110 protein-coding genes, 1 pseudogene and 4 riboswitches are annotated in these 115343 nt (G+C 47.8%); of the genes and pseudogenes, 39 read left to right on the top strand and 72 right to left on the bottom strand.

Annotation, left to right across the window (positions count from 1 at the left end; all coding sequences use genetic code 11):
- A pseudogene (locus KNQ04_RS11030) lies at positions 1-885 on the top strand (copper amine oxidase); the annotation flags it as partial.
- A gap of 90 nt (positions 886-975) precedes the next feature.
- Positions 976-1908 (top strand): class F sortase, encoded by a 933-nt coding sequence (locus tag KNQ04_RS11035; RefSeq protein WP_214850743.1) that lies wholly within the window; start codon positions 976-978, stop codon positions 1906-1908.
- Between the two features lie 541 nt (positions 1909-2449).
- Here the strand turns inward: KNQ04_RS11035 and KNQ04_RS11040 are convergent.
- From KNQ04_RS11040 to KNQ04_RS11050, 3 genes are all read right to left on the bottom strand, one after another.
- Positions 2450-3031 (bottom strand): hypothetical protein, encoded by a 582-nt coding sequence (locus KNQ04_RS11040; RefSeq protein WP_214850745.1) that lies wholly within the window; start codon positions 3029-3031, stop codon positions 2450-2452.
- 112 nt (positions 3032-3143) lie between these two features.
- Positions 3144-3467 carry a winged helix-turn-helix transcriptional regulator gene (locus KNQ04_RS11045; RefSeq protein WP_214850746.1) on the bottom strand — a complete coding sequence of 108 codons (324 nt, stop codon included), beginning with the start codon at positions 3465-3467 and terminating at the stop codon, positions 3144-3146.
- Positions 3468-3540: 73 nt separating this feature from the next.
- On the bottom strand, positions 3541-4695 hold the full coding sequence (locus KNQ04_RS11050; protein ID WP_214850747.1) for an AI-2E family transporter: 1155 nt from the start codon (positions 4693-4695) through the stop codon (positions 3541-3543).
- 234 nt (positions 4696-4929) lie between these two features.
- On the opposite strand from KNQ04_RS11050, the gene KNQ04_RS11055 reads away from it, so the two are divergent.
- Both KNQ04_RS11055 and KNQ04_RS11060 read left to right on the top strand, forming a co-directional pair.
- Positions 4930-7476 (top strand): HAMP domain-containing sensor histidine kinase, encoded by a 2547-nt coding sequence (locus tag KNQ04_RS11055; protein WP_214850748.1) that lies wholly within the window; start codon positions 4930-4932, stop codon positions 7474-7476.
- 141 nt (positions 7477-7617) lie between these two features.
- The gene (locus KNQ04_RS11060; RefSeq protein ID WP_214850749.1) at positions 7618-8481 is read left to right on the top strand and encodes an NAD(P)-dependent oxidoreductase; all 864 of its coding nucleotides are present in this window, start codon (positions 7618-7620) and stop codon (positions 8479-8481) included.
- A 403-nt stretch (positions 8482-8884) separates the two neighbouring features.
- Here KNQ04_RS11060 and KNQ04_RS11065 read toward each other — a convergent pair whose 3' ends face one another.
- On the bottom strand, positions 8885-9667 hold the full coding sequence (locus KNQ04_RS11065) for a flagellar hook-basal body protein (RefSeq protein WP_214850751.1): 783 nt from the start codon (positions 9665-9667) through the stop codon (positions 8885-8887).
- Between the two features lie 15 nt (positions 9668-9682).
- A complete protein-coding gene (locus KNQ04_RS11070) occupies positions 9683-10471 on the bottom strand; it encodes a flagellar hook-basal body protein (RefSeq protein ID WP_214850753.1) in 789 nt (262 codons plus the stop codon).
- A gap of 227 nt (positions 10472-10698) precedes the next feature.
- Between KNQ04_RS11070 and KNQ04_RS11075 the strand changes: the two genes are divergently transcribed.
- Positions 10699-13530, top strand: coding sequence for an EAL domain-containing protein (locus KNQ04_RS11075; RefSeq protein WP_251137010.1), 2832 nt, complete (start codon positions 10699-10701; stop codon positions 13528-13530).
- Positions 13531-13568: 38 nt separating this feature from the next.
- Here KNQ04_RS11075 and KNQ04_RS11080 read toward each other — a convergent pair whose 3' ends face one another.
- Positions 13569-14765: a multidrug efflux MFS transporter gene (locus KNQ04_RS11080; protein WP_214850755.1), complete on the bottom strand. Its 1197-nt coding sequence runs from the start codon at positions 14763-14765 to the stop codon at positions 13569-13571.
- Between the two features lie 183 nt (positions 14766-14948).
- On the opposite strand from KNQ04_RS11080, the gene KNQ04_RS11085 reads away from it, so the two are divergent.
- The gene (locus KNQ04_RS11085; protein ID WP_214850757.1) at positions 14949-15818 is read left to right on the top strand and encodes a hypothetical protein; all 870 of its coding nucleotides are present in this window, start codon (positions 14949-14951) and stop codon (positions 15816-15818) included.
- A gap of 1126 nt (positions 15819-16944) precedes the next feature.
- On the opposite strand, the gene mreB is transcribed toward KNQ04_RS11085, so the two are convergent.
- The 27 genes from mreB to prfA all read right to left on the bottom strand — a co-directional run bounded on the left by mreB (position 16945) and on the right by prfA (position 41127).
- Positions 16945-17925, bottom strand: a complete 981-nt coding sequence (gene mreB, locus KNQ04_RS11090; RefSeq protein ID WP_214850759.1) for a rod shape-determining protein MreB — start codon at positions 17923-17925, stop codon at positions 16945-16947.
- A gap of 173 nt (positions 17926-18098) precedes the next feature.
- The gene (gene murA / locus KNQ04_RS11095) at positions 18099-19403 is read right to left on the bottom strand and encodes a UDP-N-acetylglucosamine 1-carboxyvinyltransferase (RefSeq protein WP_214850761.1); all 1305 of its coding nucleotides are present in this window, start codon (positions 19401-19403) and stop codon (positions 18099-18101) included.
- A gap of 233 nt (positions 19404-19636) precedes the next feature.
- Positions 19637-19870 (bottom strand): DUF1146 domain-containing protein, encoded by a 234-nt coding sequence (locus KNQ04_RS11100; protein WP_214850763.1) that lies wholly within the window; start codon positions 19868-19870, stop codon positions 19637-19639.
- A 307-nt stretch (positions 19871-20177) separates the two neighbouring features.
- A complete protein-coding gene (locus KNQ04_RS11105) occupies positions 20178-20591 on the bottom strand; it encodes a F0F1 ATP synthase subunit epsilon (protein WP_029331741.1) in 414 nt (137 codons plus the stop codon).
- Between the two features lie 26 nt (positions 20592-20617).
- Positions 20618-22039, bottom strand: coding sequence for a F0F1 ATP synthase subunit beta (gene atpD, locus KNQ04_RS11110; protein ID WP_214850765.1), 1422 nt, complete (start codon positions 22037-22039; stop codon positions 20618-20620).
- Positions 22040-22074: 35 nt separating this feature from the next.
- Positions 22075-22926, bottom strand: a complete 852-nt coding sequence (atpG, locus tag KNQ04_RS11115) for an ATP synthase F1 subunit gamma (RefSeq protein WP_214850767.1) — start codon at positions 22924-22926, stop codon at positions 22075-22077.
- 58 nt (positions 22927-22984) lie between these two features.
- Positions 22985-24493 carry a F0F1 ATP synthase subunit alpha gene (gene atpA / locus KNQ04_RS11120; protein WP_214850769.1) on the bottom strand — a complete coding sequence of 503 codons (1509 nt, stop codon included), beginning with the start codon at positions 24491-24493 and terminating at the stop codon, positions 22985-22987.
- 19 nt (positions 24494-24512) lie between these two features.
- Entirely contained in the window at positions 24513-25046 is a 534-nt protein-coding gene (locus KNQ04_RS11125; protein WP_214850771.1) for a F0F1 ATP synthase subunit delta, read from the bottom strand.
- Positions 25046-25579 (bottom strand): F0F1 ATP synthase subunit B, encoded by a 534-nt coding sequence (gene atpF, locus KNQ04_RS11130; RefSeq protein WP_214850773.1) that lies wholly within the window; start codon positions 25577-25579, stop codon positions 25046-25048. Before atpF ends, KNQ04_RS11125 begins: the two co-directional genes overlap by 1 nt.
- Positions 25580-25710: 131 nt before the next feature.
- Positions 25711-25923, bottom strand: coding sequence for a F0F1 ATP synthase subunit C (atpE, locus tag KNQ04_RS11135; RefSeq protein WP_012371545.1), 213 nt, complete (start codon positions 25921-25923; stop codon positions 25711-25713).
- 75 nt (positions 25924-25998) lie between these two features.
- Positions 25999-26742 (bottom strand): F0F1 ATP synthase subunit A, encoded by a 744-nt coding sequence (atpB, locus tag KNQ04_RS11140; RefSeq protein WP_214850775.1) that lies wholly within the window; start codon positions 26740-26742, stop codon positions 25999-26001.
- An 8-nt stretch (positions 26743-26750) separates the two neighbouring features.
- Complete coding sequence (locus KNQ04_RS11145; RefSeq protein WP_147510255.1) at positions 26751-27137, bottom strand: ATP synthase subunit I; 387 nt, start codon at positions 27135-27137, stop codon at positions 26751-26753.
- Positions 27134-27352 (bottom strand): AtpZ/AtpI family protein, encoded by a 219-nt coding sequence (locus KNQ04_RS11150; protein ID WP_214850777.1) that lies wholly within the window; start codon positions 27350-27352, stop codon positions 27134-27136. Before KNQ04_RS11150 ends, KNQ04_RS11145 begins: the two co-directional genes overlap by 4 nt.
- Positions 27353-28374: 1022 nt before the next feature.
- Positions 28375-29511, bottom strand: a complete 1137-nt coding sequence (gene wecB, locus KNQ04_RS11155) for a non-hydrolyzing UDP-N-acetylglucosamine 2-epimerase (RefSeq protein ID WP_214850779.1) — start codon at positions 29509-29511, stop codon at positions 28375-28377.
- Between the two features lie 113 nt (positions 29512-29624).
- Positions 29625-30254 (bottom strand): uracil phosphoribosyltransferase, encoded by a 630-nt coding sequence (gene upp, locus KNQ04_RS11160; protein WP_023469504.1) that lies wholly within the window; start codon positions 30252-30254, stop codon positions 29625-29627.
- Between the two features lie 78 nt (positions 30255-30332).
- Complete coding sequence (locus tag KNQ04_RS11165) at positions 30333-31319, bottom strand: hypothetical protein (protein WP_214850781.1); 987 nt, start codon at positions 31317-31319, stop codon at positions 30333-30335.
- A gap of 110 nt (positions 31320-31429) precedes the next feature.
- Positions 31430-32098 carry an ABC transporter ATP-binding protein gene (locus tag KNQ04_RS11170; protein ID WP_214850783.1) on the bottom strand — a complete coding sequence of 223 codons (669 nt, stop codon included), beginning with the start codon at positions 32096-32098 and terminating at the stop codon, positions 31430-31432.
- Positions 32095-33126 (bottom strand): ABC transporter permease, encoded by a 1032-nt coding sequence (locus KNQ04_RS11175; RefSeq protein ID WP_214850786.1) that lies wholly within the window; start codon positions 33124-33126, stop codon positions 32095-32097. Before KNQ04_RS11175 ends, KNQ04_RS11170 begins: the two co-directional genes overlap by 4 nt.
- A gap of 70 nt (positions 33127-33196) precedes the next feature.
- Positions 33197-34567 carry a sensor histidine kinase gene (locus tag KNQ04_RS11180; RefSeq protein WP_214850788.1) on the bottom strand — a complete coding sequence of 457 codons (1371 nt, stop codon included), beginning with the start codon at positions 34565-34567 and terminating at the stop codon, positions 33197-33199.
- Positions 34564-35232, bottom strand: coding sequence for a response regulator transcription factor (locus tag KNQ04_RS11185; protein ID WP_214850790.1), 669 nt, complete (start codon positions 35230-35232; stop codon positions 34564-34566). Before KNQ04_RS11185 ends, KNQ04_RS11180 begins: the two co-directional genes overlap by 4 nt.
- Before the next feature lie 103 nt (positions 35233-35335).
- The gene (glyA, locus tag KNQ04_RS11190) at positions 35336-36595 is read right to left on the bottom strand and encodes a serine hydroxymethyltransferase (protein WP_214850792.1); all 1260 of its coding nucleotides are present in this window, start codon (positions 36593-36595) and stop codon (positions 35336-35338) included.
- A gap of 111 nt (positions 36596-36706) precedes the next feature.
- On the bottom strand, positions 36707-37246 hold the full coding sequence (locus tag KNQ04_RS11195; RefSeq protein WP_214850793.1) for a TIGR01440 family protein: 540 nt from the start codon (positions 37244-37246) through the stop codon (positions 36707-36709).
- Positions 37247-37687, bottom strand: a complete 441-nt coding sequence (rpiB, locus tag KNQ04_RS11200; protein ID WP_214850794.1) for a ribose 5-phosphate isomerase B — start codon at positions 37685-37687, stop codon at positions 37247-37249.
- A 5-nt stretch (positions 37688-37692) separates the two neighbouring features.
- A complete protein-coding gene (locus KNQ04_RS11205) occupies positions 37693-38208 on the bottom strand; it encodes a low molecular weight protein arginine phosphatase (RefSeq protein WP_214850795.1) in 516 nt (171 codons plus the stop codon).
- Between the two features lie 17 nt (positions 38209-38225).
- On the bottom strand, positions 38226-39224 hold the full coding sequence (locus tag KNQ04_RS11210) for an L-threonylcarbamoyladenylate synthase (RefSeq protein ID WP_214850797.1): 999 nt from the start codon (positions 39222-39224) through the stop codon (positions 38226-38228).
- Entirely contained in the window at positions 39221-40069 is an 849-nt protein-coding gene (gene prmC / locus KNQ04_RS11215; RefSeq protein ID WP_214850799.1) for a peptide chain release factor N(5)-glutamine methyltransferase, read from the bottom strand. The genes KNQ04_RS11210 and prmC overlap by 4 nt, the downstream gene beginning before the upstream one ends.
- A complete protein-coding gene (gene prfA, locus KNQ04_RS11220; RefSeq protein ID WP_214850801.1) occupies positions 40069-41127 on the bottom strand; it encodes a peptide chain release factor 1 in 1059 nt (352 codons plus the stop codon). The genes prmC and prfA overlap by 1 nt, the downstream gene beginning before the upstream one ends.
- 177 nt (positions 41128-41304) lie before the next feature.
- On the opposite strand from prfA, the gene KNQ04_RS11225 reads away from it, so the two are divergent.
- The 6 genes from KNQ04_RS11225 to treC all read left to right on the top strand — a co-directional run bounded on the left by KNQ04_RS11225 (position 41305) and on the right by treC (position 47930).
- A complete protein-coding gene (locus KNQ04_RS11225; protein WP_214850803.1) occupies positions 41305-41673 on the top strand; it encodes a GntR family transcriptional regulator in 369 nt (122 codons plus the stop codon).
- Positions 41667-42533 carry an ATP-binding cassette domain-containing protein gene (locus KNQ04_RS11230; RefSeq protein ID WP_214850805.1) on the top strand — a complete coding sequence of 289 codons (867 nt, stop codon included), beginning with the start codon at positions 41667-41669 and terminating at the stop codon, positions 42531-42533. The genes KNQ04_RS11225 and KNQ04_RS11230 overlap by 7 nt, the downstream gene beginning before the upstream one ends.
- Entirely contained in the window at positions 42526-43491 is a 966-nt protein-coding gene (locus KNQ04_RS11235) for a hypothetical protein (RefSeq protein ID WP_214850807.1), read from the top strand. The genes KNQ04_RS11230 and KNQ04_RS11235 overlap by 8 nt, the downstream gene beginning before the upstream one ends.
- 50 nt (positions 43492-43541) lie before the next feature.
- Positions 43542-44249, top strand: coding sequence for a trehalose operon repressor (gene treR, locus KNQ04_RS11240; RefSeq protein WP_214850810.1), 708 nt, complete (start codon positions 43542-43544; stop codon positions 44247-44249).
- 569 nt (positions 44250-44818) lie between these two features.
- Entirely contained in the window at positions 44819-46258 is a 1440-nt protein-coding gene (gene treP / locus KNQ04_RS11245; protein WP_214850812.1) for a PTS system trehalose-specific EIIBC component, read from the top strand.
- 25 nt (positions 46259-46283) lie between these two features.
- A complete protein-coding gene (gene treC / locus KNQ04_RS11250) occupies positions 46284-47930 on the top strand; it encodes an alpha,alpha-phosphotrehalase (protein WP_214850813.1) in 1647 nt (548 codons plus the stop codon).
- A gap of 132 nt (positions 47931-48062) precedes the next feature.
- Here treC and KNQ04_RS11255 read toward each other — a convergent pair whose 3' ends face one another.
- Positions 48063-49424 carry an alanine/glycine:cation symporter family protein gene (locus KNQ04_RS11255; RefSeq protein WP_214850815.1) on the bottom strand — a complete coding sequence of 454 codons (1362 nt, stop codon included), beginning with the start codon at positions 49422-49424 and terminating at the stop codon, positions 48063-48065.
- A gap of 193 nt (positions 49425-49617) precedes the next feature.
- Between KNQ04_RS11255 and tnpB the strand changes: the two genes are divergently transcribed.
- Together tnpB and KNQ04_RS11265 are read left to right on the top strand one after the other, a co-directional pair.
- Complete coding sequence (tnpB, locus tag KNQ04_RS11260) at positions 49618-50790, top strand: IS200/IS605 family element RNA-guided endonuclease TnpB (RefSeq protein WP_214850817.1); 1173 nt, start codon at positions 49618-49620, stop codon at positions 50788-50790.
- Between the two features lie 166 nt (positions 50791-50956).
- Entirely contained in the window at positions 50957-52660 is a 1704-nt protein-coding gene (locus KNQ04_RS11265; protein ID WP_214850819.1) for a methyl-accepting chemotaxis protein, read from the top strand.
- Positions 52661-52715: 55 nt separating this feature from the next.
- On the opposite strand, the gene KNQ04_RS11270 is transcribed toward KNQ04_RS11265, so the two are convergent.
- The 6 genes from KNQ04_RS11270 to ribD form a co-directional block, all read right to left on the bottom strand.
- Positions 52716-53483, bottom strand: coding sequence for a DUF6612 family protein (locus KNQ04_RS11270; RefSeq protein WP_214850822.1), 768 nt, complete (start codon positions 53481-53483; stop codon positions 52716-52718).
- Positions 53484-53557: 74 nt separating this feature from the next.
- Positions 53558-56215 carry a putative bifunctional diguanylate cyclase/phosphodiesterase gene (locus KNQ04_RS11275; protein WP_214850824.1) on the bottom strand — a complete coding sequence of 886 codons (2658 nt, stop codon included), beginning with the start codon at positions 56213-56215 and terminating at the stop codon, positions 53558-53560.
- Between the two features lie 182 nt (positions 56216-56397).
- Positions 56398-56856 carry a 6,7-dimethyl-8-ribityllumazine synthase gene (gene ribH, locus KNQ04_RS11280; protein ID WP_214850825.1) on the bottom strand — a complete coding sequence of 153 codons (459 nt, stop codon included), beginning with the start codon at positions 56854-56856 and terminating at the stop codon, positions 56398-56400.
- A 1-nt stretch (position 56857) separates the two neighbouring features.
- Positions 56858-58042, bottom strand: a complete 1185-nt coding sequence (gene ribA / locus KNQ04_RS11285; protein ID WP_214850927.1) for a GTP cyclohydrolase II — start codon at positions 58040-58042, stop codon at positions 56858-56860.
- Positions 58042-58668, bottom strand: coding sequence for a riboflavin synthase (gene ribE / locus KNQ04_RS11290; RefSeq protein WP_214850826.1), 627 nt, complete (start codon positions 58666-58668; stop codon positions 58042-58044). The genes ribA and ribE overlap by 1 nt, the downstream gene beginning before the upstream one ends.
- Complete coding sequence (gene ribD, locus KNQ04_RS11295) at positions 58653-59699, bottom strand: bifunctional diaminohydroxyphosphoribosylaminopyrimidine deaminase/5-amino-6-(5-phosphoribosylamino)uracil reductase RibD (protein ID WP_214850827.1); 1047 nt, start codon at positions 59697-59699, stop codon at positions 58653-58655. Before ribD ends, ribE begins: the two co-directional genes overlap by 16 nt.
- Before the next feature lie 157 nt (positions 59700-59856).
- Positions 59857-60001, bottom strand: a riboswitch (FMN riboswitch).
- Between the two features lie 150 nt (positions 60002-60151).
- A riboswitch (SAM riboswitch) is annotated at positions 60152-60255 on the bottom strand.
- Positions 60256-60471: 216 nt separating this feature from the next.
- Positions 60472-60573, top strand: a riboswitch (SAM riboswitch).
- 61 nt (positions 60574-60634) lie between these two features.
- Here ribD and KNQ04_RS11300 point away from each other — a divergent pair.
- Positions 60635-61393 (top strand): alpha/beta hydrolase, encoded by a 759-nt coding sequence (locus KNQ04_RS11300; RefSeq protein WP_214850828.1) that lies wholly within the window; start codon positions 60635-60637, stop codon positions 61391-61393.
- A 474-nt stretch (positions 61394-61867) separates the two neighbouring features.
- On the opposite strand, the gene KNQ04_RS11305 is transcribed toward KNQ04_RS11300, so the two are convergent.
- Positions 61868-62485, bottom strand: coding sequence for a thymidine kinase (locus KNQ04_RS11305; RefSeq protein ID WP_214850928.1), 618 nt, complete (start codon positions 62483-62485; stop codon positions 61868-61870).
- A 186-nt stretch (positions 62486-62671) separates the two neighbouring features.
- Here KNQ04_RS11305 and KNQ04_RS11310 point away from each other — a divergent pair, with 186 nt between their 5' ends.
- Positions 62672-63322: a DedA family protein gene (locus KNQ04_RS11310; RefSeq protein WP_214850830.1), complete on the top strand. Its 651-nt coding sequence runs from the start codon at positions 62672-62674 to the stop codon at positions 63320-63322.
- Positions 63323-63357: 35 nt separating this feature from the next.
- Here KNQ04_RS11310 and KNQ04_RS11315 read toward each other — a convergent pair whose 3' ends face one another.
- Together KNQ04_RS11315 and rho are read right to left on the bottom strand one after the other, a co-directional pair.
- Positions 63358-63603: a type B 50S ribosomal protein L31 gene (locus KNQ04_RS11315; RefSeq protein ID WP_012371588.1), complete on the bottom strand. Its 246-nt coding sequence runs from the start codon at positions 63601-63603 to the stop codon at positions 63358-63360.
- Between the two features lie 97 nt (positions 63604-63700).
- Positions 63701-65065 carry a transcription termination factor Rho gene (gene rho, locus KNQ04_RS11320; protein ID WP_214850832.1) on the bottom strand — a complete coding sequence of 455 codons (1365 nt, stop codon included), beginning with the start codon at positions 65063-65065 and terminating at the stop codon, positions 63701-63703.
- 351 nt (positions 65066-65416) lie between these two features.
- Here rho and KNQ04_RS11325 point away from each other — a divergent pair, with 351 nt between their 5' ends.
- From KNQ04_RS11325 to KNQ04_RS11335, 3 genes are all read left to right on the top strand, one after another.
- Entirely contained in the window at positions 65417-66097 is a 681-nt protein-coding gene (locus tag KNQ04_RS11325; protein ID WP_214850835.1) for a C40 family peptidase, read from the top strand.
- Between the two features lie 120 nt (positions 66098-66217).
- The gene (locus tag KNQ04_RS11330; RefSeq protein WP_214850837.1) at positions 66218-66991 is read left to right on the top strand and encodes an SDR family NAD(P)-dependent oxidoreductase; all 774 of its coding nucleotides are present in this window, start codon (positions 66218-66220) and stop codon (positions 66989-66991) included.
- Between the two features lie 109 nt (positions 66992-67100).
- Entirely contained in the window at positions 67101-67265 is a 165-nt protein-coding gene (locus tag KNQ04_RS11335; RefSeq protein ID WP_214850838.1) for a hypothetical protein, read from the top strand.
- A 372-nt stretch (positions 67266-67637) separates the two neighbouring features.
- On the opposite strand, the gene glpX is transcribed toward KNQ04_RS11335, so the two are convergent.
- From glpX to KNQ04_RS11360, 5 genes are all read right to left on the bottom strand, one after another.
- Positions 67638-68603, bottom strand: a complete 966-nt coding sequence (gene glpX, locus KNQ04_RS11340) for a class II fructose-bisphosphatase (RefSeq protein WP_214850840.1) — start codon at positions 68601-68603, stop codon at positions 67638-67640.
- Between the two features lie 32 nt (positions 68604-68635).
- Positions 68636-69883, bottom strand: coding sequence for a UDP-N-acetylglucosamine 1-carboxyvinyltransferase (murA, locus tag KNQ04_RS11345; protein WP_214850842.1), 1248 nt, complete (start codon positions 69881-69883; stop codon positions 68636-68638).
- Positions 69884-69910: 27 nt separating this feature from the next.
- Positions 69911-70558, bottom strand: coding sequence for a fructose-6-phosphate aldolase (gene fsa, locus KNQ04_RS11350; protein WP_214850843.1), 648 nt, complete (start codon positions 70556-70558; stop codon positions 69911-69913).
- Positions 70559-70725: 167 nt separating this feature from the next.
- On the bottom strand, positions 70726-71580 hold the full coding sequence (gene fba / locus KNQ04_RS11355; RefSeq protein ID WP_214850844.1) for a class II fructose-1,6-bisphosphate aldolase: 855 nt from the start codon (positions 71578-71580) through the stop codon (positions 70726-70728).
- A gap of 132 nt (positions 71581-71712) precedes the next feature.
- The gene (locus tag KNQ04_RS11360) at positions 71713-72087 is read right to left on the bottom strand and encodes a response regulator (RefSeq protein ID WP_214850845.1); all 375 of its coding nucleotides are present in this window, start codon (positions 72085-72087) and stop codon (positions 71713-71715) included.
- A gap of 95 nt (positions 72088-72182) precedes the next feature.
- Here KNQ04_RS11360 and KNQ04_RS11365 point away from each other — a divergent pair, with 95 nt between their 5' ends.
- Complete coding sequence (locus KNQ04_RS11365; RefSeq protein ID WP_214850846.1) at positions 72183-72692, top strand: DUF2529 family protein; 510 nt, start codon at positions 72183-72185, stop codon at positions 72690-72692.
- Between the two features lie 150 nt (positions 72693-72842).
- Here the strand turns inward: KNQ04_RS11365 and KNQ04_RS11370 are convergent, their stop codons facing one another.
- Positions 72843-74438, bottom strand: coding sequence for a CTP synthase (locus KNQ04_RS11370; RefSeq protein WP_214850848.1), 1596 nt, complete (start codon positions 74436-74438; stop codon positions 72843-72845).
- A 252-nt stretch (positions 74439-74690) separates the two neighbouring features.
- Complete coding sequence (gene rpoE, locus KNQ04_RS11375; RefSeq protein WP_214850850.1) at positions 74691-75218, bottom strand: DNA-directed RNA polymerase subunit delta; 528 nt, start codon at positions 75216-75218, stop codon at positions 74691-74693.
- 169 nt (positions 75219-75387) lie between these two features.
- On the opposite strand from rpoE, the gene KNQ04_RS11380 reads away from it, so the two are divergent.
- The 4 genes from KNQ04_RS11380 (at position 75388) to KNQ04_RS11395 (ending at position 77183) form a co-directional block, all read left to right on the top strand.
- Entirely contained in the window at positions 75388-75837 is a 450-nt protein-coding gene (locus tag KNQ04_RS11380; RefSeq protein ID WP_214850852.1) for a GNAT family N-acetyltransferase, read from the top strand.
- 36 nt (positions 75838-75873) lie between these two features.
- A complete protein-coding gene (locus KNQ04_RS11385) occupies positions 75874-76191 on the top strand; it encodes an ArsR/SmtB family transcription factor (protein WP_214850855.1) in 318 nt (105 codons plus the stop codon).
- A 70-nt stretch (positions 76192-76261) separates the two neighbouring features.
- Complete coding sequence (locus KNQ04_RS11390; protein ID WP_214850857.1) at positions 76262-76690, top strand: DMT family transporter; 429 nt, start codon at positions 76262-76264, stop codon at positions 76688-76690.
- 13 nt (positions 76691-76703) lie between these two features.
- Entirely contained in the window at positions 76704-77183 is a 480-nt protein-coding gene (locus KNQ04_RS11395) for a DMT family transporter (protein ID WP_214850859.1), read from the top strand.
- Between the two features lie 57 nt (positions 77184-77240).
- Here the strand turns inward: KNQ04_RS11395 and KNQ04_RS11400 are convergent, their stop codons facing one another.
- The 3 genes from KNQ04_RS11400 to KNQ04_RS11410 are packed head-to-tail and all read right to left on the bottom strand — an operon-like array spanning position 77241 to position 79497.
- Positions 77241-77702: a heme-degrading domain-containing protein gene (locus KNQ04_RS11400; RefSeq protein ID WP_214850860.1), complete on the bottom strand. Its 462-nt coding sequence runs from the start codon at positions 77700-77702 to the stop codon at positions 77241-77243.
- Positions 77699-78739: a Gfo/Idh/MocA family oxidoreductase gene (locus KNQ04_RS11405; RefSeq protein WP_214850862.1), complete on the bottom strand. Its 1041-nt coding sequence runs from the start codon at positions 78737-78739 to the stop codon at positions 77699-77701. The genes KNQ04_RS11400 and KNQ04_RS11405 overlap by 4 nt, the downstream gene beginning before the upstream one ends.
- Entirely contained in the window at positions 78736-79497 is a 762-nt protein-coding gene (locus tag KNQ04_RS11410; protein WP_214850864.1) for a DeoR/GlpR family DNA-binding transcription regulator, read from the bottom strand. Before KNQ04_RS11410 ends, KNQ04_RS11405 begins: the two co-directional genes overlap by 4 nt.
- A 208-nt stretch (positions 79498-79705) precedes the next feature.
- On the opposite strand from KNQ04_RS11410, the gene KNQ04_RS11415 reads away from it, so the two are divergent.
- The 4 genes from KNQ04_RS11415 (at position 79706) to KNQ04_RS11430 (ending at position 83206) form a co-directional block, all read left to right on the top strand.
- Complete coding sequence (locus KNQ04_RS11415; RefSeq protein WP_214850867.1) at positions 79706-80542, top strand: SDR family NAD(P)-dependent oxidoreductase; 837 nt, start codon at positions 79706-79708, stop codon at positions 80540-80542.
- A gap of 96 nt (positions 80543-80638) precedes the next feature.
- Entirely contained in the window at positions 80639-82207 is a 1569-nt protein-coding gene (locus tag KNQ04_RS11420; RefSeq protein ID WP_214850869.1) for a GGDEF domain-containing protein, read from the top strand.
- Positions 82208-82217: 10 nt separating this feature from the next.
- A complete protein-coding gene (locus tag KNQ04_RS11425) occupies positions 82218-82547 on the top strand; it encodes a potassium channel family protein (RefSeq protein ID WP_214850871.1) in 330 nt (109 codons plus the stop codon).
- A 17-nt stretch (positions 82548-82564) separates the two neighbouring features.
- Complete coding sequence (locus tag KNQ04_RS11430; RefSeq protein ID WP_214850873.1) at positions 82565-83206, top strand: hypothetical protein; 642 nt, start codon at positions 82565-82567, stop codon at positions 83204-83206.
- 563 nt (positions 83207-83769) lie between these two features.
- On the opposite strand, the gene mgtE is transcribed toward KNQ04_RS11430, so the two are convergent.
- Complete coding sequence (gene mgtE, locus KNQ04_RS11435; protein ID WP_214850875.1) at positions 83770-85122, bottom strand: magnesium transporter; 1353 nt, start codon at positions 85120-85122, stop codon at positions 83770-83772.
- A gap of 228 nt (positions 85123-85350) precedes the next feature.
- Here mgtE and KNQ04_RS11440 point away from each other — a divergent pair, with 228 nt between their 5' ends.
- The 4 genes from KNQ04_RS11440 to KNQ04_RS11455 all read left to right on the top strand — a co-directional run bounded on the left by KNQ04_RS11440 (position 85351) and on the right by KNQ04_RS11455 (position 88442).
- Positions 85351-86091, top strand: coding sequence for a metal ABC transporter ATP-binding protein (locus KNQ04_RS11440; RefSeq protein WP_251137013.1), 741 nt, complete (start codon positions 85351-85353; stop codon positions 86089-86091).
- Positions 86088-86939 (top strand): metal ABC transporter permease, encoded by an 852-nt coding sequence (locus KNQ04_RS11445; RefSeq protein WP_214850877.1) that lies wholly within the window; start codon positions 86088-86090, stop codon positions 86937-86939. The genes KNQ04_RS11440 and KNQ04_RS11445 overlap by 4 nt, the downstream gene beginning before the upstream one ends.
- Positions 86936-87850, top strand: coding sequence for a metal ABC transporter substrate-binding protein (locus KNQ04_RS11450; RefSeq protein ID WP_214850879.1), 915 nt, complete (start codon positions 86936-86938; stop codon positions 87848-87850). The genes KNQ04_RS11445 and KNQ04_RS11450 overlap by 4 nt, the downstream gene beginning before the upstream one ends.
- Positions 87851-87944: 94 nt before the next feature.
- Positions 87945-88442: a PCYCGC domain-containing protein gene (locus KNQ04_RS11455; RefSeq protein WP_214850882.1), complete on the top strand. Its 498-nt coding sequence runs from the start codon at positions 87945-87947 to the stop codon at positions 88440-88442.
- A gap of 79 nt (positions 88443-88521) precedes the next feature.
- Here KNQ04_RS11455 and KNQ04_RS11460 read toward each other — a convergent pair whose 3' ends face one another.
- Complete coding sequence (locus KNQ04_RS11460) at positions 88522-88953, bottom strand: hypothetical protein (protein WP_214850885.1); 432 nt, start codon at positions 88951-88953, stop codon at positions 88522-88524.
- A 175-nt stretch (positions 88954-89128) separates the two neighbouring features.
- Between KNQ04_RS11460 and KNQ04_RS11465 the strand changes: the two genes are divergently transcribed.
- A complete protein-coding gene (locus KNQ04_RS11465) occupies positions 89129-90151 on the top strand; it encodes a zinc-binding alcohol dehydrogenase family protein (RefSeq protein WP_214850886.1) in 1023 nt (340 codons plus the stop codon).
- A gap of 405 nt (positions 90152-90556) precedes the next feature.
- Complete coding sequence (locus KNQ04_RS11470; RefSeq protein ID WP_214850887.1) at positions 90557-92992, top strand: ATP-binding protein; 2436 nt, start codon at positions 90557-90559, stop codon at positions 92990-92992.
- Between the two features lie 42 nt (positions 92993-93034).
- Here KNQ04_RS11470 and wrbA read toward each other — a convergent pair whose 3' ends face one another.
- From wrbA to KNQ04_RS11485, 3 genes are all read right to left on the bottom strand, one after another.
- A complete protein-coding gene (gene wrbA / locus KNQ04_RS11475) occupies positions 93035-93640 on the bottom strand; it encodes an NAD(P)H:quinone oxidoreductase (protein ID WP_214850888.1) in 606 nt (201 codons plus the stop codon).
- Between the two features lie 103 nt (positions 93641-93743).
- The gene (locus KNQ04_RS11480; RefSeq protein WP_214850889.1) at positions 93744-94763 is read right to left on the bottom strand and encodes an ABC transporter permease; all 1020 of its coding nucleotides are present in this window, start codon (positions 94761-94763) and stop codon (positions 93744-93746) included.
- A complete protein-coding gene (locus tag KNQ04_RS11485; protein ID WP_214850890.1) occupies positions 94760-95491 on the bottom strand; it encodes an ABC transporter ATP-binding protein in 732 nt (243 codons plus the stop codon). Before KNQ04_RS11485 ends, KNQ04_RS11480 begins: the two co-directional genes overlap by 4 nt.
- 173 nt (positions 95492-95664) lie before the next feature.
- On the opposite strand from KNQ04_RS11485, the gene KNQ04_RS11490 reads away from it, so the two are divergent.
- A complete protein-coding gene (locus KNQ04_RS11490; protein WP_214850892.1) occupies positions 95665-96279 on the top strand; it encodes a TetR/AcrR family transcriptional regulator in 615 nt (204 codons plus the stop codon).
- Between the two features lie 139 nt (positions 96280-96418).
- Here KNQ04_RS11490 and KNQ04_RS11495 read toward each other — a convergent pair whose 3' ends face one another.
- Together KNQ04_RS11495 and KNQ04_RS11500 are read right to left on the bottom strand one after the other, a co-directional pair.
- Positions 96419-97465 (bottom strand): DUF2332 domain-containing protein, encoded by a 1047-nt coding sequence (locus tag KNQ04_RS11495; RefSeq protein ID WP_214850893.1) that lies wholly within the window; start codon positions 97463-97465, stop codon positions 96419-96421.
- 368 nt (positions 97466-97833) lie between these two features.
- Positions 97834-100005, bottom strand: a complete 2172-nt coding sequence (locus KNQ04_RS11500) for a hypothetical protein (RefSeq protein WP_214850895.1) — start codon at positions 100003-100005, stop codon at positions 97834-97836.
- Between the two features lie 212 nt (positions 100006-100217).
- On the opposite strand from KNQ04_RS11500, the gene KNQ04_RS11505 reads away from it, so the two are divergent.
- Positions 100218-102017 (top strand): LTA synthase family protein, encoded by a 1800-nt coding sequence (locus KNQ04_RS11505; protein ID WP_214850897.1) that lies wholly within the window; start codon positions 100218-100220, stop codon positions 102015-102017.
- 64 nt (positions 102018-102081) lie between these two features.
- Here KNQ04_RS11505 and KNQ04_RS11510 read toward each other — a convergent pair whose 3' ends face one another.
- The 10 genes from KNQ04_RS11510 to groES all read right to left on the bottom strand — a co-directional run bounded on the left by KNQ04_RS11510 (position 102082) and on the right by groES (position 112357).
- On the bottom strand, positions 102082-102864 hold the full coding sequence (locus KNQ04_RS11510) for an SDR family NAD(P)-dependent oxidoreductase (protein WP_214850898.1): 783 nt from the start codon (positions 102862-102864) through the stop codon (positions 102082-102084).
- A gap of 31 nt (positions 102865-102895) precedes the next feature.
- Positions 102896-103897 carry an NADP-dependent oxidoreductase gene (locus tag KNQ04_RS11515; protein WP_214850900.1) on the bottom strand — a complete coding sequence of 334 codons (1002 nt, stop codon included), beginning with the start codon at positions 103895-103897 and terminating at the stop codon, positions 102896-102898.
- A gap of 33 nt (positions 103898-103930) precedes the next feature.
- Entirely contained in the window at positions 103931-104779 is an 849-nt protein-coding gene (locus tag KNQ04_RS11520) for an alpha/beta fold hydrolase (protein ID WP_214850901.1), read from the bottom strand.
- Between the two features lie 73 nt (positions 104780-104852).
- On the bottom strand, positions 104853-105428 hold the full coding sequence (locus tag KNQ04_RS11525; RefSeq protein WP_214850902.1) for a TetR/AcrR family transcriptional regulator: 576 nt from the start codon (positions 105426-105428) through the stop codon (positions 104853-104855).
- Between the two features lie 243 nt (positions 105429-105671).
- Positions 105672-106214 (bottom strand): GNAT family N-acetyltransferase, encoded by a 543-nt coding sequence (locus KNQ04_RS11530; protein ID WP_214850903.1) that lies wholly within the window; start codon positions 106212-106214, stop codon positions 105672-105674.
- 1093 nt (positions 106215-107307) lie between these two features.
- Positions 107308-109029: a DUF2326 domain-containing protein gene (locus KNQ04_RS11535; RefSeq protein ID WP_214850904.1), complete on the bottom strand. Its 1722-nt coding sequence runs from the start codon at positions 109027-109029 to the stop codon at positions 107308-107310.
- The gene (locus KNQ04_RS11540) at positions 109026-109265 is read right to left on the bottom strand and encodes an ABC-three component system middle component 6 (RefSeq protein WP_214850905.1); all 240 of its coding nucleotides are present in this window, start codon (positions 109263-109265) and stop codon (positions 109026-109028) included. Before KNQ04_RS11540 ends, KNQ04_RS11535 begins: the two co-directional genes overlap by 4 nt.
- 7 nt (positions 109266-109272) lie before the next feature.
- Positions 109273-110205 carry an ABC-three component system protein gene (locus tag KNQ04_RS11545; protein WP_214850906.1) on the bottom strand — a complete coding sequence of 311 codons (933 nt, stop codon included), beginning with the start codon at positions 110203-110205 and terminating at the stop codon, positions 109273-109275.
- Positions 110206-110415: 210 nt separating this feature from the next.
- On the bottom strand, positions 110416-112053 hold the full coding sequence (gene groL / locus KNQ04_RS11550) for a chaperonin GroEL (protein ID WP_214850907.1): 1638 nt from the start codon (positions 112051-112053) through the stop codon (positions 110416-110418).
- 19 nt (positions 112054-112072) lie between these two features.
- On the bottom strand, positions 112073-112357 hold the full coding sequence (groES, locus tag KNQ04_RS11555; protein ID WP_029331860.1) for a co-chaperone GroES: 285 nt from the start codon (positions 112355-112357) through the stop codon (positions 112073-112075).
- 220 nt (positions 112358-112577) lie between these two features.
- Here groES and KNQ04_RS11560 point away from each other — a divergent pair, with 220 nt between their 5' ends.
- Both KNQ04_RS11560 and KNQ04_RS11565 read left to right on the top strand, forming a co-directional pair.
- Positions 112578-113270: a CPBP family intramembrane glutamic endopeptidase gene (locus tag KNQ04_RS11560; RefSeq protein ID WP_159173267.1), complete on the top strand. Its 693-nt coding sequence runs from the start codon at positions 112578-112580 to the stop codon at positions 113268-113270.
- Between the two features lie 21 nt (positions 113271-113291).
- Positions 113292-113525: a DUF4305 domain-containing protein gene (locus KNQ04_RS11565; RefSeq protein ID WP_159173266.1), complete on the top strand. Its 234-nt coding sequence runs from the start codon at positions 113292-113294 to the stop codon at positions 113523-113525.
- Between the two features lie 52 nt (positions 113526-113577).
- Here the strand turns inward: KNQ04_RS11565 and KNQ04_RS11570 are convergent, their stop codons facing one another.
- Together KNQ04_RS11570 and KNQ04_RS11575 are read right to left on the bottom strand one after the other, a co-directional pair.
- The gene (locus KNQ04_RS11570; protein WP_214850909.1) at positions 113578-113871 is read right to left on the bottom strand and encodes a DUF2089 family protein; all 294 of its coding nucleotides are present in this window, start codon (positions 113869-113871) and stop codon (positions 113578-113580) included.
- A gap of 29 nt (positions 113872-113900) precedes the next feature.
- Positions 113901-114188: a hypothetical protein gene (locus KNQ04_RS11575; RefSeq protein ID WP_214850910.1), complete on the bottom strand. Its 288-nt coding sequence runs from the start codon at positions 114186-114188 to the stop codon at positions 113901-113903.
- A 239-nt stretch (positions 114189-114427) separates the two neighbouring features.
- Positions 114428-114511: riboswitch (cyclic di-GMP riboswitch) on the top strand.
- A gap of 25 nt (positions 114512-114536) precedes the next feature.
- Here KNQ04_RS11575 and KNQ04_RS11580 point away from each other — a divergent pair.
- Positions 114537-115331: a hypothetical protein gene (locus tag KNQ04_RS11580; RefSeq protein WP_214850911.1), complete on the top strand. Its 795-nt coding sequence runs from the start codon at positions 114537-114539 to the stop codon at positions 115329-115331.
- The last annotated feature ends 12 nt before the right edge of the window (positions 115332-115343 follow it).

Raw genomic sequence — 115343 nt, forward strand, 5'->3', positions numbered from 1 at the left:
AAAGCCGCTGCTGAAGAAGCCCTCCGTGCCCACGAAGCGGACGTCTATAAAACATTCCAAGAGTATGCAGCAGGCGACTATGAAGGTTCGTACAACACGTTCCGTGAAGGCTACAGCCGCATGTATGACATCTCGAAAGCTCTCTCAGTCGCAATCACAACACAAATGCCTGAGAAGTTCGATAACACGAAAGCTGATACAAAAGCCGCTGACCTCCGGTCAACACTCAACAGCCTCGCTGCTGAACACGTCGCACTTGCGAACATCAGCATGACAGCAGGCGTCGATCAAGCGAAAGACTACGACGCAGCGAACTGGGCGGAAGACATGCACACAGCTGACTTCAAAGCCGCGATCAAATCAATCTACGGTCAAGCCGGTGCGGATCAGTTCGAGCAAGTTTGGACGAAAAACCACATCGAAGCACAAGCGAACCTCGTCACAGCAGCCATCAACGATGATAAAAAAATGATGGGTGACGCACAAGACATGCTCAAAATGTTCACGAAAGACTTCGGTGCGTTCCTCGGAGCAGCAACGGAAGAAAACCTTCCGACAAAAGCAGCACAAGAAGCCGTCGCTGGCCATGAAACGTATGTCCAAGACACGTTCATGCAGTACACGGAAGGCGACTACAAAGGATCAGTCGACACGTTCCGTGAGTCATATGCTTACATGTACGGTGTCGGTGAAAACCTCGGTGAAGCAATCGTCAAACAATCACCTGAGAAATTCATGGACGGTACACCAGGTTCAATGCCGAACACAGGTAACGGCGGCATGAGCGACACAAACAACAACGCAACAACAGGTGCACTCGCACTCTTCGGTCTTGCACTCGGCGCAGCTGGGATCGTCGTCGCACGCAAACGTCAAAACGCATAAGAAATCGGGTATACTAAAAAAGGATAGCGCCCTCGGCACTATCCTTTTTCTACATAGAGAGGTCTCCCTCTCGGAAAGGAGTGACGTGTTTTGAAAAAATGGTTATTGCCAATCAGTATCGTCTTGATGCTTGCTTCAGTCGGTACATTGATCTTCTTATTATTCGGAAACACGAACCAGACAGAAACGAACATCACGCAAGGTGAGCCTGAATCACAATCCGCGGCTTCTTCCGAGACAAAGGAGGATCCGCTCAAACCGTCAGAAATCTTTAAAAAGGAGTTCAAGACGCTCTCAACTAATGAAGTCGAACTTCCGAAAACATTGACGATCGACCCACTCGACGTCAAATCAAAAGTCGAACAAGTCGGTCTTGATAAAAAAGGCGCGATGGGTACACCAAAAGATGAACAACAGGTCGGTTGGTACAAATTCGGACCACGCCCCGGGGACGTCGGAAATGCCGTCATCGACGGACACACGGATACAAAAACCGGTCCTGCCGTCTTTTATAAGCTCCATGAACTGAAAAAGGGAGACCCGGTCAAAATTAAAGATGAATCGGGACGGACGCTCGTCTTCCGCGTCAAAAAGCTTGTCGAGTATGGTCATCTTGATGCTCCACTCCAAAAAATCTTCGGTGCTGCCGATACACGTAACTTGAACTTGATTACCTGTATCGGAACATACGATCAAAATGCCGGGACATACGACAACCGGCTCGTCGTGTTCACGGAACTTGATGAGAAAGCGTCCGATCCTGTCAATACACCGCCGAAACCGGCGACAAACGTCCGCATCAGCGGTGGATTCGTCAACTGGTATGCTTCCACTGACGACGAGGTCGTCGCTTATAACATCTATCAAGAACAAGATGGCAAACGGAAAAAACTCGGTTCGACGGAATCAATCGAACGAAAATCATTCCCGCTTCCAAAAGACAAAACAGGTCGTTTCATTATCACGGCCGTCAATAAAGCAGGTATCGAATCCGCTGAAGCGTTCAGTGTGACTCAAAAATAAGCAAAAAAAGATCTTCCGTTCTTCTTGAACGGAAGATCTTTCAGCGTCTAGACAAACTCTTATGAAGCGTGAACATGTGATAACGAGAGACAATCCGGTCGCGCCTCCCTGTCTCGCCTCGTCTTCAAAGCGGCAATCGGTCACGCCGCTACAGCAAAGCTGCAGGGTCGCGACTGATTGCTTTTCACGGTTCTAAGCGATTCGAGACGGAGTGCGCTCTAAACCGTCTGCATGCGCCGTTTTCCGTCACGATATTACCTAAAAAGCATCGTGTTTCGTTGACTCCTACGGGAAAAAAGCGCGTGATTCACGCGGCTTGCCAGAGGCAGGCAAGACCCTGCTTCTTGTCCGTTAGGATCAAGGAGCAACGGCTTGCGCCTCGCCCGAGGAAAGCAACGAAATAAGACGCTTGATCTCCCGATGGCACTTTGTCTACAGCCTAAGATCTTTCGTTCCCCTTGAACGGAAGATTTTTTTGTCCAGTGACTTCAAATGAAGCAAACGCTTTACGCCCTCACCTTCCATCCAGTTAATCGGTCGCTTAGTTCAACGCAATTCGTAACTGCTTTTTCCCGGACGCCGTCTCGTAAAACAGATTCAACCGCCCCGGTTCAATCATCGATGCCGTCGTCGGAATGAAGACAATTCCGACCCGTTCTTCCCGGGGTTCATACACACCATTCAATGCATTGAACTGATCAGCAATGGTCACGATTTTTCCGTTCGCTTCGTATTCCCCGAGCTTCGGTGCGATTTCGATGGCATCTGCCGACTGGTTTTGAATTTTGACCGTGATCGCGAGCAATCGATTCGTTTCGCCACTGACTTGCAAGATTTTTTCTTTTTCGACTTCGACGAACAAGAGTGGCGTCTGGCGAACCGTATCCATCCGCTTGACATCAAGCGTCTTCAGCGACAGACCCGCCATCTCATAACTGACACCAATCCGGTCTTCCCGGTCGAATTGTTTCAGTTGCGCTTCGGTCAGACGCAAGGTCGTCCGGTCTGACACTGACTTCGTCGGCTCCTCTTGTCCGAACCAGCCGGACAGTGGAACGATGAACTTAGCGACAATGATGACGACGAGTACCAATATGACGAGATAGAAAATGATTTTCTTCATCTTACAAACATCCCCTTACGTGACAAGTCCAACTTTCGATGTAGGTATTGGTTCAGTGCTTATTGCTATCAAAAAATCCCCGAGCGCATGCTCAAGGGATGTTCTGTCAAGATTAATAGGTAATGTGTTGTTTACTCCATTTGATCGATTCTTTGAACTGTCGGACCAAATCTTCCGCCGGGGCTGTCAGGAAATACGCCAGTCCATCAACCTTTTCTGACATCTGCTGGATGACGAGACCATCTTCAATCAATTCTTGCAACTGTTCGAGAATCTGTCCGTGCGACTGGTCGATACGTTGTTCAATCTCACCAATCGTCAACGCTCCATCCCGTAAAATATAGATGACACTCGATTTGAGGCTGTTTTCGAAATTATGCTGAAACTTCTGTAGGGCTAATAAATCGGCTTGCTCTTCGACATGACGTTGATCCATCTGACACATACCCCTTTCCTGACACGCTCCATTCCCTTATTAGTATGAAGCAAGCGCATGGAAATTTCAAAGCTCATTCTTTCGTGATGATCGTATCGAACGTCTTCTCTTCATCCGTGATGACCATCTTTTTCTGCGTCCGCAGATGATACAAACGATTAAGATTCATGATGATGACTTTCATGACGGCATAAAACGGTACACCAAGCAGGACACCGAAGAAGCCGGCGATGTTTCCTGCGACAAGCAGGACGATGATGATCGTCAATGGATGGACGTCAAGCGTTCGTCCTTGCACGAGTGGTGACATGATGTGCGAGTCGATCTGCTGGGCGACCGTCATGACGATGACTGCGTAGACGGCGAGAATCGGATCTTGAATAAACCCGACGATCAATGCAGGAATGACACCAAGGACCGGTCCGAGGAACGGGATGATGTTCGTCAATGTCGCAAAGATTGCCAGTAAAATCGCATAATCGATACCGATGATGAGATAACCGATGTAAGCGATGATTCCGACACCGATGCTGACGATGACTTGACCGCGGATGTAGCTCATAATCGTCTGGTGAACGTCTTCTAAAATCTTTTTCGTTTCTTTATGAAATTCATACGGCATCAACTTCACAAGATTTCCTTTTAGCTTATGTCCATCCATCAACATGTAAATCAACATGATTGGAATGATGACGATCGTGATGACGGTCGTCGTGATTAAGCTGACGAAGCCACCGACCCCTGCTCCGACATTCTTCAAGAAGGACGAAGCATATTCCGAGAGATTATTGGAGAACTTATTAAACAAGTCGTCCGGTCCACCGACGAATCGGGAAAAGACACGACTGTTCTCAAGTTGTCCCCGGACTTCGACGAGTTGTCGTTGAAATTCCGTCGCCAGGTTCGGAATCGAATTGACGAACTCCGTGACTTGCTTCGATAAGGCCGGACCGAAGATAAAGCCGAGCGTCGTCAAAATTCCGATTAAACCAAGCAAGACGACGACAACGGCAGGACGCCGTTTCATCTTCTTCTCTAATAACTCAACGATCGGTAAGAGGACGTAGTAGAGAATCCCCGCAATCGCAAGCGGCGGTACGACCATCTGGAGCAAAATCGCAAGTGGACGAAATAAAAACGTCACATGGTTTCCAATCCAGACGATGATTAGGAGCGTCATGACCCACCAGGCACCTCTGTACCATTTGTTTTCAAACATTTTGTGCATCCTGTCACTTCCTCATAAGTAATTAATGATTGCATTCACTTCATTAGTTTTCCTCTATATCACTTCTTCTAACCCTGATTCCCAAAAGTTTTAAATACTCTTCTACAAAAAAATATCCATTCTACATCTTTGCATGTTAAAGTTTGAAGATAAAGAACGAACAAGAGTAAAATTAAGCGCAGAGACTTTAAAAAAACAACCGGACACATATAACAGAATATGGAGGATTCGAACGTGAAATGGATTAACCAAAAAATCGGTCGGCAGTTGATGTTTGCGTTTTATGCGGTATTTATCGCACTTACAATCACATCCGCCATCGTCTATTCGTATACGGAACAAAAAATCAGTCAAACGGACGCAAAGTTTGACGATTTACGTGAACGGCAAACGAACGCGAATGCGCTCGCCTATAATTGGTCGCTCGCCCAAAGCAACGTTAAATCGTATGTCTTATTCGGAACACCCGAAATGCTAAATGCCGTCAAAACCAATCAACGCGAAATCAACCGGTTGACGACGTGGTTCGAGCAAAATGCCATCTATGCCGAAGGGGATCAATATGCCACGGCGACACGTCGGCTATATGACGATTATTTCGGGACAGCCCTCCCGCTCTTAAGCGAATACGTTACGCAAAAGCAGGACGGAAAAATCGAGGAAAACTTTCTCGATCCGAAAACACTTGCTTCGCTATCGGACGGCAGTGAACTATTCAACCCGGATGGTACGTTAAAAGGGTCGAACAACCAAATCGACGGGGATGCGGATACTGCCGGCATTGATACGTTACTGACGGATTATTTAAGCCTTCTTCAAAGGGAAGAAGCCGCAGCAAAAGACAGCTTGTTGAATGAAATGCGCACCGCTCAATTCATCTGGCTCTCGAACCTTGTCGTGCTCGTCATCATCCTTCTTCTACTCGTCCGCCCGTTCATCAGCCGGGTGACGAAACAAATCAATTCGTTATCGCGTGACAGTAAATCACTCGCAACCGGTCAAGACGTGAAAGAGCTTCCGTTACCGAAACGCCGCGATGAACTGCATACGTTGACGGCTTCCTTTAACCGGATGGCGTTATCGATTGCCGATAACAAAGTGCATATGTTAGCGAAGAATGAAGAATTACAAGCTCAACAAGAAGAACTCGTCGCCCAACAAGAAGAGCTGCAAGCTCAACAGGAAGAACTCGAAGAAGCGCTCGAAATTACGCTCCAAAGCGAACAGCATTTGAAATACCGGAATGAGTTGACGGAGACACTTGCGTCTCGTGAGACACTGACAGCTTATCCAGAAATCATCGAAAAGCTTGTCTCGATTACGCACTCAGAAATCGGTGCGTTGCTCTTCCTCGACCAACATGATGTCCGGTCGACGATCGAATACGGGATGACACCTGACATGGTCGAGCAACTGATTCATGAAGATCAATCGTTGTTCCATCGCGCACGCGTTCTAAAGCGCCCGGTCCACTCGTCAAAACAAGTGGCGCATGAAAGTCCACTTCCGTATCCGTACTACATGTATGAAGTTGCCGTTCCAATCCTTGATCCGAATGAAGAGAAAATTATCGCTTGTATTTATCTGGTCCGTTACCGTGATGCGTTCACACCGGAACAGATGGCCGATATTCTTTCCTTCTCGCACCAAATCTCGTTATCATTGATGCGGATGGGGATTTACGAAAAAATGATCCACGAAAAGAACAAAACAGGACAACTCTTAAACTCGATCCGGGAAGCTGTCGTCTATATCGAACACGAGTCGGACGAACTTCTTGTAAATGAACCATTGATGAAGCTGTTCCCGGAAATTCAAACGGAATACCAGGACGAAAGTAATCTCTCGTCGTTCCGTCAAGCGATGTCGGCCTTGTCTTCCATCATCGATGAAGCGGAACCGTTCGAACAGTACATCGAACAAGTCGTCGAGCAAAACCTTCCGAAGGATAGCCTCGTCGTCTCGATCCGCTCGCGCAGTGCCTATATCCAAATCTACGCTGAGAAGATTCAAATCGACAACGTTTGGGTCGGAACGATGCTCGTCTTACGGGACGTCACGAAAGAAACGGAGTCGGACCGGATGAAGGAAGAATTCGTCTCGACCGTCTCACACGAACTCCGGACACCCCTCTCGTCGATTTACGGCTTTACGGAGCTGATGCTCAACAAAACGTTTGAAGAAGAACGTCAGCAAAAGTACTTGCAGACGATTCACTCGGAGACAGGTCGCCTGACGACCCTCGTCAATGACTTCCTCGATGTCCAGCGCATGGAGTCGAGCGAACAACGCTACCAAATGTCGACATTCGATATCGTCGAACTGGCGAGTAGCGTAACTGATTTCTATGGTGCATCTCATACGACACACCAGTTAACCTTCGAAGGTACTGGTCCAATCATGATCGATGCAGATACGGAAAAAATTAAACAGCTGCTTAACAACCTGCTCAGCAATGCGATTAAGTATTCACCGGATGGTGGAACGGTTTCCATCGAGGTTCAAAATCAAGATGGTTTCGCTGAAATCAAGATTCGCGATCAAGGAATGGGTATTCCGCAAGAAGCGATGTCGAAACTATTCGATAAGTTCTACCGTGTCGATAATTCAGAGACACGCAAGATTGGTGGAACGGGTCTTGGTCTCTCAATCTGTAAAGAAATCGTCAAGCACCATAACGGAACGATTGACGTCGAATCAACGGTCGGTATTGGCTCGACCTTCACGATTCGCTTTCCGGTCGCTGTCATTTCAACGATCTTAACGTACGAAACAGAATGAGTTTTTTCATTCCCCCATGTCCACTGAGACGCGGGGGGATTTTTTGTAGGTACACGAGAACACCTCTTGTAGCGCGTTTAGCATCTTGTTCGAAACGGGAATAGCTAAAGCGACTCTACACCTACAGGAGGAATCAGACATATGCAACTTGGATGGATTGGATTAGGACACATGGGTGTACCGATGGCGTTACGGCTGCGCCGTGCCGGACACCCGTTACACGTATACAACCGAACAGCAAACAAAACAGAAGCACTTGTCGCAGAAGGTGCGACGTCACTTTCCTCGCCACGCGAACTCGCTGAACAGTCGGACATCCTCTTCATCATGCTCGCAGACGGGAACGCCGTCGAGAGTGTCTTACGTCAGGACGATGGGCTGCTCGCAAGTGACTTAAAAAACAAAATCGTCGTCAACTTGAGTACGATTTCGCCCGAAGAATCGACACAGTTCGCACACCTCGTCGAACAGACCGGCGCGACTTATCTCGAATCCCCTGTCTCCGGTTCAGTCGGTGTCGCAGAAGCCGGTCAACTCGTCATGCTCGTCGGTGGCGACGAAGCAACACTCGAGACGTGCCGACCGTACCTCCACATACTCGGCAAAGAAAGCATCCACTTTGGTGGACACGGGACAGGCAGCTCGGCAAAACTTGCCATCAATCTCCTGCTCGGAATCATCGGTGAAGGTCTTGCCGAAACGTTCCTGCTCGCGGAAGGAGCCGGGCTCGACAAAGAAAAAATCATTCAGATGATTTCCTTGTCCGGCATGAACACACCACTCTTCCAGGGCAAGCAGGACATGTACCGGAAAGAAGAATTCCCGCCTGCCTTCCCGCTCCGCTTGATGGCGAAAGATTTAGGCTTAATCACGGATGCCGCAAAACGGTATCACCTGAACTTACCGTTAGCGGAAGCCGCGCGTAAACAATACAAACAAGCGAACACTAGTGACCAAGCCGATTTAGACATGGCAGCCATCTACTTGAGCTTAAAAAATCAGTAAGCAAAAAGGGTCTGACTCATAAGCCAGACCGAACCCACTCCTTGTGACGGACGTTTCCGTCCTCCATCAATCAAATGGCCGATGATCCCACTTTTCAAGGGATCATCGGCCATTTCTATACAAGTTCTTATTGTTCACGAAGGTTTCATGCTTGCTCGAGTCACGCGTGAAAAAGTCCAGATTCACTTTAAAAATTTCACATATGTAGGCATTTTTTTCGCGCTTCCCCGTCTCGCCTCGTCTTCAAATCGGCAATCGTAAGCGATTCAATACGGAGAGCGCTCTGAAACGGCTGCACGGCTACTCCTTAAAAAAGAAGACGCTTTAATTGCCGAGTACTACGTTGTCTATACGCTGAACCGCCCGTTCCGACTATCGGAACGAGCGGCTTTTGACGTACTGCTTATTTAAGTGACGTGACGATTCCCATCATTTGGTCGGTCGTCATCAAGGCTTTTGAATTAAACTGATAGGCGCGTTGAATCTGCGTCAAGTTCGTCATCTCAGTTCCCATGTCGACGTTCGATGTCTCCAGTGTCCCGACCGTCAACGGATTGCCTTGTGCATTTTGATATTGACCGGTCGCCGTGTAAAGTCCGCCTCCGACATCCGTCAATTCGCCATGGTTCGGAATATCCGCGACACCAATCCGGGCGAGGACCCGACGTTCCCCGTTGAGGAGTCCCGTAATGTTCCCGTCTTTGTTCAGCTCAATCCCTGTCGCATTATCCGGTAACGTGATGGCTTCATTCGCTTGATTGATGACCGAACGTCCCGCGTCATCCGTCAGCAACACTTGTCCGTTGCCTTGCGGTGACAATTCAAAGTTGCCGTCACGGGTGAACTTCGTTACGCCGTCCGCATCAATCACACCAAAGAAGTGGTGCGGGTTGCCGAGTGCTGCGTCTAGGTTACGTCCCGTATTTTGAAACGTCCCGACCGTGAAACGTGTCGCTTCATTCGCGACATATCCCCCGACACCAAGCCGGAGACCATTCGGCGTCGTCAATGGACCGCTTTGCGCCGGTGTGAGTTGATTGTCGATATTGCGAACGAGTAACTCATTGAACTGGGAATCACGGCGCTTGTAGCCGTTCGTGTTCGCGTTCGCGAGGTTATGCCCTGTCGTATCGAGTTGTTTTTGTAATTGAGCCATCGTACTAGCTGATGTATAAAGTGATTGCATAGTTTCCTCCTCAGATTAACGGACACGACCAATTTCAGAGACTGCTTTTTCAGCCGTCCGGTCGTAAGCTTGAATGACTTTTTGATTGGCTTCGAACTGGCGGAGCCCGCTGTTCATCTCGGCCATCGTTTGCTCGATTTCGACGTTCCCGAGTTCGAGTACACCTTGGTCGACTTTGACGTCACCTGCCGCGAGTGCATCAGGTGAGCGGAACAAACCGTTCCCTGTCCGCTCAAGCGTCTCCGGTTGGTCCGTCACGACGAGTCCGAGATTTCCGATTGCCTGCCCGTTCCCGTCCGTCACGGCACCTTCCGCGCTCACTTTGAAGTCTTCGTTGACGACATTGAGTGGTTGTCCGTTCGTATCGAGGACGAGATCATTTTCTGTCGTCCGGAGTAAACCATCCTGACCGACGGCGAACTGTCCATTCGTCGTGTAGAGCGTCTCTTCGTCTCCTGATACGGGATCGCGGTGGCGAATCGTAAAGAGTGCCGACCCATCCGTCGAACTGATTTGAAGATCCGTTGCATTGCCCGTCTCCGTAATCGATCCGAGGGCGAAGTTCGGTGTCGCCGCCTGCATGAAGACACCCGTCGCCAGCGTTCCGACCGTTCCTTTTGACCGAACCCCGGTCCGTTCATTGATGGCGGACTGTTGAATCATCATCTCCGGAAACGTCCGGAGTGATGCTTGATCGGCACGGAAGCCAGGCGTCCGTGCATTGGCCAGATTGTTACTCAACATCTCTTGTTGCCGTTGTAACGCCTGCATTGCGCCAGACGCCGTGTACATTCCTCGTAACATATGTGTTGTCTCCTCATTGACTTATTGTTCAATTCTCTTGTCTTTAGTATATCGGTCATGTTCCACCGAATTATGAGTTTTTTTCAAAAAAAGGGAATGAGAAAAATAGTTGAACCGAAAGTCCTAGCCCTTTTTCTAAAAAAGTGCTGAATCCTATTCAATCTCAATTATCAAAACTTTCCAAAAATTGTTATACTGTATGTAATCTAACTAATTGAGGTGATTGTATGCCCTTCTTTCAAAAAAAACGACCAGGATTGTCACAAGATGGATCGCTTGATTTTAGAGAACTAACGGATGCAACTTACTTTTTAGAAAATCACCCGGATGCGGTTTATACATTAGACCTTGAAGGTCACATTGTTTCATATAATCAAAAATTGGCGTTACTTCTCGGTTATCCTGATCACACGTTGTCTACGAAACATTTCAGTACGTTCATCCATCCGTCGGAGGCTGTCCGAATCGCACCCTTCAAGGAACGGGCGCTCCAAGGCGAGACGGTCCACTTCACAGCACAAGTCCGCCATCAAGATGGACATTTGCTGACGATGAACGTCACGAATATCCCGATTTACAAAAATCATCTCATCATCGGCCTTTATGGAATCGCCCGTGACATCTCTCAGCACGTCCACCTGCGCAAGCAGCATATCCGATTTACCCAAAAAGAACGCCTGGCAGAATCCAAGGCGCCTGTCGCTTTTTTGGACTATCTCCCCTTGACGGAAGAGTGGTTCTTTTCTAAAGATTTTACTGCCCTACTGACCATTTCAGCACACCGCCTATCGAACATGGAGATCGAGGAATTTTTACTTGAGATCCATCCGGACGACCAGATACTTTTTAAGACCACATTAAAACAACTCGCCACGCAAGAACATGCGATGAGTATTCAATTACGAATGAATCGACAGGAGAATCACCAGCGACTGTTACGCTGTGAAAGCATCTCCTCCTATGCGGACGACGGCATGTTCGTCAGTATGATGTTTTATGAGGTGACACGTTCCACACACCCACAACATAATCCGTCCGGCAGTGTTTTTTCAACAGTTGAGACAGTCGTTTACGAATACAATGAAATTGAACAGACCTTTACATTTTTGACCGAAGGATTTTTACACCATTATCCGGACTACCTGAAACGACTTGAAACGGATCCAGCCTTTTGGCAGGAACTCCTTCATCCGGATGATTTGCGTCATGTCGCGACCGTTCTCAAAGACCATGACCCGCACGACACCATCCGGTTGACTTATCGGATGCATTTAAAAGATACATGGCGTTGGTTCGAAGAAATTCGTCTTCCACGACGGGAGCAGAATAGTACACGGTATACCGGATACCAAGGCATCGTCACGGACATCACGCACGTCAAACAGCAACAAGATGAAATCATCCGCTTGTCTCAATGTCATCCCATGACAGGTCTGCCGAATCAGGCGGCGCTTCTCGGCGAAATCGAGTATTCGCTCGCCACACAGCAACCCATTTGCCTTATCGCAATCGAGTTCAATCAATTTTATAAAATTAATCTGCAGCTGGGATACAGATTTGGTGAACAATGGCTCCTTGATACCCAGGACGCACTCAAAGAACAACTTCCTGATGTTTATTGTGCACATCTTGATGGCGACCGTTACATGGCCCTCTTGCCCGAACTTTTTAATGAAGAAGAACTGAAAAAACGCTGCCTGCACCTGCTCGAACTTGCGAAACGACGGTTTTGGATTGACGACTTTGAATTTATTCCTCCACTCGCAATCGGCGTCAGTTCTTATGAAAACGGCGATAATATGACACCTGCTGAACTGCTGGACACCGCTAATACTGCTTTAGCCCGCGCTAAACGGCAAAAGCGCCCGGCATACGAGTTCTATACGTCAAAACTGAATCTTGAAATCTACAGACGGCATCAGTTGGAACAAGGTTTACGTTATGCGATTGAACGCGACGAACTTTTCCTTGAGTTTCAACCGACCGTCAACATTTGGAGCGGCAAGATCATTACATTCGAAGCCTTGGTCCGGTGGGAACATTCGGAATGGGGTTTTGTCCCGCCCCAGGACTTCATCCCGCTCGCAGAAGAGGGACGGTGTTACCGCCCGATTAACGACTGGGTTCTCGACACGGTCTGCCAAACGCTCAACCGTCTCATCAAACAATCCCTGCCCGTCGTTCCGATCTCGATCAACCTTTCACCAAAACGTCTCTTGCAAACGGACTTCATCGAAAGTGTCACGGACTGCTTAGCCCGCCATGATGTACAAGCAAAACACCTTCGTTTTGAGTTGTCGGAGTCTGCTTTCACCGAAGATAATGCGGTCCTCACTGAAAACATCCTGGCTTTAAAAAAGTTAGGCATTCCATTGATTCTCGACCGTTACGGGATTGGACAGGTTTCGCTCGGATGTTTACGTGATTATCCCATCACATCTTTAAAGCTCGACCATTCTTTTGTTGCGCAACTCGAACAACAAAAACAACCGGATGCGCTTTTAAAATCCATTCTCTACTTCGCCAAAGAGTTGCAAGTGACCGTCGTCGCCGAAGGTGTCGAGACGGTCCATCAACTTGAACTATTTCGTTCCGCCGAGTGTCATGCCGTCCAAGGTTATCTATTCAGTCGCCCGGTCGCGGAGCAAGACCTGCCGAAGCTTCTCCGTCTCGGGACGTTGATCCCCTCAGAAACCTTAAAAGTGTCACCTAAAAAACCGTTGCCGTCGCTCCATGGTCAAGTGACGATTACTCGTCTGAACGGGAAAGAAGTCCATGTCGGTGCCTCACCAATCCTGATTACACGCAGTACGAACCGGTCCGTCCATTTTTACAGTTCCGTCCGTCTACCCGTCAACCACCAGATTGAGCTGTCCCTACAGTTGAAAGATGTCACACATCCTGAAACCATCGTCGAACCGCTCACCATCACGGAGCTCGATAACGGACTGTTCCACTATTCAGCCGACTATAAAGTCCGCGCCCAGTCCGTTCACCTGATGAAGGCACTCGAACACTCGCAACAAGAGAAGCTCGATGACTTCTTCATGTTGGGTTAAAAAAAGCCGCTCTGTCGTCAGACAAAGAGGCTTTCCGGTTACGAATGTTTTTTACTGAGAACTGCCGTTTGTGTCCGTTCAAGAACCGCATTCGTGATGACGATCAATCCGGTAAACAAGAATAACGCTTCAAAACCGAAGTGACCGGCGATTTGCCCACCTGCCAGTGGTCCAATGAAATTCCCCATGAACTGGGCAGATTGGTTATAACCAAAGATTCGCCCAGACGCATTCGCCGGTGTATGTTTACGGAGTAACGTTTGTACCGATGGCATCAACGCTGCTGTCGCAAAACCAATTCCCATCCGCAGGACAATCAATTGACTCGTATCCGTAACGAACGCTTGCGGAATCAAGAACGCGGCAAACACGAGTAAGGCAAAGAACAAGACACGTTCCGCACCTATCTTGTCGGACAGCCGTCCGAGACGTTGCGCGGCAATCAGGGCTGCAATCCCCGGTGCCGAGGCGACGATTCCTGACAGCAATGCCAGTCGTTCTGTTCCCGGACTGAGTTCACGTACGTACAGTGAAAGAATCGGACTGATTGATTGCGCAGCGAACTGAATCAAGAACGTGGTCAAGAATAGACTTAAGATAAGCTCCGGATGACGGAGCGATTGGATGATTTCTTTTGCTGAAGCCATTTTTTTGACTTCAAGCGGTATGAATTCTTCTTTGACGAAGAAATACGTCACGAGGAACGTTAAAAATAACGGTACACTCGTAAAGAGAAAAACGGGTCGAAGCCCAATCATGTCGGCAAGGAATCCTCCAATCAGAGGTCCGAGTAAGCCACCGGCAATCCCTCCGGTCGACAATGTACCGAGCGCCCAGCCACTTTTCTCTTTTGGGGTTTGAGAGGCAATCAAGGTGATTCCGGCAGAGATGAATCCGGAGACAGCACCCATGACAAGTCGTAAAAAGACGAGTTGGTAGACATCCTGGACGAAACTGATTAAGAACATGACAATCGACATCCCGAGACTCGCCCGGAGTAACATCAATTTCCGTCCTTTTTTATCGGCGAGCCGTCCCCAAATCGGTGAGACGATTGCTGCGACAAGGAACGTTGCCCCGAACGCCACGCCGGACCAGGTTGTAATATCTTGACGCCCATCGACACCAAGCTCTTCAATGAATAATGGCAAAAATGGTAAAACGAGACTGAGTGCAGCGGCAGTCAAAAAACTCCCGATCCACACGACGATTAAATTTCTTTTCCACAAAGGCATTGTGGCATCACTTCCTTTAAAATGGTAATTCCGATTCAAATCAACAACCTCTAATATACGCTTCACAAAGTGAAATGTCTAGGATTTGAACTGATGCAATAGTCCCTCCTACTATTGGCGGGTATTCATATCGCTCAAACGAACCGATAGTAGAAGTACCATGCAGAAGGAGTGAACTCTATCATGAAACGTTTTCTCGTCAGTCTCGTCTGCGTCTCGTTTTTCAGTCTGTTGATGCCGCCAAGTGGTCAAGCAGCTACACCCGTCACACGTCATACCGTGATGTGGTCGATTCCGGAAGCAAAAAAAATCTCAGCGAAAGTCAACCAGCTGGCAAATCGGCAGATGAAGCGTGTTTATCTCCATGTCGCTGTTGAGGGTGACCGTACCCGCTACCGTACATTCGTTGAGACCGCACATGCAGCAGGAATCGAAGTGTATTTTTTATTCGGTCAACCGCGCTGGATCACAAATGAAGGAACGGCGCTCCGACCGAACGTTGAAGACCCGCTTGCCTGGATCACACTGTATCAAAGCGAAACGATCCAACATCCGGACGGGATCAGTGTCGATCTCGAACCGTATGCACTACCAGAATGGACGACGGATCAATCCGCTGTCATCGCCTCGTATCAACGGATCCTGACTGCCTTCCATGAGCGGGCAACAATCGAAGGTCTACCGTTGCAACTTTTTCTCCCGTTCTGGTTCCATACCGTCACAGATGCATCGGGACGCCCCGTCAGTGAGTGGGCAATCGATCTTGCAGATGAAGTGACCTTGATGAGCTACCGGACCGTCTACGGCGGTGGAAACGGCTTATCTGGCGTCACACTGATCGATACACTGTATGCAGCAAGCCACCAGCGTCACCTTTCTTACGCGCTCGAGTTCACAGAACTCCCTGAAACACCAAGCATCACGTTTTACGGCAAAACACGCCAAGCGTTGAATCAACTCGTCAATCAAACGATGAACAGTCCGATTCCGCCACGTGCGATCGTCTACCATGACTTCGATGCCTATCAAGCATTCATGCAAAGTACAAAGTGACTTGTCGTCAAGATGCTGCATCCGATCTACCAAAAAACTGATCAGTCCTGAATGGATTGATCAGTTTTTTCTATTTTCGAATTCGTTTCTTTGAACAACATTCGTATTCTTTGCTTTGGACAACATTCGAATTCGTTTCTTTGGACAACATTCGTATTCTTTGCTTTGAACAACATTCGTATTCTTTGCTTTGGACAACATTCGTATTCTTTGCTTTGAACAACATTCGTATTCTTTGCTTTGAACAACATTCGTATTCTTTGCTTTGAACAACATTCGTATTCTTTGCTTTGAACAACATTCGTATTCTTTGCTTTGAACAACATTCGTATTCTTTGCTTTGAACAACATTCGCTTCTACCACGGTTCGCTTGCTTAGGGGCAAGCGGGAAGCCGCTTCGCTTTTTACAAAAGCTGCAGGGTCTCCCCCTGCTTGCTCGTGAACCTTTCCAAGGTTCACTGATTCCCTCAAGCGTCTCACCGTTCTCGAAGCGAGTCGTTCAAATCTACAGGCATGAAGGCACTCTATTCTCACGGCTACCAAAAATCATCATTACCTAATCACCATTTTTTAAAACGTCATTCAGTGGAAAAGCTCCTGCCTCAAAAGATTCGCTTCCCGTGACTCCTACGGGAAAAAGCGCAAAATCTTTTTGCGCTGTCAGAGGCAAGCGAGACCCTGCTACTTGTCCGGCAGGATAAGTAGCAACGGCTTGCGCCTCGCCCGAGGAAAGCACGGGAAGAAAGAATCTTTTCTAGTGCAATCATTGAATTTTCATAAAGCTATACTTCGTCCGCCCATACTTACATTTCTAAAAAAAATTAGATGTAATCTAAGCGCTATGTTCCAAAACGTGATTCAACGGAAAAACTCTCGGCTCAAAAGATTCGCTTCCCGTGACTCCTACGGGGAAAAGCGCAAAATCTTTTTGCGCTGTCAGAGGCAAGCGAGACCCTGATACTTGTCCATTTAGGATCAAGTAGCAACGGCTTGCGCCCCGCCCGAGGAAAGCACGGGAAGAAAGAATCTTTTCTAATACATCCCCTTTCAGGAACTACAATCAAAAAAGGTAACATCCACAATGAAGTGAATGTTACCTTATCGCTCCGTACTAAACGCCATTCCTTATTTCCCTAAGTTATCGAGCATGATGCCTGTACCGCGTGCGACACACAACATCGGATCTTCTGCGATTAAGACAGGTAACCCAAGTTCTTTCGCTAATAACTGATCGATTCCGTCGAGCAATGCCCCGCCACCCGTTAGGATGATGCCACGGTCGATGATATCCGCTGCGAGTTCAGGTGGTGTTTTCTCGAGAACCCGTTTTGTCGCCTCAACGATTTCCATCGCTGATTCTGCAAGCGCCTCATGGATTTCTTGCGACGAGACCGTGATGTTATGCGGAAGACCCGTCACGAGATTACGCCCACGGATATCCATCTCTTCTTGACGCCCTTCGTCTGAGACCGTCGCGACTGTCATCTTGACGTTTTGAGCCGTCCGTTCACCGATGATCAACTTGTGCTGGTCTTTGATTGCACGAATGATGTCCTGATCGAACCGGTCTCCTGCGACCTTAATCGTTTCCCCACAGACGATGTCACCCATTGAAAGAACAGCAACATCCGTCGTACCGCCCCCAATATCAATGACCATATGTCCGGCAGGCATCCAAATATCCATCCCTGCCCCGACCGCGGCCACTTTCGGTTCGACTTCGAGGAAGACGGTTTTCGCACCCGATTTTTCGCCGGCCTGGCGAATCGCTTTCGCTTCGACCGTCGTGATGCTCGCTGGTGTACAAATCAACATCCGTACGCCACCAAACATACTGCGGACTTCAATCTTATCGATGAAATGACGCAGCATTGCTTCCGTCATCTCGAAGTCTGCGATGACTCCGTCTTGGAGCGGACGGATCGCGACGATGTTTCCAGGCGTCCGGCCTACCATTAAATGTGCTTCCGTACCTACTGCATGAATTTTGCCGGTCGCTTTATCGATGGCGACGACTGAAGGTTCATCGAGAACGATTCCTCTTCCCTTTACATGAATGACGACATTGGCAGTCCCTAAATCAATTCCGATATCTTTTGAAAACATCTCGTGTGATCTCCTTTACCAGCTGGCTATTATTCCATAATTTAGAACGTCGATTGGACGTCTAACCCATTTATGTATACATACCTTTCAATTTTAGCACAGGCACACAAAAAGAGACGACTTCTTTTTGAGAAAGTCGTCTCTACCTGATGAAATGGAATAATAGCTTAAGCTTACAGCTTCGATGCTGCTGTTTCTTCAACAACTGCTGTTTCTTCCGTGATGCGCTCGACATCTGCACCAAGTGCTTGAAGTTTCAAGTGGAAATCTACATATCCGCGGTCAATGTGGTGAAGTGCTCCGACGCGTGTTTCGCCTTCAGCAATCAATCCAGCTGTGACGAGGGCTGCGCCTGAACGAAGATCCGTTGATAAGACTTCTGCTCCTTGAAGTTGTACTCCACCTGTGATGATTGATGAGCGTCCTTCGATTTTGATATCGGCATTCATCCGACGGAATTCTTCGACGTGCATGAAGCGGTTTTCGAAGACCGTTTCCGTGATGATTGATGTGCCCTCTGCTTTTAAGACAAGTGCCATCATTTGTGCTTGGACGTCTGTCGGGAAGCCAGGGTGTGGCATCGTTTTAACATCGACTGCAACCAATTTCTCTGGTCCGACGATTCGAAGCCCCTCTTCTGTATCCGTCACTTGAACACCCATTTCTTCCATTTTTGAAATCAGTGGGCGAAGATGTTCACGTTCTGCACCGATGACTTCGACATCACCTTCTGTGATGGCTGCCGCAATCATGAACGTTCCGGCTTCAATTCGGTCTGGGATGACGTAGTGGTTTCCACCATGTAACGTCTCGACACCTTCGATCCGAATCGTTTCCGTACCAGCTCCGCGTACTTTCGCACCCATCGCGTTTAAGAAGTTTGCGAGATCGACGATTTCAGGTTCTTTTGCAACGTTCTCGATGACGGTTGTCCCTTCAGCAAGTGTTGCTGCCATCATGATGTTTTCTGTTGCACCGACTGATGGGAAGTCGAGATAGATTTTTGCGCCTTGGAGACGACCGTCGACATGTGCTTCGACGAAACCGTTGCCGATAATCGTTTTTGCACCCATTGCTTCGAATCCTTTAAGGTGAAGATCGATTGGACGTGAGCCGATCGCACAGCCACCTGGCATCGCGACACGTGCGCGACCGAGACGCGCGAGGAGTGGACCCATGACAAGAATTGATGCACGCATTTTACGAACGTATTCAAGTGGTGCTTCGTCTTTTAGTTCTGGTTCTGCGTTGACGGTAACTGTATTCGCTTCTGCATCAAACTCGACTTGTGCGTTTAAGTTCCGTAAGACATTGTTGATGGTATAGACGTCTGCGAGACGTGGTACGTTTTGAAGGACCGATTGACCTTCTGAAGCGAGCAAAGTCGCGACCAATGTTTTTAAGACGGCGTTTTTCGCACCCTCTACTTTGACTGTTCCAGCTAATTTACGTCCGCCACGGACAACAATTTTTTCCATTACCCATACTCCTCTGCTTCGTTTCTTTTCTATTCGTTCACTTCGTGATTGGTGTTGATCATAGTTGAAAATTCAACGAATGATAGAAAGAAACTTTCCTATAGTTATCTTTCGTGCCAAATCCAATACGATATGTCATTGCAACAGTGATTGTGTTTCTTCATTATAAGAATACTATCCTTTTCTATACTAATTCAGATGAATAAATTAGGGTTTACAAGGAAGTTACAAGTTCACCCGACTAAAAATTGGAGCCGCTGGGCAAACCCGAAGTATTCAAGCAAAAAGCGCCCGACCAATGAACCGAGTGCAATCGCAAGCAAGGTCCGTAACGCAATCGCGTGTGGTCCTTTAGGATGTTGCAGGATTTTTTCCCACTTGACTGGCAAAAGTGACCACCAGGCAAGAACGATTGCCATTACATATACAAGCATACTGACTAAAGCACTTAAACCAATTGACGTCACGCTCTTGCACCTCTTCTTCTGTTTCTTCAACCTTACCATGATTTCATAAAATGAATGATTTCGCAAATAAAAAAGCGCAAGATACATTTATTTTAGCTCATAAAATATATTTATTAAAGATGAATGTCATAAATTCTAATGAAGGAATAATGAAAAGTTTGTGAATAAGACGTCTATATGGTACTTTTACTATTTTTATGTATCTTAAACCTCAATCTTTTTTAAACATGCCAAAAATACTAATCTATTGATGATTTATATAAAAAAGACCCGATTTCCTCGAGGGAAACCGGGTCTTTTGCTTGAATCAATCGCGACCGTAGTCTTTTAAATCGAGACGGTTAATTGCCCGTTTCAATGAAAGCTCTGCGCGTTTGAACTCAAGATCTGATAATTTCGTGTCCTGGAGACGTCGTTCTGCACGAACCTTCGCAGCCGCAGCACGGTCGTAGTCGACCTTATCTGCTTGCTCCGCTGTTTCAGCAAGAACGGTTACAGTATCCTGGCGCACTTCCATAAAGCCACCGCTGATAGCGATCAACGTGCGTCCGCCATCTTCGTGGCGCAACTTCAAGATGCTGATGTCGAGTGGTGTTACGAGTGGGACGTGGTGCGGGAGAACCCCGATCTCACCAGAAATCGTCTTCGCAACGACCATACGGACATCGCCATCATACACTTCGCCATCCGGGGTGACGATATTGACATGAAGTGTGTTCATCTCAAGTCCCCCTTATGCTTTGTCACTTAGACAAGCGCCTTCGCTTTTTCAATCGCATCTTCGATCGGACCGACGAGACGGAATGCTTCTTCCGTTAAATCATCGTGTTTACCTTCGAGGATCTCTTTGAAGCCGCGGATCGTGTCCTTAACTGCAACGTACGATCCTTTTTGTCCTGTGAACTGCTCAGCTACGTGGAAGTTCTGCGACAAGAAGAACTGGATACGACGCGCACGGTGAACACTTAACTTGTCATCTTCAGACAACTCGTCCATACCGAGGATTGCGATGATATCTTGAAGTTCTTTATAACGCTGAAGTGTTTCCTGAACTTGACGTGCTACAGCGTAATGCTCTTCCCCGACGATTTCAGGTGAAAGGGCACGTGATGTAGATGCAAGTGGATCCACGGCAGGATAAATACCCATCTCAGAGAGACGGCGCTCAAGGTTCGTCGTTGCATCTAAGTGAGCAAACGTCGTCGCAGGAGCCGGGTCAGTATAGTCATCGGCTGGTACATAAACCGCTTGGATTGATGTAACCGAACCTTTGTTTGTTGACGTGATACGCTCTTGAAGCATACCCATCTCTGTTGCAAGTGTCGGTTGGTAACCAACGGCAGATGGCATACGACCGAGAAGGGCCGATACCTCTGAACCTGCTTGCGTATAACGGAAGATGTTATCAACGAAGAGAAGAACGTCTTGTCCTTGCTCATCACGGAAGTATTCTGCCATTGTCAAACCAGTCAAGGCAACACGAAGACGTGCACCAGGTGGTTCGTTCATCTGACCGAAGACCATCGCTGTTTGTTTGATAACGCCTGAATCCGTCATCTCATGGTACAAGTCATTTCCTTCACGCGTCCGCTCACCAACACCTGCGAATACCGAGATACCGCTGTGCTCTTGGGCGATGTTGTTGATCAATTCCTGGATGAGGACGGTCTTACCTACACCGGCACCACCGAAGAGACCGATCTTACCACCTTTGATGTAAGGGGCGAGTAAGTCAACGACTTTGATTCCTGTTTCAAGGATTTCAACTTTTGTTGAAAGGTTATCGAACGTTGGTGCTTTTTTGTGAATCGGAAGACGTTCCACGCTTGCATCAAGTTCTTTTTCATCAATTGGGTTACCGAGTACGTTGAATACGCGACCAAGTGTCGCTTCACCGACGGGTACCGAGATTGGAGCACCTGTATCCAGGACTTCCACTCCACGGCGTACACCATCCGTAGAATCCATCGCAATGGTACGGACGACATCGTCACCAAGGTGTAATGCGACCTCAAGCGTTAAGTCGATAGCCACTTCTTCTACAGTTTGCGGCGTATATTGAATACGAAGCGCGTTGTAGATTTTCGGTAAGTGTCCCTCTTCGAACTTAACGTCGATGACAGGTCCCATGACCGCGACGACGCGGCCTTTAAAACCGAGTTCGTTCATCGTGTTTCCTCCTACCTATCATTACGCCGAGTGGGTTACTGCTGCGCAGCTGCTCCACTGACGATCTCTGTGATTTCTTGCGTGATTGCAGCTTGTCGAGCCCGGTTGTAGACGAGAGTCAATCGACCGATCAAGTCATCTGCGTTATCTGTCGCACTTTGCATTGCTGTCATACGTGACGCATGTTCTGCTACTTTCGCGTCAAGAAGTGCACCGAAAATCAAGCTTTCCGCATAACGTGGAAGGAGTTCAGCAAGGATTTGATCCTCACTTGGCTCATACTCATAAGTCGTCGAAGACGAAGCTTCGATTTCTCCGAGTGGGAGAAGCGTTTCGACTTTCACTTCCTGGCTGATGACAGATAAGAAGTGGTTGTAGCTCAGCTTGAGTTCGTCGATTTCACCGTTCGTGAACGCACTCACTGTGCGCTTCACGATTTCAGCTACGTCAACATACGAAGGAGAATCGTTTAGTCCCGTGATCGCATCCGTGACCAAGATTCCGCGTGAACGGAAGAACTGGACACCGACTTTACCGACCACGTACAGAACGTAACTGTCCGTAGTGTGCTTTTCTTTGATTTCCCGGTAGACTTCACGCAGCACGTTGGCGTTATATGCACCAGCTAAGCCGCGATCCGATGTGATGACGATAAATCCAGTCTTTTTGACGGGACGTTTCTCGAGCATCGGATGGCTCGCACCTGTCGTGCCATTCGCAATGGTTCCAAGAACCTCCTGCATTTTCAGCATGTAAGGCTGGAACTTCGCGCTATGTGCTTGAGCGCGGTTTAGTTTCGACGCCGAAACCATGTTCATCGCTTTCGTGATCTGTTTCGTACTTTTCGTCGAGTTAATCCGCGTTTGTATCTCGCGCAACGATGCCATTTCGATTCACCACCTTGTTAGTATCAAGAGCGTTCAGGCGAAGCCTAAGAGTTGTGTCTTAGACTGTCGCTTGGAACGTTTTCTTAAATTCTGAGATTGCTGTAACGAGTTCTTCGTCAGCCGGAAGGTTACCTGTTTTACGGATCTCATCGCAAAGCTGTTTGCGGTTTTGATCGAGCCAGAGGTTGAGTTCCTTTTCAAAACGACGAATATCCGTAACGGCAACATCATCAAGGTGACCACGAGTCAAGGCATAGATGATGATGACTTGCTTGTCGACAGTCAACGGTTGGTTAAGATCCTGTTTCAGAACCTCTACCGTCCGCTCACCACGGTTAAGCTTCGATTGTGTCGCTTTATCAAGGTCAGATCCGAACTGTGAAAAGGCTTCGAGCTCACGGTAAGAAGCGAGGTCAAGACGGAGCGTACCCGCTACCTTCTTCATCGCTTTTACTTGAGCCGATCCACCAACACGCGATACCGAGAGACCCGGGTTGATCGCTGGACGGACACCTGAGAAGAAGAGATCCGATTGAAGGAAGATTTGACCATCCGTGATCGAGATAACGTTCGTCGGGATGTAAGCCGAGATATCCGACGCTTGTGTCTCGATGAATGGAAGTGCAGTTAAGCTACCTGCACCCAGTTCGTCGTTCAATTTCGCCGCACGCTCAAGAAGGCGTGAGTGAAGGTAGAAGACATCCCCTGGGTAAGCTTCGCGGCCTGGTGGACGCTTCAAGAGAAGCGAAAGCTCACGGTAGGCAGCAGCTTGTTTTGAAAGATCATCATAGATGACAAGAACGTGTTTGCCTTGATCCATGAAGTGTTCACCCATCGCTACACCAGCGAATGGTGCGAGGTAAAGAAGTGGTGCCGGCTGTGAAGCAGCAGCAGAAACGACGATTGTGTAATCAAGTGCACCGTTTTTACGGAGTGTTTCAACAACACCACGGACTGTTGATTCTTTTTGTCCGATTGCGACGTAGATACAAATCATGTTTTCTTCTTTTTGGTTGATGATCGTATCGATGGCGATCGACGTTTTACCCGTCTGACGGTCACCGATGATCAACTCACGTTGTCCACGACCGATTGGAACGAGGGCATCGATTGCCTTGATTCCTGTCTGAAGTGGTTCGTGAACCGATTTACGTGCCATAACACCAGAAGCTTTACGCTCGATTGGGTTATAGTGTTCTGTTTCGATTGGACCAAGACCATCGATCGGCATACCAAGTGGGTTGACGACACGTCCGAGGAGCGCGTCTCCTGTTGGTACTTCCATGATGCGGCCCGTACGGCGAACTGAATCGCCTTCTTTGATCTCAAGGTATTCACCGAGAATGATGATACCGACGTTGCCTTCTTCTAAGTTTTGCGCCAAGCCCATTGTGCCGTTAGCGAATTCTACGAGCTCTCCCGACATGACGTTGTCGAGTCCGTGTGCACGAGCGATACCATCACCGATTTGGATGACTGTACCTGTCTCGTTCACTTCCATCGTAGAACCGTACTGCGCGATACGCGCTTTAAGCAGGGCGCTGATTTCTTCAGCTCTAATGCTCATGCGTTTCACCCCTATTTTCTTACGCTTTTAACAGCTCACGCTCAAGTCGCGTTAGTTTCGTTTCGATCGTGCCGTCATATGTCGTGTAACCGATTTGGACACGAAGTCCGCCGATTACGTTCGTATCAACAACATTTTCTACTTCAAGCGTTTTACCTGATTTTTGGCCAAACGTTTCTTTCACGTTCGTGAGTTCTGCGTCCGACAATTTGTATGCACTCGTCACGACAGCTGTCGCAACGTTACGGTAGTCATTCAATAGCGCAATGAAATGCTCCGGCAAAGACAATACTTCCGCCGCACGGTCGTTTTCGACCATGACGAGGATGGTATTCAAGACGATTGTGTTGAAGCCTGTGAAGCTCATCTGTAAGACTTGCTTCAGCTCTTCCGCAGAAATCGATGGGTTACTTAAAACCGATGCGAGCTCTGGTGTTGCGTGGAGCACTTCGCCGAGCGTCCGCACATCAGCTTCTGCTTGCTCGAGCACATGGTGCTCAAGCGCAAGATCGAAGAGCGCTTTTGCGTAGCGTCCCGCTACGTGATCACGCATTAGTTCGTGCCCTTAGTGTCAGCAAGGAATTGATCGACGAGCGCGCGTTGAGCGGCTTCATCTGTCGCAAGCTGTGTTTTCATGACGTGGCGTGCTGCAGCGATTGCTTGAAGAGCAACATCGTTCTTCAAAGCAGCTTGTGCTTCAGCGCGTTCACGTTCGATCGCACGGCGAGCTTCTTCCTTACTCATTTCTGTTTCAAGACGTGCCTGCTCCATCGCACGTGCTTGTTCTGCCTCAGCTTGACGGCGTGAAGATTCTAATAAGTCACGTGCTTCCGTACGTGCCTTGTTCAGTTCTGCTTGTTGTTGTTCTACGTAGACTTCAGCGTCTTTCCGGCTTTTTTCAGCCGAATTGATCTCGCTAGCCACATGCTCTTCCCGCGCTTTCATCATGTTGACGAGCGGGCCCCATGCGAATTTCTTCAAGAGGATGAGGAGCAAGAGGAAAACGACGATCGTGACGATCATATTGGCGATAAGAGGATTGTTGCTTTCTGCAACTCCTTCAGCCGCACGATACGTGAGATTCATTCGATTACACTCCCCTCGTGGTTGGTCCTACTTCAATTTCTACATAAGGGAGCAAAAGCTCCCGTGACGGTTCACTCTTGTTGAACGAATAACGCCCTATGTAGCTCAGTTCTCTAAGCGTAAAATACGGATTAAGAGTTGAGGAGAAGGAAACCGACCGCTACACCGATGATTGGAAGTGCCTCAACGAGACCGATACCGATGAACATTGTTTGACGAAGTTCGTTTTTGAGTTCTGGCTGACGTGCTTGTCCTAATACTGTACCGTTTACGATAAGACCGTTACCGATACCAGCGCCAAGTGCGCCGAGTCCGATGATGATCGCTGTTGCAATAAGTTCCATTATAAATTGCCTCCCTAGATTGTGTTCGAAATTTGGTCGTGCGGTTATCGGAAAAGCAGATGCTTTACCTTCGAATTAATGGTCGTGCGCTGCCTTATGCCCGATGTAAACCATCGTTAAGATAAGGAAGATATACGCTTGGATTGCTCCGATGAAGAGCGAGAATCCTTGCCAAATCAACATTGGGATCGCTGACAGGATGACACCGACTGGTCCGAGGAATTGGAAATCGTTCGTTCCAGAGATGATACCGATCGAGAGAATGATACCAATCATGATTTCACCCGCGAAGATGTTACCGTAAAGACGAAGACCGAGTGTCAACGTGTTTGCGAATTCTTCAATGATGGTAATAATAAACATCGGCGTCATAAACGTTTTCGCATACGAGCCGAAGCCGCGCATTTTCACACCGTAATAATGGCTCATGACCACTACCATAGATGAAAGTGCAAGTGTCACGTACGGATCCGCAGTTGGTGAGTTGAACCAAATGTAGTGACCCGTCACAACGTTAAAGGGAAGACCCATTAAGTTGGACACAATGATGAATAGGAACAGTGTCATTCCGAAAGATAGGAAGCGACCCCCTGTTTTCCAGTCCATCGTGCTGCTGATGATTCCGCGAACGAACTCGAGGAACATTTCCATCACGTTTTGAGCACCGGTCGGCTTCATCATAAGACGTCGCGTACCGGCCACGGCAATCAGGAAAACGAGAGCAGCTGCTATCAGCACTGTGATCAAGTTTGTCCAGCTACCGTACAGAACGAAGTCGCCCCAGAGTGGGATTTCGTAAAGTGGCATTTCGTGGTTCATTTGATTATTCACCTCTTTTCCCGCTTAAGTTCGTGAGTAAAATACTCACAAAATTGTATGACGTGGCCGGCGAGAAGGCCTATTACCACCGCAGTTAATGACAATTCGGTTTCGTACTTCAAACCGATCATCACACAAAGTACCGCGACCGCCATGCGTGATACGGTCCCCCGAGACATTGGCTTGCGCCCACGCTCGATTACACGATACATTCGATCGACGCTTAAACGTTGCAGCGTCAAAATCATGAAGCTACCTGCCCCACCTAATGCCAGCCCATAAATCACTGGATCACTCGGATAGCCGACAAGTAACAGGACGGCAAGGATTCCATAATAGAGTCCAAACCATCGTAAGTACGCACGATACAACGCATCTTGAAGGATTATGTTCATGTCTTGTCTCCTAACAAGTGCCTGATCATTGCGATCATGCAGAGAATGCCGATGAAAATCCCGATGAACACTGAGAACGTCGCTCCCATCTTTTGCCACCACTCTTGCTGTTCCCCATAGTTCCCAACAAGAAAGCCGATGACGATCGGTGCGGCAAGTGCCGTCGAAATTTGCGAGGCCATGACCATACTCGTTGCGAGCCCTTTTTGGCGCACTAGAGTCGACCCCCTTTTCCCAATTGCAGGTTCTTTTTCTTTCCCACAATTTGCGGATTTTCATACTAGTCAAGAATACAATGAGAACCATTTCATAGTCAAATGAATTCACAAATAAAATAGACCACTGAAACCATTGTATATCAACGATTGATAAGGTTTTCACAGAGGTATCCCATCCGACTCTTTTCACGAAGATGTGAAGAAAATATGTAGTGCTATCAACGTTTATCGAGATGGTTCACTTGATGAACAAAACCATTGAACAGTAACGTTATATCGCGTTCTGGAATGAGAAACAAGTCGTCTAAAATTGATTTGTGTCGATTTTGTGAAAAAGTATTTTTTGTTCAAGATTGGAAGCGCTTTCGATTCGGGACAGGAAAACCGCTCTGACATCTGTTTGTAACAAAGGATTCCGCCCATTTCCAAATCGTCCGTTGTGTTGCTTATCACAGCTTGAAATGTCATGAATGAGTTGGTCGTTTGAAGGTCATCAGGGGCATTTAGGATTTACAATTTCTTCACAATCAGGTAGATTGAGGCGTTTGTTTCTTTTTTAAAGATATATTCACTGCTTCTTGTTTAGTGATGATCGAATAGACCTTTCGCTATTTCTGCTTAGTACTCCCTTTCGCTATGTTCTTTCGCTATTTCCTCTCGCTTTCCTTGGGCGGGACGCAAGCCGCGGTCTTCCTTTCGGATGACCGGGTCTCACTTGTCCCTGACGGAAGCGTTCCGCTTCCTTTTCCCATAGGAGTCGAGAGGAATCGCTCAAAGGCTGTTCATTTCCAAACGGACTCACTGTAACACTTCTTCGGCAAACGGGTGACCGCGTATGGGGAAAAGCGCAAGATCACTTGCGCTGTCAGAAACAGGCACAAGAAGAACGAGTCATTTGTCAGAAAACCTCTTGAGAAAAAATTCTAGAAGCAAAAAAGACGCCTCCCGGTCGACTCGACTGATACGGGAAAAGTGAGTCAAACGGGAACGTCCTAAAAAAGTGGCTTATTTAATTTTCCTTAGATTTCTGCATGAAACGGTTCCGGCGCCTCACCTTGATTGAAGTGCGCTAAAATCGCAGCCGCAATCCGTTCCGAGGCATGACCATCCCCATACGGATTTGAAGCCTGTGCCATCTTCGCGTGTGCTTCTTCGTCCTCAAGTAATTCGCTGGCGAGACGGTAAATCGTCTCTTCATCTGTTCCCGCGAGTTTCAACGTACCGGCTTTGACCCCTTCCGGACGTTCTGTCGTGTCGCGTAAGACGAGTACCGGTACGCCAAGCGACGGTGCTTCTTCCTGGACGCCACCGGAATCTGTCAAAATCAAATAGGCACGGCTGGCGAAGTTATGGAAATCAAATACATCGAGCGGCGGAATCAACGTGATGCGGTCGTGCCCGCCAAAGATTTCAGCGGCTGTTTCCTGGACGACCGGATTCAAATGGACGGGATAGACGACGTGCACGTCCGGATACATATCGACGAGTCGACGGATCGCCCGGAACATCTGATGCATCTTCTCCCCCAGGTTTTCCCTCCGGTGTGCCGTCATCAAGATGAGGCGCCGTCCGCCGACGGCTTCAAGCACAGGGTGGACGTAATCCGGCTGGACCGTCGTCTGCAGGGCATCGATTGCCGTGTTTCCCGTCACATAGACACCAGCATGACGATTTTCAGATGCTAAGTTCGCTGCCGCCTGATCGGTCGGGGCAAAATGTAAATCCGCGAGTGTCGATGTCAATTGACGATTGACCTCTTCCGGAAAGGGTGAATATTTATTATATGTACGGAGTCCCGCTTCGACATGACCGACGGCGATTTGATTGTAGTAGGCAGCCAGGCTGCCGACAAACGTCGTCGTCGTGTCACCATGGACGAGAACGAGATCCGGTTTGACATCCTTCATGACAGCGTCGAGTCCTTCCAGACCACGCGTCGTGATATCGACGAGCGTCTGACGCGGTTGCATGATATTAAGGTCAGAATCGGGTTCAATCTCGAACATCCGTAAAACTTGATCGAGCATTTCGCGGTGCTGCGCCGTGATCGTCACATGGACATCGAACGCTGGATTTTGTTTTAAGACGTTAACGAGCGGCGCCATCTTGATGGCTTCCGGACGGGTCCCGAAAATGGGCATGACTTTGATTGGCATCATTACTTCCTCCTTTTTCTGCTTCCTCCATTTAAGCATAGTTGAAAGCCGTCCTGCATCTTACAAATGAACAACAAAAAACAGCCTGCCACGGGTGGCAGACTGCTTCTGTCTTACTTCGTACCGAACAGACGGTCACCCGCATCCCCGAGTCCAGGGACGATGTAGCCGTGATCGTTCAGTTTTTCATCGAGTGCCGCGAGGTAGATATCGACATCCGGGTGTTCTTCTTGGACGCGTTTAACGCCTTCCGGTGCTGCACAGAGGCAAGCGAGCTTAATGCTTTTCGCGCCTTGTTTCTTTAAAGAGGAGATCGCGTCAGCAGCTGAACCGCCTGTCGCAAGCATCGGATCGACGACGACGAAATCACGTTCTGCGACGTCCGTCGGTAACTTGAGATAGTATTCCGTTGGTTCAAGCGTCTCAGGATCACGGTAAAGACCGATGTGACCGACTTTGACGTTCGGCATCATCCGAAGCATCCCGTCGACCATCCCTAAACCTGCGCGAAGAATCGGAACGATTCCGAGCTTCTTGCCTTCAATCATCTTCTGCGTCGTTTTCGTAACCGGTGTCTCGATCGCGACGTCTGTGAGTGGAAGGTCACGCGTGATTTCATATGCCATCAATGAAGCCACTTCGTCGACAAGCTCCCGGAATTGTTTCGTTCCCGTTTCGACTTTACGCATGATTGTCATTTTGTGCTGAATCAATGGGTGATCAAATACATGTACTTTACTCATTGTTTGCATCTCCTCTCAATTCTCTTTTCGCATTGTACTCTAAAAAGCGACCACTTGGGAACTGTTTTTTTGGAATCCTCAATCCCCGAGCGTGCTTTTCCCGTCAAGAATCGCTTTCGCCGCATAGGACCATTCATTGTCCGGTTGCTTCGCTAATTCCTGTAACGTCGCCTTATAATCGCCGACCTTATTTTTTTGTTCATAGACGGCCTGCATCCATAAAACGTCACTCATATAGCCGGAATCTGGGAAGTCGTTACGGTACGCGACATAGTCCGTTTGTTTCGTTTCCCCTAGTTTGCCTGCCGCAATCAATTTATAGAAACGCGCCATGCCTTTCGTCGTTTTGTCCGTCAAGACTTTCCCCGTCAGCAAACGGTTCGCCGTCTTATAGTCTTTGTCTTGCGTCGCAGCGACCGCCTGTTTTAAGGCTCGTTCGGGTGCGAGTGTCTGTTCCGTGTCGGCTGGTTCTTTCGGTTCCGCCTTCTTCGCCGGTGCTTTCGTTTCTTCCTTTTCCGGCGTTTTGGTTGGTACATTCGCTGCCAACTGTTCATTTTTTTCTTTTAATTGTTCGACTTCTTTTTCGAGTGCCGCTAATTTTTGTTCGACACTCTCTTGTTTGGTCGCAGCTTGCTCTGGTTCCTCCGATTTTGAGAAATCGAGTTGGAACAGCGCGACGACGGCGAGACCCGCCGCAAGCAGCCCGCCGAGCATCCACGGGTTCGACTGCAACTGTTTTTTCCACGGTTTGAGTTGCGGATGATTTTGGACGGCTGCCGGGAGCGCGGCAAACCGTTTTTTGACGAGCCGTTTCCCACCGGCTTTTCCGGCAATCGCGAGCCGGTAGCGCTGGAGCTCCGCCGGAATCCCTTTATTCTTCCACTGGCTGAACCGGGCATCTGCTTGTTCATAAAAACCTGCTTCCTGCATGATGACGATTGCTTTGAAGTCTTCACTGAGGCGTTTATATTCACGTTCCGTCTGGCTTTTTTTAGTCAGCCAGTCCGCAATTTGAGCGGTATTGATCGTTTCGAGTTCTGATTGGACCAGTCCTGAAAAATTCATCTGACAGTTTCCACCCTTACCTTATTTTTCTAAGGATTAGTATACCAAAAATCATGTCTGTAAAATATAAGTCTTCTGACGCATGACATACAAAAAACGGGAATGGCGTCTCATGTATCGAGACGACGTCCCCGTTCAACCACTTCGCTCAAATAACCATCCTCAATCCGCAGGACCCGGTCACAATAGTCGAGCATCCGTTCATCATGGGTGATGACGATGACCGTCTTTTGTTCCTCATGGGCCTGCTTTCGTAACACTTCCATCACTTGGCGTCCGTTCGTATAGTCAAGGCTTGCCGTCGGTTCATCGGCGAGGACAAGTCGTGGCTGATTGACAAGTGCCCGGGCAATCGCGACACGCTGTCGTTCTCCACCCGATAAGGCGTGTGGCAAATGGTCCGCACGGTCTTTTAATCCAAAAGCAGCGAGCATTGCGGTGGCGTCAATCGTCCGTCCCGCTTCTTCTGCGACGAGTTCGAGTTGTTCCGCCGCCGTCAGGAACGGAACGAGATGTGATTCCTGAAAGATGAACCCGATCTCTTCAAGGCGCATCTTCCGGCGTGCTTCGTCCGATTGCTGATTGACGTGCTGTTCCCCAAACTGAATGTCTCCCGCTGTCGGTGTTTGCAACAACCCGAGCAGTTGAAGCAACGTACTTTTTCCGCTTCCGCTCGGTCCGACTAAGGCAATCAGTTCACCCGCTTTCGCTTCGAACGAAACATCATGGAGCACGGGTACGTCACTGTAAGTCTGTTCGACATGTGTCATCTTAATCATCCTGCCATTCCTCCCATCGCGTCCGCTGGTTCAAGTTGTTTTAAGGCCCGGAGCGGTATCACGGATCCAAGTAACGCGGTTCCAATCAACAAGGCTCCGTAACCGAGACTCGTTGCCCACTCAAAACGAAACGGAATGCCGTTCGGTAAGATTTGACTGACACCGAGCGTCACGAGCAAGCTGACACTAAATGCGATGAGCGTCAAGACGAACACCTGAAAGACGAGCCCGCTTCCAATCGTCCGCGTCCGAATTCCGATTGCCTTCAAAATACCGAGTTGCTTCATTTTTTGCATCGTCAAGATATAGAAAAACGCCGTCAAAATCAAGGCGCCGATTACGACAAGCGCCAGCCGCATCATCTGGAATGAATTTTGTTCCGCTGCATAACCGGGAACTTGCTTGACGATGTCCGCTTTCGTATACGTCGTCAGGTCCGTTTTAAATGAATCCTGACTGACGAACGCCGAGACGTAGTTCGTCTGCATCTTCGCTTGCCACTCGTCCCACGACGCAAGCGTCGTCCATAAAACAGGCGCATGGCTATAGCGTCCATCCGTGACCGTACCGACGATCGTAAACGTCATCTTCGTCCGAAAGTCCGTTACTTTGTCGCCGACTTCAGTCCCGGTCTGTTTCGCATAAGCGGTATCGACGAGAACCTCGCCTTGTTCTAACGCTTGCAGTTGCTTTGGACCGTACGCCGTGTCAGCAGGTAACGCAAATACCGTCACATCGTCCTTCGTCCCGTCCTGTTTCTCGAGGACCATGTTTTGGACGCCGAGTGCTTCCGTCCCTTTTGGTTGCTCCTGTTTCTCTAAAAATGATCGCGTCAGTTGACCTTCCGCTTCTTGACTGAGTGCAAACTGCTCAACCGGTAAATTTCGAATGACCGCTCCATTATCGTATGCCAGCCCGTCTGCGAGCCCGGTGATCATTAAAATCAAGACGATGATTAATGTCGTCACGAGTCCCATCAAACCAAAGCGCTTTTTCATTCGGATCAGTTCACGCCAACCCATCTTCATCTAATATCCCTCCTGTATGTTCGTTACAGGTCTTATCTTACGGATGCTATATGAACGGAGCATGAACAACTTACGTCGCCCGCAAAAAAGTCAGGATGAACGTCGTCCCCGCACCGATTTCCGAATCAATCCCGACCGTCCCATGCAGCTGCTTCATGGTCTCGGCGACGATCGCGAGCCCGAGCCCCGTCCCGTGCGACCCGCGTGCCGTGTCGGCTTGATAAAATCGGTCAAAGGCGTGGGCAATCATGTCGTCCGACATACCAGGACCTTCATCGGTGATGCGTACAGTGACGTACTCCGCGGTCTGTTCGGCTTCAATCGTAATCATGTCCCCGTCGTTTGAAACATGGAGGGCGTTTCGGATGACATTTTGAAAAACATGTTCGAGGGCAGCGGCATTCGCCTCAATCGTCACGTCGCTTGCGAAATCAACAGAGACGGCGACACCGCGTTCATCGATTTGGTAGGCGAGCGTTGCGAGCGTCGTCCGGAGCGCTTGACCGAGCCGGAGTGGCTCAAGCGGCAAACGGCGTCCTTCATCGAGCCTGGCGAGGACCAACAATTGCCGGGTCATGTCTGCCATCCGGTCTGCTTCACGCGCAATCGTCGCCAGTTTGTCCTGTCCGACAGGGGCGACATGCGGTTGCAATTGACCGGCATACCCTTTAATCGTTGTCAGTGGTGACTGGAACTCATGTGAGACGTTGGCGACGAATGTTTTGCGCTCGGCGTCCGACTTCGCGACTGCTTCCGCCATCTCACCGAACCGCCGTGACAACTCTCCAATCTCATCGCGCGAGGTCGTCGCCACGTGAACGGCATAGTCGCCGGATGCGACTTGTTTTGTCGCCTTCGTCAATCGTTTAATCGGTCGGATGAGATAACGGATCGAGAAGACCAATAATAGAAAACTGATGACGACGAGTAAGCCGAGAAACGCACCGACGAACAGATGGAGCTCACGGATTTGCCGGCTTAAATCCGGCCGGATGAAGACGGCGTCCGTCCCGTTTCGTGTTTCGAGCGAGGCGCCGACCGTATTGACGACTTCGTTGTCAAACAAACCGAGCAAAAACAGATGGAACGGATAATCCCGCATGCCGTGATAGACTTCCCCGGCGCGAACCCGTTCGATGATTGCCGGTGCCAGCGTTTCGTCGCGGAATGGATTGCCGTGACGAATGACGGGCCCTGTTTCCGGGACGACATAGAGTTGAAAACCTGTCGCGCTCAACATGTCATAAAAGGAATCGGTCTGTCCGTCGCCATGCCGTTCGTAGTAGGCAAACGATCGCTCGACCGCTTCCTCGACTTTTTGACTATACGAAGACTGTAAGACGTTGTAGTAAAACAAGTTGCTGATCAGTAAGGCAATCAAGGCCGAGACGAGCAGGACCAGACAGACGAGTCCAACGATTTTTGTATACAGTGACTTCATTCCTTCGCCTCCAAGCGGTACCCGAGACCACGGACGGTACTGATTTGAATCGCGTCCGTCTGCCGTAACCGGCTGCGTAACCGTTTGATATGGACGTCGACTGTCCGGTCATCGCCCATGAAATCAAGTTCCCAGATACGTTCAATCAGTTCTTCCCGACTGAAGACACGTCCCGGAAAACTTGCCAATTGATGCAATAAATCGAACTCACGCCGGGGCAACGTCAGTTCGGTTTGACCAAGCATCACCTGCTGGCTCCGTTTATCAATCGTCACGTCACCAAACCGAAGAATCGGCAGTGCCGCCTTTTGATAACGCCGGGCGACGGCATGTAACCGAAACAATAGTTCTTCCGGATCAAACGGTTTTGTGATGTAATCATCAGCACCTGCCGTAAAACCAGCCCGTTTATCCGCCAGTTCCCCGAGCGCCGTCAACATTAGAATCGGCAGTTCATCCCGTTGCCGAAGTTGTTGACATAACGTGAGTCCGTTGCACCCTGGGACCATTACGTCGAGGATTGCCGCTTCGAATGTCAATTCGTCAATCCAGCGCGCCGCCTCTTGTCCGTCTGCCGTCGCCCGGACCCGATGGCCATCTGCTTCGAGTGTCTCGACGATCAGCCGTTGAATATTCCGGTCGTCTTCTACGACTAAAATCTCCATCTTCCGTCCCTCCTGTCCTGTTTTGACTCGTCCATCAAAAAAACCACCTCTGACTTCTCATCGTTCGAAAAGGGAGAGGTGGTACATTCTGTACGCGTTCCGATTATCCGCGTTCCGGATAAAGCGGGAAGCGGCCTGTCAATGCAAGCACTTGCTCGTGCGCATTTTTTAACGTATCTGTGTCTTCCGGGTTTTTGAGGACGAGTTCGATCAATGCCGCGATTTGTTTCATTTCTTCTTCTTTGAAACCGCGTGACGTCATCGCTGCCGTCCCAATGCGGATGCCGCTCGTGACGAACGGACTGGCCGGGTCGAACGGGATCGTATTTTTGTTGACCGTGATGCCTGCTTCATCAAGGGCATGCTCAGCGAGCTTACCTGTGATGCCGAGTGGTTGTAAATCGACGAGCAACAAGTGGTTATCCGTGCCGCCTGAAACGATCCGAAGACCGCGTGCCGTCAATTCCTCACCGAGCACTTTCGCATTCGTGACGACTTGACCGATGTAATCTTTGAATTCAGGAGCGAGCGCCTCACCGAACGCGACCGCTTTTGCTGCGATGACGTGCATGAGCGGGCCACCTTGAATACCAGGGAAAATCGATTTGTCGATTGCTTTCGCATGTTCTTCTTTACATAAAATCATTCCACCACGCGGGCCACGGAGTGTTTTATGTGTCGTTGTCGTGACGAAGTGTGCGTGCTCGACCGGGTTCGGGTGCAGACCTGCTGCAACGAGTCCCGCGATGTGTGCCATGTCGACCATTAAATAAGCACCGACACTGTCCGCGATTTCACGGAAACGTTTGAAGTCGATGACGCGCGGATAAGCCGATGCTCCCGCAACGATCAATTTAGGTTTGTGTTCTTCTGCAAGCTTCGCGACGACATCGTAATCAATCATCTCTGTTTCTTGATCGACACCGTACTCGACGAAGTTATATTGAACACCGGAGAAATTCACGGGACTACCGTGCGTCAAATGTCCACCGTGTGAGAGATTCATCCCGAGGACCGTATCGCCTTGGTCAAGAATCGTGAAGTAGACGGCCATGTTTGCTTGTGCACCGGAGTGCGGCTGCACGTTTGCGTGCTCGGCACCAAAGATGGCTTTCGCACGATCGCGCGCCAAGTTTTCTGCGAGATCAACGAATTCGCATCCACCGTAATAGCGGCGTCCCGGGTAACCTTCTGCGTATTTGTTCGTCAGCACGCTACCTTGTGCTTCCATGACAGCTTGCGAGACGAAGTTTTCCGAAGCAATCAACTCGATATTGTCGCGTTGACGTCCTAGTTCCTTGCGCATTGCCGAAAAGAGTTCCTCATCTTGCTGTTTCAGATACGTAAGCGGTGTTTGTTCCATCTGAATTCCCCCATTCATGTTCGATACGCCTATCTTAACACGAATAATCAGTCTGCGGCACCCACAAAAAGTGCATAAAAATAGCAAGGAGTATGCAACCCCTTGCACGAATCATTCGTATTTAGCGCGAATTCCACCAATTAACTTCGGACGCGTCGTTGCTGCCGTAACATGCGCCTCACCGATTTCCCGGTGCGGAAGGCGCACGGGTATCGCGACCGGCTTCAAGTGCATACCGATGAACGTGTCTCCGATGTCGATTCCGGCATCCGCTTGAATCGCTTCGACGACGACCGGGGCAGAAAAGCGTTCGTAGGCGATACTCGCCATCGAACCACCTGCTTCCGGTACCGGGACGACCGTGACCGGCTCAAGGCCAAGCCGTTCGACCGTTTGACGTTCAAGCGTCAACGCACGGTTGATATGCTCACACCCTTGGAACGCGAGGTCGATTTGATGCGAACGACGAAACGTATCGAACACCTCAAATAATGCTTCCGCGACTTCCGGTGAACCGGCTTTTCCAATCTGTTTGCCGATGACTTCACTCGTCGAACAACCGATGACGAGCAACTTCCCTTTCAACGGGAAGCGCTCATTCAAATCGGTCAACGAGGCTTCAAGATCTTGTTTAATCTGTTCGAGATCCATTTACTTCACCTCATAGTCTGAGATTTTGCAGACACGGTTCTCATGGCGTCCACCTTCGAATTCCGTCTCTAACCAAATCTTCGCGATATCCAGTGCAAGACCCGGTCCGATGACACGTTCGCCCATCGTCAAGATATTCGAGTTATTGTGCTGACGTGTTGCTTTCGCACTAAACGTGTCATGGACGAGCGCCGCACGAATCCCTTTGACTTTATTCGCTGCAATCCCGATTCCGATTCCTGTGCCACAAATCAAGATGCCACGGTCGAATTCACCGTTCGCGACAGCTTCCGCGACAGGAATCGCGACGTCCGGGTAGTCGATTGAGTCGGATGAATACGTACCGAAGTCCGTGTAATCGATTCCGAGTTCTTCTAATAGACCATTGAGTTCTGCTTTCAGTTTAAAACCACCGTGATCCGCACCAATTGCTACTTTCATCTGTACTATTCCCCCGTTTGTCTAGGTTGTTTTTTTGGAAGTTTCCGGTTATCCGGTGCTTTTCTTCCGTTTCCGTTCTGGGTCAATTTTAACACAAGACGGTTGACGAGCGGTTCGAGTTCGTTTCGAACTTGCCGATAGACATTCATCGACCCGCCGTACGGATCGTTGATATCCCGCTCAAGTCCTGTCACGTATTCATAGAGGGTGAACGTCCGGTCCTTCAGTTCCGGGTAACGTTCCCCGACTTCTTGTTTGTGTTGACGTGTCATCGTCAAGATGATGTCCGACCAACGTCCGAGAACATCATCGAAGACTTGCGTATAATGCTCGAGTTCGATCCCGCGCTCCCGCAAAACTTGGAGTGCGTTTTCTGACGCATCGAAGCCTTGCATCGAACGGAGACCGGCCGACCGGACATCAAATTCTTGGTCGGCGACTTTTGAGCGTAATAATGCCATCGCCATCGGGCTCCGGCATGTGTTTCCGGTACAGACAAACAATACACGACGTGTGCTCATCTCAGTATCCTCCTTCTTTACGGGCGAATGATCCGACCACCTGCTGCCTTATGGAGCCGATTTCGGACTGCTAGCCCAACCCCTTCTTCTGATAGGTCTCGTACAAAAATCTGATCCACCGTCGTCTGATCAAATCGCCGTAAACAATCGTAAAGACGTTGTGCCGCCGTTTCCACGGTCGTTCCGAGAAAACAACGGACATCCGCTTCGACGTCCTCTCCATCAAAGAGAATGACGCCGGTCTTTTGTCCAGTTTGGCGTGCTTCATCGATGAGTTGTTGCAGGAACGAGAGGTCGCCCGCTACGACGGATAATTGTGCTTCCGGTGCGTAGTGCGTGTACTTCATCCCCGGTGCCTTCGGTGTTTTATCTTTCATCGATAAAGCAGGATCGAGTGCCACGGTGCCAATCTCCGCTTCAAGCTGTTCACGCGTGACGCCACCCGGCCGTAAGATGACCGGAAGTGTCATCGTGCAGTCGATGACGGTCGATTCGACACCAATACCGGTCTCTCCCCCATCGACGATTGCTGCGATTCGTCCCGAGAGGTCATAGGCGACATGCGCTGATGACGTCGGAGAAGGTTTTCCGGAACGGTTGGCACTCGGTGCTGCCAGCCCTAACCCTGTCGCTTCAATCAACTGAAGCGCAAGGGGATGGTCCGGCATCCGTAATCCAATCGTATCAAGCCCTGCGGTGACGAGTGTGGATGCGGTCCCGTTCGATTCCAGAATAATCGTCAAGGCACCTGGCCAAAACGTATCCATCAAACGTTTCGCGACAGCCGGAATTTGTGTGACGAACTGCTCTGCCTGTTCGATTGACGCGACATGGACAATCAATGGGTTGTCGGACGGTCGGCCCTTCGCGGCGAAAATTCGCCGAACAGCCGTCTCGCTCGTTGCGTCTCCGGCAAGACCATAAACGGTCTCCGTCGGCATCGCGACGACTTCCCCTGCTTTTAATAAATTTACTGCTACATCCATTGTCTGTTGATCGATCATTTCCGTCTTCACTCTGTACAATCCTTTCGTTCCGCATACACGATACGGTCTTTACCGTTTATATCTTTTAAAATACCCGTTTCTGCTGTAGGATAACGCTCTTTTAACATCATTTGCACTTCAGGTCCTTGATTGTGTCCGATTTCAAACACAATCAACCGAAAATCGTCCTTTAAAATACGTGTACTCCCCTCCACCAAACGCCGGTAAAAGACGAGTCCATCTTTTCCGCCGAACAGCGCGAGGTGAGGCTCATGGTCAAATACGACGTCACTGAGCAACTCATCCTCTTCAATATAAGGGGGATTCGAGACGAGGACGCGGACCGATTGATCGGCAAGCGGCTCTAGCAAATCACCTTGTAAAAAAGTCACGTCGCCGCCAAGAATCGCTTGGTTTTGTTTTGCGACCGCAAGCGCCTCTTCAGAAATGTCGACGGTCGTGACCGGCTGCTCCAGTTCGAGCGCCAGGGTCACGCCGATCGCTCCGCTTCCCGTTCCGATGTCGACGATTTCGCCTTGAGCGAACGTCTCACCAGTCAAGCGGCGGACGACGAATTCAATCAACTCTTCCGTTTCCGGACGGGGGATCAGGACGGCTGGCGTGACTTTAAAATCACGTCCGTAAAACGGCTGGTAGCCGATCAAATGCTGAACGGGAACACCGTTAACGTGAGCAAGTAAATACTCACTGAATAAAAGGTCGTCGTCCGGTGACAATTCGTCCGAGAGACGGACGAGCAGTCCCGTCCGGTCGACTCGTAACACGTGCATAAGTAACCATTCGGCACTCGACGCTTCGCGTCCTGCCGCGACTAACATCGTTTGCGCTTGATTCAAGCGTTTTGCGACCCGCATCAGTTTGCCGCCTCCGATGCCCGGGCCTGGTACTCCATGACGAGTGTGTCGATGACTTCATCCATCTCGCCTTGCAGGATTCGGTCGAGCTTTTGGATCGTCAAACCAATCCGGTGGTCGGTCACCCGGTTTTGGGCAAAGTTATACGTCCGGATCCGCTCCGAACGGTCGCCCGTCCCGACCGCTGATTTTCGTTTTTCATCATACTCGGCTTGCTGTTCGCGTTGAATCTTATCATAAACACGGGCCCGCAAGACCTTCATCGCTTTTTCTTTATTTTTGATTTGTGATTTCTCATCCTGACAGCTTGCGACAATCCCTGTCGGCACGTGCGTCACACGGACGGCCGACTGCGTCGTATTGACGGACTGTCCACCCGGTCCGCTTGACGTAAACGTATCGACGCGGACGTCCTTATCATGAATCTCGACTTCGACATCTTCCGCCTCCGGTAAAACAGCGACGGTCGCCGTCGAAGTGTGGATGCGTCCGCCGGATTCCGTTGAAGGAACGCGCTGCACGCGATGGGCACCGTTCTCGTACTTCAGCTTCGAGTAGGCTCCTGCCCCTTTGACGATGAAGATGATTTCTTTGTACCCGCCGAGCTCCGTATAGCTGGCATCGATGATTTCGATTTTCCAAGCTTGTTTTTCAGCGAATTTCGAGTACATCTTAAACAGATCTGACGCAAACAAAGCCGCTTCATCACCACCAGCAGCACCACGAATCTCGACGATGACGTTTTTGTCGTCATTCGGGTCCTTCGGTAACAGCAAGGCTTTTAATTTCGCTTCCAGGTCCTTGATTTCCGGCTCAAGGAGCGCAACTTCTTCTTTCGCAAGATCACGCATTTCAGGGTCTGTCAGCATCTGCCGTGCTTCCTGATAGGCCTCCATCTTATCGCGGTAGACGCGGTACACTTCGACGGTCGGCGCAAGCTGGGATTGCTCTTTTGAGACTTCCCGTAATTGATTCGTATCATTAATGATGGCAGGGTCAGCCAACTGGTCATTTAACTTCTCATAACGATCCTCTAACGCACTTAATCGATCCAACATAATTGGTCATCCTTCCTGACGGTTCTTCTGTCGTCAGTATAGCAAAAAATCATGCGTGCAGTCGTATCTTCTCCACTAGATCGTCGCTTTTGAGACGATTGACCCGGTTGACTTCAACAGATGAACTTCCTATAATTAGTGTACTAATTGAATTAATACACTTAAGGAGGTGGAAAGATGTTTACGGTCGACCCCAAAAGTCCGCTCCCGATTTACGAACAATTGGTCACGCAAATCATCCGCGCCATCGCCCGGGGGCTTTTACGCTCAGGTGAACAAATGCCGTCGGTTCGCGATCTTGCGAGCATACTGCTCGTCAATCCGAATACCGTCTCGCGTGCCTACCAGGAACTCGAGAGCCGCAACTTCATCGTGACGATGCGGGGAAAAGGATCGTTCGTCTCCGATTTGCCACTCGCTGACGTCAAACAGGCAGCGATTCAGGAGCACATCGCGACACTCTGTACCGTCGCGGACGAGCTGTCCATCTCAAACGAAGAACTGTATCATCTACTCATTCAAAACAGGGAGGATTCCTCATGTTGACCGTGTCACACTTAACGAAACAAATCGATTCGAAAATGATTTATGAAAATGCCTCATTCACATTGCCTGCCGGTACAATCACGGCACTGATCGGACGCAACGGTGCCGGGAAAACGACGTTACTGAAAACGCTTGTCGGGTCCCTTGAACCTTCGCGCGGAAAAGTCGAGTGGAACAACCAGTCGATCCATGATGTCCCGGCAGTGCGAAAACATCTTTTTCTCGTGCCCGATTCCGTCAGCGTCTATCGTCAGATGACACTCGGGTCGCTGATTGAGTTTTATCATGCCTTTTATCCAAACTTCGAACGGACATACATCGAAAACTACTGCCGCTCGTCGAACCTCGACCGTGGTCGGAAAGTGACCGCCCTTTCGAAAGGACAGGCCCAACTGTTTTTGCTCCAACTCGCCTTCGCGACGAACGCTCCCGTCTTGTTACTTGACGAACCGACAGACGGGCTCGACCGGATCAATAAGCGGAACTACTTAAAACAACTCGTTACGTTATTGTCAGAACGCCAGACGGCCGTCTTGATTGCCTCACACCAACTCGAGGAACTCGATTCGCTCGCCGACCGCGTGATGACGATCGAGCAGCACCTCGTCAAGGAACCGAAGACGCTCGACGACGCAAAAGCCAGCATGCAGAAGTGGCAGGTCGTCTACGAGACGGTCCCTGAACTGACGCATCATGACATCCATGTCCTGACACAAACCGGACGCGTCGTCACTTTGCTCGTCTTATCGGACGCAGGAAAACTTTACTTAGAGAAGACGAATCCCTTATTGAAGGATGCCTTACCGGTCCAGATGGAAGACTACTTTTTAGGAACGTTCGGAGGAAAGCGCCATGATTAAACAATTGATTCGTTACCACATCAAACAAGGGATTTGGCCGCTCGCGACCTTCTTCCTACTCGCGGTTTTCAGTTACGGGTTCAGCAGCTTTTCCGCCATCGCGAATTTTGAGACATATGACCGGGAGATGAAAGTAGACTTGATCAAAACAGTCCTCGTCAGCCCAAGTTTCGCCGGATTCGGGGCACTTTTAATCGCGCTTTTCGCGATTTTAATGGTAGGTCAAGAACGCGGCAGCGGACGCAGTTTAATCCTCCATGCCTTACCGTTCCATAAAAAACACCTGTTTTTGATTAAAATCGGCATCGGGATGGCCGTACTGATCATCCTGCCGCTGCTCGGCTTTTTCGCGAGTTGGCTCATCCTGCACGGCGTCGGCGGCATCGATCCGTTCGCATATGTCACCTGGACCGGTCTTGCATCTGATTTCTTTAAATATTTCCTGTTCGACATGACGATTTTTACGATTTTCTTATTCGCCGGAACGATTGCCGGGGATATCATCGGACAGGTCTTGATCGGCACATTCCTCTTGTTCGTGAATTACTTTACGTTTTTCGCGGTCGCTGCCGTTACGACACTCGGGTTTGGACTGCAGGACAGCTACACGTCTTCCCTTGATTTTTTGATGACGGTCACGACGCCGTTCCCGCTTCTGTTCGAAACGAACGACATCACGGGTGCTGTCATTTATAACATCGCCTTGACGCTGATTCTCGGGGCAATCAGTCATCGCCTTTATGTCCGAAGTGAAAACGAACGGCTTGGACGTTTTACCGTCTTCCCGAAGTCGCACCCTTTGTTCATCATTCTCTTTACCGTTTACACGACACTCTTGCTCGCCGCCTTCATCGGTGTCATCTCATCTGAAAATCAGATTTTATATTGGGTCGCCGTCTTGATTCTCGCTTGGCCGGCCTTTAGCTCCTACCGCCGGATGATTGGGTGGAGTCGTTGATTCCGTGCTACACTGATTGCAAATCTTTAAAATAAGGACGGTCTACACCCATGCCAAAGTATCTACACATTTATCAACAGCTCGCTGCCCGTATCCAGGACGGGTCGCTTCCTGCTGAGACAAAGTTACCGTCAGAAACGGAATTAATGGAGGAATTTTCTTCGAGCCGCGGGACGGTCCGAAAAGCGATCGACGCGCTGCTCGAAAAAGGATTCGTCCGTAAGCAACAAGGAAAAGGTGTTTTCGTTTTAAGTCAAGATGCCATCGAGTTTCAGTTCAATGGCATCGTCAGTTTTTCGGAAGCTCATCAAAAAATGGGACGTCATGCTGTCAAAACGGATGTCCTCTCTTGCGACATCTTTGATGCGACGGATGAACTTGCTCAATTGTTCAATGTACAAAAAGGAACCTCCATCACGCGGATAAAACGGATTCGACTAATCGATGGTGAACGGGTCATTTTCGATATCAATCATTTCGTAACGGAACTTGTTCCGGGGCTGACTTCCGCGATTGCAACTGGGTCGATCTATTCTTACATCGAACAAACGTTGAACCGGCAAATCAGTTATGCAAAACGAAAAATTGAAGCTCAACCTGCGACAGCTGAAGATCAGGCACAGCTCGATTTAGAAGGCACGACCCATGTCATCGTCATCACGAATGACACCTATTATTACGAAGGACAACACTTCGAGCATACGGAATCACGCCATCGCCTCGATAAATTTCAATTTACGGATATCGCACGTCGGTAGACTACAAAACCGCCTCCCGACTTTGTCGGAGAGGCGGTTTTCAGACTGTAGATAAAGTGCTAGCGAGAGATAAACGCGTCTTTTTTCGTTGCTTTCCTCGGGCGAGGCGCAAGCCGTTGCTCCTTGGTCCTCACGGACAACGAGCAGGGTCTTGCCTGCCTCTGAACGTGCGTTAAAAACGCACTTTTCCCCGTAGGAGTCAACGAAACGTGACGCTTTTTAGGCCGTAGCGCAAGTATAGACAAGTCATGCAGCCGATTTAGAGCGCAAGCCGTCTTGAATCGCTTTTAAACGTAAAAAGCAACCAATCGATCGCATCTAAACATAGCGTATTCACTCTTTATAAGAGTTTGTCTACACGCTAAAAACCGCCTCCCGACCTTGTCGGAGAGGCGGTTTTTTTATCTCGATTCAGAAAAAATTGAAGCACCCTTCTTGAATTAACGTTAACTTATCTATATAAGTTTTTGACTTAACTTATATAGATAAGTTAAGATGGGTTTGCGCAGATAAGAAAACGTTTTCATTTCAAGTGATGTCTTCAGTTCAATCCAAAAGGAGAATGCGAGATGAAACCCAACTACCGTCAAATTGCAGAACAACTCATCGAACGAATCGGTGGGAAAGAAAATATTGAACAGGCCGCCCATTGTGTGACGCGACTCCGCCTGACACTTAAAGACCAAAGCCTTGTCGAGCAAGATGCCTTACTCGAAGTCCCACTCGTCAAAGGGGCGTTCTTGAATGCCGGTGTCTATCAAATTGTCATCGGTGCGGGTGATGTCGACCGTGTCTATGCTGAATTCATTCAATTGACAGGCTTAAAAGCAACGACCATCGCCGACGTCAAATCGTCCGGTGCTTCGAAGATGAATCCGTTCCAAAAACTGATTAAAGTCTTCTCCGATGTCTTCATGCCAATCATTCCTGCCATCATCGTCGCGGGTCTCTTGATGGGGATCAACAATCTTTTCGGGATTGAGTTCGGTGGAAAAACGATGATTGAACGTTACCCAAACCTTCAAGGGTTATGGGATTTAATCAACATGATGGCGAACACCGCCTTCGTCTTCTTACCGGCACTTGTCGGTTGGTCGGCAACGAAACGCTTTGGCGGGAGTGAAATTCTCGGGATTGTCATGGGACTGATGCTCGTTCACCCCGACCTCTTGAATGCTTGGAATTATGGACAAAGTGCGTTAAAAGGCGAGATTCCGACGTTTAATATCCTCGGTCTCTTCGAAATCGAAAAGGTCGGTTACCAAGGTCAAATCTTACCTGTACTTGCTGCAGCGTATGTCTTAAGTACGATCGAGAAATGGCTTAAGGAACGTGTACCGAATGCAATCCAGCTCCTTGTCGTCCCGATTACGACAATTACTTTAACAGGTTTCCTCGCCCTTGCTGTCATCGGTCCCGTCACGCGTCAGCTTGGCGACTGGATCACGATTGGTGTCGTCAATACGTTTGAAGCTGTACCATTGCTCGGTGCCTTACTGTTCGGTGCCCTCTATGCGCCACTCGTTATCACGGGGATGCACCATATGTTCATCGCCGTCGACCTTCAGCTCATTGGACAAAATGGTTCAACCTTCATCTGGCCGATGATCGCCATCTCAAATATCGCTCAAGGATCAGCAACGCTCGCCATGCTCTTCCTCGCGAAAAACGCGAATGATAAAAACATGGCTTCGACGTCCGCTATCTCCGCTTACTTCGGCATTACGGAACCTGCGATGTTCGGTGTCAACTTACGCTTTAAATATCCATTTTATGCAGCACTCGTCGGATCAGCGATTGCTTCTTCCTTCATCGCTGTAAGTGGTGTCTTAGCTCCTGCAATCGGTGTCGGTGGTTTACCTGCCTTCATCTCAATCGTTCCCGGATCGATTTTGTCGTTCATCATCGGTATGGTGATTGCTATTGTCATCCCGATCGTCTGTACGTTCCTGTTCCATTACGTCTCGACGAAACGCGCACGAAAAGCCGCACTCAAAGAGGCTGCGTAACTGTTTTTAGAAAGGTGTGACTTGTATGACACTCACAACGACTGATTGGCGGAAATCCGCCGTTTATCAAATCTACCCAAAAAGTTTTTATAGCCCGGAAGGCAAAGCGACTGGAACACTCCGGGGAGTCACGGAAAAACTCGACTATCTCGCTTCACTCGGCATCGATTATTTATGGCTGACGCCCGTCTATGCCTCACCACAAAATGACAATGGTTACGATGTCAGCGACTATTATGCGATTGACCCGTCGTATGGAACGATGCCGGAGTTCGATGAATTGCTTGCTGAAACAGCGAAACGTGATTTAGCGGTGATGATGGATATCGTCGTCAACCATTGTTCAACAGAACACGACTGGTTTAAGCAAGGACGAAATCCCGACAGTCCGTATCATGATTATTTCATTTGGCGGGAGGAACCGACCAACTGGAAATCCAAGTTCGGTGGCCCTGCCTGGTCGTTTGATGAAATCGCCGGCAAATATTATCTTCATTTGTTCGACAAAACCCAAGCCGACCTCAACTGGGAAAACCCGCGTCTTCGGGAAGACATTTATCAGATGATGCGATTTTGGCGCGACAAAGGAGTCCGCGGCTTTCGGCTTGACGTCATCAATCTCATCTCAAAGGATCAATCGTTCCCCAATGATCCGACCGGAGACGGAAGAACGTTTTATACGGATGGACCTCGTGTCCATGATTTCCTCCAGGAAATGAATCAACGTGTGTTTGAAGGTCACGACTTGATGACGGTCGGTGAGATGTCATCGACGACGCTCGATCATTGCCAGCAGTATTCGAGCGTCCGCGATGAGGAGTTGAAGATGACCTTTAACTTTCACCACTTAAAAGTCGACTATCCGGACGGTCAAAAATGGACAGCAGCACCATTCGATTTTCTTGAATTAAAACGGATCATGTCGGACTGGCAGGTTGGAATGCAGGGAAAGGCATGGAATGCCATCTTCTGGTGCAACCATGACCAGCCCCGTGTCGTCAGTCGGTTCGGTGATGATACACGTTACCGCGTCGAAAGCGCAAAAATGCTTGCGACGACGTTACATGGACTTCAAGGGACCCCGTACATTTATCAAGGGGAAGAAATCGGCATGACGAATCCGGACTTTACGGATTTTACGGACTACCGTGACGTCGAAACATTGAATCTCTATGAAGAAAAAATCGTTCAGGGCGAAGCACCTGAACAGATTCTTGCGGCAATCCGCCAAAAATCACGTGATAATGCACGAACACCGATGCAATGGGATGCTTCACCGCATGCAGGATTCTCGGAAGTGACACCTTGGATTGACGTAGCGCGGAACCATACAGATATCAATGTCGCAGCTGCCGTCGCCGATCCGGATTCGATTTTCCATCATTACAAAACATTGATTCAACTCCGGAAACAATATGATGTGCTGACGAACGGCACGTATCGTCTGTTAACACCGGATGACTTGTCCATTTGGGCGTACGAACGGACAACAGAAAACGAGCAATTACTCGTCCTCTCGAACTTTTACGGTTCAACCACACCGTTCACGTTACCAGAGACAATGTCTGATGCAGACGTATTGATTCAGAACTACAAAAACATTCAGAAAGACGGTTGCCGGATTACATTACGTCCATATGAATCCATGATGTTCTACCAACCAACCGTTTAACATGTTTTTGAAAATAAACAAAGCCCGCTTCTTCTGTCCATTCCAGAACAGAGAAGCCGGGCTTGTTTTTCGTTTTGAGAACCGGACAAGAAGCAGAGGATCGAGTCAACCGCTCCTTGTATCCTGCAAGGTTTAGGAGGCGTTCCGATTCGCCTGTTCCTTCTTCATTTGTTCTCGGAATAGTCGCGTCTCAGCAATGACGACACCGGATAGTCCGATTAAACCAATCAAGTTCGGAACTGCCATCAAACCATTAAAGACGTCCGAGATGGCCCAGACTAGATTCAGGTTCGTCGTGATCGCACCAAGTCCGGCGACGAGAACAAACACGATCCGGTACGGCAAAATCGACTTCTGGCCAAACAGGTAATAAATTGATTTCTCACCGTAGTAGGACCAGCCAAGGACCGTCGAAAAGGCAAACATGACGAGTCCGATCGTGACGATATACTTACCCGTCGGACCGAGGAAGACTTCAAAACTTGCCGTCGTCAGTTCGACCCCTTCGAGCCCTGAATCCAACTTACCACCCATGACGAGCGTCAATCCTGTCATCGAGCAGACAAGAAGCGTATCGAGGAACACTTGTGTCATCGATACGAGTGCTTGCCGTCCAGGAAAATCCGTTTTTGCAGCCGCTGCCGCAATCGGTGCGGAACCGAGACCCGCTTCGTTCGAGAACACACCTCGGGCGACCCCGTAACGGATGGCGGCACCAATCGCACCACCTGTGATCGCTTCATTTGAGAACGTACTGCTGAAAATCGTCGAGAAGGCTCCAGGAATCAAGTCATAATTCATGACTAAAATCAGTAATCCACTTCCGACATAAAAGAAAATCATGAATGGGACAAAATAACTGACGACTCGCCCGATTGATTTAACACCACCGAGAATGACACCACCCGTTGCGACCATCAAGACGATTGCCGTCACATAGAGCGGCACATCGAACGTCGACTCCATCGCAAGAGCAACTGAGTTCGTCTGTACACCGTTCCCGATTCCGAAGGCGGCAATCGAAGCGAAGGCGGCAAATAACACGCCAAGCCATTTTTGCTTTAATCCGCGTTCGAGATAGTACATCGGTCCTCCGGCCATCTGCCCTTTTTCATCGACGACACGGTATTTGACGGCAAGGATGGCCTCGGCATACTTCGTCGCCATCCCGAACAGACCCGACAGCCACATCCAGACGATCGCACCCGGTCCTCCGAGCACGACCGCCGTCGCGACTCCGACGATATTCCCGGTACCGACCGTCGCGGCGAGCGCCGTCATCAATGCCTGAAAGTGACTGATGTCTCCTTCCGCCTGGTTCGTATCATCCTGTTTCGTAAAGGCGAGCTTTAAAGCATATGGAAGCTTTGTAATTTGAATGAATCCTAAACGAAAGGTTAAGTAAATTCCTGTACCGACCAATAAGATTAGTAACGGTGGTCCCCAAACGAAATTCGACACCGTACTTACCCACTCACTAAATGACGTTCCCATGCTTTGACCCCCTTAAAAAAATAGTATCTAGTCCCTCCTATCTTTTCAGAATTAACAGAATACTGTCAATGTATTTTTCAGTTGTTTTATTAAAATTAGGCGAGAATACGCCCATTTCTAAACGAAGTGAAAGTGGGAGATGAATCGCCACCCTCTCTTTCGGATATATTCCCTTTGAAGGAGGTGAAAAATGGTGTTGAAGCACAAGGCCTACACATTCAGAATCTATCCGACAAAAGAGCAGGAAATCCTGATCGCGAAGACGATCGGTTGTTCGCGCTTCGTTTTCAACCACTTCTTGGCGAAGTGGAATGAGACGTATAAAGCGACAGGTAAAGGACTGTCCTACGGGTCTTGTTCGAAAGAACTCCCGTCGTTGAAGCAGGCATTCGACTGGCTGAAGGAAGTCGATAGCACGTCTGTTCAAACGAGCGTCAAGCATCTTGCTGATGCCTGTGACCGCTTCTTCAAGAAACAGAACAAACGGCCCCGCTTCAAGTCGAAGAGCAATCCCGTTCAATCGTATAAGACGAACATTCAGGGCAAGTCTCAACTTCCAGAAGTCTCGATCGTCGGCAACAAGTTAAAACTCCCGAAGTTGAAATGGGTGCGATTCGCCAACTCGAGGCAGGTCGTCGGACGCATCTTGAACGCCACCATCCGACGGAACGCTTCAGGAAAATACTTCGTCTCCCTGCTCGTCGAGCAGGAGAGCAACGAAATGCCGAAGACGGGCTCATCCGTCGGCGTCGATGTCGGATTGAAGCACTTCGCCATCCTGTCGGACGGCACGGTATACAAGAACGACCGTTACTTCCGTTCGCTTGAGAAAAAGCTGGCACGTGAACAACGTAAACTCTCTCGTCGTCAACGGTTGGCCTTGGACAAGAAAGTAAAACTTTCCGAGGCGAAGAACTATCAGAAGCAGAAGCGGAAGGTTGCCCGCATCCACGAGAAGATTGCGAACAAGCGAACCGATTTCCTGCACAAGGTATCGACCGAGATCGTCAAAAACCACGACGTCATCGGCATCGAGACCTTGCAGGTGAAGAACATGCAGAAGAATCGCAAGTTGAGCAAGTCCATCTCCGATGTCAGTTGGTCGGAGTTCTTCCGCATGCTCGGATACAAGGCGGAATGGTACGGGAAGACCGTCGTGAAAGTCGGCAAGACCTTTGCTTCCAGTCAACTGTGCTCCAGTTGCGGACATCAACACAAAGACGTGAAACATCTTGGCTTGCGTGAATGGACATGCCCGAGTTGCGGCATCCTCCACGACCGGGATGTGAACGCAGGACTGAACCTCAAACAAGAAGCTGAACGCCTCTTAGCTTCTTCAACCGTCGGGACGACGGGGTTAGCCTGATCAATTTTCGACCGTTAGGTCGGATCACTCAGGAATCCTCCACTTCTAAGCGAAGCGTAAGTGGAGGTAGTTCAAATTTTTCAATTATAAGTAAATTTTTGACTATCTTTGTTATATTGAAGAGGTGTTGCGACGGAATTTCATTTTGCAAAAAGGAGTGTTACTAATGAAGATTAAAACGAAGTTAGTCTTGCTGTCCTCCATTCTTTTGCTAGCCCTGGTCAGTACGGGATTGTTCGGTGCCTCTGTTTTGCATGCAGTCGACAAAAAAAGTCAGACGGTCACGTCCTCCTGGATTCCCGGGCTGAATTTGTCCCACACTACCCAGACCGCCCTGTCTGATTTACGCCGTGTCGAGCTGTTGCACATACAGGAAGACGATCCCGCGACCAAAGCCGAATATGATATGCGTCTCAATGACGGCTTAAAACAAATCAACGCCGATTTAACGAAGTATGAAAATACGATTTACTTGAAGGAAGATCAGACCTTATTCAATCAGGTCCGAAAAAATCTGAATACGTTCACTTCGACGACGAATCAACTCGTCCGTCTCAGTACACCGGAGACGAAACAGCAGGCCGTCACATACTTTGAAAGCACGAGCCGGGATTCCTATTTCGCCCTGTCGGACAGTCTCCAGGCTCTCGTCAAGTTTAATAATACACAAGCAAAAGAAAACGGTGCCGCCATTACAGATTCCGCGAATCAAGCGTACGTTATCTTATTCAGTCTGATTAGCATAGTCGGATTGACGGGCTTGATTCTGACGTTTCTCATCCTCCGCTCCATCTTCATCCCGTTGCGACAGCTCCAAGATAAAACCAATGAACTTGCTACCCAGGGAGGTGATTTAACGACACAACTCGAAATCACCCGTCCGGATGAGATCGGTGAAATCGCACACGGAATGAATCAGTTCATCCGAAATTTACATGCTGTGATCCGTCAGGTCGATGATACGGCGAACCATGTCGTATCGGCTTCACAACACGTCTCCCACCGAATCGGAGCCCTCGATGAAGAGATGGCTTCAACCTCACATACGATTGAAAACCTGTCCGCCGGGATGGAGGAAACTGCTGCTTCAGCAGAAGAAATGAACTCATCCGCGGTCGACATGGAAACGACGATTCATCACATCGTGACGATGGCACACGATAACGGAACACGTGCAAAAGAGGTCGATCAACGGGCACAAGCACTCCAAATCGTCGCTACAAAAGCCAAATCATCTGCCACAACGATTTTAAGTGACACGAAAACACGACTTGAAGAGGCGATGGTTCGTGCGAAAGCAGTCACCGAAATTTCTGTCCTCTCGGATGCCATTTTGGAAATCGCGGCCCAGACGAATCTCTTATCACTCAACGCTTCGATTGAAGCGGCCCGGGCCGGTGACGTCGGCCGTGGATTCGCTGTCGTCGCGGACGAAATCCGCAAACTCGCTGACAGTAGCCGGAACACCGTCGAACAAATTCAAGATGTCTCGTCCACTGTCATCGAATCCGTCGAACAATTAAATCACGTCTCCGGTGAGATGCTTTCCTTCATCGATCAAAAAGTCGTCCAAGACTATGACTTGTTCGAAGAAGCCTCTCAACAATACAGTACAGATGCCCACATGTTTGGTACGGCTGCCGATGACTTCGCCGACCATGCTGTAACACTTCAGGAATTGACGTCGAACATGATTGGTGTCATCCATGATGTCGCTGTGACCGTCAACGATGGTGCCCAAGGGACGCAGTCGATGTCTGAAAAAATCAATCTGTCGGTCCTTGCTTTCCGGGATGTGCGTATGCAGACAACGACCAGTCAACAGCAAGCTGACTCGTTAAAAGACGTCTTACGTCAATTTAAGATTTAATGCATTCAAAAACAGGTGAAGTTCCCTAATCGAAATCGGGAACCTCACCTGTTTTTCATTGAAGCGCTTCTGTCATCGGCACAGCGTCTTTTGCTGCTTCCGGTAGTTCGATGGCCGGAATCGTATTGAACTTCGAGAAGGTTGATTCGTTTGTCATCTTAAACGAAGTTCCTTCTGCGATCTCAAACTCCATCTCCATGTCGAGTGTTTTCGGATAATACGTTTTGGCATCGTACGTCATCGTATAGTCCATCTTTTTATAATCGATTTGATCCATCATTTCTTTCATTTGCCCGAGTTGTCCGGTTTGTTCGAGCGCATCTTGCATGAAGTTTTTCAAGTCGTCCCCTTTTAACTTCACATCGATTTGATAGACGTCGTCTTTTCTTTCAGCCGTCCAGTTGTCTTTATACTTTTTCAACAACTTTAAATTTTGTTCCGTTGATGTAGGAGACTCCATCATTTCATTGAAATCCGATAAATCCTGAACAATCCAGTTGTCCTCTTGCTGCACATACATCTTGTCATCGATCATGTAACTTTCAACACTCATGTCTGTACCGTCTTCAACATTTTTCATCTTCGTCGTCTGATGCATCGCGAACGGCTTCTGGATGACATCGGCAGAAACGTCCTGGCCGATCGGCATGCCGCCGACTTCAGAAAAGACCTGACTGTCCATATGGAATGACTGAATGTCTTCTTGCGCCGCTGTCGCTTTTTTTAGCAGTTCGCTATTCGACAGGTCGTCCTGATTGCACCCGGCAAGACCAATCGATGAGACGACGGCTAGCGCCAACACACCGGTTCGTTTTTTCATCATCACTATCTCCTCCTCATATACTTGTGTCTACGGATAACGGTTGGAAAAAGTTTCAAAATCAGTTCCGTCCGCACTCACGTCAAATCACGATACAAAAGCGGCTCAATCTCACGCGGCGGCATCGGACGCCCGAAATAATAGCCTTGCATCCGTTCACATACCAATTGATTTAAGACGTTGACCTGTTCGAGTGTCTCGACCCCTTCCGCGATGACGGCTAAGTTCAACGATTGTGCGAGGTGAATGATTGAAGAAATCATCGAGTATCCACTCGTCTCTACATTTATCTTTTGAACGAACTCACGCGGAATCTTCAATGTGTCGATTGGAAAATCGACGAGACGGGACAATGAGGAATAGCCCGTCCCGAAGTCATCAATCGAAATCGTGAACCCAAGCTGTTTCAGCCGATGCATCGTCTCGACCGTCTCTTCGATGTCTTCAGTCGCCGACACTTCCGTAATCTCTAAGTCGATTTGTTTCGGATTAACTTGCGTTTCCTTGACGAGGCGAACGAGTGTCAAGACGAACGTCGGGTGATGGAACTGTTGCATCGATACATTCAGACCGACCTTCAACTCGATTCCTTTGTCTTCCCACCGTTTTGCCTGCAAAAATCCTTCCCGCAAGACCCACTCCCCAAGGCGGATGATCATGCCGGCTTCCTCCGCGAGCGGAATGAAGTCATTCGGTGAAATCATCCCGAGTTCCGGATGATTCCAACGGATCAATCCTTCGACACCGACCATTTGGTATGTCACGGTATCGACTTGCGGCTGATAGTAGAGGACGAGTTGATCTGTCTCGATGGCAAGCGGGAGTTCAGATTCGAGACGCAGCCGATACGAGGCGGCTTCTGCGATATCGTCAAAGAAAACAATCCGCTTTCCACCCTTCGCCTTTGCTTGATACATTGCTAAATCCGCCTGCTTCAAGAGGGTAACGACAGCTTTTCGTTCGACACGCTGATGTTTGACCGCTCCGATGCTCGGACTAGAAATTAATTCGATGCCTTCAAGCGTATAGGGTGCGTTCAAACGGGTCAGGAGACGGTCCGTTCGTGTGCGCGCCGTCTCTTCTGACGTCACATGGCGAAGGATGACAGTAAACTCATCCCCGCCTTGCCGTGCGACGACATCGTCGACCTCTGTTGCGTAGCGTAGACGTTCTGCGACCTCAATCAACAATTGATCTCCGATTTGATGACCATATGAATCATTCACGAGCTTGAAATCATCTAAATCAATGAAACAAAGAATGATTGTTTCTTGATTCTGTTCCTTCTCAACTAACTGATGCAAGATTTCTTCAAAATACTTTCGGTTGACGGCCCCTGTCAAATGATCGTAATAAGCAAGTTGTCGAATCTTTAGTTCATTCTCACGGATACTCGTGATATCTTGTCCGATCCCGAACATACCGACCACTTGTTGTTTCACACGAATCGGGATGCTCGTCACGTTCAATAAAACATTCCCACCATTGTCTTTTTCAAAAATGGTTTCAAATTGGCTGGCGGTCATCTCATTTTTTCCCGATTCAGTAGCGTCAGTTCGTCTTAGTAATTGACTGTACGAACGCCCAACCAACTCACTTTCACAATGTTCCGCTAGTTTTTCGAATGATGGATTCGCACTCTCAATCTGTCCTTTTAAATCTAATGAATAGACAGCATCCGGGTGGTAAGTAAAAAGTGACTCGTAACGCTCCTTACTCTCTTCTAACTCGTCCGCTTTATGATGAATTTCTTGAATCAATTCATGATTACTTAAAATCATCAAAATTTGCCGGATTAAAATTAAAAGAATCGTCACCCCACAACCAATCATCAATCCATTTAAAGCGTCCCCACGTTGTGCATAAAACAACATCGTTGAGAATAATAGAATGACGAGGAGATAGGGTAGAAACAAACGCCCCAGCTGCAACGATTGTACCCTCCCTTGATCGACTCGAATACGTTCCACCGTAATTTCTCCTGCATGGCCAGAAACTGCGACTAGCAACAAGCTCAAAATAAATAATGGATCAATCCAGTCAACGGTCTCATATCCTCTTGTCGTCGTCATGTATAGAAAAATCGTATCTGCCGTAATTTGAATCAGTAACCCGATGAACAAAAAGGAAAAACAAGTCGGTCGTTCTGTTTCTTTGCGCTGTTCTACTAAAAAATAAATACTGATGATACAAAATAATAAAACAACATCATTCATCGGATAGGCGAAAGCAAGGAAATTTTCCGCACCAGACGTCACGCCACCCACTAAAGCAGGGCGGACTAAGAAAAACCAGCTGTATGTCACAGCGACCGTCATCACAATTAAAATGTCGAAGATGAAACGAACTAAATGATGTTTCGTCACATATTTTCTAATTAAATGAAGGAAGGCAACGAAGAAAAAGAATGATTGCAACATATAAAAAATATCTGGTGGTCCTGGAAATGGAACTTCGACCTGCTCGAAATTTTCATAGAACATCCAAATCAATTCCGCAATAAAATAACTTCCTGTCCCATAGGATAAATAAAGAAAAAATCGGCCTTGCTCCTGCCCTATCGTCCGATAAGTTCGAAGTAACAAGAACGTTGCTACTGCGCAGCCGACGACAGAAAAAATATTATTTCCCCAAGAAGACATCTCCGGTCGGTCTGCATAAAACCAAATCCAGATATAATAGCTCAAACAAAATAAAAAAATCCCATAAAAATAATGACTCTGTTTTACTTTCATTCACTCACCTTCTTTCACCGTTTATATTTCACATTCTTTTATTATACGGTGATTATACCGTCCCATGTATAAGTAGGTTTGAATTCCTCACTAAACACCAAAAACTTCATATGTAACCTAAAAAGGGGGAGGTGACAGAAGACGTCACCTCCCCCTTTTGAATATTTCTGTACAAGACTCACTTAGAATGTCCGCAACAAATTCGCCATCTCGATTGCGGAAACTGCTGACTCATACCCTTTATTGCCTGCTTTCGTTCCAGCCCGTTCAACAGCCTGTTCGATTGAATCCGTCGTCAACACACCAAAGATGATCGGGACACCCGTCTCACGTGACGCACCGGCGACGCCTTTCGCAACTTCATTGCAGACATAATCGTAATGTGACGTCGCACCACGGATGACGGCACCAAGTGTGATGATGGCGTCATACTTACCACTTTTCGCCAATTTCTCCGCGACGAGCGGAATTTCGAATGCGCCTGGCACCCACGCCGTATCGACGTTATCCGCTGCGACGCCATGACGACGGAAGGCGTCATTTGCTCCTCCGACTAATTTAGAGGTGATCAATTCATTGAATCGTGCGGCAACGATCGCAACCCGTAGTCCTTCGCCCGTTAAAAATCCTTCGTATACCATCTTAATTTCCTCCTTCGAGATCGAGCAGATGCCCGAGCTTCGTTTGTTTAGTTTTGAGATACTGCTCATTTTCCAGACTTGCCGGCACTTCATGCGGAACCCGCTCAAGCACGGTGATGCCGTACGTTTCGAGCGCCTGTTGTTTAGCTGGATTATTCGTCATCAAGCGAATTTTCGTGACCCCTAAATCCTTGAGCATCGCGGCTGCGACGGCGTAGTCGCGTAAGTCTGCTGCAAAGCCGAGCGCATGGTTCGCTTCGACCGTATCGAGTCCTTGCTCTTGGAGCTCGTAGGCTTTCAGCTTCGCCATCAGACCAATCCCCCGGCCTTCTTGCCGTAAATAGAGAACAGCACCGCCTTCCTGTTCAATCCGGTCGAGCGCTGCGTCGAGTTGCGGACCGCAATCACACCGTTTTGATCCGAACACGTCACCCGTCAGACACTCAGAATGAACCCGGACGAGCATCCCGTCTTCTGCTTCCCCTGACAGTACCGTGACGTGTTCCTTGGTGTCGGGTGTCGTATACCCGAGCATCCGAAACGCGCCGTGTGTCGTCGGTAACAAGACTTCCGCTTCACGGCGGACCGGCCGTTCGAGATAGCGGACTAGGGCGTCAATCGTAATCATTTTTAAATCATGTTCTGCTTTATACGTCACTAAATCATCGACCCGCGCCATCGTCCCGTCTTCTAAAATGATTTCACAGATGACGGCTGCTTCTGCGCTCCCTGCGAGCCGTGCCAAATCAATCCCCGCTTCCGTATGACCACGGCGAACGCGGACGCCGCCTTCATTCGCGATTAACGGGAAGATATGTCCGGGACGCTTAAAGCGTTCCGGTCCGTCCGTCAGCATCCGTTGAATCGTCAGTGCCCGTTCTGCTGCACTGATGCCCGTTTTCGCGTCCTCATGATCGATGCTGACCGTAAAGGCCGTCCCATGCGGATCCGTATTGACGTCCGTCATCGGACGGAGCTCGAGTCGTGCTGCGATCTTCGGACTGACCGGGACACAGACGAGCCCTTTCCCGTAGGTGATCATGAAGTTGATCATCTCGGGTGTCGCATGTTCTGCGAGCAGGACAAGGTCCCCTTCATTCTCACGGTTTTCATCATCACAGACGATGATCGGCCGTCCCCGTCTTAAGTCATCCACTGCTTCTTCAATCGAATCAAATCCGTTCATCATGCTTCGCCTCCTAAAAATGCCGACCAGTCGGTCTTCGCATCCTTCTGCGTAAAGTGATAGAGATGTTTCGCCATCAAGTCACATTCGATGTTGACGAGAGCACCACTTTGCAATTGCCCAAACGTCGTGACTTGGCGTGAATGGGGAATCAATGAAATCGTCACCGTGTCGGTTCCGACGTGTTGCAGTGTCAGGCTCGTTCCATTGATTGCAATCGATCCTTTCGGAATACAATACTTGCTCCAATCCCCTGCTTCAAAACGGTATTCCATCGCTTCGCCGTCCGGTCGTCGGCTGAGAAAACGCGCCGTCCCGTCGATATGTCCGCTGACGAAGTGACCGCCGAACCGTCCATTCGCCGGCATCGCACGTTCGAGCTGAACAGCTGCTCCAACCCGTAACGTCTGCAGCGATGTCGCCCGGATCGTTTCATGGACCGCATCTGCCGTAAATCCGCTTTTCGTCATCGCTGTCACCGTCAAACAAATCCCGTCAACGGCAATGCTGTCACCAACCTTCGTTCCGTCGAGCACTGCTTTCGCTTCAATTTCCAGCGCCAATCCGTTCGCCCGGGGGACTTTTCGTTTTAATGTGCCGAGTTCTTCAATCAATCCGGTAAACATGTCACCCTCTCCTTTCGTACATACTGGAGATGGACGTCCGGTCCAATTTGTTTCATATTCACTAAATTAAAACGGTCTTCGATGTCGTGTGCCGTCGTCAGAGATTTTGTCCCGTTCAAGAGGGACGGTGCCTGATAAAGTTCGATTGTGTCAACGAGGTCCGCCTCCAAAAAAGCCGTTTGAATCGTCGGACCACCTTCAATCAAAACACTCCGGACTCCCTGTTCGTATAAAAGTGAAAGCACTTGATCCGGTGTCGTAAACGTGCCGACAAAAACTGTCACGTTCGCCCGTCGACTTGTACAAGGCTGTTCCGTCAGCCAATATGTCGGATTCAATCCGTCATTCAGCACACGGAATTTCTCAGTCAGACGTCCCCGACGGTCGACGATGACCCGGATTGGTTCGATACCGGTCGAACTGCGTAACGTCAGTGCTGGATCATCGACAACTACGGTGTCACTGCCGACGAGAATCGCATCGTGTGTCCCGCGTAACTGCCGTCCGTCCGCCCGTGCCACGTCCGAGGTGATAAAACGTTGTTCACCCGTCGCGACCGTTCCGTTCATCGTTTGGGCGACTTTCACTGTGACGTGCGGCCGTTTTTGATCGATTGCTGACCAAAACGGTTCATACAGTGCCACTGCCTCGTCTTCTAATAGACCGACTTCGACTGCAAGTCCCGCTTGCCGGAGACGTGTGATGCCGCTTCCCGCGACGAGCGCGTGCCGGTCTTCTGTTGCGACAAACACGCGAGCAATCCCTGCTTCAAGAATCGCTTCCGTACACGGTGGCGTTTTCCCATGATGATTGCACGGTTCGAGCGTCACATAGAGGTCGGCTCCGCGTGCTGCTTCGCCCGCCATCCGGAGCGCTTCGACTTCGGCGTGCGGTCCTCCCGCATAACGGTGCGCCCCAAAACCAACGATCCGTCCCTGCTTGACGATGACACAGCCGACGCTCGGATTCGGACTCGTTTGACCGTTTAACATATGTGCCAGTTGCATCGCATAACTCATGAATGTTTCCATTTTTTCCGCTCCTTTCAACAAAAAAGACGCCTCCTGTAAAAGGGGCGTCGCGATTGAAGGATTGACGAAATAAGCGTCTCGTGTTTCCGTTTTTTGCATACAGAAACAGACCCTTCCCTGAAAACATTTTTTCAGAAAATGGCACCAAGCGCATTGTTTCGTCCTTCTCCCATCCGGACTTTACCGTCGGCCCTGGAGTCTCACCAAGTCAGCCACAGTGCGTACACTGCAGGTCGCGGGCTCGTCGATTCATTGATCGCATCACCGCCGGTTGGGATTTTCACCCTACCCCGAAGAACTGGTTATTGAGTTATACAGCTCAAGATTAGCATAGGTCATTCTAAAACACAAAAATGAATTTTTTCTTGATTTCCCCGTGATCAGAACAACAAAAAAAGACCCATTTTCTAACGAAAAGGGTCCTTGTATCTGCACTAAGGCAGAATTCACTCGACTCATCTTTCAGACAAGTGTCTGACGGAATTGGCACAGTGCTCATAATGAGTCTGTTGCCGAGGTTTCGTCGGGCCAGTCCCTCCACCTCTCTGGATAAGTGTTGCGATATGCAGTTCATATGTGTGTTATTACCGTTTAAGCTTATGTCGTAAATCTAATGTTTACACTACGGGGATTTCGTTCATAAGTCAACCATATTTTCAAAATTAAACCAAATTACCCAGTTTACGAATTTCGGCTGTTTTTAATCGTATTGACAATGCCATTCAATCAATGCTATTCTCTTTCCAATGATTAAACCCGACAATTCCTATACGATATATCAAGAGTGGGCGAGAGAACTGGCTCTATGACTCCACGGCAACCTGCTTCTGCAAGGTGCTCCGACCAGCAAAGCCGATGCTTTGGATGATACTTACGAAAATTCGTAGTGCGCCTAAAGCACTACGAATTTTTATTTTACGAGGGAGGAACCCACCATGCCTACATCCTATCCGGTTTTATCAGGAGCCGAAGATTTTTTAATACAACGTGGTCCAATCGGAATTTTACTTTGCCACGGCTTTAACGCAACACCTCAAAGCGTCCGCGCGGTCGGAGAGCAGCTCGCCGAGCAAGGACTGACCGTCTATGCCCCACGCCTCCATGGACATGGAACTGATGTCCGTGACTTTGAGACTTCGACCGCGGAAGACTGGAAAGACAGCCTGCGTCAAGGCTTTGCCCTCTTAAGACAGCATTGCTCTTCCATTTTCATCGCCGGACAATCGATGGGTGCAACACTCGCTTTATCGCTCGTCGCCGATGGATTACCTGCTGACGGACTGATTACGATCAATGCGGCACTGTCCGTTCCTGCTTACGAAGCTTTATCATTTACTGATTGTCCCGTCTATCTCAAGGAAAGTACGCCGGACATCAAACGGGAAGCTGCTGAAATCATTTATGAACTCGTCCCTGCCGTGTGTGCCTCCGAGCTCTTACGGCTGATTGACGAAACACGCCCGACACTTCCATCAATCCATGTGCCGACACTTATTTTATATTCAGCCGTCGACAACGTCGTCCCTCCCGAGAACTCCGACTACTTACATCAGGTCATCGGGTCGCTCGATAAACGGAGTTATTGTCTCCTCGACTCCTATCATGTCGCGACACTCGATCATGATCAAGCGACAATTGTCCAGGAGACGACCCGCTTCGTCGAACAGTTTAGCCGTTTAACACAGACAGGTTGATCGGTGCCGGGAACACAACGAAAAAGGAAGACGTTTTTTATCTTTCAATATTACTTTGCCTACACGCAAAAGACCTCATCCATTTCCGGACGAGGTCTTTCCAACGTGTAGGCAAACGCTTATGAAGCGTGAACATGTTATATCGAGAGGCAATCCGTTCGCGCTTCCCTGTATCGCCTCGTCTTCAAAGCGATTCGAGACGGATTGCGCTCTAAACCGTCTGCAATCACGGCTTTGCGTCACGACGTTACCTAAAAAGCGTCGTTTTTCTGTTGACTCCTACGGGGAAAAGTGCGTTTTTAACGCACGTTCAGAGGCAGGCAAGACCCTGCTCATTGTCCGTGAGGACCAAGGAACAACGGCTTGCGCCTCGCCCGAGGAAAGCAACGAAAAAAGACGCGTTTATCTCCCGATAGAACTTTGTCTACAGTCTGAAAAGACCTCATCCATTTCCGGATGGGGCCTTTTACGTGTTCACTGTTGTTGCTGTTTTTTCCAGTCCTGTAACGCTTGTGATTTTCCCGGCACTTCATGGCAATGGCGGCACCGCGGCTCATACGATTCTGACGCCCCGACTAAAATGATTGGATCATTGTAGTTGGCAGGCCGACCATCAATCAAACGTTGTGTCCGCGATGCAGGGTCACCACACGATAAACAAATCGCTTGAAGTTTTGTCACGAACTCGGCACGTGCAAGCAGTTCCGGCATCTTCCCGAACGGCTCTGCCCGGAAATCCTGATCAAGTCCGGCACAGATGACACGTTTTCCGTCCTGCGCGAGCGCTTCGATGACGTCGACGATCTCGTCATCAAAAAACTGAACTTCATCAATCGCAACGACTTGTGTCTCTTGTTCAACTGCTGCGTAGACATCACAACTCGTTGCCATCGGCACTGCAATGACCGAGTTGCCGACGTGAGAGACGACATGCTCTTCATGATAACGGTCATCGATTGCCGGCTTGAATACTTGAACGGGTAACTTTCCATACTGCGCCCGTCGAACACGCCGAATCAATTCTTCCGACTTACCAGAGAACATACTTCCGCAAATCACTTCAATCCATCCGTACTGATTTATTACATGCATCATTGCAAAAACACCGTCCTCTAAAATTAGTCACTTTAACGAGTATAGCCCGAATCGATATTGAGAAAAAGAGTTGACTTCCGAAAATCGAATATCCGCACTTTTCGTTCTCGAGAATTCATCATCTCGTCATTTCAACTGGTACTCATTTCCTGTACACTAGAAGAGAAGTAGTTAAGAAGGAAGGTGTCCCCGATCCATCACATATTACATGAAGTGCTTCATCAATACGGTGCATTTGGACTTGCGCTTTTACTTGCAGGTGGAATCGTCGGGCTTCCCGTTCCCGATGAAACGTTACTTGTCATGTCCGGTTTTTGGATGCACGCCGGCAATCTCCCATTAGTCGGAACGATTCTTGCGGCTTATGCCGGCAGTTGTATCGGGATGACGATCAGTTATCTCCTCGGTCTCAAACTCGGAATGCCCCTGCTTCACCGGATCGGTCCGAAGATTCGCATTTCAGAAAAACATATCCTAACGGCAGAAGCTGGCTTTCTGCGTTATGGCAAATCAGTCCTGATTATCGGATACTACATACCTGGTCTTCGGCAACTGTCTGCTTTTTTCGCAGGTGTCTCGAAAATGCCTTTTCGGATCTTTGCATCCTACGCGTATACCGGTGCGCTCATTTGGATTAGTATTTTTCTCGGGGCTGGTTATTTCCTCGGACGCCACTTCTCATTTAGTCGTGTCTTTGAACAGTTCGCGAAAAATCCCGATTTACTGCCCTATGTCATCGGTATTGCCGGCGCCATCGGAGCATCCTTTATCTTAAAAACCTATCTTTCGTATCGTGCACAATTCAGTTTATACAAAAACAGCCTGCTCCAGTGATGGAGACAGGCTGTTTTTTAATGGATAGGTCGCAATTACTTGCGGCCGTATTTTTTGTTGAAGCGATCGACACGACCGTCTGCAGCGTTGAACTTTTGACGACCAGTGTAGAATGGGTGCGAGTCCGAAGACACATCCACGCGGATGAGTGGGTACTCGTTTCCATCTTCCCAAGTGATTGTTTCGTTCGAAGAACGAGTAGAACCAGTTAAGAATTTGTACTCAGTAGTTGAATCCATAAATACAACTTTGTTGTAGTTTGGGTGAATTCCTTGTTTCATGGTTGATTTCTCTCCTTCCGCCCTGGTTCATTTGCTGAGCCAGAGTAAGTTACCTTCCTATACTAAACGATTTTCCATCGTCTCGCAATACCTATTTTTAAGTCGACGTATCTGTTTTAATCGTCCGTGGTTTGGCTGCTGCCCGGCGGATCGGCTTCTTCTTTTCTTTCAGCAGTTCGACGAAAAATTCTTCATTATTTTTTGTATCCTTGATTTTACGTAAGAATGTATCGACGAATTCATTTGATTCATTCATCGTCCGACGAATCGCCCACAGCGCATCAAGCTGATCCTTCGGAAGTAACAACTCTTCTTTCCGTGTTCCGGATTTCCGAATATCGATTGCCGGGAAGATCCGGCGTTCTGATAATTTCCGGTCAAGATGCAGTTCCATGTTACCCGTCCCTTTAAACTCTTCATAAATGACGTCATCCATCCGTGAACCGGTTTCGACGAGAGCAGTCGCAAGGATCGTCAAACTACCACCATGCTCAATGTTCCGTGCTGCTCCGAAGAACCGTTTTGGTTTATGGAAGGCAGCCGGGTCAATCCCCCCTGATAAGGTCCGTCCACTCTGCGGTACCGTCAAGTTATAGGCACGCGTCAGACGTGTAATCGAGTCCATCAAGATGACGACATCTTTTTTATGCTCGACGAGGCGCATGGCCCGCTCGAGCACGAGTTCCGAAATCCGAACATGGTTATCCGGTGTCTCATCGAACGTCGAACTGACAACATCTGCTCCCGGGACGGACCGTTCGATGTCCGTCACTTCCTCCGGTCGTTCGTCAATCAAGAGAATGATCAACTCGACATCCGGATGATTGACTTGGATCGAATTCGCGATTTCTTTTAAAAGAGATGTTTTCCCTGCTTTCGGTGGTGCGACAATCAATCCGCGTTGTCCGAAGCCAACCGGTGCGATCATATCCATCACACGAACCGACAGATGACGTGGTTCCGTTTCGAGACGCATCAGACGATCGGGATAGATTGGTGTCAACGCCGGGAAAAATAACCGGTTCCGTGCTGTGTCAGGTGCTTCCCCGTTTACTGCCTCCACACTTAAAAGACCTTGGAAACGTTCATTTTCCTTTGGTGGTCGGACTTTCCCCGTGACAACATCTCCATTACGTAGGTTGAAACGACGAATTTGTGAAGCAGCGATGTAGATATCTTCAGAGGATTGTGAGTAATTGATAGGGCGAAGGAAGCCGAAACCACCATCGTTTTGCATCTGTGGATTACCAGGGATGACTTCAAGCACCCCTTCGAGGAAGTAAAGACCGGTTGATTCTGCTTGTGCTTTTAAAATTTTGAACATCAGTTCACGTTTTCGTGCTTCACGGTACTGAGGAACATTTTTTGCTTTCGCGATTTCATATAAGTCTTTTAATGTCAGGTTACTCAGTTGAGCAAGTGTATAGGAACGTTCTGGTTTGTCAGTTTTTTCAGTTGGCATATGGATTCACCTATTCTTTATAAATTCAGCAACAAGGTTCTGTAACATTTCAATCGTCATTCTAAAAATTTTTACCGTGAGTTAAAGGTATCATATATCTACTGCTTTCGTCGTGATTTAAAGAATGTAAATTTCTCCTTTGTAATATTCCAAGATATTATTGCAGTTATGTTACAAAAAAAGTGATTTTGTAGCGGAACTGAAAAAACGTTTTCATATGACCGCATGCTAAGATATTCCTGCAGAGAAAAACTTACATATTCGTAAGACAGACTGCCTAAACAAACACTTAATGATTTCATTATATAACTCGGGCTTACTACTTTTAAATTAAAATGGAGGAATTCATACATGAAACGTTTTCTAGCATCGGTCGCGACAGCAGCATTAGTGGTTTCAGGTTTTGCGTCAGTGGGAACAGGTAAGGTTGAAGCAGCTACGGTCACTAAAGTCAAAATCACAGATAACGGATTACGCGTTCGTTCTGGAGCCTCTACAAAATCATCAATCGTCGGTAAAGTCAACGCAGGTCAAACGTTCCGTTACAAAGGAAAATCAGGCAGCTGGACTAAAATTTCTTACGGTGGAAAAACACGTTACGTTTACTCGAAATACACGAAAACATACAAGTCTTCTACTTCAACAGCTAAGAAATCAACAACTTCTTCTTCAACACGTACAAAGATCTTAAGCGAAGCAGCACGCCATAAAGGTACGCCATACGTATGGGGCGGTACAACGACTCGCGGATTCGACTGCTCAGGTTTCACTGGTTACGTCTATAAGAAAGCAGCCGGAAAAACACTTCCGCGTTCGTCTTCTTCACAATACGCGTCTTCTAAGAAAGTCAGCGTATCAAGCGTCCAACCGGGAGATCTCGTCTTCTTCTCACACGGTAGCGGCATCCAGCACGTCGGAATAGCAACAAGTAAGACGAGCATGGTCAACTCAGAAACAGGCGGCGTTAAATACTCAAGCTTTAAATCAGGATACTGGGGTTCACGTCTTGTAGGCGCCGGTTCTTACCTCTAATTAAATCTTACCAAGCGGTTGAGCATCGGCTCAATCGCTTTTTTGTTTGTTCTGCGCTATCGTCTAATTAATACCCGTTTTCAATGCATTCAATCCATGGAAAAAGGAGTGTAACGTATCATGAACGTCTTAATAACCGGAGCTTCGGCAGGAATCGGTCGTGAACTCGCCCGTTTGCATGCATTAAAGGGAGATCACCTGTTACTCGTCGGACGAAATGCCGAAAAACTGTTCGAGACAAAATACATCGTCGAACAGAACGGTGGAACGGCCGACGTTTTCCCATATGACATCGGACAATCCATTCAAATCGAAGCCTTACTTCGGGCGACACAACACCAGTCGGTCGATATCCTGATCAATAATGCGGGATTCGGATTGTTCGGCGAGTTTCTCGAAACCGATCTCGCCCGCGAACTCAACATGATCGACGTCAACATCCGGGCGCTGACCCACTTAACGAAAGCTTATGCGCTCCGCATGCGCGAACAACGCATCCAGGGGAAAATCATTCAAATCGCTTCGACCGCAGCGTTTCAAGCCGGTCCGTTCTTAGCCGTCTACTACGCAACAAAAGCCTATGTCTTAAGTTTTTCAGAAGCCTTGACGGAAGAACTTGCTCCTTACGGCATTCAAGTCACAGCTGTTTGCCCCGGCGCTACCCACACTGATTTTGAAGCGACAGCCGGTTTGTCTGCATCTCGCTTATTCAAACGACCGGGCATCATGGATGCTCCAAGCGTCGCCAAACTTTCTTTTGACGGCTATATGCAAGGCAAGACACTAGTGATTCCAGGTGCGAGCAACGCCTTCTATGTTTTCCTGACGCGCCTCTTACCTCGTCAAACACTTACAAAAATGAGCGCTTCCGTCCAAGCACCGTTGAAAGAATAGTATAATATTGGTAATGCATATCGAGGAATTTCGATTGCAACTAAGTGACGATGTTTATGAAACTAAGAATCAAAATTTAGTGAAGGTACATTGAAGGGAGAGAATGGTTTTGAATAAATACTATATGGTTGCCATCGTAGCTATCATCTTATCGGTTGTATTATTATTTACGAGTGCATATGAGACAAAAGTAGGTGCAGTAATGCTAGCCATTTGTGTAGGTGCATTTGTAAAATTTACTGCGGATGGTGTATTGTCCACTGCTAAAAAATAAGTCTTAAAAAGAATTTGTATTATGCTGATTTAAGATAAATTCTTTTCAGACTATAGACAAACTCTTATGAAAAATGAAAAGTCTACATGGGTATGCTATTCTCGCGCTCTTCCTCCACGTCTGCATGCCTGATTTTCCACGCTATACCGCTAACAGTGTCACGTTTCGTTGACTCCTACAGGAAAAATCGCGTGTCCACACACTGTCAAGAGGCAGCCAAGACCCTGCTCGTTGTCCGTTAGCTTGTGCCTCGCCCGAGGAAAGCAACGAAAAAAGACGCTTTTATCTCCCGATATCACGTTGGCTACACGCCGAAAAGCGACCTTCCCGAAACCAATCGGAAAGGTCGCTTTTTTTGTCCTGTGCCTTGTATTACTTGATGACGAGTTTCGGTTTCTTTTTGAAAGAATGATGCCCTTCCACAAAACGAACCGTCCCTGATTTCGCGCGCATGACGACGGAGTGGGTTTGTCCACCTTGCCCTGAGAACTGAACACCTTTCATCAGCTCACTGTCCGTTACGCCGGTTGCCGCAAAGATGCAGTCATCCCCTGTGACGAGATCGTCCATCATGAGGATTTTCGATGGATCTTCAATCCCCATTTTTTTGCAACGCGCGACTTCCGCCTCGTCCGCCGGAAGTAAACGTCCTTGGAGTTCGCCACCGAGACACTTCAAGGCAACTGCTGCGAGTACGCCTTCCGGTGCCCCACCTGAACCGAGTAAAATATCGATTCCCGTGTGTGGGAATGCTGTGTTGATCGCTGCTGCGACGTCTCCGTCACCAATCAAGCGAATCCGTGCCCCTGTCGCACGAATCCGTTGAATGACTTCTTCATGCCGCTCACGGTCAAGAATCGAGACGACGACGTCTTCGATGTCTTTATTTTTAGCTTTTGCGACAGCTGCGATGTTCTCTTCAATCGTTGCGTCTAAGCTGACGTGACCAGCCGCTTCAGGACCGACAGCGATTTTATCCATGTACATGTCTGGTGCATGAAGAAGATCTCCCGCATCTGCGACAGCGAGTACGGCAAGCGCCCCCCATGTCCCTTTTGCGACGATGTTCGTTCCTTCGAGCGGATCGACCGCAACGTCGAGTCGTGGACCATAACCATTTCCAAGTTTTTCTCCAATGTAGAGCATCGGTGCTTCATCCATCTCACCTTCGCCGATGACGACTGTCCCCTTCATCGGGATCGTGTCGAAGACGTCACGCATCGCGCTTGTCGCCGCGTCGTCCGCCTCGTTTTTCAAACCCTTCCCCATCCAGCGGGCAGAGGCAAGTGCCGCTGCCTCCGTTACGCGTACGAGTTCCATTGATAGACTTCTTTCCATGTGTATGTCCCCTCTCTTGTGCTAAAAATCGGTTATACCGTTTCGCGCCATACGAGGGCCCCGAGCCCTTTTAACTTTTCATCAAACCGTTCATAACTTTGGTCGAGCACTTCGGCATGGTGCACCATCGTTTCACCGGAAGCAAGCATCCCACTTAAGACGAGTGCTGCCGCACCCCGGGGGTCTTTTGCTTCAATTTCTGTCCCGAACAGCGCTTCGCCCCCACGAATGATGATCGAGGCATCTTCATGGGTAATCCGTGCACTCAGACGACGCATCTCTTGCACATGACGGAATCGTTGCGGGTACAGCTTGTCGACGACGATACTCGCCCCTTTTGCTTGCAGGAGCGCAGCCGAGATGATCGGTTGCATGTCACTCGGAAATCCACCGTAGTGGAACACCCGAATGTCAATCGGTTTTGTTTCTCCAATCGATGCCGTGACGGAGTCATCCGTCGCTTCTACCTTTGCACCAAACCGCTCAAGCTTTTGAATGATACTCTCCAAATGTAGCGGAATGACATTATCGACTGTGACGCGTCCTAGAACAGCACCCATCGTCAAAAACGTTCCCGCCTCCATCCGGTCAGGAATCAACGTGTGTCGGCACCCTTGAAGTGATGTAATGCCTTTGATGCGAATCTCATCGGTCCCTGCACCTTTGACGCTCGCTCCCATGTTCGTAAGCATCGTACTGACATCGATGACTTCCGGGTCACAGGCGGCATTTTCAATCACGGTCGTTCCTTCCGCCATGACGGCGACAAGCAACGCACTGATTGTCGCACCGAAGGAAGGCAGATCGAGATAAATCCGGTTACCCTTCAATTCTTCGACACGCATGTAGTAAACACCTTGTTCATTTCTCATCGAGACGCCAAGACGTTCGAGTGCTTTAATATGCAAATCAATCGGTCGAGGACCGATGGCATAACCACCGGGCAGACCGACGACCCCCTGTTTAAATCGTGCCGCGAGAATGCTCATCAGGTAAATGGAACCACGTAATTTCCGTGTTTCCGCTCCCGTCAAAGGCATTGGTTCGACTTGACTCGGGTCAATCGTCACCATATCGCCTTGACGTGTCACGACGGCTCCAAGCGTTTCCATGATTTGAATCATCGTCGTAACGTCGCCAATGTCCGGCACCCCTTCGAGTACGACTTGTTGATCCGTCAAGAGCGCTGCCGCGAGGCAAGGAATCGCACTTTGTTTCGAACCACTGATCAAGACCGTTCCTTCTAGGCGTTGCTGCCCTACGATATGCAAAATGTCCACTATCCATCAACCTTTCTTCACATTCTATTATTGCTGAGATTTTTCCCAGTCCGCGAGAAATTTCTCGATGCCTTGCGTCGTCAATGGATGGTGCGTCAATGACTCGATGACATTAAACGGAATCGTTGCGATGTCTGCACCGGCAAGTGCCGCATTCGTGACATGGATCGGGTTACGGATTGATGCCGCAATGATTTGTGTCGGAATGTCATGAACAACGAAGATTTGTGCGATTGTTTCGACGAGCCCCATTCCATCTTGCCCGATGTCGTCGAGACGTCCGAGGAATGGTGAAACATATGTCGCGCCGGCACGTGCTGCGAGAAGTGCCTGGTTTGGATTGAAAATCAACGTCACGTTCGTCGTGATTTTTTCTTTTGACAATGCCGCGACCGCTTCGAGACCAGCTGGTGTCATTGGAACCTTTACCGTAATGTTCGGTGCGATTTGCGCGAGTTCCTTCCCTTCACGAATCATTCCTTCTGCATCGAGGGCGATTACTTCCGCACTGACCGAAACATCCCCGACGATTTCACAAATCTCACGCAGACGTGTATGGAAATCGACGCCTTCTTTTGCGACGAGCGATGGATTTGTTGTTACCCCATCTAAAATCCCCATTTTATGTGCTTTTTTGATATCCTCTACGTTCGCTGTGTCGATAAAAAATCTCATCTCTCTCTTTCCCCTTTCATCCCTTAAAATATTCCCTTGAAATCGCTTACTGTTCTATTATAAATTTTTTTCGCCCGAAGTCCTAACGTTTTCCAAAAACAGTGTGCTTTTCTAGATGAAAAAAATGCGATAGACAGATGTCTACCGCATTTTTTAAGGGTTGAAAATTATGCTTTGTTGCTTGAACCAAACTCACGCATCTTACCGATGACTGTTTGTTTGATTGCTTCGCGACCTGGTGCGATGAATACGCGTGGGTCGTATGCTTCTGGTTTCTCAGCTAACACTTCACGAACAACTTTCGCGAATGAGATTTGGTTCTCAGTGTTAACGTTGATTTTTGAAGTACCGAGCGAAATCGCTTTTTCGATATCGTGTGTCGGGATTCCTGTACCACCGTGAAGAACGAGTGGAAGGTCAGTCGCGTTACGGATTTCTTCCATTTCAGCGAAACCAAGGTTTGGTTCACCTTTGTATGGTCCGTGTACAGAACCGAGTGCTGGAGCGAGCGTATCGATACCAGTCTCTTTGACGATGCGAACACAGTCGTCAAGTTTAGCGTACATAACGTCACCAACGACGTCATCTTCTTGTCCACCAACAGTTCCAACTTCTGCTTCTACAGAAACACCTTTAGCGTGTGCATATTCAACAACTGCTTTAGTTGTTTCGATGTTTGTGTCGATCGGGCTGTGTGAATCATCGATCATTACAGATGTAAATCCAGCGTCGATCGCTTCTTTACATTTTTCAACGCTCGAACCGTGGTCGAGGTGAATCGCAACAGGAACTGTTACTTTCATGTCGTGAACGAGACCTTCTACCATTTTAACAACTGTGTAGAATCCGCCCATGTGACGTGCTGCACCTTCAGATACACCAAGGATAACTGGTGATTGCTCTTCTTGAGCTGCACCGAGAATCGCTTGAGTCCACTCGAGGTTGTTGATGTTGAATTGACCTACTGCGTACTTACCTTCGAGAGCTTTGTTTAACATGTCTGTCATAGATACTAATGGCATAATGACATCCTCCTCTGTTTTGATCGCTGCTTACACGGGATCGTGTAATTTCAGACTGATTATAACATACTGATTCGCTTCAACGTACAGCATTTCACTCGGTTTTTAGGTTTGTGACGACGACGTGAAGGATTAACCGCTTACATCGCTCGAAATTTGCACAGTCACTTCTTTTTTTAATTCAAAGATGTCAAACGGCTTACCGAAGAAGGCGACGACACCTAGTCGTTCCGCTTCTTCCATCGCTTCTTTTTCACCGAGTGCCGTCATTAAAATTGTTCGGATAGGACGTCCGATCTGGTCTTGATGACGCAAGACTTCGAGACCTGTTTTGCCCGGCATGTTGACATCCATCAGCAATAAATCATAATCTGCCTCCCGGAGTCGCTCGATTGTTTGAATCCCATCGATTGCGATGTCCACCGTGTACCCTTGTGCTTGAAATAACTGCGCCAGTAAATTTCGAATCCCTGGTTCATCTTCCGCGATGAGTAGTCTCCCGTTCATCTTTCACACTCCCCCTCTAGTTATTTCCATTCTACATCAAAGTAAAACTTGCTATATACTGTCTGTGTGAGAATTATAGAGAGGATGTTCTTAAAATGATGAAAATATTAGCGACACAATTCAACGGAAAATTGCAAAGTCTCGTCAAACAAGAGGATGAATTATTCGATGTCGTCCGCCTGCTCGCCCAAGCGCTCGTCGGAGAAGGAAAAGTTTACGTCGATGCTTACGGCGAATTCACAGGGCTCTATCCGATGCTGTCAGAAGGACCCGACCAGATGAAACGCGTCACAAAAATCAAAGATCATAAAACCTTACATGCCGTCGACCGGATTTTAATCTTCACACCGGATACAGAACGGTCCGATTTCCTCGCATCTCTCGCCCGCTACGACTCGTGGCATACACCATATGCAATCGTCACACTTGGGGATGTCACGGAGACGCTTGAGCGTTCCATCGCACCACTCGCCTTAAAATTCAATAAAGGGCTGCTCCCAGCTGAAGATGGCTCACGTCACGGCTTACCAAGTCTTGCCCTCGGAGCCTTTTTGCTGACACACATCTTGACGCAACTGCAAGAGATGACAGAGGAGTGGGATTGACGCTTTTCTTCTATAGTAATATTGATTGGGTTTGATAGGTGATCGTTCAAGATTTAAAAGGTATATCGTATCCCAGCCAAAATGATCTCCACACGCTAAAACCCCCTGTCTCCAAGCGGAAACAGGGGGTTGATTTGCTTTTTCTAGTTCTTATTCCCCAAGTGAAGCTTGGATGAAGTCATGGAAAAGAGCTTGCGGACGTTCCGGACGCGAAATCAATTCCGGGTGGAACTGACAGGCGACGAACCATTTGTGTTCCGGAATCTCGATGATTTCAACAAGACGACCGTCCGGGCTTGTACCCGAGAAGATCATGCCGTTCGCTTCGAACTGCTCACGGAATTCGTTGCCGAACTCATAACGGTGACGGTGACGCTCGTAAACGAGCTCGTTCGAATACGCCGCACGTGCTTTTGAACCTTCTTCGAGCTTACAAGGGTAGAGGCCAAGACGGAGTGTTCCGCCAAGATCTTCGATGTCCTTTTGCTCGGGAAGTAAGTCGATGATCGGGTATGGCGTCGTCGGATCGATCTCAGCCGAGTGTGCCCCTTCGAGATTCAAGACATTACGCGCGAATTCGACTGTCGCAAGCTGCATGCCGAGACAAATCCCGAAGAACGGGACATTGTTTTCACGGGCAAAGCGTGTTGCTTCGATTTTCCCTTCGATTCCACGCTCTCCGAATCCGCCTGGAACGAGAATTCCGTCTGCTGAACCAAGTAATTCCGCGACGTTTTCACGTGTCACGTCTTCTGCATTGATCCAGTCGATGTCGATATCGCTATTGAAAGCGAAACCGGCATGTTTCAAGGCTTCTGCAACCGAGATGTACGCATCACGGAGTTCGACGTACTTCCCGACAAGAGCGATTTTCGTTTTCTTCTCGAGGTGTGTCACCGTGTGAACAAGTTGTTTCCATGCTGTCATATCAGCTGACGGTGTATCGAACTTGAAATAGTCGCAGACGAGTTGATCCATGCCTTGACGTTGCAAGTTGAGTGGTACTTCGTACAGTGTCGATGCGTCCTGTGCTTCGATGACGGCTTCCGGACGTGTATCACAGAAGAGCGCGATTTTATCTTTCATTTCTTGCGGGACTGCATGCTCTGAACGAAGCACGATGATGTCCGGTTGAATTCCGTAACTACGGAGTTCCTTGACACTGTGTTGCGTTGGTTTCGTTTTCAATTCACCTGCTGCTGCAAGATACGGGACGAGCGTACAGTGGACGTACATGACGTTTTCTTTTCCGATATCGTTCTTGACCTGGCGAATGGCTTCGATGAACGGAAGCGACTCGATATCCCCTACTGTTCCACCAATCTCCGTGATGACGACATCTGCGCCTGTCTCTTTACCAGCGCGGAAGACACGATCCTTGATTTCGTTCGTGATGTGCGGAATGACTTGAACCGTTCCCCCGTTGTAATCGCCACGACGCTCTTTTTTGAGAACCGTCGAATAGATACGACCTGATGTCACGTTTGCGTTTTGGCTCAAGTTGATGTCGATGAAACGCTCATAGTGACCTAAATCAAGATCGGTCTCAGCGCCATCATCCGTTACGAACACTTCACCGTGTTGGTACGGGCTCATCGTACCTGGGTCGATGTTGATGTATGGGTCAAATTTTTGAATCGTGACGTTCAGACCACGGTTTTTGAGCAACCGTGCGAGTGAAGCGGCCGTGATTCCTTTTCCAAGCGAAGATACTACCCCACCGGTTACGAAAATATACTTTGTCATGAATAAAATGCTCCCTTCCCAAGTCCAAAAATCTAGCAGAGGTCTAAAAAATAAAAAAAGCAAAAGTGCCCCCATTTGCAGGAGACACTTTTGCTGAAATTAAGCACGTTGCTTAAAGAAGCCCATGACTAACTTACGTCATTCCGAAAACTTCGTCAAGCAGATTTTTAACAAATAAAAATCTTTTGTCCTTAGTCAGCCGTCAATGAAAAAACTGCGATTTCTTGCTCGAAATCGCAGCTGTACGGTTGTTTAAACTTCTTCTTCGTCGTCCTCGAAGTCTTCGAGATCGTCTTCTTCTAAATCATCTTCAAGGTCGTCAATTGCTGCGACTTTCTTGAATGAATCCTCTTCTTCACTATCGTCAGCTGAATCGTAATCCGCTGTCTTCGCGAATGTATCGAGATCATCTTCAATCGTCTCGAATTCATCTTCTTCCGCGTCATAGTTGAACTCTTCTTCAAACTCATCGAGTTCCCCACGTTGACGTGCTTCGATGACGAGATCCTCATCTGATTTATCAAACGGATACCAAGCACGGAGTGACCAACGGTTTGCTCCGACGTTAACGAAGTTTCCGTCGATGTTCATGTCTGTATAGAGTTGAGCAAGTTTCTCGAACTTGTCTTCTTCATCTGTAAACGAATGATACTTTTCGATTTCTTTTGTGATGTCATCGAAAGTGATTGGCTGTTCGCCAGCTTCTTGAAGCATTTCATTGACGAATTCAATCAGTGAAAGTTCAGTAATCTTTTCCTTACTCAAACGGCTGAGGCTCATTGTGACGGCCACTTCCTTTCATTTGCGTTCAATCCATTACTTCTCATTATACGCAAAATGGCTTTTAAAAATCCAGTCTCTATTCGAAAAAAGATTAATTTACTCGATTTTCGTGTTTTTGACATACTGAAAAAAGGAATAACGGAGAGAGAAGAAGGAGGAATCGACGATGGATATGACGATTGAACGGGTGAACGATTTTGACGGCTACAATTGGCTGCCTTTACTTGCGAAGAGTTCGCAGGAAGGGTTTCAATTCATTGAGTACATGTTACGCAATCGGCGCCAGGAGACGTTTCAAGAGACAGGAGAGGCACTATTCGTCGTCCTCTCGACGACGGGACAACTCATCGCCTGTGGCGGTTATACGAAACAACCGCATCAAGCTTCGACCGGTCGGATCCGTCATGTCTATGTGTTGCCGGAAGCACGGTCGCACGGCATCGGAACCGCACTCCTCGAAAAAATCGTGTCCGAAGCTTTTTTGACGTATGACCGTCTGGTTCTCTACAGCGAGCAGGCGGATCCGTTTTACCAGGGACTCGGTTTCCGACCGGCAACGGGTGAAAAGATCACACACGCGCTCGATAAGTCTGCTTTTGCCAACTCAAACCGATGAATTGACATATCGCGAATTTCCGATTAGATTGGGAACATGATAACCCAAGTAGATTTATTTAAAGCCTTATCGAACGAAGTACGGCTCGATATTTTACGCTGGCTCAAAGATCCGCAAACTCATTTCGGCAAACCGACCGCCCACTTGTCCGCGAACTCTTCAGAAAAAGGAGGCGTCTGTGTCGGGGATATCCAGGAGAAAGCAAACCTTTCCCAATCCACGGTGTCCCAATATTTAGCGATGCTCCAAAAAGTAGGTCTTCTCGAATCGGAGCGTCATGGTAAGTGGACGTACTATCGGCGAAATGAGGAAAAGATTCAAGAACTGGCGGAGTACTTCAAAGGAGAGCTGTGATGGTTCTCCGCACCTCATGTATCGACATTTTTCGATATATAGATTTGTATACAGAAATGAGTGACTTGTTTTGAAATTGATTTATTACGTATTCGCCCTACTCGCCGGAATCGCGCTCAGCATCGAAGGCGCCATCTATGGTGAACTCGGAAACAGCATCGGCAAGCTTGAAAGTAGTTTCTACAACTTCTTCGCCGGTACGATTATTATCGGCTTAATCATGCTGTTTTTCGGAAAAGGGTCTCTTGCCTACACGTTCAAGGCACCGAAGTGGACGTTACTCGGCGGTCTGCTCGGAAGTATTTACTTAACGATTCTAATCATCAGCATTCCTCTCGTCGGGGTCGGACTCGCGATGATTAGCGTCATCATCGGTCAGATGATCGCCAGCATGGTCATCGAGCACAAAGGATGGCTCGGCAGCCGGCGTTTCGCCATCAACAAAGATAAACTGATTGCGTCCGGTCTGATGATCGCCGCATTGTTCTTAATTTTCTAAGGAGGTTCCAACCATGAACATTTTATTACTCAGTGCGACATTACTCGGGGGCGTCCTTCTTAGTGCGCAATCATCGATCAATGGTGTTTTCGGTCAAAAAGCCGGTGCACTCGAAAGTACATTTTTAACGTTCTTTACGGGAATGCTCTTTTTAGCACTTGCCGTTCTCTTTTTCGGTCAAGGCGACGTCTTACTTCTTCTTGATGCTCCGCGTTGGCAGCTCAGCGCGGTGTTATTTGGTGTCAGCTACCTGTTCCTGACGATTTTAGCGGTCCCAAAAATCGGGGTCACGGCCGCGAGCATCGCCACGGTCGTCGGTCAATTGTCCGCCGGTATGGTCATCGATCATTTCGGAGCATTCGGCGGTGTCGAAGTTGCGTTCGATCTGAAACGCTTCATCGGTCTTCTGTTGATGTTGGCCGCCTTATTCTTTATCTACCGTGGAAATAAACGACGGGTCGAGGCAACGGATGCCGACTCGATTGCCTCTTGAACCAATTCAAAAAACCGGCTGCCTTCGCTGTTGTATCGCGAAAGCAGCCGGTTTTATTTAAGACATCTGCTGTTTTAAGAACGTCAACGCATCGACTGCTAATTGATGATCAGCCTCTTGCGACAGTCCGGACACGGTCAATGCACCGATGATCCCGACGCCTCTGACCCGAATCGGAAACGATCCTCCGGCATCCGCATAATCAGCTGGCGCAACGGCGTACATCGTATGGTAGGAGCGTTCCTTCAATTCATTGTAGACACGCATGTAGAGGGAACTGTGTCCGTGCCGTGTGACGACGTTTGATTTCCGGCGAATCCACTCTTCTTGATCGGGAGCCGTTCCTTCAAGTGCCGCGTAATACAACCGTTGTCCGTTCCGTTTAATTTCGACGGCGACTGCTAACTCTTCGCGCAGTGCCCGCTCGATGACGTATTGTCCGGCAGCAATCGCCTCTTGATTCGTCAACCCTGTCAGGACGAGCTGTCGTTCCTGCTCAAGCAGTTCCTCGATGTTCATCTGTCCCACTCCTTCCGACTGATCGTCCGTCCTTCTGCACTACTCTTGCGGACGGCTTCAATCAGTTGCATCGTCTTCAAGGCATCGTACAAGTCGACCGGCAGTTCCCCCGTCGTTAACCCTTTCGCTAAGTCACGGTAGTAGCCGAGGTAATTTCCAGACAGCGTCTCCAGTCGTTCCGTTGCCCGATCTGCCAGTTGTAAATGACCAAAGTCCTCCGGGTCATCTTCGCCTAACGTCGGATCGGCAACTTGTCCTGAAGCGAGTCGTGCTTCTTGCGGGTCCATCCCGTATTTCACATAACTTCCCCGCGTACCGTGCAACTCAAAACGGGGTGTTGGTCCCTGGACGAATGATGTCGAGCGGAGAATCACCCGGCGTTTGCCATAGTGAAGCGTGATATGGAAGCCGTCATCCGTTTCTGCCCCGTCACGTTGCATCAAGACGTCCCCCGTCAATTCGTCCGGCTCCCCGAACAAGGCGAGTGCCTGATCAATCAAATGGGAACCGAGGTCAAACAAAATTCCGGAACCCGCGCCCTGCTTCTCCCGCCACCGGTCACGGACGACCGGACGGTAACGGTCAAAACGTGACTCGAGCAGTTGCCAATCGCCAATCTCATTCGCTTCAATCAATTGTTCAATCGTCAGGAAGTCCCCGTCATAACGGCGATTTTGATAGACCGCTACGTGGACACGATACTGTTCGGCAAGTGCCAGTAGCGCCTCTCCCTCCTCAATCGTAACAACGGCTGGTTTTTCGAGTAAGACATGTTTGTTTGCTTCGATCGCTTGTTTCGCCATCTCGAAGTGGAGTGCTGTCGGTGTCGTGATGACGACGAGTTCCGTCGCTTCGTCGTGCAGGGCTTCGTCGAGTGTCGCGACGACACGCGCTTCCGGGAATACCCGGCGGACTTTTTCTGCGTCCCGTGAGACGACTTGACGGACAGTGAATTCCGGTAACGCGTTCAGTAGTGGTCCATGGAACGTCACACCCGAAAAACCGAATCCGACAAGCGTTGTTTGAATCGGTGTCATGTCAATTCCTCCTCTGCCACTTCAATCGTGACGTTTGCTTGATGTAGCCGTTCTTCCCAGTCCATGGATGGCCGTTCGTCCGTAATCAGGACATCGATTTGGTCGAAGCAACAGACTTTATGGAAAAAGCGCTTTTCGAACTTCGTCCGGTCGGCTAAGACAATCACTTCTGCCCCACTGCGGATCATTGCCTTTTTGACGATCGCCTCTTCCAAATTTTCCGCGAATAGTCCTTCAGGTGTCAGACCGCATGCTCCGAGGAACACGCGATTGACTTGGTAATGCAAGATGTCATCCGCGGTTTTGATGCCGACGAGACTTCGCGCATGCGGATCAAATTTACCGCCCGTAACATATAAATCAACGTTCGCCCGCTCCCCTAACCGCTCCGCGATTTCGAGTGAATTCGTTATTGTTTGCAATGAATAGAGAGGCATGTAGGATGTCATCTTTGCGACCGTCGTCGCCGCATCGAGTACGATCCGGTCGTCCTGTTCAATCCGCATCGCCGCCCGTTTCGCAATCCGTTCCTTCTCCGGCTGCTCCGTCCGTTGATCGTACTTCAACGTCCGGTTCGCCCCGGTCCGGACAAGTCCGTTCTTGATTCGGACGATATCCCCTTCACTTTCTAATTGAATGATGTCACGCCGGGCGGTATCCCGTGAGATTTGATACGTCTCGACCAATTGATCGAGTGTGATTTCAGGCGTCGTCTTAATCCATTCCCGCATCTTTTGTAGCCGTTCTTGTTGGCCCATGCCGGTCTCCTCCTCTCCCCTGCTGTTCTGACAATTGTTTAAATAAAGTAAAGCATGGACACGTAATAGCGGAAATTAAAAGCTGTGTCCGTTTTCGATAGTTCGATTTTAAGTTTTTTCATTAAAAATTGCAATTTAAATGCAAATAATCTTGAGTGAGATTCGGGTAAAGAAGTCTATACGCATATTTCAAAAGGAGGCGTTCGATATGAAATCAATCTTCATCACTGGTGCTTCGTCAGGAATCGGTCTCGCGACGGCGCAGCGTTTCGCAAAATCCGGGTGGACGGTCTATGCCGGTGTACGTGAACAAGTAGCAAGCCGGTTCGATGAGCCGCATCTTCACTTCATCACGGTCGATGTCACGGACACGGTCAGTCTAAAACAAGCAGCTCAACTGATTGAACAGGAAGTCGGGCATCTCGATGTGTTATTTTGTAATGCTGGTCAAGGATTACTTCGGGCGATCGGACAGGCAACAAGCTATGAGATCAATCAATTGTTTGAGACAAACGTGTTTGGTGTGATGCGGACGATTGAGCAGTGCCTGCCCCTGTTGAAGGCAGCGCCGCACGGCAGTCACCTGCTCGCGACTTCAAGCACAAGTGGACTCGTCGGTCAGCCACTTAACGAAATTTACTGTGCCAGTAAATTTGCCGTCGAAGGTTTGTTCGAAAGCCTCGCGACCTATTACAAACCGTTCTTTTCGATTGACGTGACCTTGATTGAACCGGGGGCCGTCGAGACGAACTTCACGGCAAGTGTCCTCGATCGGCTCGAACAGTCCGGCGGCCTGCACGATGATGCCTTCAAGCCGATCGTCGAAACGTATTTACGCCTCTACCGGAAACGCCATGCGACACGACAGGCATCAAGCGAAATCGCCGAACTCGTCTATGCACTCGTGCATATGAACGAGCCAAAGCCAGTTCGGGTTCGAACGACCCCGGTGGACGAAGCATTCGTCGCCCATAAGACATCTGCCGATCCGTCCGGCCTGATTGGAATCACGAAGACACGTCAATTGACATTAAATCTTGAATGATTCCCCTCTTGTGAAAAAGTGAACTGTCCTCTGCTTGTCAGACACCCTATACTGAGACTATCTACCTACATTTCAGTGAGAGAGGACGGACGTTTCATGACGACATTATTTTTGTTTACGACAGTTTATCTCCTCCCGACGTTCATCATGTTTTATATGTCCGTCGACATTTTTTTGCGCAACCCAAAACGAGCGGAACACCGCCTGTTAAGTCTTTTTACGTTTGCTTACGGCATGATGTTTCTGGGAGAATTTTTCCGAAATGCCTCGCCGATTGAGATGAGTCCATTTTTTGTAACCTATTGGTTCGGAAATGCTGGATTACTTGTCTTTAGTACGTCACTTCACTTTATTTTCCGGGTCTCAAACCTGCGAAAAAAGATTCCACGTTTTTTGTATCCCGGGATTTTTTATGCGCCAATGCTCATCGTGCTCGCGACCTATCTTTTTCAGACGAATGTCATCAATAGCCAACAGTTCGAACAAGTGGGTCTCTTCATCTACCCTGAGTTCAATTCGTCTTATTTAATTACAATCACCGTCGGAAATGTATTTCACCTCATGGTCGTGACATTACTTTTCTATACACGCAAACAATTGAATGATGCCAGACGCGGTATCATCACGTTACTGATTGCTGCAGCTTCACTTACGCTCATTTGGAACATTCTGTTCGGTTATTTTTCGTTTTATGGCACGATTCCACCTTACGCGTATATGTATGGCGGACTCTTTTGGGCTGGCGCCATCACGGTGTCGATGCGTCGTTTTGATTTTTTGGCCTCTTACCAAACACGGTTCGCGACACTGTACAATTTGAATCCGTCAGCAATCGTTTTGCTTGATCGAAGTGGTGTCATCGAAAGCGCCAACCCTGCTTCTTATCAACTCCTTGAAGAAGCAGAATTAGCCGGGAAGTCCTTCCTCGATTATTTGCCGGAAAACAAACGAACGGATTGGTTCGAACATTATACAAAACATTTCGATTCTTCTTATCAATTCATCGAATACGAAACGAAAGTCGCAACGATTCAACAACAAGAACGGTACGTCGTCATGGAGGGCGACTTTGTTTTTATCGAACAAGAACTGCATGGGATGTTGCTCATTCGGGATATTCAATCGTCGAAAGAAGCAGAACAAGCGATTCGCTTTTTTGCCTATAACGATCCTTTAACTAAGATTCCGAACCGACGCAGCTTCTATGAAACAGCCGCGACAGAACTCTTACAACGTGCGAGTTGCTCGATTGTCGTCATCGATCTCGATGGCTTTAAAGCCATCAACGATACGTATGGTCATCAAATCGGCGATAGCTTTTTAATCCATATCGCACAGTTGTTAGAAGAACATGCCGCAGCAAGCGGTTTTGCGGCACGCGTCGGTGGCGATGAATTTTTCGTGTTACTTTACGAACAAACGCCAGAACAACTGCACCAGTTCGCAGCGTCCTTACTTGAACGATTCCAAGCAAATCCATTTACGTTCGCAGAAGAATTAATCGACATCAGAACAAGTATCGGAATCAGCTTTTCACCGGATCATGGTGTCAGCCTCGATACATTGATTCATCGTGCGGACCTGGCGATGTACGATGTCAAAAACAACGGTAAAAACGACTACCGGATTCATGATACGATGGATAAAACATTACGCCAGCATTAAGGAGCTTGATATGATCTCATTTCTAGCGATTTTTTCCCGACTGTTCAAAGGGATTCGACGTGCGTTTCACATTTCTTATTTCCAAGGGTTGCTGTTCCTCTGCTTGTTAACGTTAGTTTCCGGAACGATTTTTTATAGCACCGAGGAAAACTTATCCATCGTCGATGCCCTCTATTTCTGCATCACGACGCTCAGTACGATTGGTCACCCGACGTTCGTTCCGACGACGACACTGAGCAAAATTTTCACGATGGCTTACATTACGATTGGATGCGGTCTGTTTTTGACCTTAATCGCTACCCTGTCGTACGTATTGATTAAGCAACCCGACGAAGATTGATGAAGGGAGAACGTTCGATGCGACAAGCCGCGATTCAAAACAACTTCGATTGGTGCCGAATGATTTGTGAACTTCATGGCTGTACGGTCACGGAGACACCGGACCATTGGAAAGCGACCGGTGACGTGCCTGCACTCTATCCTGAAGTGATGATTCGGACACCGTCCCAACACTTGACGCTCAAGACCGTAAACAGCATCAAGGATTGTACGGCAAGCTATGATTTTTCAAAAGAGGGATTGACCCATCTCTTTACGGCCGAGTGGATTGCCCGCCAACCGATTTACGACCGCCGTGCCCTGCCCCCTGACTGGACCGTCGTGACGAACGGACGGCTGGCAGAACAGTTTTTCGGACTCGTCGACGTCCATGACTTGCCACACGACTTATTCAACCAAAAAGAGGTCCGACTCTTTTTCTCGGAGCAACAGCAAGCTGCCTTCATCGCTTTTTCGAACGGGCAGACGACAGGTCTCTCACACTTAACTTCGGATTATCTCGATGAACGCTTATGGGACGATGTCATCCGGCTCAGTTCAGCCCATTTTCCCGGGCAACGGATTGTCGGCTACGAGTATGGCGATCAGCTGATCACAGCACTCGAGGCCGGATTTGATGATGTCGGTCCGCTCGCCGTTTGGACACGGATGGCGCCTTGATTCAGGCGATGTATAGCTTATCGAGGTTGAAGAGTTCATGTAGGTGTGCTGTCTTATCGCGCTGACAAGAGGTAAGCGCCGAAAGAACGACGCTCTTTACTACTTTTCTATACGAAAGAAGCACGCCTGACAAACTGTTAAGAAGCGTGAACATACGATATCGAGATGCAATCCGTTCGCGCTTCCCTGTCTCGCCTCGTCTTCAAAGCGGCAATCTTCCGGCGCCGCTACAGCAAAGCTGCAGGGTCGCGACCGATTGCTTTTCGCGGTTCTCAAGCGATTCAAGACGGATTGCGCTCTAAACCGTCTGCATGACTGGATTTCCCTCATGGTATTCCCTAAAAAGCGTCACGTTTCGTTGACTCCTGCGGGGAAAAGTGCGTTTTTAACGCACTTTCAGAGGCAGGCAAGACCCTGCTCCTTGTCCGCTAGGAGCAAGGAGCAACGGCTTGCGCCTCGCCCGAGGAAAGCAACGAAAAAAAGACGCTCTCCTTTCACAATTACCATTTTGTCTATACGAAAGAAGCACGCCTGACATCTCGTCAGGCGTGCTTTTTAGTAGTTCACATCAAATGATTGATAAAGGCCGTCGCAATCCCGAAATAAACAAGTAACGACAAAATGTCATTAAGCGTCGTGATGAGTGGACCCGAGGCAATCGCTGGGTCAATCTTCAGCCGATGCAAAATCAATGGAATAATTGTCCCGGCAAGTGTACCGAAAATCAGTGTGATGATTAACGAACTCCCGACGACGAGTCCGAGTACCGGGTTCCCTTGCCAGACATACGCAATGATGGCAATTAAAATCCCGCACGTCACTCCGATAATCAAACCGACACGGAACTCCCGTAAAATCAAGCGTGTGGCAACCTTTTTATCGACTTCCCGTGTAATCAATCCCCGGACGACGACCGCAAGTGATTGCGTTCCCGTGTTCCCCGTCATCCCAGCGATCATCGGCATGAAGAAGGCGAGCGCCACGACCTTCGATAGTGTCTCCTCGAACTGACTGATAATCGAACCGGAAACCAGTCCGATGAACAGTAATAAAATCAACCAGGGCAACCGACGTGTCGCGGCAATCAACGGTTTCGTCTCAAAATCAATCGATTTACCGGACGCTGCCAGCTTTTCGATATCTTCATTCGCTTCTTCCCGTAAGACATCAAGTGCATCATCGACCGTAATCAAACCGACGAGCACGTCCCCTTCGACGACCGGTAACGATACCAGATCATAGCGTTCGAACATCTTCGCGACCTCTTCCTGATCGGTTTCAGCCGAGACACGGATGACTTTTTGATCCATGACGTCGCCAATCCGTTCGGCATTGTCCGCAAGGATGAGATTCCGGTACGAGATGACACCAACGAGTTCACTTAACTGATTGACGACATACACGTAATTGATCGTTTCCGAATACTCGATGTAATCGCGCATCTTCTCGACCGTCTCCCCGACCGTGAAGTCTTCCGGGACCCAGATAAAACGGTTCGTCATCAAGCGACCGGCCGTTTCGACCGGATAGGTCAAGAGGTTTCGGACGACGAGCGCTTCATCTTGCCGCATGCCGGATAAGAGGCGATCGACTTCTTCTTCTTGTAACTCTTCTAAGATGTCGACTAAGTCATCGTTTTCCATCAAATCCATCACATGCCCGGCATGTTCGACATCAAGTCGGCGCAAGACATCGAGTTGTTGTTCAAGCTCCAGTTCCTCGATGACATCAGCTAAGCGTTCGTGATCGAGATAACGAAGCAATCGTTCTTGTTCGACCGGTTCTAATTCGACGTACAGCTTTGCCAAGTCATAGGGATAGACTTCTTCAATCGCCTGTTGTGCTTGTTCACGACGCTCTTTTAATAAGGCGTCTAGCAACAATAACTTCCATTGTTGACCATTTGACTGACTCACGTTACCACCCCCACGTTTTCTCCTTCTATATCTTAGCATGAGATGTTCGAAAGCTCCTTCTTGAATCGAGTTGACATTTTCAGATAAACCCGTTAAAGTTTGCCCTAAGGAAACATTATTAGTTGGACGACTCATATCTGTTCAAAGGCAAACCATATTTTTTTAATCTTTTTCTTTCCCTAAGGAAACATTTTATGACCTGGCTAATATTTGAAAGGAGCTTATATTATGTACGCTGTGGAAGTAGATCGCTTATCGGTCACTTATTTTGAAACAAGGGCACTTGAAGATGTTTCCGTCAACATCTCATCCGGTCAGCTCGTCGGCGTGATTGGTCCGAACGGTGCCGGGAAATCGACATTCATCAAAGCCTTGATGCAGTTGATTCCTGCGCAAGCGAAACACATCAAATTACTCGGACAAACGATTGACGACAGTCGCAGTCACATTGCGTATGTCCCCCAACGGAGTGCCATCGACTGGGATTTCCCGATTCTTGTTCGCGACGCCGTGTTGATTGGTTGTTATCCGAAACTCGGATTATTGAAGCGTCCGAATAAACAGCATCGTGCTTTCGCGCAGGCTTGTCTCGAACGTGTCGGCATGACTGAATTCGCCGACCGCCAAATCGGTGAACTATCTGGTGGTCAGCAACAGCGTGTCTTCTTAGCCCGGGCACTCGCGCAAGAAGCGGATTTATTGTTGCTCGATGAACCATTTGTTGGCGTTGATATCGTCAGCGAACGCGTCATCATCAACCTCTTGCGCACGTTACGTGACGAAGGAAAAACGATTATCGTCGTCCACCACGATTTGAGTAAAGCGGCTGATTATTTTGATGAACTATTGCTTCTTAACCGGACGGTCGTTGCTTACGGCGCACCGGATGACATTCTAACTGCCAAACAAATTGAAATCGCATACGGCAACCCGCTTGCTTTCCTGCAGAAAGCGGAGGCCTCCTCATGAATTTCATCGAAGCGATTCTTCACTATGATTTCTTACAAAAAGCACTCATCACGTCCGTCATGGTCGGTGTGATTTGTGGTGTAATCGGCTGTTTCATCATTTTACGCGGTATGTCCTTGATGGGTGACGCGATCTCACATGCCGTCTTACCGGGTGTCGCCATATCCTATCTGCTCGGGATTAATTTCTTCATCGGAGCCGTCGCGACAGGTCTGTTGACAGCTCTCGGGATTGGATTCGTCAGCCAAAACAGCCGCATCAAAAACGATACGGCAATCGGGATCCTCTTTACATCCGCCTTCGCACTCGGAATCATCTTAATCTCGTTTTTGCGCAGCAGTAGCGACCTGTACCATATTTTGTTCGGTAACGTCCTCGCGGTCCGTCCGAGCGACATGTGGATGACGCTCATCATTGGAATCATCGTCCTCAGCGGAATCTATCTGTTCTATAAAGAGTTACTCGTAACATCGTTCGATCCGACGATGGCAGCGGCGTACGGTCTGTCGACACGCTTCGTCCATTACTTGCTGATGATGATGTTGACACTTGTCACGGTCGCCTCCTTGCAGACGGTCGGAATCATCCTCGTCGTCGCGATGCTGATTACGCCTGCCGCGACCGCTTATTTGCTGACGAACCGGCTGTCGCGGATGATTTTCTTATCGGCGAGCTTCGGCACGATTTCCGCCATCATCGGTCTTTACTTGAGCTTTACCTATAATCTTTCATCCGGTGCATCGATCGTCCTCGTCGCAACCGCATTGTTCGCGCTCGTCTTCATTTTTTCGCCGCGCCACGGCTTGATGCGGAAATGGAGAACATCAACAAAGGAGGTCGCTTCATGAAACGAACACGGCTCATTCCCCTTATCGGGCTTAGCGCGCTACTCGCCGGCTGCGCGCCTGAATCAACAGACAACGACAAACTTCAGGTCGTTACGACCTATTCGATATTAGAAGACATGGCACGAGTCGTCGGCGGCGAGCACGTCGATGTCCACAGCATGGTCAAAATCGGTGCCAATCCGCACGAATATGATCCGCTCCCGACCGATGTCCGCAAGATGGCTGATGCCGATGTCGTCTTTTATAACGGTCTGAATCTCGAAGCCGGTGGTTCCTGGTTCAACAAATTGCGTTCGAGTACGAACAAGGACGGTAAAGAAGCGCCTGTCTATGAGCTCAGTCAAGGGGTCACTCCTCAATACTTGACCGCTAAAGGAAAAGAACAGGAAACGGACCCGCACGCATGGCTTGATCTGCAAAATGGGATTCAATACGTTGAAAACGTCAAAGACGGTTTAATCAAAGAAGATCCAAAAAATAAAACTGATTACGAAAAGAATGCCTCTTCCTACATTCAGGAACTCGAGGCACTCGATACGAAAGCGAAGGAACGATTTGCCGAGATACCAAAACAGCAGCGGCACTTGATCACGAGCGAAGGGGCTTTCAAATACTTTAGTGACGCCTATGACGTCAAAGCCGATTACATTTGGGAAATCAATTCGGATAATCAAGGGACGCCGGATCAAGTCCGGCGGATCGTCGACTTAATCAAAGACCAAAACGTCCCTGTCCTGTTCGTCGAGACGAGTGTCGACCGGCGCAGCATGGAGACGGTCTCGCGGGAAACCGGTGTCCCGATTGGCGGCACGCTCTATACCGATTCACTCGGAGCGAAGGGAAAAGACGGTTCGACGTATTTGACGATGATGGAAGCGAATTTCGATACGATTGCACAACAATTAAAATAATCTGGTCATCGAATCGTCAATACCTCACGCGTACAAACAGGAAGTGACACGGTATACTGACCCTATCAGGAAAATGATGTTTAGGGGGAAGTTCATGAAACGACAGACAGGATGGATGTTGACGTTGACAGCAAGTCTGGCACTTGCTGCCTGCGCTCCGGCAGAACAAGCAGACAAACCGGCGAAAACGGACCATGCCGCCCACGCGACGCACGCTGCCGGCGACCAGCTCGAGCAGACAGCTGACAAAACAATTGCACCCGACTTCTTGAAAGAGACTGATGCCTCGACTCAAACGATTTATCTTGCCGTCGCCAAACATCAAGATTTACTCGAAAAGATGCCTTGTTACTGCGGGTGTGGCGAAACGGCCGGTCATACGAGTAACTATGACTGCTTCATCGCCGATCAGACCGAGTCAGGTGCGACTACTTGGACGACGCACGGGATCACATGCGGAACATGTCTCGATATCGCCGCTCAATCGATTGTCGCTTACGAACAAGGGACACCGATGAAGAAAATTCGGAAAGATATCGATGCCGCATATGCCAACACGGGGGTTGTACCGACGAAAACACCAGCCCTTTAATGAAACAGGACAAAGAACCCCTCGAAGTGATGAAGATGACTGCTCAGTCGTCTTCATCACTTCGAGGGGGTTTTGTGTTTCAACGTTTTGCTGTCGCATGCAGAACAAGCGCTTTACCGGATAACAATTCATCGAGCTGATAATACGTATGCGCCCGAATCGTTCCAACCGTTCGCGGTTGATGCCGTAACTCATACGCTACTTCAAGTAAGTAGAACTTGTACTCCTCGGACTCCGAAAAACCAAACCGTGCGCGTCGCTCTTCGATGTACGCACACAACCGACGTTGTTGTGCTTCTGAAAAACGAGCCAACTGAGCAGCGACCGGTTCATTCGGTCGCAAGACGAGTTCGCGTTCCGTCCGGTAAAGACGGTTCATGACTCCTTGTGCGCGGCGCAAGGCAATTAAACGCGCGCGTTGGTAAGAACGGGGATGCGGATGGGCATGGACGAGATGTCGCTCAATCATCGCTTGTGTTTGTGCAGCAGGTAGTGAGAGGACGTCATACATACAATCAAACTCCTTTTTCATTAATTAACAATGGGTCTATTTTACCATAAATACCCAAAAATATTCATTGATGATGAAAGGGAAACCAATTTCTTAATTTCTCAAGAACGTTTCATTTTAGCCAGACGGTGGAAAACTTTCAAAGATACGTGAAAACGAGAGAGGATGTCGAACCATGCCACAGATGAAAGCAATCGGATTTCACCAACACCTTCCGATCACAGAAGACAATAGTTTGATTGATCTTGAACTGCCCCGTCCGGAGGCGAACGGTCACGACTTACTGATTGAAGTCAAAGCGGTCTCCGTCAACCCCGTCGATACGAAAGTCCGCGCACACGGTCAAGATGAAACGGAACCGAAAGTCATCGGGTATGATGCTGCCGGAATCGTCGTCGAAGTCGGGAATGACGTCGGACGGTTCGAAGTCGGTGACGAAGTCTATTATGCGGGTGCCATCAACCGTCCGGGATCAAACAGTGCTTTCCAACTCGTCGACGAGCGAATCGTCGCGAAAAAACCGGAACGGTTGACGTTCGCCGAAGCGGCGGCGTTGCCGTTGACGACACTGACGGCATACGAAGCATTAACCGATCGCCTCCATATCTCGTTTGACGCCAAGTCGAACCTCGACAAGACGATTTTAATCATCGGTGCAGCCGGAGGTGTCGGTTCAATCGCGACCCAGCTCGCAAATAAAGCCGGCCTGACGGTCATCGGTACCGCTTCGCGCAGTGAAACGATTGACTGGGCGAAAGCACATGGCGCGCACCATACAATCAATCACCACGAAGACTTCCGTCCACAACTGGAAGCACTCGGTTATTCGTATGTCGACTACATCTTTTGTCTGAATGCGACCGATCAACACTTTGAAGCGATGGTCGATGTCATTGCACCGCAAGGAAGTATTTGCAGCATCGTCGAAACCGACAAGTTGCTTGATTTAAGTGCCCTGCAACAGAAGAGTGCGAACTTCGTCTGGGAATTCATGTTCACCCGGTCCCTGTTCCAAACACCTGACATGATGCGGCAACACGATATCTTGACGCAAGTCGCGGCGTGGCTCGATGCAGAGGAGTTAGAAACGACGGTCACGAAAACCTTGACCGGCATCAATGCCGCAAACTTAAAAGAAGCACACCGGCTCGTTGAAAGCGGAAAGACGATCGGGAAGGTCGTCGTCACAGAAGTATAAGTAAACAAAAGTCGCCAGCATACAGCAGGTGACTTTTTTTGCACCTGAAACGTTTTCATTCCGCTCTCGTCTGCTCCGTCAGTGCTGGATAGACCACCTTCCAATCGGTTATTTTCATCGACAAACACAACCTTTCGCTTTCAATGATTCCTGTCATGACGACCTTAGTCATCACTTTGCTAAGTCTACTCAATATCATGATAGATACGATTAAACGAATGAAGCTTCTTAAGACAGACTAAAGTGGTATGTCTTTTTTGATTTATCCTAATAATTATTAAATTTTTTAACTTTTCTTATATATTTTTAAGTCTAAAAAATGTACGATTATGGTGTGAAAAAAAATGTATCGTATATACATCTAATATTGGTGAATATTTATGTAAAGGGGCATCCACATACTATATGAATAAATGGTTCAACAAAAAAATCAGTCGGCAAATCATGTTTGCCTTTTATCTAATCTTACTAACACTTTCCCTCACGTCGATTGCTGCTTACTTCTATACGAGTCATCAAGTCGCAGATGCGGAAAGCAAACTTGATGCCATCAGTACACGCGAAGAACGGGCGACGAAGCTTTGGGATACATGGCAATCACTTCAATATGAAGTCAGGGGTTACGTTGTTTTCGGCGATGATGCCGTCCTCGACGTCATCGATTCGAAACAAGCTTCACTCGAACGCCAAACGAAATGGTTCGAACAAAATCGCATTTATGACGCTGATCAAATTTATGCGACGGATATCCGTTCACTCTATACGTCATACACAAAATTCGTCATGCCTAGTTTTTTTAAATATGTCCAAGCAAAAAAATCTGGGACGATTGACGAAACCTTCCTTGCAATACCGAGCTTAACGAAAATGATGCCAGATATTCCAGCAAACCCAAATCGAAAATTTAAAATGAAAGCTGATGATAGTGAAACGATGCGTAAAAGCGTCAACACGATGGAAACAGTTTTTACGAATTATCGAAATAGTCTGAAGGAAAAGGAAGAAGGTGCAAAGGACCAACTGGTTCAACAAACGAAGTATGCTGGTTGGATTTGGTTGATTAATCTAGCTGTTCTGTTCCTCGTCGTCCTGTGGATCGTCCGTCCTTTCATCGAACGGACGACTCAGCAAATTCAGCTGCTCAGTAAAGAAAGTAAGTTGCTAGCCCAAGGACAACATACGGCACCGTTGATTCCGATTGAACGATCTGACGAAATCGGCGAGCTCAGTAAGTCGTTCCATCAGATGGCGTCAGCATTGACGGATAATAAGCATCGCCTGATGTCAACGAATGACAATCTTGAAAAAGCACTCAACATGACGTTGCGCAATGAAGCACTTTTGAAAATCCGTAACCAATTGACGGAGACACTCGCGTCACGTGACTCCGTGACGGCTTATCCTGCCGTCATCGAAAAGATGATCGAAATTACCGATTCCACGCACGGTTCACTGATTTTCAAAGATGGAACGACTGTGACGAATATCGTTTCACACGGAATGACTGAACAAGAACAAGACACTCTCATTACAACGATTGAGCCGTTAATTCTTCAAGCCCGACAGGATAAGTTAACGCATACGACTCAAATCGAGCAACGCGCCCTAGCTGTCACTCCGATTCTTGATCCGAGTACAAATGAAATCATCGCCTACATTCATTTAATGCGTCTGCAGCGTCCATTCAATGAACAAGAACAAGAAGAACTAGCCATTTTCTCGCGTCAACTCGCTCTGTCACTCTTACGGATGCGGTCGTTTGATGAGATTGATCGAGAACGCGAAAAAACATCCCGTCTTCTTAACTCGATTCGCGAATCGGTCGTCTATATTGAACCGGATGCTTCAATCCAACTCATCAACCGACCCTTGCTCGACTTATTCAACCATTCGGTCAATCAAGATTCCGACGTCGAGTGGCTCATCGATATCGATGAATCAATCGTCAACTTAAAGTATCGGATTGACCAGTTGCCTGAGTTTGAGCGTTATTTACACCAAACCTTCGTCCTCCGCGAAATCGGTGAAGGCATTACGTTCTCAATCGATCAGGAAAAACGGTTCATTAAAACGTATGCCGAAGAAATTCATTACGGTGGTCAATTCCGGGGAATCATGCTCGTCTTACGGGATGTCACGAACGAAGTCGAAATCGATCGTTTAAAAAATGAACTCGTCTCGACGATTTCTCATGAGTTACGGACACCACTCTCATCCATTTATGGATTTACTGAATTAATGATTGAGCGCGAACTGTCACCGAACCGGCAAAAGAGATATCTAGAAGCCGTCCATTCGGAGACGAAACGTTTGTCTCTATTAATTAACGACTTCTTAGATTTGCAACGGATGGAAGCCGATCGTCAAGACTATGAGTTTGAGTCGTTCGATTTAATCGAACTGATTGAAGACTTGCAACAATTCCATAGTCTATCGTCGACGACACATACGATTGCCGTCACCCATGACGTCGCAACACTTCCAGTCGAAGCTGACGCAAAAAAAATCCGCCAATTGTTCGGAAATTTAATCAATAATGCTATCAAATATTCACCGGCCGGCGGGACAGTCGAGGTTCAAATCGCAATCCGAGGCACCCATGCCTCTGTCGCAATTCGTGACCAAGGAATCGGGATTCCAGCATCCGCGATGGGCGAGTTGTTCCAAAAATTCTACCGGGTCGACAATTCAGATACACGCCAAATCGGCGGAACGGGACTCGGTTTATCGATTTGCCGTGAAATCGCCCGTGCCCATGACGGCGAAATTCATGTCGAGTCCATCGAAGGTGAAGGATCGACTTTCACAGTCGACTTACCACTCCAACAATTTCAGGCATAACAAAACGCGCCCTTTCCAAAACGGAGAGGACGCGTTTTTTAATTATCCTTGTTTTAGACGACTTGCGACTTCGACCGTCCGTTTTGCTTGATGGCGGACTGCCGGTTCAACTGATTCAACCATCTTCCCTTCTTGGTCGACAGTAACGGTCGTACCGTATGGATTTCCGCCTGCTGCGAACAGCACAGGATCCGAATAACCAGGTGCTGCGACAATCGCACCCCAGTGGAACATCGATGTATAGACGGCGAGAACGGTCGCTTCCTGACCACCGTGCGGATTCTGTGCGGAGGACATCGCGCTGACGACTTTATCGACAAGTTTCCCTTGTCCCCAGAGCCCGCCCGTCGTATCAAGGAATTGTTGGAATTGGCCCGGGACATGTCCGAAACGGGTCGGCACACTGAAGATGATCGCATCCGCCCAGTCGAGTAAATCCGGTGTCGCTTCCTCGATGTCGTGTGTTTCATCCGTATGTTTTTGCCAGAGCGGGTTCGATGCAATCGCTTCTGCGGGTGCCGTCTCTTTGATTTTTGCAAGGCGGACTTCCGCACCGGCAGCTTCGCCCGCTTCTTTCGCCCATGTAGCAAGTTGATGATTCGTACCGGTCGAACTGTAGTAAATGACTGCTAATTTCACGTTAGACATGGAATCGCTCCTTTTTTAACGACAGTGACGGACAATGGATGTACACGTTATCTTTTCCCATTTCCCTCAGATAAAAACGCAATTCCCTTGAATTCAAGATTTTTTAAGTGTTTCTGAATTTTTTAAGCGCAAGAACATTGATCAGATAGAGCACAACGATGTATCCGACAAGGCCTAACAGATAGCCCCAAATTTCCTCAAAACCGTTTCCATACACCATGATTTCCTTAATCGCACTCGCCCCGTAAAAAATCGGCATCACATAACTTAAATTACCGAGATGGTACGGGATTAAGTCGAGTGCAATCAACCCGGAGAAAAAGACTTGCGGGATGATTGTAAACGGAATCAGCTGGACGACTTGTAAAGCGGAGCTTGCAAACACGGAAATCGTCGCCCCGAATAAAACTGCTGTCGTCGCGAGTAACAGCAAAACAAGTAACACAAGAAAAATGTTTCCGTTCGACGCCATCTGTAAGATATAGACCGTGTACAGGACAATTAGGATGGCTTGAAGGATGGCAAAGAAACTGTATCCGACCGTATACCCGAGGATGACTTCACTCCGTTTGATGGGCGTCATCAACAGACGCTCAAGCGTCCCATCACTCCGTTCCTTGACGAATGCCATCGCAGAAATGACGAAGACCATAAAAAATGAGAACAAGGATAAAAACACATACCCGAGCGAATCAAACGTCGACTGGTCGGTCGAACCATGGACGTAAGTCGTTGCTATTTTCGCAGCCGGATTAAGCGAAGTAAGACCTGCTTGAATTTCTTTGACTGCAATCGAAGATTTCTTCGATGGTTCTTGCAACGTGATGTCCGTTCCCTCCCGATCAGCCCGGAAAACGGCATCGACGTCGGGATGACTGCTGAGATAGGCTTTAGCCGACTCCACGTTATTCGGCAATTCAATCACATCAAGTTCCTGCTTTTCTAGCACCATTACGACTTGCGGAGGTGTCACCTCATCGACCGCGATGACAGGGACATAATCCGTATCGCCGAGCAGCAGGTAGATCAGCGTCAAGATCAGCAACGGCGCAATCAAAATCATCATCACACTCCGCTTATCGTTTAATGTTTGACGGACAACACGTTTCGCTAATTGCATCATCGCGGGTCGCCTCCTTTTTGCTGATCTGCCGCTAAAAGGAACAGTTCTTCGACACGACCCGTCTCCGTTTTCGCAAGTAAATTGTCGACCGTGTCGTATTCAATCAATGCACCGTTGTAGATCAAGGCAGCCCGGTCACATTCAATGACTTCATCCATGACGTGCGTCGAGACGACGATCGTCGTTCCGTCCTGTTTAATCTGATGGAACTGCCGCCAAATTTCCCGCCGTAAGACGGGATCGATTCCGACAGTCGGCTCGTCTAAAAACAAAACTTTCGGTTTGTGTAAAATCGAAATCGCTAACGATAACCGTTTTTTCATCCCACCTGAAAAAACCTGGACTCGTTTGTGACGATGTGCCGTCAAGTCGACGATCGTCAGTACTTCCTCAATCCGTTGTTTGAGAAGCTGTCGTTCCAACTTATACAGCGAACCGAAAAAATTTAAGTTGTCTTCTGCCGTCAAGTCTTCGTACAAGGCATTGTTTTGCGGCATGAATCCGATATCGTTCAGCAGCTTCATGTTCGGCATCAACGTCTCCCCGATATGAACTGTTCCTTTACTTGGGGCAATCGCGCCAATCATCAAGCGGATTAAGGTCGTTTTCCCTGAGCCCGACGGTCCTAACAGACAACAGATTTCACCGGACATGATCGTCAAGTCGACGTCGCGAATCACCTCTAGCTGATCAAACGATTTACTCGTTTCCTTTACTTGAATGTTCATAAAATCGCTCCTTTCCTTCTCTACCGACTGAAATAAAAAAATAGAGATATTAGACACCGTGTTGTTTATAATCAAAGTATAACGAGTCCGTCCGGAAGGCGACAATAAGCAATCACCTGGATTGTGTTGCTTTGACGACACATCCGTTCAATGTGTTGAAAAGGAGTGATGACATGAGTAAGGAACAACAAGATTTACGGGTGATCCGCACTAAAAAATTGATTAGAGAGGCCATGTTGACCTTGATTGAAAAACAGGGCTTTGACAGCATCACCGTCAAAGATATCGCGAAACAGGCGGAAATCAACCGGGGGACGTTCTACAGTCACTACGAAGATAAGTATGATTTGATGAATACGTACATCGAAGAGATTTTTCAAGAAGTGGAAGAGAAGCTGATCAAGAACCTGCAACGTCTGTTCCATCAGGAAAATGCAACCGGCTTTCCACCGGACGCTTACCGGGTGCTGGTTCCCTTTTCCGAGTTTCTTCAACGCAACCGTGTCATCATGAAGTCACTGTTGGGTCCGACGGGCGACTTACACTTTCAATCTCGCCTGAAGCAGTTCATGCATGACGCACTCTTCAAGCGGGCGTCCGGTTCGTTGTTCCTGAAACAAAAAGCCCTGGTCCCAAGCGACTATCTCATCTCTTATATCGCTTCTGCCCACATCGGTGTCATGCAGGAATGGCTCATCCAAGACCGCGATGAATCCCCGGAAGAAATCGCAAAAATCATTTTCACGATCACGACGCAGGGACCACTTCGGGCCGGCGGTTTGATCTAATTCCATCACACAATATGCTGTTGCGCACAACTGACGGTGTCTAAAAAACGAAAAAAAAGGGACGGTCACCTATCAGCGATAGGCCGTCCCTTCTTTCTCGTGTCTGATCCCACATCAACCAACTACTCCCGGGTGTTTCTTAGTTCGACAGAACGGAAGCATTCGGTAATAACCATTTGAACCAACGCCCATGCCCGTCCGTTTCAGCAATCGTCTGTTCATGAAGTGCCCCGTCCCGGTACAGGTCGAGGTGTAAATAACGGTCCTGGACATTATTGTACAGGTGATAGACATCACGCGTCTGTCCTATCTGCTCGACGACGTGGAGCAGTTCTTTTTTCAGCGCAAGCGGCAACTGGTTTGCGACATGGGTATGGAAAATACACAGGATATGCGCTGTCGGAATCCGTTCGGCACATGGTTTAAGGAGTTGAATGCCGTCCCCTTCAATCAGCTCGAGCGGATGCTCGGCGACGTAACGGGCCGCCTGTTCAAACAGTTCGATCCGCTCATGGTGTTCCGTCCAAATCAATGCCTTCAACCATAATTGTTCGTCACGATCCGTCAAATCGACGGTGTTCAAGTCGAGTCCGATCCGCTCGGCGATTGGTGGTGCTGTTCGCGCAAGCGGCGGGACATGCTCACCCTCGATCGTCGACGTCAAACGAAGACGCGACGCCGGATTCCCGAACGTCTCCCCCGTTCCGTAGTCATACGCGTACTGGTCGAACAGCAACTGTAGACCGGCACTCGTACCGATCTCAAGTAAGGCGAGCGGACGCTGTTCGGCTTGATGAATCATCCCGAAGACCGGATAGAGATAGGTACACCGCCGGACTTCATTCGTTTGGACGAGACGCGTTGTCAGCAACCCAATCAATTCCGGTTCGTAGACCTGACAAAAATCCTGAAAAGCAGGGAATGATTCATCGAACGGTGCGGCGTCCGCCGTCACACTCGGGTAATACCGGGCTAACGGATGCTCGATCCCTTTTAGTAACAGATAATGGACGGCACCAAACAACAGGTTCGGCACCGGTTGTCCGTCCCGTGCCTGTTGGCATATTGTCAAAATCGCTGTGTCATGCGCGACGTGACGCGACAAGTAGTCGTACAACGGGCTCGAGTCCTTGCACTCGCGTTCCGCGAACGTCTGAAACCGTACCGCTAATTCTTCGTGTGTCATCTATCTTCCCCCTCGTTTCATTCTCTCATTAGAAATTCACCAAATATTTCCATTCTCCTTTAATGCAAAAACCTCCTCCTACTGTTGTAGGAAGAGCTCAGACTGTAGATAACGTGCGATCGGGAGATCAGGCGTCTGTTTTCGTTGCTTTCCTCGGGCGAGGCGCAAGCCTTGCTCCTTGATCCTATCGGACAACGAGCAGGGTCTTGCCTGCCTCTGAACGTGCGTTAAAAACGCACTTTTCCCGTAGGAGTCAACGAAATATGACGCTTTTTAGGTAATACCGTGACGGAAAGCGGTGCATGCAAACGGTTTACTTCTCGATATCGCATGTTCCACGCTTCATAAGCGTTTGTGACAACGTCGCGTTATTTGACGGTCAGGGTAAACGTCTTACTCTTACGGTGTTTCACCGATTCTGCGTAGACCGTTACTTTTGTGCCCCGTTTTTGTTTCGGGAATGTCATGGTCTGTGTTTTGCCGGTCGCGACTTTTGTATACCGTTTTTTATTGATCGTGACGACGATTGTGTTTCCTTTCGTCGCCTTCATTTTCCAAGACTGACTCCGGGTACTCAATGCCGTCGTATACGATTTGAGTGTCGGATTTTTTGCTGCGACCACCCGCAGCTCCGACACTTGCAGCTGTGTTCCTTTTCGCGCGACCAGTTTGACGACTTGCCCGACTTTCAGCGGCTTTGTCTTGATCGCGAAAATCCGCGTTTTTTTCCGGTCAATGTAAGCTGTATACTTACCGTCGATGTACAGTTTTCCGTAGGAAGCGTCGAAATCAAGTGCCCCTTCAATCAATGTCTGCTCATCCGTGATGCCGTCATACAACGAGCTGTGGGATAACGTACTCGAAATCATCGTGCTGCCTTTTAACGATAAGGACTTCGACGCATACTCCCCGCTCCGGACGATCCGGTACGTCTCCAAGTCATTCGCATATGGAATCGTCAGCGTCGTCATCTTTTTCGCCGGGACGGTGACTAGCTTCTTCTTGCCGGCGTAAACCGTATACGTGCCGCCGTCGACAGTACTTTCGAGTTGGTACGTGACCGTTTTAAAATTATTGTTCGTCGATTTTTTGAGGAATGGTGTTTCATACCCTTTGACCGTCCACTCCGTCGTGTGTGCCTGATCAAAGAAATAATCGTCGCCGACTGTCATCTTAATCTTTTCCCCGAGCAATCCGGTCGTTGATAACGGTAAAGTCAGCAGTCCGTCCGCATCGGAAAGCGCACTCGACAGCCGTGTCCCGTCCAAGCGGGTCGCGGTCACCCAGACGTCCGGTTGACCGATGTTCAGTTTGTACGTGTAGAGCCCTTCCTTGACCTCGGATAGTTGTTTCAGGTCTGCGGTCAAATACCGTTTGTACTGATAATCCGTCTTCGTCCGGAAAACAAGCCCGCTCTCTGCTGTGTAAGCCGCACTGTAGCTTGCGTCATTAATCCGTTTCGGACTGGTCGGGATGACATAGTTCCCTTGCTGCTGTTCGATATTCCCGCTGAAGACAAGATCGCGCAATGCGAGCAGCGCCTTCGTCCCGTCAATCCGTGTCAGTTCGATTTTCGGTTCAATCACGGTCTTTTCCAGGAAAGCCGTCTGGTCCGCCGTTAAGTCGTCGATTGCGATTGGCTGACGTAAGTAGTCGGCAAACGACATCATCGTAATCTGACCATTGACGGAGTATGCAACGCGGCCATCGTGAAACACTTGGCGTGCCAAATTGTCGGAGTAGTCGACGAGCGTCCGGATTTGTCCTGTCTGTTTGTCGAAGTAATACAACGACGACGAGCTCATGTTTTTCTTTGACGTATCGCGTTCACTGAGCTGGAAGTAGAGACCGTCTGCTGTTTCGTACGCCCCTTGGCTCGATTGCTGGGTCCGCGCGTTTGGTAACGGATACGTTTGATTCGTCTCGACATTCTTCAGGACGGCCGCTCCGCTCAAGTCGACGATCCAGTCCACTGTCAGCGGCGAGAAGTCCGTCGTCGCAACGGAACGAACTTTCTTGAATATCCCGTCCGCCTGCACGTCATACCAGTCGGCTAGACCCGCCCGGTGCAGGGAAAAGCGGTTCGGACTGAGCCATCTCACCGAAGGACTCCGGTCATCGGTCACTGTATCGCTGATGACGAACTTTGAGCCTTGCCTTGTCAGGACATGATAATCGTGCAACGAGTTTGCTACCAGATGATTTTCGTCGATGATCTGCACGCCATGCAGATGATCCGGCAAGTCGACTTGTTCCGATGTGCCGGTTTTGGCATCCATCAAATAATAGGGATTTTCCGATTCATTGTATTCATCACGGAACAAAAATAACGTCTTTTCATACGATGTCCCCTGCTGGACCAAATACTTCGAGACGCCTGCCGGATACGGTGTCGTCTGTTTTGTTTCCCAATCATAAAAGCCGACAATCGCCTGATCGTCCCTCTGTACTTCATACGGTGCTGCCTCCGTGCTTGTCGTCAGCGTCATCCAGGCGCCGCAGACAAGTGCCGCGCTTCCCATCCAATGTTTCCAGTTCATTTATGTAGTACTCCCTTTCAAAAATAAGTGATTAATTCTATTTTATTCCATATTTTATGGAGATTCAGATATTATTTAGCGAATCAGGTCAATCAAATTTTCTTATTTAAGACCGAAACCCACCGCCCGCAGCACATCCTGACGTTCTCCGGCTTGGACTTTAGGGTAAATAGCATCAGACAACGATGATACAGACAAGGAGGTTGGCTTTGATGATCGGATTCGGTTATGCATTTTATTTACTGTTAGGCATGCTAAAATTTTCACTCTTCAGCTTTTATACGAACACAGAAATTTCATTTAAGCTCGTCCTGTTGAACTTCGCCGGGATGTTGCTGTTATCGAGCTGGACGCTGCTCATCCAGTGGAAGAAACGGCGGTGGATTTGGCTTGGTTTGTTAGTGCTACATAGTTTCCTGTTAGTCTCAGATCTTTGGTATTACCGCTATTTTGACGATTTACTGTCCGTTTCCCTGATGTCACAAATGCTGCAAATGAGTGATGTCGGCAGTGGTTTCATGGCACTGATTGTCCCGACCGACTTTTTCCTGTTCGCAGATAGCATCATCTTCGGACTCGTTTTAATTTTCTTACGGAAGAAACCGTTTGTTGTTGCGAAACGAAAGCAGCATCGTTCGGCGGTTGCCGCTTTTCTTGCCGGCATCGTGCTGTTCGCAGCACCGCTCACCTATGCCGTCGTCAAACAGGACCAACGGCTCGACCAGTCGATCTCCGACATGCGTGACTATTACCAGCTCGGGTTTTGGGGATATCACGGCGTCGATCTCGTCCGCGGAATCACGCGGGCCATCAGTCCGGATGAATCATTGACGGAGGTACAGCGGCAACGGCTCGAACAATCCGCACCGGACGAAACGGCAGGCATAGCCGACAAGCCGAACATCATCATGGTCCAGTTGGAATCCTTCCAAGGGTCCGTCATCGGACAGACGATTAACGGGCAGGAGCTGACGCCGCACTTAAACGAACTCAAACAGGAGTCGCTCTACTTTTCGTCGTTTTATCACCAAACGCATGAAGGACGGACGTCGGATGCCGAATTCATTACGAATACGTCGCTGTACCCACTGAAGTCGGGCTCCGTCTATACCCGCTTCCCGGACAATGAGTTCGGCGCCTTACCGCAACTGTTAAAAGACAGCGGCTATGACACGGCCGCAATGCACGCCTACGACAAAGGATTTTGGAACCGGGACAAGGTCTACGACAATCTCGGATTCAATCACTTTTTCAGCAACAAAGACTACCCCGACAACAAAGAAATCGGAATGGCCTTAAACGATCAACAGTTTTTAACGAAATCGATTGAGCATATGGAGACGTTACAGGAACCGTCCTTCTCGTTCCTCGTCGCTCTGACGAGTCATACGCCATATGAGATTCCAAAAGGTGAACGCGAACTCGACTTAACGGGGTATGATGATCCGATGCTGAAACGGTATTACCAGACCGTTCATTATGTCGACCAGGGCGTCGGACTGATGATTGACGAATTAAAAGCAAAAAACATGTGGGATGACGCGCTCGTAATCTTTTACGGTGACCACGACAGCGGCTTGACGAACGAAGGCAGCGAACTGCGGGAGAAAGCTGGAATCGACAATCCGGTCGACCTGTTCGAACTTGACCGGCAAGTCCCGTTGTTCATCAAGAAACCGCATCAACAGGACGGAAAGATCATCAAAGAAAACGGCGGACAAATCGATATCGCTCCGACGATCGTCGACTTGCTCCAGCTCGAATCACCGTACATGATGGGGAACTCACTTTTAGATGATGAACCGAACGTGACCGCGTTCCGCGACGGCTCGTTCCGCTATCAAAACTATTATTATGAAGCGGACTTGACGAAAAAAGCCGGCAACGGGATGTGTTATGACGTCTCGACAAAAGAAGCAGTCGCACGCGACATGTGCCGACCGCAGACGAAACAGGTCCGAAACGATTTGCGTCTGTCGGACGCCATCATTGAAAAAAACGGTTTGGAATGATTTGTTCCCCATAACAAAAGAAGGCGCGGACTTCACATCCGACGCCTTCCTTTTGTTGTATAGATTAAGTTTTCGCGCCGTCCTGCATCTTGCGGATGATTCGAGTAATCTGTTTGCGCGGCAGGAGACGCGGAACAAACGAAAAGATCCGGTTTTGTGTGCCGGGGATGATCAGCGTCTCCCCTTTTAGAAATCCGCGGTAGCCGATGTCAGCGACTTCGCCTGCCTCCATCACTTTTCCTTGCAGCATGTTTGATTTCTCCATACTGGCCCGGTCAGCGAATCCGGTTGCCGTCAGGCCCGGACAAAGCGCCGTTACCGTTACGTTTGTCCCGCTGACTTCATTTTCAAGGGCTTCCGTGAAGGACAGGACGTATGCTTTCGTCGCATGGTAGACCGACATCAACGGTCCCGGGAAAAAGCCGACCATCGAGGAGACATTCATGACGCCGCCCTGATTTCGCTGTATCATACCCGGTAAAAACAATTTTGTCATGATCGTCAATGCTTTGATGTTGACGTCAATCATGTTCGTTTCCTGTTCGAGATCCGTTTCGACAAACGGTCCGAACAGACCGAATCCGGCGTTGTTAATCAAATAATCAACCTGAATCTTTTTCTGACGCAGCTCGTCAAAAATTTCCTGCGGTACACCGGGCGCCGCAACATCTTTCGCGATGACCGTGACGCCGACACCGTATGTCATTTGATAGTGCGTCGCAAGTTCTAAAATCTTCGCTTCACTCCGGGCAACGAGCACCATCTCATAGCCGTCCCGGGCAAACCGGTCGGCGAGTTCCTTACCGATGCCGCCGGAGACACCCGTGATTAAAACGGTTTTTTGCATGGGAATCCCTCCTTTTCTGTCTCATCTGATGTTAAAACGTAATGATGACTTTCCCTTTCGGACGCCCCGTCGCAACTAATTCCAGTGCTTCATTGATTTCAGCGATTGTAAACCGTTTCGGATGCAGCGCCGGAACAATCTGGTTCGCTTCGACGATTGACGTGATTTCTTTTAACTGACCACCGTCCGAGCGGACAAAGATGAACCGGTATTCGACACCGTGTTTTTTCGCTGCCCGGTCATACCCGGCGCCGGCGAGTGAAAATAAGGTCTGTTTCCAAAACGGAAATTTCCGATCCTTCGCGAACCGTTTATTCGGTCCGGTCCGCAGCGACAACAACCGTCCGCCCTGCTTCAGGATGCTGAGTTCTTTTTTGAACTCCTTTGGTCCGAGCGTATCGATGACATAATCGACGTTCGTCAAAAGGTCTTCGTAGTTTTGCGTCGCGTAATCGAGGTATTGATCGGCACCGAGCTGCATCGTTCGCTCACGGGATTCGGCATTTCCGCTGACAATCACTTTCAGCCCAAGCGTTTTCGCAATCGGAACTGCCATTTGACCAAAACTGCCGGACCCGCCCGGAATAAAGACCGTTTTACCAGACCGGACGTTTAATTCTTCGTGCAGTCCCTGATAAGCCGTCAATCCAGTCAGTGCGACAGCTGCTGCCTCTTCGTACGATACATTCTTCGGCATGATGGCAAGGGCTGCCGCATCGACAGCCGCGTATTCGGCTATCGCTCCGATTTTTTCGATTGGCAGACGGCCGTAGACGTCATCGCCGATCGAAAAGCCGTGCACCTGTTTCCCGACCTTTTCGACGACACCCGCCAGTTCGTTCCCAATCGTCAACGGAAACGTGTAATCCTGGATGAGCTTGACGCTGCCCGTCATGATCAGCATCTCAAGCGGATTGATGGCGGCGGCTTTGACCTTGATCAATACTTCGTGTTCGTTGATCTCAGGCACAGGTACTTCGTTGACCTGGGCCTTGATCGTTTTGGAATAGTTACTGATTTGAGCAGCTTTCATGAGAGATCCTCCTTTGTCTGTGCCGACAGATGCTTAAATCGCATCTGAATCCAGGAATAAGTTGACGTGTGCAGCAAACAGTTCCGGGAATTGGAACAAGTGACCGTGACCTGAATCCGGATAAATGATTAGTTGCGCGTTCGGCATTTTTTCCGTCAGGATGTAACTGTTTTGTGTCGGAACCATGACGTCATCGACGCCGTTTGTCACGAGGACCGGATGTTCGATCGTCCGTAACCATTCGTAGTCTTCGTCCGGCTTCGCCTGCGCCCATTTTCCAACAGACCGCATCTGTGCCTCTTTGACCTGATCCGAGCTGTTAAACTGTTTCTGCGCAAAAATCCGTTCAAGCGACGCCATACCGGCTGCCCGACTCGTATCGGTCGGTCCATAGAAAAAGAACATGAAGTCGTTGATGCCGTCTTCTTCCGTCCCCCCCTGGCGATTCATCCGTTCAAAAATTTCGGGACGTGGATTGATACCGGCTTCCGGTGACGTCCCGGCCAAAATCATTTTCCGGACGAGGTTCGGTGCTTGCAACGCGACTTCTTGTGCTACCATCCCACCGATTGAAAAACCAAGCACATCGACTTGCTCATGTCCGAGCGCTCGGATAAATGTAACGGCGTCTTGCGCCATTTCCGCCACACTCGTTGGTGTTTCGCTATTCGTCTCACCAACACCTTTATTGTCGAACAGGATGACCGGACGTGTTGCTGCGAGTGGTGCCAACAGTTTCGGATCCCAGTTTTCGATTGTTCCTCTGAAGTGGACGAACAAGACGAGTGGTGTGCCTTCTGTTTGTCCCATTGTCCGGTAGGCATACCGTGTTCCTGCTGCTTCGATAAATTGGGATTGTGTCGGTAATTGAGTTGTAGTCATGATTAGTTTCCTCCTTAAATGTAGTAAAGCTTTTTTTAGAATGAACGTTCTAGAATAAGTAAAAAAAAGAAAGTCAGTCCAGCACTTTGAGTGCCAGGGTGATGATACTTTCTAATTCTTTTTGACTGTAATTCGTTTTGATCAACACGCGCAGACCAATCAGATTGTTGTGCAGAAAACGCGCCGTTTGTTCCGGATCGATTTCGTCCGACAATTCGCCGTTTTGCTGTCCATGCCGGATCAAATCCTCGAACATGCCTTCCGTCCGGTTGAACATCGCTGTCACGAGCCGGTCGATTTCCTGATCAAGTAAGGACAGTTCGACTGCCGCATTCACTGACAGACATCCTTTTGGATACTGGTCCGAAGAACGAAGGATGAACAGGAACACATCACGGATCGCCGCGTGAACCGACGTCTTTTGGCGGATGATCGTCTCCATCTCATGCGTAATGAATTTTTCATATTCATCGAGAGCCGCCAGGAACAATGAACGTTTGTCGCCAAACGTATCGTAGATACTTCTGCGGTGGATACCCATATGATCGACCAAGTCCTGCATCGATGTTTTTTCATATCCTTGCTCCCAAAACAACTCCATCGCTTTTTTTAAGACAACCGTTTCGTCAAACTCTTTACTTCTAGCCATGTCATTTCTCCTTCAATCGTTGCAAAAACCATCATCGCTGTTTTTTAGAATGTTCGTTCTAAAAAGGGTAAGTTGTTTTTCTGATTACAAACCGATCATACCCTTTCTAGAACGATTAGTAAAGAATGAAGTTTTGTTTTTATTTTTAGTGTTCCTGTTCCCTTCAAGATTCTATATCAAATTCGCCTCAGATCATTATGAAATAACCTGAAGCGATTGCCTAAGTCACTCTTAATTTTAAACTTAAAACAACTTATACCAATACAACGTGATATCGATTTCGGCATTAGCTGACTGTTTCAGTGTATCCACACCACCAAGGACAAATCCTTCTTTGACGTAAAAACGGCAGGCAATCAAGTTATCGTTTTGTGCTTCAAGCGACAGTCCGATCAACGACTGTTCCTTCGCCCAGGCTTCGGCTGCTTCAAGCAATAAGTGACCGACGCCGCTTTTCCGGAAATCCTTTTTGACGGCAATATTTTCAATATAGGCAAACCGGTTCCAGTCTTTGACGAGACGGATCTGACCGATGCACGCGTCTTCGTGAAAGGCTAACAAAACAATTTTTTGATTGCTGTCGATATAAGCAGACCAATCCAGTTTGTCATCCGGAAAGCGGATTTCAGATGGAGTATCATATAATTCTTCTCCATAGGACCAGGCGCCGTTCGAAAAACTCGGGAGAATTTTGCCGATGATTGGAAAAGAGTCGTTCGTGTCGTTAATAATATTTATAGAATGATTTTTTAAAGATTTAATTGTAATTTCTGTGTTTTTCTTCATAAATATTTCTCCTTAATGATGTACTTTAACTTTATCTTTTTAATATAAATTCACATTATATTGAATTGAAAAATAAAATAGCATAAGAAGCATTGATCTATCAAAAAACATAAAAGTTTGTTACTAAGAATATCTTCGCCCACAGTTTTAATAATACTAAACTATAAAGACAAGACTCTTGGAAAGAAGAATATGAATCTGAGCAGGCTAAAGCATAGACCGAATATTATCTTCGTCAAAGCTAATAATTCCAATTTTTTGTAATTATTCAAAAAAGAAACGACAATAAAGCGATACCAAATCTGAACAAAAAACTATTCATTATATTGATACTGATTTAGGAAAGATGATTAAAGAGCTAAAGCAACGGAGAATTTAAAGAATCAGTCACTTTCAATCTTCTGCAATAATTACAAACAGTGGATTGACAGACGAAAACAGAGAGATGCGCAAGAAAGCGAATTTGACAACAGCTTCAGATGAAGGTAGGTATTACCAAGTATATGCGAGAACAAAGTCGAGATGAAGTTCTGTCAAAACAAGTGAAGCGTGCAAGAAACAATTACAGTTATTGAATGAAATAAACTAATCGATTAGCATGTTTTTCTTAGACATAAAACAAGCCCGATTTCCTAAAAATTCGGAAAGGAAATCGAACTTGTTTTTATACGCGAGGATATGCTTTACGTATCTTTTGGGTAGATGTAAATGAGTTCTGTCATATTGATGAGGTGACCAATGTTTACTCAACCATTACTGTTCCTCATTAAACAAGACCTCTTATTTTGTCTTGATGATTCAGTCGAATAGTTTCGGAATTAAAGGAAAAATATAGTCCTGATTTAGGAATCTATTTTATAAAAAAGTGAATCTTAATCTTTAAGCTGATGTTAATTGATGGATATTCGAAAGTTGACATTTAAAGTTCTATATTTTCAAAAGGAGATATATTCTAGTTTCTAAATTTATTGATAGTCTGAAAGAACGGTAAATCAAAAACTGATGATAGAAAACTATAACGATAATCCAAGTACAATCTTCAAATTCTTTAACAGAAATCTAAGCAATAAAGAAATAATTTATAAATTTTTTCTTACTTTTCATATTCCATATCTACTTGTATGCCCAACAATTTACTTTCTTCAGATTCATCTGTCAATTGTAACCTTATATTATTATCTATTAGTTGAGTATATTCTTCTACTGTTATCAAATCCTTGAATGAATGTAACATATCTTCATTGACTGTACATATATATTGAAAGTTTTGATTTACGGTATATTGGTCTGCTAGTTTGAATAATGTATATCGCTGTCTTGGATCCATGTCACTAAATAATCTACTATCATGAAATATAAATTTCATCCTGTGATTTTTTTGCAGGAGTAACATTGTCATATCAAAGCAAAAGATTTTTACCTCGTTAACACCATCTGACGAATCGTCTTGAATTTTAGCTTTCAAATCATATCTAATTGTGTTGTTACCACTATTATTTTCAATAATAATTCCACCTGGTTTATCATAGAAGCTTTTAGATATTTCTCTAAAAGTATTCATTATGTCATCTAGATTATCTTTTATGTCTTCAAGGTAATCTTCTGTTAATTTTTCTTCAGTAGCCATATCAGTTTGTATATTTCTCAGATCTTTTTTATATTTTTTCGAAAGTTCTTGATATTCTACAAATTTAGCATATTGAGTTTTTAAATCTTGAATTTTATTATTTAAAGCAAGATATTCATCTAAAGCCTTATGTGTGTCTAAATATTTTAATAGCTCATCAATTTTCTTACCAATTTTTTGTATCTCATTTTTAACGTTGGATAATTCCTTTTGTTTTTTCGCTAATTCATTATGCAACCTATTTTTTCTAGACAAAATCAATTCCTTATGAAATTCAGCACTTTCTTCAACGTTTTTTACAATCATTTCAGGAATTTGTTTTTCTGCTTGACGATAGAGATCAAAAATTTTGTTTAATGAGATATCAGGCTTTATATCTAAAGATTTTTGAATATTTCTAATGGTATTATTTATTAATACTCTCTTATTTTCTAATTTCTTTTTATCAAACTTAGCCATATCTGCTATAACTTCAATTTCACTATAGTTTTCAGAAACATTAAAATTTTGCAGATCTGTTTCTAAATTTATTATCTCTTCTTTAATATCTAGTATTTTTATATCTGTTTCGTTACCGGAATTGCTTTCTAAATTGGAAAATGAATCTGCTTTTTTAGCAGCATCATCAATTTTTTTGAATTCTTCACGTAATTTTTTTTTACTCTCAATAAGCTCAGTATCTAGACCTAATAAAAAAGCGTTATTTAAGATTTTTTGGTAATCCTGCTCTTTTTTTATAAAGGTATCGTATTGTACATATGATTCTCTATTTCGACGAATGAATCTAGGAAATAGTGTATTGAAATTCATATTTTTAATTGGTTCATTGAGATTAAACACTTTAGCTAACATTTCATTCCTGAAGTTTGTAAGAGTTTTCTTTTTTCCATTTAAATATATTTCTGTTTGTTTACTCGTATTTCTTGTTATAACAAATTTCTCTTTACTAATTTCAACTTCTAGTTTAAATTCCCAATCAGGGATTTTTTCTTCGAAAACCTTTATTTTATTTGAACCTAAACAAAAATGAATTAAATAAATAATCAATGACTTGCCCACACCATTGTAAGTATTTCTTTTATTATCATTAGTAGGATTTGCTTGTTTTCCAATAATTAAATTTAGTCCATCTTTGAATTCAATAGCATGAAATTTATTATTATTAGAGGAAAGTCGAATTAATTTCATTTTACAGAAATCCTCCCTTCGCTTATTTTTATAGCATCAATGATGTAGAGATAATCGATTGCTAAAATTAAATTGTCAAATGAATGTGCAAAAGGGTAAACTCCTTTTTCGACAGAACTATTAAATTCATCCCACAACATATCTATACTTTTAGCTTCAGTTAATAATTCTAAGACGTAACCCCCTAAACCAAATAGAGATTCTGCTAAAGTAATATGCTTTTGAGGTAAAATCATATCTATATCACACCTTTATAGGTTCTTCAAAAATATCGCAAGATTCAAAGAAATACGACATTAGTACTAATGCAGCATCTACTACTGCCTTGCTACGCTTAGGACAACATTTTTCTAAAATATAATAGAATCTTTTATCAGGATAGCCTTCTTCTGATTCAGCATACTTATTTTTAGATTCCTCGTAAAGTTCCCCTATCTTAGTATATAGTTCCTTACGTATCAGTTGACTATTAGCTAAAAAATATTCTTCTAAAGATCCGGAACTATAATTAGCCATGACTAATAAATCCTCTACTTTACCGCTTAATGAATTAAATTTAATCTTTTCATAAAAATCTGGTACTACTAGCTTAGAGTTTGTACTAAAATTTACTTCTACGTTCATAACATGATCAATTACTTCGTTAAGAATACTATAGTCCAATATTCCTATGTCTGCTTCTGGTAAATATCCAATAATATCTATAATATTATCTATATCTAATTTAAATAATTCATCTTCTAAGCTTGCTGCGGAAAAAACTTTACATTTTACCGTAGGATTGTCTATTCCTAGTTTTATTAATTCTTGATGTACCGGTGCAGGAATCCCACCATATTTGTCATTTATAACGTAGTGAAAGACTTTGATTGGACAAATTGCGTTCCAATGTTTTAAAAGCCCTTCAAAATCTGTCTTTAGTTTCTTTAATGAATCTTTAATAGTCTTTTCTTTTTTTAAGTCTTCAGGACCAAATACTTGATAATACATTCCTTGTAATTGATCAAATCCATCATTTTTCATATCACCAATGTTGCCATATGCCTTTACCAATTCAAAATTACTATTATTTTTCTTCATAATTTTTGTAAATAAATTTTCAAATGCTTGACCATTACTCTCATGAATTAGCAACTTAAATCTCAGCCTAACCAAATATGTGTCACTTCTGTTCATATTTTTTATTCCCCTTAATAAAATTCTTGTACATACATATTATACTATTTCAATTTTTTAGGACAATGAAATGTTAAAATTTACAGAAAGCGACTGTTTTCTAATTCTTTTATTTATTTTATTGAAATTATTAATAAATTTAATAAATAAATAAAAAACGTCAAACCTAATCAATCAAGGTTTGACGTTTTTTATTTAATTCAAAGTTTTTTACATCATTCCGCCCATTCCACCCATGCCGCCCATATCAGGCATTGCAGGTGCACCGGCTGGTTCCGGTTTGTCGGCGATGACGGCTTCTGTCGTCAAGAACATCGCTGAAACAGACGCTGCGTTTTGAAGTGCTGAACGCGTCACTTTCGCCGGGTCGACGATTCCTGCTTCAATCATGTCGACGTACTCGTCTGTCGCGGCGTTGTAGCCCATGCCTTGTGCTTCATGTTTAAGACGCTCGACGATGACTGAACCTTCTTGACCGGCGTTTTCCGCGATTTGACGGAGTGGTGCTTCGAGCGCACGAAGGACGATGTTGACGCCTGTCGCTTCGTCGCCTGTTGAGACGGCAAGAATCGATTCGACGGCTTTCGTCACGTGGATGAAGGCTGTTCCCCCACCGGCAACGATTCCTTCTTCGACGGCTGCACGTGTCGCGTTGAGTGCATCTTCAATCCGGAGCTTCCGTTCTTTCAATTCCGTTTCTGTTGCTGCCCCGACTTTGACGACCGCTACGCCGCCAGCGAGTTTCGCAAGACGCTCTTGCAGTTTTTCACGGTCGAAGTCGCTTGATGTTTCTTCGATTTGCGCACGGATGGCGCCGACACGTGCTTCGATTGAATCACTGTGTCCGTGTCCTTCGACGATTGTCGTGTTGTCTTTTGAGACGACGACTTTCGACGCACGACCGAGTTGCATGATTTGCGTTTCTTTCAAATCAAGACCGAGCTCTTCTGTGATCAACTCTGCGCCTGTGACGATCGAGATGTCTTCGAGCATTGCTTTACGGCGGTCACCGAAGCCCGGTGCTTTCACCGCAACCGCGTTGAACGTACCACGGAGTTTGTTGACGACGAGTGTCGCGAGTGCTTCGCCTTCGACGTCTTCCGCGATGATTAAGAGCGGTTTATTTTGTTGGACGACTTGCTCAAGGACCGGCAAGATTTCCTGGATGTTCGAGATTTTTTTATCTGTGACTAAGATGTACGGGTTCTCAAGGACCGCTTCCATCTTGTCTGAATCCGTGATCATGTATGGTGACGCGTATCCACGGTCGAACTGCATCCCTTCAACAACGTCGAGTTCTGTCGTGAAGCCACGTGACTCTTCGATCGTGATGACACCGTCCTGACCGACACGTTCCATTGCTTCCGCGATCAATTGACCGACTTCTTCGTCAGCAGCAGAAATTGCCGCAACTTGTGCGATCGCTTCTTTGCCTTCAATCGGTTTTGCAATGGCGTGGAGCTCTTCGACGGCACGGCGGACCGCTTTTTCGATTCCTTTACGGATGACCATCGGGTTCGCGCCTGCTGTGACGTTTTTGAGTCCTTCACGGATCATCGCTTGTGCGAGGACTGTCGCTGTTGTCGTACCATCCCCTGCGATTTCGTTCGTTTTCGACGCGACTTCCGCGACGAGTTTCGCACCCATGTTTTCAAAGTGGTCTTCAAGTTCGATTTCTTTTGCGATTGTCACACCATCGTTCGTGATGAGTGGTGAACCGAATTTACGTTCGAGAACGACGTTGCGTCCTTTTGGTCCGATCGTCACTTTGACTGCGTCTGCTAATGCGTCGACACCGCGGAGCATCGCGCGGCGTGCTTCTTCACTGAATAAGATATCTTTTGCCATGACTGAAATCCCCCTTTTATTATTGTGCTACTGCTAAAATATCGCTTTCGCGTAAGATTAAGTATTCATTGCCATCGACTTTGACTTCTGACCCGGCATACTGCGCGTAGATGACATGGTCGCCGACGTTCACTTCAAGTGGTACACGTACACCCTGCTCTGTCACACGGCCTGTACCGACAGCGATGACTTTACCCTCTTGTGGCTTTTCTTTCGCTGACCCAGGAAGAACGATTCCTCCGAGTGTTGTTTCTTCTTTTTTAACGACTTCGATCACGATGCGATCACCAAGTGGTTTTAACATGCGAAACATCCTCCTTGAAAATGACTGTTTTTTAGCACTCACTTTAATGGAGTGCTAACATATTTTTATCTTAAACGGTTTTCGATTGAAATTCAACCCTGAACCCTTATCCGTTTTCCCGAAATCGCCATCTTTGAACCATCACCATTCGTGCGCCCGGTCGGTTTGTTTGTTACAATCGGGACAGTACCTTCAATACAAAGGAGTTGTGTCCCGACCGATGAAAAATTCCGTCAATCTGCCATTCAACATGGCTGATAAGTGGCAAATCCGTCACGTCATTCCGATTGTGATTTATTTGATCGTCCAGCTCGTACCGGCAACATTCCCGAGCTTTCTCTCAAAAAGCCAAATTCCGGGTGTCCTCGGCTGGTGGCTTGCGATCGGCTTCACCGTCGCCGTCGTCGTTTCGTTCTTCTGTCTTCGCCCCGACTGGCAGAAGTGGAAAGCAGAGGGCAATCAAACGGATCCAATCGACACATTAAAGTGGATCGGGATCGGCATCGTGTTGCTTTACGCCTTACTGATTAGTGTCAATCTGCTTGATGCCTGGATGTCTGGTGGCATCGAGAACGTCGCAAAATCACAAAATACGGATGACATCATGAAAGCAATCCAGGTCATTCCGATTTTACAGGTGATGGTCGTCTTACTCGGACCGATCATGGAAGAATTTTTATTCCGTCACATCATGTTCGGGAACCTGTCGACAAAACTGAATTTCATCTTCAGCTTCATCCTCAGTGGGCTCATCTTCGGTTTCATTCACGGAGATAACAAGTTTTTGATTTACGTCGCGATGAGTTTCGTCTTCTCGCTCGTCTTCGTCAAAACACGCCGCATCTTAGCACCGATTGCGATTCATGTCTTCAACAACGGAATCGTCGTGCTCGCACTTTACGCAACGACTTAACTTACGAAAGGTAGTGTTTTCATGCGCCAAGGCTCAAATTTCATGGCATTATTTTATGCCCTGTTCGGTATTCTCTTCATGTACCTCGCGTACAATAATTCGATTGAGGCAGGAACCGTCTTTAACTTCTGGACGATTCTGTTGACGCTGTTCGCAGCGATCGACTTTTACCGTCTCTATCTGATTTTCCGCTTCCGGATGGCCGCGAAGAAGATGATCGAGAAAGAACAAAACAAGAAAAATGATAAAAAATAAGTAAGTACTTTCATCAAAAAGCGCGCCTTCACTATTCGAAGACGCGCTTTTTTTAGTGATGTTTGTCCATTCGATACTTATCAATAATCACTTTCGCGACATCTAGACTAATCCGCTCATCGATTACAAGATTCTTAATCATGTTAACGAATTCGACATCATCTTCCTGTACCGCCTCAATCCGTTGAATAAGTTGATTCAGCTTCGTTCGAACCGTTGGATAAGAGACTTGATACGCAGCTGCCATATCTTTAAGCGACCCTGAATTTAAAACAAACTTCCGTATGAATTCAAGATGTTCTTGTTCTAATGCCAATACCCATGGAGGAACTTCATTTCTATCCATTGTAATGTACTCCTCTATCTATTTTTACGTTACAAATCTTGAACCTCAAGTCGATCCTTTTCCTGCTTCAAACGTTTTTTACGCGCTTTTTCTCCATCCAATCCAATACCAATCAACGTCGAAGTACTAATCATTGTACCGATTTGTATTAAAGATTTTTTATCTTCCGACCAGACGCCTCCATAGAAATAGGTGTAGGTCCCAGCGAGTACGATTAGTATCGGTAATATCCACCCAAGCTTTCCATTTTTCCTAGATAAATAAAATTGCCCAACCATAAAAATAATAACACCAACCGCAATCAATAAGCTCCCCATAACTCTGACCCCACTTCCATTTAATATACTCCAAATATGAATTATATTAATTTTAAAGTCAATATAGTTTAATTTATTTTTAACATTATTTTAAAAATAGTCGTTTTTATCAAAAAAAGCAGTTTAGAATATATTTATTATCTCATTTCAAATAATTTATATTTTACTGACCCATTATCGAAAACCCTCCCCTCTCCATAGAAACGAATCACGTATACTAAATGTACGGTTCTTCACTGGAATCGAACGGGCAAACCCACAGAAATGTGGTGACGCAAAACTACAGGGGCTACCGCTTCCGGCTATGCTTGCCAGTTACCGAAATTCACAAAAGGAGAGTACACTCACATGAAAAAAATCAATTATGCCGTTACTGCCGGTCTTGCTTGTGCTTTGATGCTGACGCCGCTTGGCTCAATCGACGCCAAGAGTAAAACATCGAAGCACGACCGCAACAAAAACGGAATCCATGACAGCTGGGAAAAGAAGTACAAGCTTAAAGGAAAGAAAATCGACCGGCAGGACACGGACCATGACGGCTTAAGCAACTACGCCGAATACAAACTCAAACTCGATCCGCGGAAAAAAGACAGTGACCGCGATAAAATCAGCGACGCAAATGAAGATACGGACCGTGACGGCTTAACTAATGCCGTCGAACTCGAACTCGGGACGAAACCGTATTCACGTGACTCCGACCGCGATGGTGTACTGGACGGCAAAGAACGCAACAAGGCCGGTCACCGTTATGAAGATATGCTGAAAAAAATGAAAATTGCTCTTGCGACTGAGACAACGCAGAGTCAAATCGACTACCACTTTAAAAAGAAGAAAAGTCAGCTGCGTGTCAAAACGAATGATGCGACGGTCGATGAAGCCCGTGTCCGTCAATTGATTCAGTTCATCGAGGCGAACCCGAAGATGACGGAAGAGGAATTACGGGCACAACTCGTCAGCTTGTTTGCCCTCACAGGTTCTTACGAGTTGGAGATTGAACTCGAATACTTCGATCATGCAGAAACGAAGTCCGAGCACCGTCACGTTGAAGAAGACGATCAGGATCAAGACGATGACGATGATTCAGATGATGACTCGGATGACGACCATGAGCACGAAGACCACGAAGATGAAGATGGCGATTAATGCTTAAAATGA

The sequence above is a fragment of the Exiguobacterium sp. s193 genome, assembly GCF_018618755.1.
In the GTDB taxonomy this organism is placed as follows: Bacteria; Bacillota; Bacilli; order Exiguobacteriales; family Exiguobacteriaceae; genus Exiguobacterium_A.

What these genes read in the sequence shown, in the direction of transcription:
- KNQ04_RS11040 (WP_214850745.1), bottom strand. Translation starts at nt 3,031, where the DNA reads ATGAAGAAAATCATTTTCTATCTCGTCATATTGGTACTCGTCGTCATC.
- KNQ04_RS11045 (WP_214850746.1), bottom strand. Translation starts at nt 3,467, where the DNA reads ATGGATCAACGTCATGTCGAAGAGCAAGCCGATTTATTAGCCCTACAG.
- KNQ04_RS11050 (WP_214850747.1), bottom strand. Translation starts at nt 4,695, where the DNA reads ATGCACAAAATGTTTGAAAACAAATGGTACAGAGGTGCCTGGTGGGTC.
- KNQ04_RS11060 (WP_214850749.1), top strand. Translation starts at nt 7,618, where the DNA reads ATGCAACTTGGATGGATTGGATTAGGACACATGGGTGTACCGATGGCG.
- KNQ04_RS11065 (WP_214850751.1), bottom strand. Translation starts at nt 9,667, where the DNA reads ATGCAATCACTTTATACATCAGCTAGTACGATGGCTCAATTACAAAAA.
- KNQ04_RS11070 (WP_214850753.1), bottom strand. Translation starts at nt 10,471, where the DNA reads ATGTTACGAGGAATGTACACGGCGTCTGGCGCAATGCAGGCGTTACAA.
- KNQ04_RS11075 (WP_251137010.1), top strand. Translation starts at nt 10,699, where the DNA reads ATGCCCTTCTTTCAAAAAAAACGACCAGGATTGTCACAAGATGGATCG.
- KNQ04_RS11080 (WP_214850755.1), bottom strand. Translation starts at nt 14,765, where the DNA reads ATGCCTTTGTGGAAAAGAAATTTAATCGTCGTGTGGATCGGGAGTTTT.
- KNQ04_RS11085 (WP_214850757.1), top strand. Translation starts at nt 14,949, where the DNA reads ATGAAACGTTTTCTCGTCAGTCTCGTCTGCGTCTCGTTTTTCAGTCTG.
- mreB (WP_214850759.1), bottom strand. Translation starts at nt 17,925, where the DNA reads ATGTTTTCAAAAGATATCGGAATTGATTTAGGGACTGCCAATGTCGTC.
- murA (WP_214850761.1), bottom strand. Translation starts at nt 19,403, where the DNA reads ATGGAAAAAATTGTTGTCCGTGGCGGACGTAAATTAGCTGGAACAGTC.
- KNQ04_RS11105 (WP_029331741.1), bottom strand. Translation starts at nt 20,591, where the DNA reads ATGAACACACTTCATGTCAATATCGTCACCCCGGATGGCGAAGTGTAT.
- atpD (WP_214850765.1), bottom strand. Translation starts at nt 22,039, where the DNA reads ATGAACGAACTCGGTTTTAAAGGCCGCGTCGTCGCGGTCATGGGACCT.
- atpG (WP_214850767.1), bottom strand. Translation starts at nt 22,926, where the DNA reads ATGGCATCGTTGCGCGAGATACAAACGCGGATTAACTCGACGAAAAGT.
- atpA (WP_214850769.1), bottom strand. Translation starts at nt 24,493, where the DNA reads ATGAGCATTAGAGCTGAAGAAATCAGCGCCCTGCTTAAAGCGCGTATC.
- KNQ04_RS11125 (WP_214850771.1), bottom strand. Translation starts at nt 25,046, where the DNA reads ATGCGTGATCACGTAGCGGGACGCTACGCAAAAGCGCTCTTCGATCTT.
- atpF (WP_214850773.1), bottom strand. Translation starts at nt 25,579, where the DNA reads ATGAATCTCACGTATCGTGCGGCTGAAGGAGTTGCAGAAAGCAACAAT.
- atpE (WP_012371545.1), bottom strand. Translation starts at nt 25,923, where the DNA reads ATGGAACTTATTGCAACAGCGATCATCATCGGACTCGGCGCACTTGGC.
- atpB (WP_214850775.1), bottom strand. Translation starts at nt 26,742, where the DNA reads ATGAACCACGAAATGCCACTTTACGAAATCCCACTCTGGGGCGACTTC.
- KNQ04_RS11145 (WP_147510255.1), bottom strand. Translation starts at nt 27,137, where the DNA reads ATGAACATAATCCTTCAAGATGCGTTGTATCGTGCGTACTTACGATGG.
- wecB (WP_214850779.1), bottom strand. Translation starts at nt 29,511, where the DNA reads ATGCCAATCAAAGTCATGCCCATTTTCGGGACCCGTCCGGAAGCCATC.
- upp (WP_023469504.1), bottom strand. Translation starts at nt 30,254, where the DNA reads ATGAGTAAAGTACATGTATTTGATCACCCATTGATTCAGCACAAAATG.
- KNQ04_RS11165 (WP_214850781.1), bottom strand. Translation starts at nt 31,319, where the DNA reads ATGAATTTTTCAGGACTGGTCCAATCAGAACTCGAAACGATCAATACC.
- KNQ04_RS11170 (WP_214850783.1), bottom strand. Translation starts at nt 32,098, where the DNA reads ATGATTAAGATGACACATGTCGAACAGACTTACAGTGACGTACCCGTG.
- KNQ04_RS11175 (WP_214850786.1), bottom strand. Translation starts at nt 33,126, where the DNA reads ATGAAGATGGGTTGGCGTGAACTGATCCGAATGAAAAAGCGCTTTGGT.
- KNQ04_RS11180 (WP_214850788.1), bottom strand. Translation starts at nt 34,567, where the DNA reads ATGAAGTCACTGTATACAAAAATCGTTGGACTCGTCTGTCTGGTCCTG.
- KNQ04_RS11185 (WP_214850790.1), bottom strand. Translation starts at nt 35,232, where the DNA reads ATGGAGATTTTAGTCGTAGAAGACGACCGGAATATTCAACGGCTGATC.
- glyA (WP_214850792.1), bottom strand. Translation starts at nt 36,595, where the DNA reads ATGGAACAAACACCGCTTACGTATCTGAAACAGCAAGATGAGGAACTC.
- KNQ04_RS11195 (WP_214850793.1), bottom strand. Translation starts at nt 37,246, where the DNA reads ATGGATCTCGAACAGATTAAACAAGATCTTGAAGCCTCGTTGACCGAT.
- rpiB (WP_214850794.1), bottom strand. Translation starts at nt 37,687, where the DNA reads ATGAAAGTAGCAATTGGTGCGGATCACGGTGGTTTTAAACTGAAAGCA.
- KNQ04_RS11205 (WP_214850795.1), bottom strand. Translation starts at nt 38,208, where the DNA reads ATGAGCACACGTCGTGTATTGTTTGTCTGTACCGGAAACACATGCCGG.
- prmC (WP_214850799.1), bottom strand. Translation starts at nt 40,069, where the DNA reads ATGCGGGTCGCAAAACGCTTGAATCAAGCGCAAACGATGTTAGTCGCG.
- prfA (WP_214850801.1), bottom strand. Translation starts at nt 41,127, where the DNA reads ATGTTGGATCGATTAAGTGCGTTAGAGGATCGTTATGAGAAGTTAAAT.
- KNQ04_RS11225 (WP_214850803.1), top strand. Translation starts at nt 41,305, where the DNA reads ATGTTTACGGTCGACCCCAAAAGTCCGCTCCCGATTTACGAACAATTG.
- KNQ04_RS11230 (WP_214850805.1), top strand. Translation starts at nt 41,667, where the DNA reads ATGTTGACCGTGTCACACTTAACGAAACAAATCGATTCGAAAATGATT.
- KNQ04_RS11235 (WP_214850807.1), top strand. Translation starts at nt 42,526, where the DNA reads ATGATTAAACAATTGATTCGTTACCACATCAAACAAGGGATTTGGCCG.
- treR (WP_214850810.1), top strand. Translation starts at nt 43,542, where the DNA reads ATGCCAAAGTATCTACACATTTATCAACAGCTCGCTGCCCGTATCCAG.
- treP (WP_214850812.1), top strand. Translation starts at nt 44,819, where the DNA reads ATGAAACCCAACTACCGTCAAATTGCAGAACAACTCATCGAACGAATC.
- treC (WP_214850813.1), top strand. Translation starts at nt 46,284, where the DNA reads ATGACACTCACAACGACTGATTGGCGGAAATCCGCCGTTTATCAAATC.
- KNQ04_RS11255 (WP_214850815.1), bottom strand. Translation starts at nt 49,424, where the DNA reads ATGGGAACGTCATTTAGTGAGTGGGTAAGTACGGTGTCGAATTTCGTT.
- KNQ04_RS11265 (WP_214850819.1), top strand. Translation starts at nt 50,957, where the DNA reads ATGAAGATTAAAACGAAGTTAGTCTTGCTGTCCTCCATTCTTTTGCTA.
- KNQ04_RS11270 (WP_214850822.1), bottom strand. Translation starts at nt 53,483, where the DNA reads ATGATGAAAAAACGAACCGGTGTGTTGGCGCTAGCCGTCGTCTCATCG.
- KNQ04_RS11275 (WP_214850824.1), bottom strand. Translation starts at nt 56,215, where the DNA reads ATGAAAGTAAAACAGAGTCATTATTTTTATGGGATTTTTTTATTTTGT.
- ribH (WP_214850825.1), bottom strand. Translation starts at nt 56,856, where the DNA reads ATGGTATACGAAGGATTTTTAACGGGCGAAGGACTACGGGTTGCGATC.
- ribA (WP_214850927.1), bottom strand. Translation starts at nt 58,042, where the DNA reads ATGAACGGATTTGATTCGATTGAAGAAGCAGTGGATGACTTAAGACGG.
- ribE (WP_214850826.1), bottom strand. Translation starts at nt 58,668, where the DNA reads ATGTTTACCGGATTGATTGAAGAACTCGGCACATTAAAACGAAAAGTC.
- ribD (WP_214850827.1), bottom strand. Translation starts at nt 59,699, where the DNA reads ATGGAAACATTCATGAGTTATGCGATGCAACTGGCACATATGTTAAAC.
- KNQ04_RS11300 (WP_214850828.1), top strand. Translation starts at nt 60,635, where the DNA reads ATGCCTACATCCTATCCGGTTTTATCAGGAGCCGAAGATTTTTTAATA.
- KNQ04_RS11305 (WP_214850928.1), bottom strand. Translation starts at nt 62,485, where the DNA reads ATGCATGTAATAAATCAGTACGGATGGATTGAAGTGATTTGCGGAAGT.
- KNQ04_RS11315 (WP_012371588.1), bottom strand. Translation starts at nt 63,603, where the DNA reads ATGAAACAAGGAATTCACCCAAACTACAACAAAGTTGTATTTATGGAT.
- rho (WP_214850832.1), bottom strand. Translation starts at nt 65,065, where the DNA reads ATGCCAACTGAAAAAACTGACAAACCAGAACGTTCCTATACACTTGCT.
- KNQ04_RS11325 (WP_214850835.1), top strand. Translation starts at nt 65,417, where the DNA reads ATGAAACGTTTTCTAGCATCGGTCGCGACAGCAGCATTAGTGGTTTCA.
- KNQ04_RS11330 (WP_214850837.1), top strand. Translation starts at nt 66,218, where the DNA reads ATGAACGTCTTAATAACCGGAGCTTCGGCAGGAATCGGTCGTGAACTC.
- glpX (WP_214850840.1), bottom strand. Translation starts at nt 68,603, where the DNA reads ATGGAAAGAAGTCTATCAATGGAACTCGTACGCGTAACGGAGGCAGCG.
- fsa (WP_214850843.1), bottom strand. Translation starts at nt 70,558, where the DNA reads ATGAGATTTTTTATCGACACAGCGAACGTAGAGGATATCAAAAAAGCA.
- fba (WP_214850844.1), bottom strand. Translation starts at nt 71,580, where the DNA reads ATGCCATTAGTATCTATGACAGACATGTTAAACAAAGCTCTCGAAGGT.
- KNQ04_RS11360 (WP_214850845.1), bottom strand. Translation starts at nt 72,087, where the DNA reads ATGAACGGGAGACTACTCATCGCGGAAGATGAACCAGGGATTCGAAAT.
- KNQ04_RS11365 (WP_214850846.1), top strand. Translation starts at nt 72,183, where the DNA reads ATGATGAAAATATTAGCGACACAATTCAACGGAAAATTGCAAAGTCTC.
- KNQ04_RS11370 (WP_214850848.1), bottom strand. Translation starts at nt 74,438, where the DNA reads ATGACAAAGTATATTTTCGTAACCGGTGGGGTAGTATCTTCGCTTGGA.
- rpoE (WP_214850850.1), bottom strand. Translation starts at nt 75,218, where the DNA reads ATGAGCCTCAGCCGTTTGAGTAAGGAAAAGATTACTGAACTTTCACTG.
- KNQ04_RS11380 (WP_214850852.1), top strand. Translation starts at nt 75,388, where the DNA reads ATGGATATGACGATTGAACGGGTGAACGATTTTGACGGCTACAATTGG.
- KNQ04_RS11385 (WP_214850855.1), top strand. Translation starts at nt 75,874, where the DNA reads ATGATAACCCAAGTAGATTTATTTAAAGCCTTATCGAACGAAGTACGG.
- KNQ04_RS11395 (WP_214850859.1), top strand. Translation starts at nt 76,704, where the DNA reads ATGAACATTTTATTACTCAGTGCGACATTACTCGGGGGCGTCCTTCTT.
- KNQ04_RS11400 (WP_214850860.1), bottom strand. Translation starts at nt 77,702, where the DNA reads ATGAACATCGAGGAACTGCTTGAGCAGGAACGACAGCTCGTCCTGACA.
- KNQ04_RS11405 (WP_214850862.1), bottom strand. Translation starts at nt 78,739, where the DNA reads ATGACACCGATTCAAACAACGCTTGTCGGATTCGGTTTTTCGGGTGTG.
- KNQ04_RS11410 (WP_214850864.1), bottom strand. Translation starts at nt 79,497, where the DNA reads ATGGGCCAACAAGAACGGCTACAAAAGATGCGGGAATGGATTAAGACG.
- KNQ04_RS11415 (WP_214850867.1), top strand. Translation starts at nt 79,706, where the DNA reads ATGAAATCAATCTTCATCACTGGTGCTTCGTCAGGAATCGGTCTCGCG.
- KNQ04_RS11420 (WP_214850869.1), top strand. Translation starts at nt 80,639, where the DNA reads ATGACGACATTATTTTTGTTTACGACAGTTTATCTCCTCCCGACGTTC.
- KNQ04_RS11425 (WP_214850871.1), top strand. Translation starts at nt 82,218, where the DNA reads ATGATCTCATTTCTAGCGATTTTTTCCCGACTGTTCAAAGGGATTCGA.
- KNQ04_RS11430 (WP_214850873.1), top strand. Translation starts at nt 82,565, where the DNA reads ATGCGACAAGCCGCGATTCAAAACAACTTCGATTGGTGCCGAATGATT.
- KNQ04_RS11440 (WP_251137013.1), top strand. Translation starts at nt 85,351, where the DNA reads ATGTACGCTGTGGAAGTAGATCGCTTATCGGTCACTTATTTTGAAACA.
- KNQ04_RS11445 (WP_214850877.1), top strand. Translation starts at nt 86,088, where the DNA reads ATGAATTTCATCGAAGCGATTCTTCACTATGATTTCTTACAAAAAGCA.
- KNQ04_RS11450 (WP_214850879.1), top strand. Translation starts at nt 86,936, where the DNA reads ATGAAACGAACACGGCTCATTCCCCTTATCGGGCTTAGCGCGCTACTC.
- KNQ04_RS11455 (WP_214850882.1), top strand. Translation starts at nt 87,945, where the DNA reads ATGAAACGACAGACAGGATGGATGTTGACGTTGACAGCAAGTCTGGCA.
- KNQ04_RS11460 (WP_214850885.1), bottom strand. Translation starts at nt 88,953, where the DNA reads ATGTATGACGTCCTCTCACTACCTGCTGCACAAACACAAGCGATGATT.
- KNQ04_RS11465 (WP_214850886.1), top strand. Translation starts at nt 89,129, where the DNA reads ATGCCACAGATGAAAGCAATCGGATTTCACCAACACCTTCCGATCACA.
- KNQ04_RS11470 (WP_214850887.1), top strand. Translation starts at nt 90,557, where the DNA reads ATGAATAAATGGTTCAACAAAAAAATCAGTCGGCAAATCATGTTTGCC.
- wrbA (WP_214850888.1), bottom strand. Translation starts at nt 93,640, where the DNA reads ATGTCTAACGTGAAATTAGCAGTCATTTACTACAGTTCGACCGGTACG.
- KNQ04_RS11480 (WP_214850889.1), bottom strand. Translation starts at nt 94,763, where the DNA reads ATGATGCAATTAGCGAAACGTGTTGTCCGTCAAACATTAAACGATAAG.
- KNQ04_RS11485 (WP_214850890.1), bottom strand. Translation starts at nt 95,491, where the DNA reads ATGAACATTCAAGTAAAGGAAACGAGTAAATCGTTTGATCAGCTAGAG.
- KNQ04_RS11490 (WP_214850892.1), top strand. Translation starts at nt 95,665, where the DNA reads ATGAGTAAGGAACAACAAGATTTACGGGTGATCCGCACTAAAAAATTG.
- KNQ04_RS11495 (WP_214850893.1), bottom strand. Translation starts at nt 97,465, where the DNA reads ATGACACACGAAGAATTAGCGGTACGGTTTCAGACGTTCGCGGAACGC.
- KNQ04_RS11500 (WP_214850895.1), bottom strand. Translation starts at nt 100,005, where the DNA reads ATGAACTGGAAACATTGGATGGGAAGCGCGGCACTTGTCTGCGGCGCC.
- KNQ04_RS11505 (WP_214850897.1), top strand. Translation starts at nt 100,218, where the DNA reads ATGATCGGATTCGGTTATGCATTTTATTTACTGTTAGGCATGCTAAAA.
- KNQ04_RS11510 (WP_214850898.1), bottom strand. Translation starts at nt 102,864, where the DNA reads ATGCAAAAAACCGTTTTAATCACGGGTGTCTCCGGCGGCATCGGTAAG.
- KNQ04_RS11515 (WP_214850900.1), bottom strand. Translation starts at nt 103,897, where the DNA reads ATGAAAGCTGCTCAAATCAGTAACTATTCCAAAACGATCAAGGCCCAG.
- KNQ04_RS11520 (WP_214850901.1), bottom strand. Translation starts at nt 104,779, where the DNA reads ATGACTACAACTCAATTACCGACACAATCCCAATTTATCGAAGCAGCA.
- KNQ04_RS11525 (WP_214850902.1), bottom strand. Translation starts at nt 105,428, where the DNA reads ATGGCTAGAAGTAAAGAGTTTGACGAAACGGTTGTCTTAAAAAAAGCG.
- KNQ04_RS11530 (WP_214850903.1), bottom strand. Translation starts at nt 106,214, where the DNA reads ATGAAGAAAAACACAGAAATTACAATTAAATCTTTAAAAAATCATTCT.
- KNQ04_RS11535 (WP_214850904.1), bottom strand. Translation starts at nt 109,029, where the DNA reads ATGAAATTAATTCGACTTTCCTCTAATAATAATAAATTTCATGCTATT.
- KNQ04_RS11540 (WP_214850905.1), bottom strand. Translation starts at nt 109,265, where the DNA reads ATGATTTTACCTCAAAAGCATATTACTTTAGCAGAATCTCTATTTGGT.
- KNQ04_RS11545 (WP_214850906.1), bottom strand. Translation starts at nt 110,205, where the DNA reads ATGAACAGAAGTGACACATATTTGGTTAGGCTGAGATTTAAGTTGCTA.
- groL (WP_214850907.1), bottom strand. Translation starts at nt 112,053, where the DNA reads ATGGCAAAAGATATCTTATTCAGTGAAGAAGCACGCCGCGCGATGCTC.
- groES (WP_029331860.1), bottom strand. Translation starts at nt 112,357, where the DNA reads ATGTTAAAACCACTTGGTGATCGCATCGTGATCGAAGTCGTTAAAAAA.
- KNQ04_RS11560 (WP_159173267.1), top strand. Translation starts at nt 112,578, where the DNA reads ATGAAAAATTCCGTCAATCTGCCATTCAACATGGCTGATAAGTGGCAA.
- KNQ04_RS11565 (WP_159173266.1), top strand. Translation starts at nt 113,292, where the DNA reads ATGCGCCAAGGCTCAAATTTCATGGCATTATTTTATGCCCTGTTCGGT.
- KNQ04_RS11570 (WP_214850909.1), bottom strand. Translation starts at nt 113,871, where the DNA reads ATGGATAGAAATGAAGTTCCTCCATGGGTATTGGCATTAGAACAAGAA.
- KNQ04_RS11575 (WP_214850910.1), bottom strand. Translation starts at nt 114,188, where the DNA reads ATGGGGAGCTTATTGATTGCGGTTGGTGTTATTATTTTTATGGTTGGG.
- KNQ04_RS11580 (WP_214850911.1), top strand. Translation starts at nt 114,537, where the DNA reads ATGAAAAAAATCAATTATGCCGTTACTGCCGGTCTTGCTTGTGCTTTG.